This is a genomic window from Haloferax denitrificans ATCC 35960 (genome assembly GCF_000337795.1).
Taxonomy (GTDB): Archaea; Halobacteriota; Halobacteria; order Halobacteriales; family Haloferacaceae; genus Haloferax; species Haloferax denitrificans.
In genome coordinates this window covers 274,608-367,032 of sequence record NZ_AOLP01000011.1, presented here as the reverse complement: position 1 = coordinate 367,032, position 92,425 = coordinate 274,608, and the positions used below count along the sequence as shown (strand labels likewise).

The 92,425-nt window shown below is 68.4% G+C and carries 109 protein-coding genes, 2 tRNA genes and 1 pseudogene (1 of these 112 running past the window's edge); 45 read left to right on the top strand and 67 right to left on the bottom strand.

Translation table 11 applies throughout. From position 1 onward, the window contains the following. Positions 1-493: 493 nt before the first annotated feature. Entirely contained in the window at positions 494-1,555 is a 1,062-nt protein-coding gene (locus tag C438_RS11790) for a CNNM domain-containing protein (RefSeq protein ID WP_004969629.1), read from the bottom strand. A gap of 164 nt (positions 1,556-1,719) precedes the next feature. On the opposite strand from C438_RS11790, the gene C438_RS11785 reads away from it, so the two are divergent. Then, positions 1,720-2,190 (top strand): Lrp/AsnC family transcriptional regulator, encoded by a 471-nt coding sequence (locus tag C438_RS11785; protein WP_004969626.1) that lies wholly within the window; start codon positions 1,720-1,722, stop codon positions 2,188-2,190. Between the two features lie 413 nt (positions 2,191-2,603). Here C438_RS11785 and C438_RS11780 read toward each other — a convergent pair whose 3' ends face one another. The 3 genes from C438_RS11780 to C438_RS11770 all read right to left on the bottom strand — a co-directional run bounded on the left by C438_RS11780 (position 2,604) and on the right by C438_RS11770 (position 4,203). After that, positions 2,604-3,464, bottom strand: a complete 861-nt coding sequence (locus tag C438_RS11780; protein ID WP_004969624.1) for a spondin domain-containing protein — start codon at positions 3,462-3,464, stop codon at positions 2,604-2,606. A 165-nt stretch (positions 3,465-3,629) separates the two neighbouring features. Next, positions 3,630-3,926, bottom strand: a complete 297-nt coding sequence (locus C438_RS11775; protein ID WP_049917988.1) for a hypothetical protein — start codon at positions 3,924-3,926, stop codon at positions 3,630-3,632. 1 nt (position 3,927) lies between these two features. Continuing rightward, a complete protein-coding gene (locus C438_RS11770; RefSeq protein WP_004969621.1) occupies positions 3,928-4,203 on the bottom strand; it encodes an ArsR/SmtB family transcription factor in 276 nt (91 codons plus the stop codon). 236 nt (positions 4,204-4,439) lie between these two features. Between C438_RS11770 and C438_RS19720 the strand changes: the two genes are divergently transcribed. The 4 genes from C438_RS19720 to C438_RS11755 all read left to right on the top strand — a co-directional run bounded on the left by C438_RS19720 (position 4,440) and on the right by C438_RS11755 (position 7,689). Then, entirely contained in the window at positions 4,440-4,592 is a 153-nt protein-coding gene (locus tag C438_RS19720; RefSeq protein ID WP_004042510.1) for an HVO_2523 family zinc finger protein, read from the top strand. A 168-nt stretch (positions 4,593-4,760) separates the two neighbouring features. Continuing rightward, entirely contained in the window at positions 4,761-5,780 is a 1,020-nt protein-coding gene (locus C438_RS11765) for a phytoene/squalene synthase family protein (protein WP_049918004.1), read from the top strand. 55 nt (positions 5,781-5,835) lie between these two features. Continuing rightward, positions 5,836-6,570: a helix-turn-helix domain-containing protein gene (locus tag C438_RS11760; RefSeq protein WP_049917987.1), complete on the top strand. Its 735-nt coding sequence runs from the start codon at positions 5,836-5,838 to the stop codon at positions 6,568-6,570. Positions 6,571-6,741: 171 nt separating this feature from the next. Continuing rightward, positions 6,742-7,689: a DMT family transporter gene (locus tag C438_RS11755; RefSeq protein WP_004969616.1), complete on the top strand. Its 948-nt coding sequence runs from the start codon at positions 6,742-6,744 to the stop codon at positions 7,687-7,689. Positions 7,690-7,715: 26 nt separating this feature from the next. Here C438_RS11755 and cruF read toward each other — a convergent pair whose 3' ends face one another. Genes cruF through C438_RS11740 form a run of 3 tightly spaced genes read right to left on the bottom strand, consistent with a single transcriptional unit; the run spans position 7,716 to position 11,059 of the window. Continuing rightward, on the bottom strand, positions 7,716-8,597 hold the full coding sequence (gene cruF / locus C438_RS11750) for a bisanhydrobacterioruberin hydratase (protein WP_004969615.1): 882 nt from the start codon (positions 8,595-8,597) through the stop codon (positions 7,716-7,718). 24 nt (positions 8,598-8,621) lie between these two features. After that, the gene (locus tag C438_RS11745; RefSeq protein WP_004969614.1) at positions 8,622-9,560 is read right to left on the bottom strand and encodes a prenyltransferase; all 939 of its coding nucleotides are present in this window, start codon (positions 9,558-9,560) and stop codon (positions 8,622-8,624) included. Then, positions 9,557-11,059 carry a phytoene desaturase family protein gene (locus C438_RS11740; RefSeq protein WP_004969613.1) on the bottom strand — a complete coding sequence of 501 codons (1,503 nt, stop codon included), beginning with the start codon at positions 11,057-11,059 and terminating at the stop codon, positions 9,557-9,559. Before C438_RS11740 ends, C438_RS11745 begins: the two co-directional genes overlap by 4 nt. 95 nt (positions 11,060-11,154) lie before the next feature. On the opposite strand from C438_RS11740, the gene C438_RS11735 reads away from it, so the two are divergent. Next, positions 11,155-11,847 (top strand): SDR family NAD(P)-dependent oxidoreductase, encoded by a 693-nt coding sequence (locus C438_RS11735; RefSeq protein ID WP_004969612.1) that lies wholly within the window; start codon positions 11,155-11,157, stop codon positions 11,845-11,847. 75 nt (positions 11,848-11,922) lie between these two features. Then, a complete protein-coding gene (locus tag C438_RS11730) occupies positions 11,923-12,744 on the top strand; it encodes a hypothetical protein (protein ID WP_004969611.1) in 822 nt (273 codons plus the stop codon). A gap of 4 nt (positions 12,745-12,748) precedes the next feature. Here C438_RS11730 and C438_RS11725 read toward each other — a convergent pair whose 3' ends face one another. The 3 genes from C438_RS11725 to C438_RS11715 form a co-directional block, all read right to left on the bottom strand. Continuing rightward, complete coding sequence (locus C438_RS11725; RefSeq protein ID WP_004969610.1) at positions 12,749-14,059, bottom strand: phosphoribosylamine--glycine ligase; 1,311 nt, start codon at positions 14,057-14,059, stop codon at positions 12,749-12,751. A gap of 61 nt (positions 14,060-14,120) precedes the next feature. Next, positions 14,121-14,432, bottom strand: coding sequence for a hypothetical protein (locus C438_RS11720; RefSeq protein ID WP_049917985.1), 312 nt, complete (start codon positions 14,430-14,432; stop codon positions 14,121-14,123). Beyond that, positions 14,429-15,439, bottom strand: coding sequence for a DUF7490 domain-containing protein (locus C438_RS11715; protein WP_004969608.1), 1,011 nt, complete (start codon positions 15,437-15,439; stop codon positions 14,429-14,431). Before C438_RS11715 ends, C438_RS11720 begins: the two co-directional genes overlap by 4 nt. A gap of 164 nt (positions 15,440-15,603) precedes the next feature. Here C438_RS11715 and C438_RS19110 point away from each other — a divergent pair, with 164 nt between their 5' ends. Then, positions 15,604-15,762 (top strand): DUF1059 domain-containing protein, encoded by a 159-nt coding sequence (locus C438_RS19110; protein WP_160166869.1) that lies wholly within the window; start codon positions 15,604-15,606, stop codon positions 15,760-15,762. A gap of 50 nt (positions 15,763-15,812) precedes the next feature. Then, complete coding sequence (locus C438_RS11710) at positions 15,813-16,214, top strand: universal stress protein (protein ID WP_004969607.1); 402 nt, start codon at positions 15,813-15,815, stop codon at positions 16,212-16,214. 27 nt (positions 16,215-16,241) lie between these two features. On the opposite strand, the gene C438_RS11705 is transcribed toward C438_RS11710, so the two are convergent. The 31 genes from C438_RS11705 to C438_RS11555 all read right to left on the bottom strand — a co-directional run bounded on the left by C438_RS11705 (position 16,242) and on the right by C438_RS11555 (position 35,514). Then, complete coding sequence (locus tag C438_RS11705) at positions 16,242-16,946, bottom strand: hypothetical protein (RefSeq protein ID WP_004969606.1); 705 nt, start codon at positions 16,944-16,946, stop codon at positions 16,242-16,244. 109 nt (positions 16,947-17,055) lie between these two features. Then, on the bottom strand, positions 17,056-18,327 hold the full coding sequence (locus tag C438_RS11700; RefSeq protein WP_004969604.1) for an ornithine cyclodeaminase: 1,272 nt from the start codon (positions 18,325-18,327) through the stop codon (positions 17,056-17,058). 94 nt (positions 18,328-18,421) lie between these two features. Continuing rightward, positions 18,422-18,913 carry a hypothetical protein gene (locus tag C438_RS11695; RefSeq protein ID WP_004969603.1) on the bottom strand — a complete coding sequence of 164 codons (492 nt, stop codon included), beginning with the start codon at positions 18,911-18,913 and terminating at the stop codon, positions 18,422-18,424. Between the two features lie 68 nt (positions 18,914-18,981). Continuing rightward, positions 18,982-19,923 (bottom strand): alpha/beta hydrolase, encoded by a 942-nt coding sequence (locus C438_RS11690; protein WP_004969602.1) that lies wholly within the window; start codon positions 19,921-19,923, stop codon positions 18,982-18,984. Next, positions 19,920-20,276, bottom strand: coding sequence for a hypothetical protein (locus C438_RS11685; protein WP_004969601.1), 357 nt, complete (start codon positions 20,274-20,276; stop codon positions 19,920-19,922). Before C438_RS11685 ends, C438_RS11690 begins: the two co-directional genes overlap by 4 nt. Positions 20,277-20,379: 103 nt before the next feature. Next, positions 20,380-21,111, bottom strand: coding sequence for a hypothetical protein (locus tag C438_RS11680; RefSeq protein ID WP_004969600.1), 732 nt, complete (start codon positions 21,109-21,111; stop codon positions 20,380-20,382). A 168-nt stretch (positions 21,112-21,279) separates the two neighbouring features. Next, on the bottom strand, positions 21,280-22,749 hold the full coding sequence (gene secY / locus C438_RS11675) for a preprotein translocase subunit SecY (RefSeq protein WP_004969599.1): 1,470 nt from the start codon (positions 22,747-22,749) through the stop codon (positions 21,280-21,282). A gap of 3 nt (positions 22,750-22,752) precedes the next feature. Next, a complete protein-coding gene (locus C438_RS11670) occupies positions 22,753-23,250 on the bottom strand; it encodes an uL15m family ribosomal protein (protein ID WP_004969598.1) in 498 nt (165 codons plus the stop codon). Continuing rightward, on the bottom strand, positions 23,247-23,711 hold the full coding sequence (locus tag C438_RS11665) for a 50S ribosomal protein L30 (RefSeq protein WP_004969597.1): 465 nt from the start codon (positions 23,709-23,711) through the stop codon (positions 23,247-23,249). Before C438_RS11665 ends, C438_RS11670 begins: the two co-directional genes overlap by 4 nt. Next, positions 23,711-24,355 (bottom strand): 30S ribosomal protein S5, encoded by a 645-nt coding sequence (locus C438_RS11660; protein ID WP_049917983.1) that lies wholly within the window; start codon positions 24,353-24,355, stop codon positions 23,711-23,713. The genes C438_RS11665 and C438_RS11660 overlap by 1 nt, the downstream gene beginning before the upstream one ends. Further along, entirely contained in the window at positions 24,352-24,906 is a 555-nt protein-coding gene (locus tag C438_RS11655; RefSeq protein ID WP_004969595.1) for a 50S ribosomal protein L18, read from the bottom strand. The genes C438_RS11660 and C438_RS11655 overlap by 4 nt, the downstream gene beginning before the upstream one ends. Next, positions 24,906-25,361, bottom strand: coding sequence for a 50S ribosomal protein L19e (locus C438_RS11650; RefSeq protein WP_004969594.1), 456 nt, complete (start codon positions 25,359-25,361; stop codon positions 24,906-24,908). The genes C438_RS11655 and C438_RS11650 overlap by 1 nt, the downstream gene beginning before the upstream one ends. Next, positions 25,361-26,068 carry a 50S ribosomal protein L32e gene (locus C438_RS11645; protein WP_004969593.1) on the bottom strand — a complete coding sequence of 236 codons (708 nt, stop codon included), beginning with the start codon at positions 26,066-26,068 and terminating at the stop codon, positions 25,361-25,363. Before C438_RS11645 ends, C438_RS11650 begins: the two co-directional genes overlap by 1 nt. Beyond that, a complete protein-coding gene (locus C438_RS11640) occupies positions 26,068-26,604 on the bottom strand; it encodes a 50S ribosomal protein L6 (RefSeq protein WP_004969592.1) in 537 nt (178 codons plus the stop codon). Before C438_RS11640 ends, C438_RS11645 begins: the two co-directional genes overlap by 1 nt. 4 nt (positions 26,605-26,608) lie before the next feature. Further along, positions 26,609-27,001, bottom strand: a complete 393-nt coding sequence (locus tag C438_RS11635; protein WP_004042581.1) for a 30S ribosomal protein S8 — start codon at positions 26,999-27,001, stop codon at positions 26,609-26,611. Between the two features lies 1 nt (position 27,002). Beyond that, positions 27,003-27,179: a 30S ribosomal protein S14 gene (locus tag C438_RS11630; RefSeq protein ID WP_004042587.1), complete on the bottom strand. Its 177-nt coding sequence runs from the start codon at positions 27,177-27,179 to the stop codon at positions 27,003-27,005. Continuing rightward, a complete protein-coding gene (locus tag C438_RS11625; protein WP_004969589.1) occupies positions 27,176-27,694 on the bottom strand; it encodes a 50S ribosomal protein L5 in 519 nt (172 codons plus the stop codon). The genes C438_RS11630 and C438_RS11625 overlap by 4 nt, the downstream gene beginning before the upstream one ends. Further along, positions 27,691-28,392 carry a 30S ribosomal protein S4e gene (locus C438_RS11620; protein ID WP_004969588.1) on the bottom strand — a complete coding sequence of 234 codons (702 nt, stop codon included), beginning with the start codon at positions 28,390-28,392 and terminating at the stop codon, positions 27,691-27,693. The genes C438_RS11625 and C438_RS11620 overlap by 4 nt, the downstream gene beginning before the upstream one ends. Then, positions 28,389-28,745 (bottom strand): 50S ribosomal protein L24, encoded by a 357-nt coding sequence (gene rplX, locus C438_RS11615; RefSeq protein WP_004969587.1) that lies wholly within the window; start codon positions 28,743-28,745, stop codon positions 28,389-28,391. The genes C438_RS11620 and rplX overlap by 4 nt, the downstream gene beginning before the upstream one ends. 1 nt (position 28,746) lies before the next feature. Beyond that, a complete protein-coding gene (locus C438_RS11610) occupies positions 28,747-29,145 on the bottom strand; it encodes a 50S ribosomal protein L14 (RefSeq protein ID WP_004042597.1) in 399 nt (132 codons plus the stop codon). Further along, entirely contained in the window at positions 29,145-29,489 is a 345-nt protein-coding gene (locus C438_RS11605; protein ID WP_042663561.1) for a 30S ribosomal protein S17, read from the bottom strand. Before C438_RS11605 ends, C438_RS11610 begins: the two co-directional genes overlap by 1 nt. After that, complete coding sequence (locus C438_RS11600; RefSeq protein WP_004969585.1) at positions 29,480-29,911, bottom strand: ribonuclease P protein component 1; 432 nt, start codon at positions 29,909-29,911, stop codon at positions 29,480-29,482. Before C438_RS11600 ends, C438_RS11605 begins: the two co-directional genes overlap by 10 nt. Beyond that, the gene (gene rpmC, locus C438_RS11595) at positions 29,911-30,123 is read right to left on the bottom strand and encodes a 50S ribosomal protein L29 (RefSeq protein WP_004062417.1); all 213 of its coding nucleotides are present in this window, start codon (positions 30,121-30,123) and stop codon (positions 29,911-29,913) included. The genes C438_RS11600 and rpmC overlap by 1 nt, the downstream gene beginning before the upstream one ends. Then, positions 30,124-31,035: a 30S ribosomal protein S3 gene (locus C438_RS11590; RefSeq protein ID WP_004969584.1), complete on the bottom strand. Its 912-nt coding sequence runs from the start codon at positions 31,033-31,035 to the stop codon at positions 30,124-30,126. It abuts the gene before it with no gap. Further along, positions 31,035-31,496, bottom strand: a complete 462-nt coding sequence (locus C438_RS11585; RefSeq protein ID WP_004042608.1) for a 50S ribosomal protein L22 — start codon at positions 31,494-31,496, stop codon at positions 31,035-31,037. The genes C438_RS11590 and C438_RS11585 overlap by 1 nt, the downstream gene beginning before the upstream one ends. A gap of 3 nt (positions 31,497-31,499) precedes the next feature. Further along, the gene (locus C438_RS11580; protein ID WP_004969583.1) at positions 31,500-31,922 is read right to left on the bottom strand and encodes a 30S ribosomal protein S19; all 423 of its coding nucleotides are present in this window, start codon (positions 31,920-31,922) and stop codon (positions 31,500-31,502) included. 2 nt (positions 31,923-31,924) lie between these two features. After that, on the bottom strand, positions 31,925-32,650 hold the full coding sequence (locus C438_RS11575) for a 50S ribosomal protein L2 (RefSeq protein ID WP_004042612.1): 726 nt from the start codon (positions 32,648-32,650) through the stop codon (positions 31,925-31,927). A gap of 2 nt (positions 32,651-32,652) precedes the next feature. Further along, positions 32,653-32,904, bottom strand: a complete 252-nt coding sequence (locus C438_RS11570; protein WP_004042614.1) for a 50S ribosomal protein L23 — start codon at positions 32,902-32,904, stop codon at positions 32,653-32,655. Then, positions 32,901-33,647 carry a 50S ribosomal protein L4 gene (rpl4p, locus tag C438_RS11565; RefSeq protein WP_004969582.1) on the bottom strand — a complete coding sequence of 249 codons (747 nt, stop codon included), beginning with the start codon at positions 33,645-33,647 and terminating at the stop codon, positions 32,901-32,903. Before rpl4p ends, C438_RS11570 begins: the two co-directional genes overlap by 4 nt. Positions 33,648-33,650: 3 nt before the next feature. Next, positions 33,651-34,667, bottom strand: a complete 1,017-nt coding sequence (locus C438_RS11560; RefSeq protein WP_004969581.1) for a 50S ribosomal protein L3 — start codon at positions 34,665-34,667, stop codon at positions 33,651-33,653. 4 nt (positions 34,668-34,671) lie between these two features. Further along, positions 34,672-35,514: a putative RNA uridine N3 methyltransferase gene (locus tag C438_RS11555; protein ID WP_004969580.1), complete on the bottom strand. Its 843-nt coding sequence runs from the start codon at positions 35,512-35,514 to the stop codon at positions 34,672-34,674. 289 nt (positions 35,515-35,803) lie between these two features. On the opposite strand from C438_RS11555, the gene C438_RS11550 reads away from it, so the two are divergent. Both C438_RS11550 and C438_RS11545 read left to right on the top strand, forming a co-directional pair. Beyond that, positions 35,804-35,874 (top strand) — tRNA-Gly (locus C438_RS11550). Positions 35,875-35,886: 12 nt separating this feature from the next. Beyond that, positions 35,887-35,957, top strand: a tRNA-Gly gene (locus C438_RS11545). A gap of 263 nt (positions 35,958-36,220) precedes the next feature. Here C438_RS11545 and C438_RS11540 read toward each other — a convergent pair. The 5 genes from C438_RS11540 to C438_RS19715 form a co-directional block, all read right to left on the bottom strand. Further along, positions 36,221-36,511 carry a hypothetical protein gene (locus tag C438_RS11540; protein ID WP_004969579.1) on the bottom strand — a complete coding sequence of 97 codons (291 nt, stop codon included), beginning with the start codon at positions 36,509-36,511 and terminating at the stop codon, positions 36,221-36,223. A gap of 171 nt (positions 36,512-36,682) precedes the next feature. Continuing rightward, entirely contained in the window at positions 36,683-36,937 is a 255-nt protein-coding gene (locus C438_RS11535) for a hypothetical protein (protein ID WP_004969578.1), read from the bottom strand. Between the two features lie 71 nt (positions 36,938-37,008). Next, complete coding sequence (locus C438_RS11530) at positions 37,009-37,293, bottom strand: DUF7130 family rubredoxin-like protein (protein WP_004969577.1); 285 nt, start codon at positions 37,291-37,293, stop codon at positions 37,009-37,011. Between the two features lie 38 nt (positions 37,294-37,331). Next, entirely contained in the window at positions 37,332-38,390 is a 1,059-nt protein-coding gene (locus tag C438_RS11525) for a YihY/virulence factor BrkB family protein (RefSeq protein ID WP_004969576.1), read from the bottom strand. Between the two features lie 75 nt (positions 38,391-38,465). Beyond that, complete coding sequence (locus C438_RS19715) at positions 38,466-38,633, bottom strand: hypothetical protein (protein ID WP_167321097.1); 168 nt, start codon at positions 38,631-38,633, stop codon at positions 38,466-38,468. Positions 38,634-38,759: 126 nt separating this feature from the next. On the opposite strand from C438_RS19715, the gene C438_RS11520 reads away from it, so the two are divergent. The 3 genes from C438_RS11520 to C438_RS11510 all read left to right on the top strand — a co-directional run bounded on the left by C438_RS11520 (position 38,760) and on the right by C438_RS11510 (position 40,615). Next, positions 38,760-39,074 carry an MTH1187 family thiamine-binding protein gene (locus C438_RS11520; RefSeq protein WP_004969575.1) on the top strand — a complete coding sequence of 105 codons (315 nt, stop codon included), beginning with the start codon at positions 38,760-38,762 and terminating at the stop codon, positions 39,072-39,074. Positions 39,075-39,194: 120 nt separating this feature from the next. After that, complete coding sequence (mch, locus tag C438_RS11515; RefSeq protein WP_004969574.1) at positions 39,195-40,127, top strand: methenyltetrahydromethanopterin cyclohydrolase; 933 nt, start codon at positions 39,195-39,197, stop codon at positions 40,125-40,127. Then, complete coding sequence (locus tag C438_RS11510; RefSeq protein ID WP_004969573.1) at positions 40,124-40,615, top strand: hypothetical protein; 492 nt, start codon at positions 40,124-40,126, stop codon at positions 40,613-40,615. The genes mch and C438_RS11510 overlap by 4 nt, the downstream gene beginning before the upstream one ends. Positions 40,616-40,668: 53 nt before the next feature. Here the strand turns inward: C438_RS11510 and C438_RS11505 are convergent, their stop codons facing one another. From C438_RS11505 to C438_RS11470, 8 genes and pseudogenes are all read right to left on the bottom strand, one after another. After that, positions 40,669-42,273, bottom strand: coding sequence for a GTPBP1 family GTP-binding protein (locus tag C438_RS11505; protein ID WP_004969572.1), 1,605 nt, complete (start codon positions 42,271-42,273; stop codon positions 40,669-40,671). Between the two features lie 141 nt (positions 42,274-42,414). Beyond that, the gene (locus tag C438_RS11500; RefSeq protein WP_004969571.1) at positions 42,415-42,993 is read right to left on the bottom strand and encodes a J domain-containing protein; all 579 of its coding nucleotides are present in this window, start codon (positions 42,991-42,993) and stop codon (positions 42,415-42,417) included. 91 nt (positions 42,994-43,084) lie between these two features. Then, entirely contained in the window at positions 43,085-43,882 is a 798-nt protein-coding gene (gene pyrF, locus C438_RS11495) for an orotidine-5'-phosphate decarboxylase (RefSeq protein WP_004969569.1), read from the bottom strand. Between the two features lie 102 nt (positions 43,883-43,984). After that, on the bottom strand, positions 43,985-45,181 hold the full coding sequence (locus C438_RS11490) for an MFS transporter (RefSeq protein ID WP_004969568.1): 1,197 nt from the start codon (positions 45,179-45,181) through the stop codon (positions 43,985-43,987). 84 nt (positions 45,182-45,265) lie between these two features. Next, entirely contained in the window at positions 45,266-46,072 is an 807-nt protein-coding gene (gene nadC / locus C438_RS11485) for a carboxylating nicotinate-nucleotide diphosphorylase (RefSeq protein WP_004969567.1), read from the bottom strand. Further along, a pseudogene (locus C438_RS11480) lies at positions 46,059-47,702 on the bottom strand (L-aspartate oxidase). Before C438_RS11480 ends, nadC begins: the two are co-directional and overlap by 14 nt. Continuing rightward, the gene (nadA, locus tag C438_RS11475) at positions 47,699-48,889 is read right to left on the bottom strand and encodes a quinolinate synthase (protein ID WP_004969566.1); all 1,191 of its coding nucleotides are present in this window, start codon (positions 48,887-48,889) and stop codon (positions 47,699-47,701) included. Before nadA ends, C438_RS11480 begins: the two are co-directional and overlap by 4 nt. A gap of 210 nt (positions 48,890-49,099) precedes the next feature. Beyond that, on the bottom strand, positions 49,100-50,710 hold the full coding sequence (locus C438_RS11470; protein ID WP_004969565.1) for an amidohydrolase: 1,611 nt from the start codon (positions 50,708-50,710) through the stop codon (positions 49,100-49,102). A gap of 152 nt (positions 50,711-50,862) precedes the next feature. Here C438_RS11470 and hmgA point away from each other — a divergent pair, with 152 nt between their 5' ends. Beyond that, positions 50,863-52,074, top strand: a complete 1,212-nt coding sequence (hmgA, locus tag C438_RS11465) for a hydroxymethylglutaryl-CoA reductase (NADPH) (RefSeq protein WP_004969564.1) — start codon at positions 50,863-50,865, stop codon at positions 52,072-52,074. Positions 52,075-52,283: 209 nt separating this feature from the next. Further along, positions 52,284-52,433 carry a hypothetical protein gene (locus tag C438_RS19520; RefSeq protein WP_160166868.1) on the top strand — a complete coding sequence of 50 codons (150 nt, stop codon included), beginning with the start codon at positions 52,284-52,286 and terminating at the stop codon, positions 52,431-52,433. Between the two features lie 28 nt (positions 52,434-52,461). Here C438_RS19520 and C438_RS11460 read toward each other — a convergent pair whose 3' ends face one another. Continuing rightward, the gene (locus C438_RS11460; protein ID WP_004969563.1) at positions 52,462-53,001 is read right to left on the bottom strand and encodes a DUF5817 domain-containing protein; all 540 of its coding nucleotides are present in this window, start codon (positions 52,999-53,001) and stop codon (positions 52,462-52,464) included. Between the two features lie 149 nt (positions 53,002-53,150). Between C438_RS11460 and C438_RS11455 the strand changes: the two genes are divergently transcribed. From C438_RS11455 to C438_RS11445, 3 genes are all read left to right on the top strand, one after another. Continuing rightward, on the top strand, positions 53,151-53,495 hold the full coding sequence (locus tag C438_RS11455) for a cupin domain-containing protein (protein WP_004969562.1): 345 nt from the start codon (positions 53,151-53,153) through the stop codon (positions 53,493-53,495). A gap of 244 nt (positions 53,496-53,739) precedes the next feature. Beyond that, complete coding sequence (locus tag C438_RS11450; RefSeq protein ID WP_083900000.1) at positions 53,740-54,243, top strand: hypothetical protein; 504 nt, start codon at positions 53,740-53,742, stop codon at positions 54,241-54,243. 172 nt (positions 54,244-54,415) lie between these two features. After that, positions 54,416-54,871: a hypothetical protein gene (locus C438_RS11445; RefSeq protein WP_004969560.1), complete on the top strand. Its 456-nt coding sequence runs from the start codon at positions 54,416-54,418 to the stop codon at positions 54,869-54,871. Positions 54,872-54,925: 54 nt separating this feature from the next. On the opposite strand, the gene icd is transcribed toward C438_RS11445, so the two are convergent. After that, a complete protein-coding gene (icd, locus tag C438_RS11440; protein WP_004969559.1) occupies positions 54,926-56,185 on the bottom strand; it encodes an isocitrate dehydrogenase (NADP(+)) in 1,260 nt (419 codons plus the stop codon). Between the two features lie 118 nt (positions 56,186-56,303). On the opposite strand from icd, the gene C438_RS11435 reads away from it, so the two are divergent. The 5 genes from C438_RS11435 (at position 56,304) to C438_RS19710 (ending at position 59,759) form a co-directional block, all read left to right on the top strand. After that, positions 56,304-57,257, top strand: a complete 954-nt coding sequence (locus tag C438_RS11435) for an isoaspartyl peptidase/L-asparaginase (protein WP_004969558.1) — start codon at positions 56,304-56,306, stop codon at positions 57,255-57,257. A gap of 85 nt (positions 57,258-57,342) precedes the next feature. After that, positions 57,343-58,278, top strand: coding sequence for an oxidoreductase (locus C438_RS11430; protein WP_004969557.1), 936 nt, complete (start codon positions 57,343-57,345; stop codon positions 58,276-58,278). 69 nt (positions 58,279-58,347) lie between these two features. Next, positions 58,348-58,776 carry a DUF7522 family protein gene (locus tag C438_RS11425; protein ID WP_004969556.1) on the top strand — a complete coding sequence of 143 codons (429 nt, stop codon included), beginning with the start codon at positions 58,348-58,350 and terminating at the stop codon, positions 58,774-58,776. 116 nt (positions 58,777-58,892) lie between these two features. Next, positions 58,893-59,537, top strand: a complete 645-nt coding sequence (locus C438_RS11420; RefSeq protein ID WP_004969555.1) for a DsbA family oxidoreductase — start codon at positions 58,893-58,895, stop codon at positions 59,535-59,537. Between the two features lie 66 nt (positions 59,538-59,603). Continuing rightward, a complete protein-coding gene (locus tag C438_RS19710; RefSeq protein WP_004969554.1) occupies positions 59,604-59,759 on the top strand; it encodes a hypothetical protein in 156 nt (51 codons plus the stop codon). Between the two features lie 96 nt (positions 59,760-59,855). On the opposite strand, the gene C438_RS11415 is transcribed toward C438_RS19710, so the two are convergent. Next, positions 59,856-60,497 (bottom strand): dienelactone hydrolase family protein, encoded by a 642-nt coding sequence (locus C438_RS11415; RefSeq protein WP_004969553.1) that lies wholly within the window; start codon positions 60,495-60,497, stop codon positions 59,856-59,858. Positions 60,498-60,663: 166 nt separating this feature from the next. Between C438_RS11415 and C438_RS11410 the strand changes: the two genes are divergently transcribed. From C438_RS11410 to C438_RS11400, 3 genes are read left to right on the top strand one after another with little or no spacing between them, the layout of a single operon-like run. After that, the gene (locus C438_RS11410; RefSeq protein ID WP_004969552.1) at positions 60,664-61,698 is read left to right on the top strand and encodes a thiamine pyrophosphate-dependent dehydrogenase E1 component subunit alpha; all 1,035 of its coding nucleotides are present in this window, start codon (positions 60,664-60,666) and stop codon (positions 61,696-61,698) included. After that, positions 61,698-62,738, top strand: a complete 1,041-nt coding sequence (locus C438_RS11405; protein WP_004969551.1) for an alpha-ketoacid dehydrogenase subunit beta — start codon at positions 61,698-61,700, stop codon at positions 62,736-62,738. Before C438_RS11410 ends, C438_RS11405 begins: the two co-directional genes overlap by 1 nt. Before the next feature lie 31 nt (positions 62,739-62,769). After that, entirely contained in the window at positions 62,770-63,030 is a 261-nt protein-coding gene (locus tag C438_RS11400) for a lipoyl domain-containing protein (protein ID WP_004969550.1), read from the top strand. 15 nt (positions 63,031-63,045) lie between these two features. Here the strand turns inward: C438_RS11400 and ppk1 are convergent, their stop codons facing one another. After that, the gene (gene ppk1 / locus C438_RS11395; protein WP_004969549.1) at positions 63,046-65,301 is read right to left on the bottom strand and encodes a polyphosphate kinase 1; all 2,256 of its coding nucleotides are present in this window, start codon (positions 65,299-65,301) and stop codon (positions 63,046-63,048) included. Between the two features lie 78 nt (positions 65,302-65,379). Continuing rightward, positions 65,380-66,081 (bottom strand): metallophosphoesterase family protein, encoded by a 702-nt coding sequence (locus C438_RS11390; RefSeq protein WP_004969548.1) that lies wholly within the window; start codon positions 66,079-66,081, stop codon positions 65,380-65,382. Positions 66,082-66,264: 183 nt separating this feature from the next. On the opposite strand from C438_RS11390, the gene map reads away from it, so the two are divergent. From map to C438_RS11375, 3 genes are all read left to right on the top strand, one after another. After that, positions 66,265-67,155, top strand: coding sequence for a type II methionyl aminopeptidase (gene map, locus C438_RS11385; protein ID WP_004969547.1), 891 nt, complete (start codon positions 66,265-66,267; stop codon positions 67,153-67,155). 78 nt (positions 67,156-67,233) lie between these two features. Next, complete coding sequence (locus C438_RS11380) at positions 67,234-67,803, top strand: HIT family protein (RefSeq protein WP_004969546.1); 570 nt, start codon at positions 67,234-67,236, stop codon at positions 67,801-67,803. Between the two features lie 81 nt (positions 67,804-67,884). Then, entirely contained in the window at positions 67,885-68,820 is a 936-nt protein-coding gene (locus C438_RS11375; RefSeq protein ID WP_004969545.1) for a cation diffusion facilitator family transporter, read from the top strand. Between the two features lie 15 nt (positions 68,821-68,835). Here the strand turns inward: C438_RS11375 and C438_RS11370 are convergent, their stop codons facing one another. After that, the gene (locus C438_RS11370) at positions 68,836-69,426 is read right to left on the bottom strand and encodes a S26 family signal peptidase (protein WP_004969544.1); all 591 of its coding nucleotides are present in this window, start codon (positions 69,424-69,426) and stop codon (positions 68,836-68,838) included. A gap of 90 nt (positions 69,427-69,516) precedes the next feature. Between C438_RS11370 and C438_RS11365 the strand changes: the two genes are divergently transcribed. After that, positions 69,517-69,981 (top strand): GNAT family N-acetyltransferase, encoded by a 465-nt coding sequence (locus C438_RS11365; RefSeq protein ID WP_004969543.1) that lies wholly within the window; start codon positions 69,517-69,519, stop codon positions 69,979-69,981. 63 nt (positions 69,982-70,044) lie between these two features. Here the strand turns inward: C438_RS11365 and C438_RS11360 are convergent, their stop codons facing one another. Then, complete coding sequence (locus tag C438_RS11360) at positions 70,045-71,334, bottom strand: tRNA (N(6)-L-threonylcarbamoyladenosine(37)-C(2))-methylthiotransferase (RefSeq protein ID WP_004969542.1); 1,290 nt, start codon at positions 71,332-71,334, stop codon at positions 70,045-70,047. Positions 71,335-71,610: 276 nt separating this feature from the next. Between C438_RS11360 and C438_RS11355 the strand changes: the two genes are divergently transcribed. The 3 genes from C438_RS11355 (at position 71,611) to C438_RS11345 (ending at position 74,746) form a co-directional block, all read left to right on the top strand. Further along, entirely contained in the window at positions 71,611-72,012 is a 402-nt protein-coding gene (locus C438_RS11355) for a DUF5518 domain-containing protein (RefSeq protein WP_004969541.1), read from the top strand. Between the two features lie 179 nt (positions 72,013-72,191). Beyond that, positions 72,192-73,526: a PQQ-binding-like beta-propeller repeat protein gene (locus C438_RS11350; protein WP_239640675.1), complete on the top strand. Its 1,335-nt coding sequence runs from the start codon at positions 72,192-72,194 to the stop codon at positions 73,524-73,526. Further along, complete coding sequence (locus C438_RS11345) at positions 73,523-74,746, top strand: outer membrane protein assembly factor BamB family protein (RefSeq protein WP_004969539.1); 1,224 nt, start codon at positions 73,523-73,525, stop codon at positions 74,744-74,746. Before C438_RS11350 ends, C438_RS11345 begins: the two co-directional genes overlap by 4 nt. Before the next feature lie 51 nt (positions 74,747-74,797). Here C438_RS11345 and C438_RS11340 read toward each other — a convergent pair whose 3' ends face one another. Together C438_RS11340 and deoC are read right to left on the bottom strand one after the other, a co-directional pair. Further along, positions 74,798-75,772, bottom strand: coding sequence for a sodium:calcium antiporter (locus C438_RS11340; RefSeq protein WP_004969538.1), 975 nt, complete (start codon positions 75,770-75,772; stop codon positions 74,798-74,800). Between the two features lie 128 nt (positions 75,773-75,900). Beyond that, positions 75,901-76,539 (bottom strand): deoxyribose-phosphate aldolase, encoded by a 639-nt coding sequence (gene deoC, locus C438_RS11335; RefSeq protein WP_004969537.1) that lies wholly within the window; start codon positions 76,537-76,539, stop codon positions 75,901-75,903. A gap of 66 nt (positions 76,540-76,605) precedes the next feature. Here deoC and C438_RS11330 point away from each other — a divergent pair, with 66 nt between their 5' ends. The 5 genes from C438_RS11330 (at position 76,606) to C438_RS11310 (ending at position 81,383) form a co-directional block, all read left to right on the top strand. Next, positions 76,606-77,415, top strand: coding sequence for a DUF63 family protein (locus tag C438_RS11330; RefSeq protein ID WP_004969536.1), 810 nt, complete (start codon positions 76,606-76,608; stop codon positions 77,413-77,415). 146 nt (positions 77,416-77,561) lie between these two features. Continuing rightward, entirely contained in the window at positions 77,562-78,521 is a 960-nt protein-coding gene (locus tag C438_RS11325) for a carbohydrate kinase family protein (RefSeq protein WP_004969535.1), read from the top strand. Between the two features lie 69 nt (positions 78,522-78,590). After that, positions 78,591-79,115, top strand: coding sequence for a hypothetical protein (locus C438_RS11320; protein WP_004969534.1), 525 nt, complete (start codon positions 78,591-78,593; stop codon positions 79,113-79,115). Positions 79,116-79,214: 99 nt separating this feature from the next. Then, the gene (locus tag C438_RS11315; protein ID WP_004969533.1) at positions 79,215-79,943 is read left to right on the top strand and encodes a nucleoside phosphorylase; all 729 of its coding nucleotides are present in this window, start codon (positions 79,215-79,217) and stop codon (positions 79,941-79,943) included. 9 nt (positions 79,944-79,952) lie between these two features. Then, entirely contained in the window at positions 79,953-81,383 is a 1,431-nt protein-coding gene (locus C438_RS11310; protein ID WP_004969532.1) for an HPP family protein, read from the top strand. A gap of 89 nt (positions 81,384-81,472) precedes the next feature. Here C438_RS11310 and C438_RS11305 read toward each other — a convergent pair whose 3' ends face one another. After that, positions 81,473-82,732: an NAD-binding protein gene (locus C438_RS11305; RefSeq protein ID WP_004969531.1), complete on the bottom strand. Its 1,260-nt coding sequence runs from the start codon at positions 82,730-82,732 to the stop codon at positions 81,473-81,475. A gap of 100 nt (positions 82,733-82,832) precedes the next feature. Between C438_RS11305 and C438_RS11300 the strand changes: the two genes are divergently transcribed. The 3 genes from C438_RS11300 to samp1 are packed head-to-tail and all read left to right on the top strand — an operon-like array spanning position 82,833 to position 85,788. Then, positions 82,833-84,050 carry a potassium channel family protein gene (locus C438_RS11300; protein WP_004969530.1) on the top strand — a complete coding sequence of 406 codons (1,218 nt, stop codon included), beginning with the start codon at positions 82,833-82,835 and terminating at the stop codon, positions 84,048-84,050. Continuing rightward, on the top strand, positions 84,050-85,501 hold the full coding sequence (locus tag C438_RS11295; protein WP_004969529.1) for a cation:proton antiporter regulatory subunit: 1,452 nt from the start codon (positions 84,050-84,052) through the stop codon (positions 85,499-85,501). The genes C438_RS11300 and C438_RS11295 overlap by 1 nt, the downstream gene beginning before the upstream one ends. A 23-nt stretch (positions 85,502-85,524) precedes the next feature. Continuing rightward, the gene (gene samp1, locus C438_RS11290; RefSeq protein ID WP_004969528.1) at positions 85,525-85,788 is read left to right on the top strand and encodes a ubiquitin-like modifier protein SAMP1; all 264 of its coding nucleotides are present in this window, start codon (positions 85,525-85,527) and stop codon (positions 85,786-85,788) included. A 244-nt stretch (positions 85,789-86,032) separates the two neighbouring features. On the opposite strand, the gene C438_RS11285 is transcribed toward samp1, so the two are convergent. Continuing rightward, positions 86,033-86,878: a hypothetical protein gene (locus C438_RS11285; RefSeq protein WP_004969527.1), complete on the bottom strand. Its 846-nt coding sequence runs from the start codon at positions 86,876-86,878 to the stop codon at positions 86,033-86,035. Between the two features lie 212 nt (positions 86,879-87,090). Here C438_RS11285 and ppc point away from each other — a divergent pair, with 212 nt between their 5' ends. Continuing rightward, positions 87,091-89,784, top strand: coding sequence for a phosphoenolpyruvate carboxylase (gene ppc / locus C438_RS11280; protein ID WP_004969526.1), 2,694 nt, complete (start codon positions 87,091-87,093; stop codon positions 89,782-89,784). A gap of 66 nt (positions 89,785-89,850) precedes the next feature. Here the strand turns inward: ppc and C438_RS19515 are convergent, their stop codons facing one another. Next, positions 89,851-90,018 carry a hypothetical protein gene (locus C438_RS19515; protein ID WP_160166867.1) on the bottom strand — a complete coding sequence of 56 codons (168 nt, stop codon included), beginning with the start codon at positions 90,016-90,018 and terminating at the stop codon, positions 89,851-89,853. 174 nt (positions 90,019-90,192) lie between these two features. After that, entirely contained in the window at positions 90,193-90,993 is an 801-nt protein-coding gene (locus tag C438_RS11275) for an aldo/keto reductase (RefSeq protein WP_004969524.1), read from the bottom strand. Between the two features lie 88 nt (positions 90,994-91,081). On the opposite strand from C438_RS11275, the gene C438_RS11270 reads away from it, so the two are divergent. After that, positions 91,082-91,639 (top strand): sugar O-acetyltransferase, encoded by a 558-nt coding sequence (locus tag C438_RS11270; protein WP_004969523.1) that lies wholly within the window; start codon positions 91,082-91,084, stop codon positions 91,637-91,639. 135 nt (positions 91,640-91,774) lie between these two features. Then, positions 91,775-92,425: the start of a glutamine hydrolyzing CTP synthase gene (pyrG, locus tag C438_RS11265; RefSeq protein WP_004969522.1), read on the top strand. It continues 999 nt past the right edge of the window; the window shows 651 of its 1,650 coding nt (coding positions 1-651); it begins with the start codon at positions 91,775-91,777; its stop codon lies off the right edge, out of view.

Sequence of the window (92,425 nt, the reverse complement as noted above, 5' to 3'; positions counted from 1 at the left end):
CAAGGGTTCGTCTGAAACCGTCGTCGGTCGCGGTCGCGCCGCCAGTCCTCGACGCTTCAATCCCACAAGGGTTCGTCTGAAACTCGACCATCGCGACCCCACGCTCGAACTCCTGAGCGCTTCAATCCCACAAGGGTTCGTCTGAAACCCTGCTGCGCCTGCCGCGCGAGTTCGCCCCGGTCGTCGCTTCAATCCCACAAGGGTTCGTCTGAAACCGTCCCGAGTTCACGGGTACAGAACGCTGTACAGCCCGAATTCAAAAGAGTGTTTCCGTCGACCCTCAATTCCCCCGTACCCCCCGGGGGGGTCGACGGAAACGAGTCAGTACTGGGTCTGTTAAGACCGACTCCCCGGTCAGCCGCCGATGTGTCACACGCCCCGACCCACTCGTGAGTCACGACGCTCACGCTCGATTCGGCGACCTCCGTCGGCGTGACCCGCGGCTCGCGCCTCGAAAACGCCGGAAAACGGGGCCGGAGCCGCGACCGCCGCGTTAGTCGAGCGGGTCGTCGAGTTCGCCCATGACCGCTTCGAGGGCGTCGGTCGCGGTGAGGAGGCCGACGACCTCGCCGTCCCGCAGGACGAGCGCGAGTTCCTGGTCCTCGGCTTGGAACTGGTCGAACGCGTCGCTGACGTTCGTGTCGGCGGCGAGCGTCATCGTCGGCGCGGCGATTTCTTCGAACGAGCGCTCGCCGGCGCGGAGCGCCTCGAAGTTGTCGATGATGGAGGGCGCGTAGACGACGCCGCGGAAGTCGGTGAGCGAGTCGCCGACGAGCGGGAAGCGGGTGTGCGGCGTGTTCCGAATCCGGTCGAAGTTCTCGCCGGGCGTCGACGCCGTCGAGAGCGCGACGATGTCGTCGCTGGGAATCATGATTTCGCTGATGGAGAGTTCGTCCACGTCGAGGGCGTTGAGCACCTCGTCGCGGCGCTCCTCGGGGAGTTCGCCCTCTTCGAGCAGGGAGTGCAGGCGCTCGCGGAGTTGGCCGCGGGACTCGATGACGTCGGTCTCGGTTTCGAGCCACGCGCCCGACATCTCGATGCCGAAGAGCTTGAGCGTCAGCTTGGCGACCCAGTCGCCGAACTTGATGATGGGCGAGATGGCGACGTAGAACCAGTGGAGCGGCGTCGCCCCGTAGCGACAGACCATGCGGGAGCGCTCGACGCCGAGGTACGTCGGCGTCTGCTCACCGTGGGTGAGGTGCAGGAGGTTGATAATCAGGTAGGCGATGAGCGCGCCGGCCCCGACGGTCGCGAGCGTCGTCCCGGCGAAAATCGGTTCGAGTAGCGGTTCGAACAGCGCCGCCAGCGCGGGTTCGGCGACGATACCGACGGCGATGCTCGACGCCGTAATTCCGACCTGACAGGTGGTGAGATACAGTTCGAGCTCTTGGGTCATCTCCCAGGCCCGTTCGAGTCGGGTGTCGCCGTCGACGAACTCGGACTCGGTGAACTGCCGCGCGCGGGTCAGCGCGAACTCGATGGCGACGAAGAAACCGTTCGTGAGGATGAGTAACGCCCCCGCGACGAGGCGTATGCCAATCTCTGTTGGGTTCATCTGTGTCGGTGGTACGCCCGTTCGCGCTCGACCCGTTAGAAAGCATCGGCCGTCCGCAGATATATGTAGTCAGTTATCGGGAGTCGATTAATATCCAGTTTGAACTGCGGTTCTGACAATAATGCCGGGAAAGTTAATGTCGCGGGCGACAGACGGGCGGACGAATGACGAGTCGAGAACTCGACGCGCTGGACAGGCAGATACTGTACACGTTGCAGGCGGAGGCGCGCCGCACGTCGTCGACCGACATCGCCGACGAACTCGACGCCTCGGCGAGCACCGTCCGGAACCGCATCCAGCGGCTCGAAGCCGACGGGGTGCTCCGCGGTTACCACGCCGACGTGGACTACGAGCGCGCGGGCTACCAGCTGTACACGCTCATCGTCTGTACGGCCCCGATTCCGGAGCGCGAGGAGTTGGCCGAGGCCGCCGCCGCGGTCCCCGGCGTCGTCGAAGTACAGGAGGTGATGACCGGCGAGCGGAACGTCATGGTCCGGGCCATCGGCGTCGACGGCGACGACCTCAGCCGAATCGGCGAGGAGTTAGACGAGTTGGGCCTCCGTGTCTCCGACGAGGACCTGATTCGGAACACTCACCGCAGTCCGTACGCGAAGTTCGGCGACGACGACGAGTGACCGACTGCACGAGCGGCGACACGCCGCCTCACGGGTGAATCCGACTCGGTTCGTCTCCGGCGGTGCAGTTCCCGAACCACCGGTACAGCTTTGACAGGTGATAACGAACTGGTATTCGCCGTTGTCAGAGACCCTCCCGTTCGCGTCGGTCTCTCACCGACCGAATGCCCCCCCACCCACCACCACACCACCAGAGCGGTTCAACGCGCTCCGACAACGGGTAGACGCAGTTGCGACAGCATCGCGCGGCCGAGGCCCCGCACTCGCCGCGTGGTACGCTACGTGGTTTCATCGGACGACCGCCCCCGGTCGTTCGCTTCCGACGGCGTCCACGCCTCGGGCTTTCGTTCACTAACGCCGTTTGTGACCCGTGAGCGACGGGACCGCGGGTCGAAAAGCGCGGTTCGGCCGGCTCAGTCGAGTCGCTCGACCTGAACCAGCGCGACGGGGTCGTCCCAGCCGTAGACCGCGGGGTCGAGGTCGCCGTCGCCGACGATGCCGGCGTGGGGAGTGACGACTCCTCCCTCGGCGAGGTCCGGGTCGCTCGCGCCGGTCCCCTCGGTGCCGGAGTCGATGCCGTAGAGGGCCTGTGCAGGGGGGACCATGTCGGCGTACGCCTCGGTGTTGACCTCGGTTCCGGCGTCGTAGCTGGCCGCGAAGTACGACCGCGACTCGTTGACCCGCTCGGGGAGCGGGACGGTGTCGAGGCCGGCGAAGCCGTCGTTCGTGCCGATGAGCATGCTGACGAACGAGAGGTACGCGCCGCTGGCGTCGGTCTCCAGTTCGAGCGTGACGGCCGCGGGGAACGTCTCGCTGGCCGGGAGTTCCTCGGGGACGAGCGGCGCGTCGCCGACCGCGACGCCGCGCACGTCGTCGCTCTCCTCGGCCAACTCACTGAGCGGGCCGAGGTTCCCGTTCTCGGCGAGTTCCCTGATGGCGTCGCTCGCCGGGTCGCCGACGGCGAACAGTTCCACGCCGGCGCGGTGGGCGACCACCGCCGGCGGGGTGAACGGCTGTCCGGTCGTCAGGTTCGCCACCGTCACGCGGTAGGTCCGCGCGGACTGGGCGCTTCCGTTGCTCCCGTTTCCGGCCGATTGCCCCGGCAGACTCGCGCTCCCCAGACAGCCGGCGAGGGCAGTCAGCACGCCCGCGCCGGTCAGTCCGAGGACGGTCCGTCTCGTCGTCGGTGTCGTCGGGTTCGTCGTCGCCTCGGTCGTCGTCGCCTCGGTCGTCGTCGTCTCAGTCGTCGTCGTCTCAGTCGTCGTCTCAGTCATTGGTCTCACGTGTGGTCGGAGCCACGAGAACGAGGACGCGAGGCGGGCTAAAGGCGATTTTTCGAGATTCGGGGCGACTCCGTGACGAATCGGGGTCGAGTCAGTACCAAATTCGGCCGGGGTGCGAGCGGGACGGGTCTGGCGCGTGCGACGCCGCCGGAACGCTCACCGAACCGTCACGTAGGTCAGGAACGCCAGCGCGACGAGTTGGAGGCCGCGGAGGACCAACACGGCCTGCTGGACGTGGGGGTCGCCGGAGTAGAGGCTCTGCATCGTGACAAAGAAGTAGAGCGCGACGGCGTTCTCGACGAGCATGACGACGGCGAACGCGAGCAGGCCGAGGACGAGCGAGGTGCGGAACGTCCGGTAGTTGCGAATCCACACGGCGGTCAGCGCCGCGAGGAAGACGATGTTCACGCCCGAGAGGGCGCTCGCCGCCATGATTTGGGTGTCCATTGCCATATCAATCGAGGTGTGTCGCGATTTCTTCGAAGGTGTCGCGGTACCGTTCGAACTGGTCTGTGAGGAAGTACAGTCGCCCGTACTTATCGCCGCCGGCCTCGACGACCCCGTGGGATTCGAGGGCGTCGAGGTGGTGTCTGATGGTCTTGTAGCCCACGTCGAGTTCGTCGGCGAGGCGGTTCGCGTTCTGCGGGCGCTCCGAGAGGACGCGGATGATGCGGACGCGGTTCTCGCCGCCGCGGGTCGCCGTGAGCAGATACCAGAGCGCCTTCTCCATCGACTGTTCGTTTGACTGATTGGTCGAGCGCGGTATTATTCTCGCGGGTGCCGTTCGACGCGACGGGTTCGACTCGGCGACGACCGAACATGAGCGTTGTTCCAGTTCCGTACCAAATCCGGGTTGAGTTCGGACGTGCCGAGTCCACCTCGCCACTGGGCCGAACGAGGCGAGCCGACTGAGAACCCCGCCGACGGCAGTAAGGGATATGTCGGTCGCGTCCTACGAAAACTCGTATGGACGACGACGCCGGACGGAACGCGTGCGCCATCGAATCCCCGAAGGGTAGACCCTGCCCCTTCTGCGGCACGTCGATGGACCACCGCCACTGCAAGTACGTCTGCCCGGAACACGGGGTCGTCTACGACTGTAGCGACACGTTCTGGTAACGAAACCTGACAGAAGACGCCCGAAACGGGACCGCCGCGAAGTCGGCGGGTTCGCGGGTTGATTTCACGGCGGCACGAAGCGTTATGTCGGCGGCGACCGAACTAACGGCCGTCCTCACCGGTCAGCTCAGTTGGTCCCGAGACGGACGCGGCCACGCACACGAAACGATGCTCAACGAATCACAGGTCGAGGCGGGAAAAGACATCCAACAGCGGACGGGAAAGACGTTTTACTTCGCGACGCGGCTCCTTCCCGAGCGCGTCAGACACGCCACGTACGTCCTGTACGCGTTCTTCCGCGTCGCCGACGAGGTCGTCGACGCCGAGCAGACCGCGCCGCCTGCCCAACAGCGCGAGCGCCTCGAACGCCTCCGCGCCGAGGCGCTCGGCGAGGCGGAGACCGACGACCCCGTCCTGTCGGCGTTCGCCGAACTCAGAGAGCGCTACGGCATCGACCCCGACGACGTGCACGTCTTCATCGACGCCATGGAGTCGGACATCGAGAAGGACCGCTACGAGAGCTACGAGGAGTTAGAGACGTACATGGACGGGTCGGCCTCGGCGGTCGGCCGAATGATGACCGCCGTCATGCGGCCCGACGACCCCGAGGCGGCGCTCCCGCACGCGACGGCGCTCGGGCAGGCGTTTCAGATGTCGAACTTCCTCCGCGACGTGGGCGAAGACGTGGTCGAGCGCGACCGGGTCTACCTCCCGCGGACGACGCTGGACCGCCACGGCGTCGACACCGAACAGGTTCTCGCCCTCGAGTTCGACGAGCGCGTCGCCGACGTGATGCGCGACGAACTCCGCCGAACGGAGTCGCTGTACCGCGACGGCGTCGCCGGCATCGAGTACCTCCCGGCGGACTGCCAGTTCCCGGTGTTGCTCTCGGCGGTGCTGTACGCCGACCACCACCGGTCGATTCGAAAGCTCGACTACGACACCCTCACGGCGACGCCCGAACTCGGCTTCGGGCGGAAGCTCGCGCTCCTCGCGAAGACCGCGGCGTACTGGGCCGTCTGGCGCGACCCAGTGGCCGTGTTCAAGGCCGTCAGCGTCGTTCCCTACCCCGACGACGAGGAACTCGACGCGGAGTTCGGCCCCGGTTCGACGCCGGTCGGCCGCTCGCGGCGCAGTGGACGCGTCTCCGGGTGGCTCCGGTCGCTGAGCCGCTGGGGTTCGGACTGAGCGACGCGGGGTTTTCCGCGAAACCGTTTACTGAGTGGCCGGCGGAGCCTACCGCATGCATCGCGTCACCCTCGACACCCGGTTAAACTGTCCGCTGGGACGGGTGACCGCCGCGCACGACGTGACGCTGACCACGCCGTACTGGAATCTCTCACCCGAGACGGGTCGGTGCGACCTCTGGGTCGAGGCCTCGTCGCCGGGGCGCTCGCAGTTGGAAGCCGGCATCCGCGCGCTCAGAGACGCCGACGGCGTCAGCTATTTCGAACTGAAGCGGAAGCGCGGCTCGCACGCGACCGCTCACGTGGTGCTCGAAGAGACCGTCGCCATCGAAACGGTCCTCGCCCACGGCGGCGCGGTCATCGCGCCCTTCCGCGACAGAGACGGCTGGGAGCGGTGGCACCTCGGGTTCGCCGACCCTCACGCCGCGGCCGCGACACTCGACTCGCTCGACCGCCGCTACGAACTCACCGTCGTCGAGCAGACGCCGCTCGACGACTCGGTCGCGCCCGACGTCTTCCGGCACTTCCACGAGGCGGCGACGCTCCTCGACGGCTGTGAGCGTCTCACCGAAACGGAGGCCCGGGTGCTCCGGACCGCGGTCGAACACGGCTACTACGAGACGCCGCGAAGCGAGTCGCTCGCCTCTCTCGGCGAGCGGTGCGGCGTCTCCGACGTGGCCATCTCGAAGACGCTCCGCCGCGCGGAGCGGAAGCTCCTCGGAGCCGCCGTCTCGGCGCTCGCCGGCCTCGACACCGACCGGCCGAACGCGGGCGGCGGCGACGGACGTTAGCATACTAACCCGCAGGTTCTCCGAGGTCGCAGGCGTCGGTTTCGGTGATGAGCGTACGCGCCGACGCATCGCGTTCGACCGGCGACCGGACGAGGTTCGCACCCGAGGTATCGCCCCGAACTATCGCAATCGACGACGACACGCCTCCCTCTGGCGGGCTGACGCTCCACCATGGTCGGTGAGTCGTTCCTCGCCGGTCGGTATCGGAACACCGCCCTGTTCGTCCTCTTGGCCGCGCTGTGGGGCGGGACCTACCCCGCGGTGACGCTCGGTCTGGGGTCGTTCCCGCCGATTCTGTACGCCGCGCTCCGGCTCGACATCGGGGCGGCGCTCCTGTTTCTGTACGCGGGGTGGCGAACCGACTACTGGCGACCCCGAACGAGCCGCGATTGGACGGTCGTCGCCCTCGCCGGCCTCCTGTCGCTCGCGGGCTACAGCGTCCTCCAGAACGTCGGCCAACAGACCGTCCCGAGCGCGGTCGCGTCGGTGCTCGCGGGGCTGATTCCGATACTGACCGTCGGCTTCGCGAAGCCGTTTCTCCCCGACGAGCGGTTCGGCCCGGTCGAGCTCCTCGGCGTCGCCGTCGGCTTCCTCGGGTTGGTCGTCATCACCGACCCGGAGCCGTCGAACCTCCTCGGTGCGAACGCCGCGGGGCAGGCGATACTGGTGCTCGCCGCGGCCTCCTTCGCGCTCGGCGGCGTGCTCACTCAGCGAATCGACGCCGAGATGCCGTTCGCCGCCCAGACCGCGTGGGCGATGGTCGTCGGGGCCGCCGCGACCCACCTCGCCAGCGCCGCGAGTCCGACAGAGTCGCTGGCGCAGGTCGACGTGTCGCTCGCGGGCGTCGCGGGCCTCGTCTACCTCGGCGTCTTTGCGAGCGCGGCCTGTTACCTGCTGTACTTCTCGCTTCTCCCGCGCCTCGGCTCGGTCGAACTCAATCTCGTCACCTACGCCACCGCCGGCTTCGGGGCGGTGTACAGTTGGCTCCTGTTCGCGGAGCCCGTGACCGCGGCCACGCTCCTCGGCTTCGGGCTCGTCCTCCTCGGCTTCGGCCTGCTCAAGTGGGAACGACTCGGCGCGGCCTACCGGGGCCGGCGTCGCGGCGTCGAGTCGGACTGAGAACTGACGCTGGAGCACACCGACGCTCAGGAGCGCCACGGCAACCGCCGCGGAAGCCGCAGGAGCCGCGAGTCGAACCGGTCCGTCTTGAGCAGTCCGACGCCGAACAGCGCCGCGACCGCGACGGGAATCCAGTTGCCGAACCACGCGTTGATGCCGCCCCAGAGGATGACGAAGCTCACGAGGTCGTCGAGCATGAACTCCGTGCGGTCGAGGCGGGCGAGAAGCGCCTCGCGGTCGAACGACCAGTCGAGCGCGACGACGGCGACGGTCGCGCTGACGACCCATCCGGCGTAGTTCGAAAGCGGGACGCCGTAGAACAGCACTGCGTCGTCGCCGAGGCGGTAGTACTCCCAGAAGCCGAGCGCGACCGCGCCGGGGTCGAGCACCACGTCCATGGCGAGGACGGCCGCGATGACGACGCCGAGGCGGACGGCCCCGTTGCGGGCGCGGTCGCCCAACAGGAGCAGACACAGCAGGTAGGCGTTCATCACGAGCGGGATGAAAAACACCGGGAGCCCGACGGGAACCCCGGCGACCGTCGGCCCGAGGTCGACGCCGTAGTGGAACCAGCCGTACGGCCAACCCGTGGTGACGCCGGTGTACTCGATGGCGTAGGCGTAGGCGGTGAGCGCGCCGACGCCGAGGGCGGCCCGCCGGGTCACGAGCGGGAGGACGCCCACGATGAGCGGCGAGCGCATCACGAGCGTCCCGAGGAGGATGAGAAACGCGTTGAACGCGAGCGGGTCGGGGAGCCACCCCATCGCGCTGGCGACGAGGAGCACCGCGCCGTTCAGCGGGAAGAACACCGAGATGGTAAATCGGTTGTCGCGCACGAGTCGGTCGAGCGCCTCCTCGGCGTCGTCCCGTGTGGACGGCAGGCGCGCTCGCAGGTCGCTCACGCTCACGGGCGCACCCCCGGGGACTCGCGTTCACCCATAGACGAGCCTCCAGAGCGCCCCGAGGGTGATGAGCATGCCGACGACGGTGTTGATGACGGGGTACCACCAGTACGCCCGGTCCACGTCGACGCCGGCGGCGACGATGCCGAGGACGACGACCGGATAGGCCGCCAAGAGCGCGCCGAGTCGGAGGTCGACCGCGGCGAAGGCGACAGCGGCGAGCGCCCACGTCGCGGCGCAGTACCAGTAGGTCCGGCGCTCGCCGAGGGCCGTCGCGGTCGTCCGAATCCCGGCCTCGCGGTCGGGTTCGATGTCGGGAATCGCGGAGAACGTGTGCATCCCCATCGTCCAGAGCCACGCGCCCGCGACGGCGAGCATCGGCGGGTTCGACCCCGAGACGGCCGCGTAGGCGGCGACGCCCGGCAGGACGTACAGGCCGTTCGACACCGAGTCGAAAAGCGGCGTCGTCTTGAACCGAAGCGGCGGCGCGCTGTACTCGACGGCGAGGAAGAAGTGCGCGGCGAGCCACGGCCACGCGACCCGCGGGACGACGGCGAACAGGCCGACGCCGAGCAGGCCGCTCGCGGCGACGACGGCGGTGTTTACCGGGTCGCCGCGCCAGCGGGCCTCGCGGTCGTCCTTCTTCGGGTTCGCCTCGTCCACGTCGGCGTCGAACACGTCGTTGACGCCGTACAGAAAGACGTTCGCGGGGACGAGGAAGTACGCGAACAGGGCGAGCGGTTCGAGGCCGAACAGGTCGGCCGGGGCGCTCGCGGCGGCCGCGACGCCGACGACGACGGGACCGGCGAGGTAGAGCCAGAATCGGGGCCGCGAGAGGACCGCGAGGTAGACGAGTCGGTCGCGGAGGCCGCTGTCCCCTCGCCCGCCGCCGGGGGCGACGTCCTCCTCGCCCTTGCCGCCCTCGCCGCCTTCTCCCGCGTCGGTCTGTGCGGCCATGTCGGCGCTCACCTCGCGTCGTCGGCCATCTCCTCGGCGGTGAGCTGGCCGCTGATGAGACACATCGGGACGCCGATGCCCGGCGTGGTGAACGAGCCGGTGAAGTAGAGGCCGTCGACCGCGTCGGAGCCGTGGGGCGGGCGGAGGAGCGCCGTCTGGAACAGCGTGTGCGCGAGGCCGAGCGCCGTGCCCTGCGTGCTGTTGTAGCGCGATTTGAAGTCGTTCACGCAGAACGACTCCTCGACGACGATTCTGTCGCGGAGGTCGACGCCGGTGTTCTCGGCGATGTCGTCGAGGACGAGGTCGCGGTAGCTCTCGCGGAGTTCCGGCGTGTCGTCCAGCCCGGCCGCGATGGGGACGAGCGCGAACAGGTTGCTGTGGCCCTCGGGCGCGACCGAGTCGTCGGTCTTCGACGGCACACAGAGGTAGTACGCGGGGTCGTCGGGCCACGCGGGGTCGTCGAATATCGTCTCGAAGTGGTCGTCCCAGTCGGTGGGCAAGACGAGCGTGTGGTGGGCGAGTTCGTCCACGTCGCCCTCGACGCCGAGGTAGAGCAGGAACGCCGAGGGGGCGTACGTCCGGGAGTCCCAGTAGTCGGCGTCGTACTGGCGCTTCCTCTCGGGGAGGAGTTCCTGTTCGGTGTGGGCGTAGTCGGCGTCGGAGACGACCTGGTCGCAGAGGAACTCGCGGCCGTCCTCGGTGCGGACGGCGAACCCGCCGCGGCGACCGGCGATTTCGGCCACGGGCGATTCGGTGTGGAACTCGACGCCCAGCTCCTCGGCGAGGTCGACGATGGCGTCGACGACGCCCGCGAGGCCGCCGTCGGGGTAGTAGACGCCCATGTTGAAGTCGACGTGGCTCATGAGGTTGTAGAGCGCCGGCGTGTTGTTCGGCGCGCCGCCGAGGAACACCAGCGTGTACTGCATTATCTGCTGGAGCTTCGGGTGGTCGAAGTAGTTCTCGACGTGGTCCTGCATCGAGCCGACGAGCGACAGCCCCCACGAGTACCGGAACACGTCGAGGTCGATGTAGTCGGTGAGGTCCGGGCGGTCGGTGTAGACGAAATGTTCCATCCCGATGCGGTAGTTCCGCTCGGCCTTCCGGAGGTAGTCGTCGAGCCTGTCGCCCGCGCCGGGCTCGTAGGACTCGAAGGTGGCCTTGTTGGCCGCGAGGTCGGGGAGCATATCGACGCGGTCGCCGTCCTTGAAGAAGATGCGGTAGTGCGGGTCGAGTCGGGTCAGCCCGTAGTAGTCCTCGGGCCGCTTTCCGAAGTAGGCGAAGAAGCGCTCGAACACGTCGGGCATGAGATACCACGACGGCCCCATGTCGAACCGGAAGCCGTCGCGTTCGAGCGTGCTGGCTCGGCCGCCGAGCTGTTCGTTCTTCTCCAACAGCGTCACGTCGGCACCGGCGTCGGCGAGATAGCACGCCGTCGAGAGGCCGCCGAACCCGCCGCCGATGACGACGACGGACTCCCCGGCGAGAGAGTCGAGAGCCGAGACAGAATTCATGTCCGTTCGTAAGGACGTAGAGGACATAAATCGACTGACCGAACCGACCGCCGTCGGGGGGTAGCTTTAGGCTCGGTCCAGCCGTACGGCCCCGCATGAACGACACCACCGCGGTGGTCACGGGCGCGAGTTCCGGCATCGGCGCGGCGGTCGCGCGCGCCCTCGGTCGCGCCGGCGCGACGGTCGTCGTCTGCGCCCGCGACGCCGACGCCCTCCAGTCGGTCGTCGACGACATCGAGAGCGACGGCGGGACCGCCAGCGCCGTCCGCGCCGACGTGCGCGACGAACTCGACATGGAGCGCCTGATGGAGACGGCGGCCCGCGCCGGCGGGCGCATCGACGCGGTCGTCGCCAACGCCGCCGTCGCCCACGGGACGCCCGGCGAGATGCCCGCGCCCGAGGAGTCCTACGCGGCGTTCGACGACACGCTCCGAACCAACGTCCGCGGCGTCTTCGCGGCGGTCAAAGAGGCGCTCCCGCACATGGCCGACGACGGGCGAATCCTCGTCCCCTCCGGCTCCGTCGCCCGCGAGGCGAAGCCGGGGATGGGCGCGTACGCCGTCTCGAAGGCGGCCGCCGAGGCGCTCGTTCGGCAGTTCGCCGCCGACTGCGACCGGACCGTGACGGTCGTCGACCCCGGCCTCGTCGCCACCGACCTCACCGGCGGGCAGGGCCGCGACCCCGACGACGTGGCCGGCCTGTTCGTCTGGGCGGCGACCGACGCCGACCCCGCCGAGTTCGACGGCGACATCGCGGACCTCAAAGCGTGGAAGCGCGCGACGCGCTGAGGCCCCGTCGCGTTTCGACCCCCGCGTTCCGCCGGAACCGCGCCCCTTATTAATCCGAACCAGTTCGTTCATAATATGAACCGTTCGACGGCCATCGGCGCGGGGAGCGTCGTGGCGCTCGTCGCGCTCTCCGGATACGCCGCGAGCGCCGGGGCGTGGAACCTCCTTATCGTCTCGTGGGCCGCCTTCGGCGCGATGGCGCTTGCCGCACCACTCGGTGCGCGCAGTCGGACCGAACACGCCGAGGGACTCGTCTGGGGCTACGGCCTCGCCAGCGGCGCGATGGTGACGAGCGCCGCGGTGTTTCTGGTCCCGCAGGCGCTCGGCCACCACACCCAGTTCGGCGGCTTCGGCATCGCCTTCGGCATCCTCGCGGGCTTCGCCGCCCACACCGTCGGCCACCGCTTCGCCCACATGGAGTTCCCCGTGGACCGCACCGTGACCGAACTCTCGGCGCACGCCGTCTCCGCGGGCGCGATTATCGGTATCGTCTACGGGAACATCGACGTGGGCGTCGGCCTCGGCCTCGCCATCGTCTCCCACAAGGGACCGGCCGGCTACGCCGCCGCTCGCCGGCTCTCGGGACAGGACAAGTCGGTCGCCCCCCTGCTTCTTCCCGCGGCGGGCCTCGGCATCGCCGCTATCGTCTCCAGCGCCGTGTCGCTCCCGGCGACCGACGCCTTCCGCGGCCTCGTCTTCGGCTTCGCCTCCGGCGTGTTCCTCCACGTCGCCATGGACTTCCTCCCGCGCTGTGAAATCGGAAGCGAGATTCACGAACTGCTGTCGGTCGAAGACGACCACGCCCACGCGATTCTCGACCGCCTCCGGGTCCACGCCGCGCTGAGCACCGCCGTCGGCGGCCTCGCCGTCTTCGCCGCGTGGCTGGCGCTCAACTAGTCTCTCATTCGCTCGCCGGGCCGAGGTAGCCCCACGCGAGCAGTCGGTCGCCGTCACCGTCTATCCAGCGCTCGCCGATGTCGTCGCGGTAGTACAGGTTCGGAATGACGATGTTGTCGACGCGGTCGTACGCCTGTCTTCTCGCCTCCTGCATCGTCTCGCCCTTCCCGGTGACGACGAGCGGGATGCCGCTCTCGCCGGCGGCGCGCCACTGCCCGTCGACGAGTTTCGCGTCCTCGATGTGGACGCCCTCGCGGCTGTCGGTCTCGAAGACGACCGCCGCGTTCCGCGAGTTCTCGTCGTAGGTCTTCTCGTCGGTAAAGGGGAACGGCGGCAGGACGATGCGGACCGCGATTTGGTAGCCGCCGTGGACCGAGAGGTCGGGGTCGTTGCCGTGGGCGAGGTCGTAGAAGAACTGCGCGGTCGACGACTCGAAGGACTCCTCTTGGAGCGTAATCGTCGGGTAGCCGAACCGCGGGGTGAACTCCAGCGGGTAGATGCCGTGTTCGTTGACGATGCAGTTGATGTCGATGCTCCCGACGTAACCCTCCTCGGCGAGCCACGGTTCGAGCCGGCCCAGCGTCTCCTCGAACAGCCGGTTCCGCCCGGCCCAGAACATCGACGTTCCCATCTCGCCGGTCGAGGGGCCGATGTTGCCCGGAAACAGCTTCTTGTGCTCGAAGTTGAAGTTCACCGAGTCGACGAACCTCTCGCCGTTGAAGAAGCCGCAGACCGCGATTTCGACGCCCTCGACCTTCCGCTGGAGCTGAAAGCCCTTCATCCGGTGGCCCCACGCCTGCTTGTACGCGCGGAGCACCTCGACCACGTCGCTCCCGTCGTCCTCGTTTCCGACGTAGAGGAGTCGCTTGACGTTCTGGACCTCGCCGAGCGGTTTGATGACGTAGGGGGCGCGGTTCCGCCGGACGTACTCGATGCCCTCGTCGAAGTCGCGGAAGACGCGCTGTTCGACCGTGTCCACGCCGTGGGACTCCAGCACGTCCATGGCGTAGCCGCGGTCCTCTTCGAGGCGGTCGGTGTTCGGCGTCCCGCCGACGACGGCGTGTCCCTCCTCGCGGAGTTCCTGTGCCAGCGCGCCGGTTCCGATGTCGGAGCCGACCCAGATGTCGTCGAAGACGATGACGTCGGCCCAGTCGACCTCCGCGCGCCAGTCGTCGGTCTTCGTGACGAAGCCGTCGCCGATTTCCCTGTCCCGCTCGGCCTCGATGTAGTACCGCACGTCGTGGCCCTCCCTGTGGACCTGCCACGCGAGGTCGGTGATGAGCGCGGCGTCCGCCGACACGAAGAGGAAGTTCATAGCCAACGACTCGGGCGGCGGCCTGAAAACTGTATGCGTGGTGAGAGGTAGCGCGGACCGCTCAGTCGCTCGTCAGCCGGCGAAGCTGAACGGAGACGCCGAGCGCCGCCCCGAGGAGCAACACGAGGTTGAACGCCGCCTGGAACGGCGCGCGGTACTCGGGGTTCACCCACGTCGTGATGGTCTGGCTGGCGTTGAGGTAGAACTGGAGCGCCGCGATGAGCGCGAGCAACAGCAGTCCCGCGAGCACCGCGTAGTCGAGGTAGCGGCGCATCCGCTCCGCGAACTCGCGGTTCTCGGTTCCCTCGTCGTCGGTCGCCCGCGTCTCGTCAGTCGGAGACCGGTCTCCGTCCGTCCGCATCTCGTCGCTCATTTCGACCACCTCCGGGCGACGAAGACGGCCGCGAGCAGTCCCACGACCGCCACGAGCGGGCCGAAGCCCGGTGCCGCCGAGGAGGTCTCGGTCGGCTCGTAGCCGGTTTCTCGCGGCGCGTCGCCGCCGTTGCCGTTCTCGAAGTCTTCGACGCGGAGTTCCACGTCCTCTCTGGTCTGGTTCACGCTAATCGTCCTCGTTGGGTTCAGGTTCGCCGCGCCGCGGGCGGTGTCGATGACGACCCCGTCGCGGAGCAACACGGCGTCGATGTAGTAGTTGTAGTCGTTCGGGACGCTCGCCGACGCGTCCACCGTCTCGGTCCGGCCGGCCTCGATGGTCCCCGCGTCGACCGTCGTCCGCGAGGCGACGATGTTGGACTCGGCCTGCCGGAGCACGAACAGCACCGAGAGCTCTTCGGCCGGGTCGTCGCCGGCGTTCGTCAGCGTCGCCGTCAGGTCGAGCGTCGTCCGGTCGTCGCCGGTCTCCGCGATGGCGAAGGAGACGGGCGGGAGCGCCTCGCTGTCGGTGAACGAGGTGGTCGACCGGAGGTACGGCGGCTTGATGGCCGAGACGCCGCGGACGCTCTTTCGCGCCTCGTCGACCCGCTCGTCGTCGCTGTAGAGGACGACCTCGACGTCGTAACCGCCCTCGCGGGGGACCGTGAGGTTGGTCGTCGTCGCCGTCTCACCGTCCTTTGAGAGCGTTCCCACGTCGATTTCCTGCGTCGTCGTCAGCAGTCCCGACTCGGCGTCGACGGCGCGGACGAGGACGCTCACGTTCTCCGTTGGGTTGCCTCGGTGGTCGATTCGCGTCTCGATTTCGAGGGTGACCGTCTCCCCCGTCGCCTGCCCGGCCGCGATGGAGACGCCGGCGACGTCCACCGGGCCGGGACGGACGGGGCCGTCGTCGGTCGGGTCCGCGACGACCCCCGGAACGACGGCGGCGGCGACGAGCGCCACGACGACGACGCCGACCGCCCCGGCGGTGAGGAGGGCGTTTCTTTCCATACCCGACTGACATTTACGATTGGGTAAATGTTTTGTCCCCGACGGGTCCGGAGAGCGGCCGACGCGACCGAGACGCCACGGCTGTGGGGGACCCGCTCGCCACCGGGAGTGTCATGGTAAGTGTGAACACACGCTTTGCCCTCGGAGCGCGTATCTCTCCTGTTATGTCGAAGGCGATGCAACAGGCGACGTGTTCGTGCGGGTTCAGCGTGACATCCGAGAACAGAAACGAGGTCGTGAAAGTGATTCAGGAACACGCCCACGACGAACACGGAAAAGCGATGACGAGAGACGACGTGCTGGCGATGATGAAGCAGGCCTGACGAGCGTGGTCGGGCGTGGATTTTTATAGGACGGCGTAGCGATATGTGGCATGGCAACATACGTTATCGGGACGAACTCGGTCCACACGAGCGCCGAAATCTGCGACTACCTCTCGCGGCGAATCGACGCCGGCGACGCGCTCCACGTCGTCAACTCCCACCGCGGCGGCGACGAGACCGACAGCGAGGACGTCCGCGACGGCGAGGACGCGCTGAACGTCGTGACCTCCCGGCTCGGCGACCTCGTGGACGTGGAAACGCACCAGTACATCCGCGGCAACGACCCCGCCGACGACATCCTCCGATGTGCCGACGAACAGGACGCCGACGAAATCGTCATCGGCGTCCGAAAGCGCAATCCGACCTCGAAAATCGTCTTCGGGAGCACGGCACAGGACGTGCTGTTGCACTCGAACATCCCGATGGCGGTCGTCCCGCTGGAAACGGTCTGACCGCCCGAAACGGCGCTCCCGACCGACTCAGTTCCCGCTTCGATACTCGACGAGTTCCATCTCGAACGCCGGCGTCTCGTCGCCTTCCTCCTCGTAGAACGCCACGTAGCCCGGCAACGGGCTCTCCGGGGTGACACAGCTCTCCCAGAAGACGCTCCCGTTCGTCCGGACGACGAACTCCGCACATTCGAGGCCGGCGTAGGTCGAGAGCGCCTCGACTTCGAAGCTCACGGTCCCGTTGGGGCCCGATGACTCCCAGCTGTCGCCGACGCTGAGGGTCTCGCCGTCGACGCCGCTGTAGTACGGCGAGTCGAACCCGAGGGTGGCGACCGACCCCGACGGGCTTCCGGCGAGTTCGCCGTACACCTCGTCCGGCGGCGCGGTCACGGTCTGTTCGCTCGTCGCGTTGGGCGTGACCAGTTTCGTTCGGACCGTCACCTCGTCGTCGGTCGCGGAGACGACCTCCCACTCGTAGGTCGCGGTGCCGTCGATGCTCGGACTCTCGATGTCGTAGCGGTAGTACTGCCCGGTACGGTACCGCTGGTCCCACGTTCCGTTGAACGTGACTGCGGAGCGTTCGGCGGCGGCGTCGCCGCTCTGGTCGGCCGACCCGCCGCCGGCGGTCGTCGTCACGTCTGTCGCGTCCGTCGCCGGTTCGGTTGCGGTCGTGGCGTCGCCGCCGACGCCGCCCCCGCACCCGGCGAGGAGAACCATGACCGCGGCGAGGAGCACTCGCACTGCGTTGGGTTGCATACAAAACACGAGAGACCACCCGGGGTCATAATAGACACGTCAGACGGCGCGACGCGGCGGCGCGGCGGAACGGGCAGGGGCGACCCGGTCAGTTGTCGTCGTTGTCGTCGTCGTTGTCGTCGTTGTCGTCGTCGGCTTCGAGCACCTTCTCGGCGAGCGTCGGCACGAACGTCCCGATGTCCGTGACCATGCCGATGGCCTGCGAGGAGCCGCGGTCCAGCAGTTGCGTGACGGTCGCGGGGTTGATGTCCACGCAGACGGTCTTGGCCGTCGACGGCAGGCAGTTGCCGACGGCGACAGAATGCAGGAGCGTCGAGAGCATCAGCACCATGTCGGCGCGGTGGGCCTGCTCGCGGATGGCGTTCTGCGCCTCGATGGTGTCGGTGATGGTGTCCGGCAACGGGCCGTCGTCCCGAATCGACCCCGCGAGGACGTACGGCACGTCGTGTTTCACGCACTCGTACATCACGCCCGATTCGATGAGTCCCTCCTCGACGGCCTCGGCGATGCCGCCGGCGCGGATGACCTCGCTGATGGTGTAGATGTGGTGTTTGTGGCCCTTTCGGGGATGTTCCATCGTCTCCATGTCCATCCCGAGGGAGGTGCCGTACAGCCCGCGCTCGATGTCGTGGGTGGCGAAGCCGTTGCCGGCCGAAATCATGTCCACGTAGCCCTCGCGGACGAGTTCGGCGAGGGCGTCGCCGCCGCCGGAGTGGATGAGCGCCGGCCCCGCGACGACGAGGACGTTCCCGCCGTCGGCTTTGGTCTCGCGGAGCGCGTCGGCGACCTCGCCGATGAGCGACTCCGAGGGGCGCTCCGAGGAGACGCCGCCCTGCATGAATCCGAAGGGACCGGAAGCGTCGCGGGGGCGCTCCGGCGGCTTGACGCGAATCCCCGCCTCGTCGGTGACGACGAGGTCGCCCTCCTCGATGCCGTTGAGGACCTTCGTGTGGGCCCGCGGGCCGTCGTCGGTCTCCTCGATGACTATCGCGCAGTCCATCTCGATGTTCTCGACCGGGAGCCACTCGCCGCGATACCGAACGTCGGTCGGGTGGTTCGTCGTCGAGTAAAAGCCCACGGGGACGACCCGGTCGGCCGGCGAGGCCTCGACGCGGGCGTCGACGGGGTCCGTGAGGTTCGCGCCGATTTGGTGGAGTTCGTGCAGTATCTCCTGGAGCGTCTCGCGGTCGTCCGCGGTCACCGACATCCGGCAGTAGGAAGGCTCGTCTTTCTGCCGGCCGACGTCGAACTGCTCGACGTCGAAGTCGCCGTCGAGGTCCATCACGATGCCCATGGCCTGTTGCATCATCCCCGAGTCGATGATGTGGCCGTCGAGTTCGACCGTGCGCGTGAACGTCATCGACGGAGAGACGGGGAAGGCGGCAAAGTGGGTTACGGACGCGACGACGCGAGGGGCGGAAAAAAGACGGATTCGGACGGCGTTCGGGTCGGGTTCAGAGGAAGAAGCTCTTGAACGTGTTGGCGACGGTCCAGACGATCTGGTCGACGGGGTGTCCTCGCTCGCCGTTGACGCGGATGCGGTCGTCGGAGAGGGCGCTTCGCACCTCAGCCATCGGCTCCGGCGACTCGGCGATGGTTTCGAGCGTCTCTCGGTCAGTCGTGATGCGGGTCGACGCCTCGCTGTCGGGGCCGGTCGACAGGTCTTCGATTCGCATGTCGTCTCGCACCGACGCCGAGAACACCCGGGTCTCGCTCCCGCCTTCGATGTAGACGTTCACCGTTCGCCCCGCGACGAGGCTTCGGGCGAACGAGACGTCTAACTCTTCGATGTTGTCGTTGTACAGCGCGACCCCCTCTTCGAGAAGCCGTTGTGTGTCGTCGTCGCTCGGCGTCTCCGCCTCCTGTGCGAACACGGGCGCGGATGCGGCCACCGCGACGAGCGCGACGGCGAGGAACAACGAGACGAGACGGGTGGATGTGGACATCTCTGCGTGTATAGGCCGGGTGAGGACATAATGGTTCGCGCGAGGATTCAACGCGTTGACGACTCCCGTCAGCGAACCGTTCGGAGGAACGACAGGAGGTGGCCGAACGTCTGTTCGAACGCCCGGTCGTAGTGGTCGAAGTGACCCGCGGGGAGTTCGACCAGCGTCGCGTTCGGAAGCTCGTCGGCGAGGTCAGCCACCGCGTCGGCGGGCGCGAGGTCGTCGCGCGTCCCCGAAACGAGGAGCGTCGGGCAGGTGACCGCCTCCGGGTCGGGAAGCGCCCGGTAGCGAAGCAACGAGAGGAACAGCCGCGCGGGCGTCTCGTCGCGCCACGCGCTCCCCGGCGGCACGAGCTCGCGGTAGGCGGCGCGCACGCCGGGGTCCTCGAAGACGGCCATCGACGAGCCGTCGCCGATGACCGGGACGCGATACGGGCCAAAGAACCGCGACTGGAGTCTGTCGCGGACGCCGGCGGCGACTGCGGCGAGCGTGCCTTTGACGCCGCGGCCCCGCGTGACGGCCGTCCCGTCGAGCATCGGATTTTGGGCGACGGCGGCGGCGACGCGACCGTCCTCGGCCGCCGCGCGGAGCGCGTAGCCGCCGGAGAGGCCCGCGCCCCAGAGCACGAGCGAGCGCGAGTCCACCTCGTCGCGCTCGCGGAGGCCGGAGAGCGCGGCGTGCCAGTCGGCCACCTGCGCGTCGGGCGCGACGAGGTTCCGAGGCTCGCCGTCGGAGTCACCGGTGTTTCGGTAGTCGAAGAGGAACGCCGCGTAGCCCGCCTCGGCCAGCCGCTCGGCGTAGGGGCGGAGGCCGAAGCGACGCTCCGCCGCGAGCTCGCCGGCCATGACGACCACCGGCGGCGACTCGACGCCGTCGGGGCGGTAGAGCCAGCCCGCGCAGTTCGTCCCCTCGCTGTCGAACGTCAGCGAGACGCGCGAGTACTCGAAGTGCGAGGGCCGGCGCGGGCCGCGCGCGGCGGGCGGCTCACCGCGGTGTCGCCACGCGCTCACGCGTCGCCCCCCTCGTAGAGGCTGTCGAGGACGCGTTGAGACAGTTCCTCGTCGTCCAGCGCGTAGTCGTTGTACGCGCGAATCCAATCGGCTTCGAGCGTCCACGTCGCCTGCACGTCGCCCTCGCTTCGGAGCACCGTCGCCTCGACGGTCCTCGGGTCGAACTCGTCGTCGCGGGAGAGGTCGAGGAAGGCGGTGACCGCGCGGCCGACCTCCCCGTGGTCGGGCTCGACGTCCGGGAACGCCGTGAGATAGGTCAGCGAGACGGGGTCGTCGAGCGAGACTGACTCGACGCTGATGCCGTTACCGCGGAGCGCCTCTTCGACGGCGGCCGCCGGTTCGAGGTCGTTCATACCACGGGCTACGACTGCCGGCGGCTAAACGTTTGCCGCGAGACAGGACACGCCCCCGCGGGTAGTCGACGGCCTCGACCCGGGTCGGCGAGGGTGAGACGACTCAGTCCGCGCTCGCGCCGGCCCGGCGGAGCGCGTCGTGGAGCGAAAACAGCGGCTCGATGTCGCCGGCGGCGTAGTCGACGAGGAGTCGAGTGAGCTCGGCGTGCGTCCGCGTGTGGTCGAGCCCCGCGACGACGCCCTCGACGTACGCCTCGCCCAGCGCCTCGCCGACGTGCGCCCCCTTGACGTGGGCGTCCTCGACGCCGAGGCGTTCGAGATAGCCCGCCGGGAGGTCGTAGTCGTCGTACCAGACGGTCGGCTGGTCGACGCCGGCTTCCTTGCACGCCTTCCACAGCGCCGGGATGTCGCGGTTCGGACGGACCGCCTCCGGGTACGCCTCGGCGGCGAGCCCCGCGAGGTCGACGTGGTCGGCGAACAGCGCGTCGACTCGGCGCGGCGCGTCCGCCCAGACGCCGGCGTCGGCGACGCGGTCGGCCCACGCGCGGAGGTGGTGTTCGTCGAAGTACTCGCCGTTGTACGTGACGACGCGCCCCCCGCGGGCCTCGCACCACTCGACGACCCGCCGAAGGAGGTCGGCCGTGTGTTCCAGCGACCAGTCGCCGTCGCGGAGGAGCACCTCGACTTCGACCTCGGTGTCGGCGTCGGTGGCACCGACGACGCGGTGGCCCAGACCGACCGCGACCAACTCGAAGTCGTCGGTGTTGCGGAAGTCGCTCGGCGGGCCGTTCGGGCTGGCCGTCTCGATATCGACCGCGAGTCGCCCCTCGTGCATACTCCGGTCTTCCCCTGCCGGGAGTCAAAAGTGACCGGATTGCCGACGGCGCGGGCGGCGTCCGTCGAGATAGCCGCGCCGCTATCCGGTCGAGCGCGGCAGAAATGAAGTGAAGTGGAAGTGACGGTCGCCGCGTCGCGCGGCGGCCGTCGAGCGCGTCGGTGCTCGCTATTCGGAGCCGAACATGTTGCGCATCATCGGGTGCATCTCCATGAGCTGTTCCTCCGCGATCTCCTCGTACAGCTTGTACGTGATGGAGACCGTGAGGAGCAGTCCCGTCCCGGAGACTGCACCGATGGTGCCGAGCATGTTCGCCATGACGGCGAGCAGGCCGACGAGCGCGCCACCGATGACGGTCACCTGCGGGATGTACCGCTCCATGACCTTCTCGATGACCTGCGGGTTGCGGCGGAAGCCGGGAATCTGCATCCCGGAGTTCTGAATCTGTCGCGCGGTCGATTCCGGACCCATGCCCGTCGTCTCGACCCAGAAGATCGCGAACACCGCGCCACCGACGATCATGAAGATCAGGTCGATGAGCACGCGGATGGCGATGTCGAGCGGGTCGGCCGACGTGAGACCGAGGAACCACATCCAGTCGGAGCGCGACTGGATTGGCGCGAGATAGTAGAACAGGCCGCCGGTGACCTGTCCGCCCGTGTACTGGCCGAGCCACGTTGGCATGCCAACCCACTGGCTGTTGAGGATGCGCCCGAGGAACTGGATGTTCGCCTGCAGGGCGCGAACGAGGATCATCGGCAGGACGCTCGCGTAGATGAGCTTCACGGGGAAGCGACCGCGAGCGCCCTTGACGCGAGCGTGCGAGAGGGGAATCTCGACGCGGACGCTCTCGGCGTAGACGACGATGCCGAAGATGAGCACCGTCGTGATGAGCGCGAGCAGTTGGCCCTGACCGAGGAAGATCGTCGACAGCAGGTCGGTCGGCGAGGCCGGCAGTTCGATGGCACCGGTGACGATGCCGATCCACGTCGGGAAGAACCCGGACGCGCCGCCGAGGCCCTGCCAGCTGAACAGCCCGCCGACGAGCTGTTGGCTGACGCCGGCGATGATGAACAGGCCGACGCCGGAGCCGACGCCCCACTTGCTGACGATTTCGTCCATGAACAGGATGAGGACGCCGCCGACGGCGATCTGCGCGAAGATGAGACTCCGAACGCCGAACGTCCCGATGCCGAGCGACGTCGCGACGGCCTGGTCGGCCGGCAGGAAGTTCCCTGCGAACACCATCGGCACCCCCGTCAGGACGATCATAGCCCCGACGAGCAGTTTCTGGAGGCCCTGATAGAGGACCTGATCGCGCGGGTTGTTGTCCGTGTCGAGTCCGAGCAGGTCAGCACCGCCGAGCAGTTGCAGGACGATGCTCGCCGTAACGATGGGACCGATGCCCAGTTGGAGCACCGAGCCCTGCTGGCCGGCCAAGATGGACCGGAACTGACCGAACAGGTCGTTCGCGGTCGCGGCGTCGAGGCCGAACAGCGTCACGTTCGTCAGGAAGAAGTACAAGACGAGGATGCCGCCGGTCCACCCGAGCTTCCGGCGGAACGGGACGTGTCCCTCCGGTCGGGCGACTGCGGGCATCCGCGAAAGCACTGGTTCGGCGGCGTCCTTCCATCCCATGATTTATTCCTCGTCGTCTTCGTCGGCGTCGGCCGATTCCTCGGCCTCGGCCGCTTCTTCAGCGCGTTCGGAGAGTTCGGCGTCGCCGCCTGCCTCTTCGATGAGTTCGACGGCACCGGCCGTGAAGGCGTCGGCGACGACGTGCAGTTCGTTGCGGACCTGCCCACCACCGAGCACCTTCACGACGTCGGCTTCCCAGCCGTCTTCGGCCACGTCGCGAGCGTCGACGACGTAGGTGTCGCCGTCTTTCTCGGCGACTCCGTCGGCCGCGAGGAGCGCCGCGTCCTCGTCGAGCTTCTGGATCTTGACTTCGGCGACGTCGTCCTGTAGGACGTCGGGTCGCTTGAAGCCGTGCTTGCCGAGCGGCTCGTAGTTGTGGAACTCGTGTTTGTCGCGTCCGGCGCGGCCGCGGCCGCCACGGTGACCGGCGCCACGCCGGTTCTTGTGGGTACCGCCGCTGTGCGTGCGGGAGCCGCGTTGGCGTCGCTTCTTGGACGTCATCGCATGTCCTCCAGGAGTTCGTCGATCTGTTCGGTGCTGTGCTTACCGAGCTGGCCACCTTCCTTGGTGACGTGCTTCTGTCCGCGGTGACCGCCGCGCGGCGGGTGCAGACGGAGCACGGGGGAGACGCCCTGCTTTCGCAGGGTCGTCTCCTCGTCGACGATGGCCTGCGCGAGCGCGGCCACGTCGTCGTAGTCGGTGTTCTCGGAGACCCACTCATCGGTGATGTCGCCGTCGCCCGACTCGGGCTCGGCGCGCGTGCTGATGAGGGTCTCGACGACGTCGACGCTCGGTTCCCCGTGCGCGACGAAGTCGTTGACCTTCGAGATCATTCCGCGGTAGGCGTCGTTCTCAGGCACGAACGTCGCGTGGTTCACGCGGTGGATGTTGAGCATCGTGAGCGTGTCGCGGACGTCCTGTGCGATGTTGACTTCACCGCGAAGCTGAACGATAGCCTGCATTATTCGCGCACCTCCTGACGGACTTCGCGAGCGCGCCGCGGCGTGCGGGACTGCGACGCGTTCTTGAGCGCGTTGTAGGTCGCCTTCGCGAGGTTGACCGTGGTCCGGGTGTTCCCGTCGCTCTTGGTCCAGGCGTCCTGGATGCCGGCGAGTTCGAGGATGTTGCGGACGGTCTCTGCGGCCGCGAGGCCGAGACCCTGCGGGGCGGGGATGATGCGGACCGTCACGGAGCCGGCCTTCCCCTCCGCCTTGCGCGAGAGGGAGTTGAGGCCGCCTGCGCGGTCTTCCCACGACCCCGAGCCGCGGTCTACCTTGATGATGTTCAGTTTCGCCACCTCGATGGCTTTCTGGATGGCACCGCCGACCTGATCGTCGCGGGCCTCTGCGTAGCCGAGGTAGCCGTCACGGTTCCCGACTGCGACGACACACCGGAACTTCACCCGGCGGCCGGAGTCGGTCATGCGCTGGACCATGTTGATGTCGAGTACCTCGTCGTCCAGTCCGGGAAGGAGCTGGTCGACGAGCTGGGGTTCCTTGAGCGGAAGTCCCGTCTCGAGCGCCTGGTCCATCGACGTGACGTCGCCGTTCTGCACCATGCGGCCGAGCCGCGTTCGCGGCTCCCAGCCGTTGTTATCTCTGCTCATTCGTCCTCCTGAAGGTTCCCGAGCACTTCGTCGAAGTGGTCGGGGAGGTTCGTGGCATCGAAGTCTCCACTGTAGAGCGGCTCGTCGAGCTGCTCTGCGTACTCGGCGATGTGGACACCGCGGTTGCGGTCCCAGTCAGCGAGCACTGCGTCGTTGTGGGGGATTTCGAGGCCAGCGTCGATAGCACCCTCCTGCACCGCGAAGACCTTGTTTCCGGGCGTGGCCGTGTTGAGGCCGATGTCGAGGACCGCTTCCTCGACGCCGGCGGCCAGCGCCCGCTTACCTGCCAGATACCCCGTGAGGTACGCGCTCGGGAGGTTGCCCGTGGGGGCTTCCCAGCCGTACTCGTCGAGGTCGGCAGAGGTCGCTGCAGCGTGGGTCTCGTCGCCCTGCGGGCCCGGAGTGACCAGCTGCGCCCTGACGTGCTTGTTGCTCACGCGAGCAACGAGGCGGGGCTTGCCCGATTTCAGCAGGCGCAACCTTTGATGGTAATCGGTCCGGACTTCGCGGCGACGCCGCATCGGAACCTTGTATCGTGGTCCGGTCGCCATTATTGAATCTCCACCTGGTAGTTGTTCTGAATGTACGCTTCGAGCCGGTCCACGCTATCGAATTCGCCACCGGACGCCTTGTTGTAGAGCGAGCGGTACTGGGAACGGTCAAGCGTTCCGTCCTCGCGAAGCTCCTTCAGGCGACGGCGCTGGGCGCGGATTCGGCTGACCCATGCGTCTTTCTTGTTCTGTCGAGCGCCGGAACGGCCCTTGCGGGAGCCGGCACCCTTGCGGTGACCGTAGGAACGCTTGGCGGCGCGCTCGCGTGCGCGACCCTTCGAGTTGCCCTTGGCGTCCTTGGCGCGAATCGTGCCCTCGTCGACGAGTTCACGGATGTCTTCGCGCGTGATGGCCTCCGCGATTTCGGACTGTTCCTCGGGGTCGAACCAAACTCGACCCTTGCCGACGTCGAGGACGTCGGCCGCCATTCGCTTCTGCGCTTTGAGGTCAGTCATCAGTTGTCCACCTCGACTTCGACGTAGGTGGGGTTGAGGACGCGAATCTCGCGGTCCTCACACGCTTCCTCGATGCGCTCGCGCTTGCGCGCGCCGACCGAGGAGGCGATGCGAACTGCCTGCGTATCGCCGTCGATGCCTTCGAGGTCGTCCGTGTTGAACACGCGGACCTCCTCGAAGCCCGACGGGTGAAGGCCGCGGGCGGCCTTCGGCGTGCGGTAGCCCGCCTCGACCTTGGGGCCCTTGCCCTTGATGCCGATACGCTGTTTGGAGAGACCGCCACGGGGGCGACGCCACGACTTGGGCGTGCGCTTCTTCTTGTGGTGGTCCTGCCGGTTGAACTGCGGCTTGCCCTCGCGGCGCTTCTGCGCCAGGGCTTCCGCGGTTTCGTCGTCGAGCTGGGGCTTCTTGTCCGCGTGACCGCGGGGCTGAAGCTCCGTCTCGACTTCTTCGGCTTCCTCTTCCTCAGGCTCGGCTTCGGACTCGTCTTCGACTTCGGCCTCGGCCTCGTCGGAGACCTCGAGGCCACCGACGTCGGCTTTGATACGCGCGGCGAGCGCGTTCCCGATGCCGTCGACCTCGGCCAGTTCGGACTGGCTCGCGGCCTGTACGTCGTCGACGCTCTCGAAGCCGGCTTCGCGGAGCGCGTCGGCCTTCGACGGGCCGACGCCGCTGATGTCTTCGAGTTCGGTGATTTCTTCCGACATTAGGCATCACCAGTCTGCGGTTTCTGGGTGATGTACACGCCGTCGGTGAACACGCGAGTGTCCTTGTCCTTGACGCGGGTGAGTTGTTCGATGTCGGCGGCGGTCTGCCCGACGTCCTCCTTGTTGGAGCCCGTCAGGGTGAGTTCTTCGCCGTCGACCTGTACGTCCGTGTCGCCGCGAATCTGCGCTCGTCGCGGGGACTTCTCGCCGAGGAAGTTCTTGATGACCACGTCGCTCCCTTCGACACTAACCTGCATCGGGAAGTGAGCGTAGTGGACTTCCATCTTGTACTCCCACCCTTCGGTCGCGCCGTGAAGCATGTTGTTCACGTGGCTCTCGAAGGTACCGATGGTCGCGTTGGTCTTCGCGTTCTCGACGTCGCTCTCGATGACGACAGCGTCGTCTTCGGCGGAGACCGTGACGTTCGGGTACCAGAGGCGCTTTGTGACGCTTCCGTTGGGGCCCTCGATGGTGAGCTCGAGGTTCTTGACCTCGGCGGATACCTCGTCCGGGATTTCGATTTCTATTCGGCTCATTGTTCTAGTAGACGTAGGCGATGATCTGGCCACCGATGCCCTTCTCGCGGGCCTCGTAGTGGCTCATGACGCCGTGGCTCGTCGTGACGATGAGCGCGCCGTAGTCACGGGCGGGGAGGAATCGCTTCTCCCATTTCTCGAAGTCGTCGGCTCCGGCGGAATACCGGGGCTTGACGACGCCACAATCGTTGATTGCGCCTTTCAGTTCAACCTCGAACAGACCGGCCTTGCCGTCGTCGACGAACTCGAAGCCGTCGATGTACCCGCGGTCGTAGAAGACCTCGAGGACGGAGCCGATGATGTTGGAGGCGGGCTGGATCTCGTGGGACAGGTGTCCGACGCTCTCGGCGTTGTCCACACCGGAAAGCGCGCTACTGAGTGGGTCGTTGTCAGCCATTTTATCGGTACTTCTTGAATCCCATCTCGCGGGCGATCTCTCGGAAGCACTGGCGGCACAGGTTGATGTCGTACTTACTGACAAGTCCCTGTTTTCGACCGCAGCGCCGGCACTCGTTCTCCTGGCCGGTGCGGCGGGACGCGTGCTCGCCCGTCTGTTCTGTTTCGCTATCGCTCATTCTTCAACCTCCACGTCGAACGTGGACTCGATGAACGCGACGGCGTCCTCGACGGTCATCCGGTGGGACGACGGAATCTGGCGGGAACGCTTGTCGCGCTTTTTCACTCGGTAGCCGGGGCGGACGAGGTTGACCGTCACGTCCAGCCCGTAGATACCGATCTGCGGGTCGTACTCCTGGCTCGGGAACTCCGTGTGCTCTTCGACGCCGAAGCCGAAGTTGCCAGTCTCGTCGAACGACGAGACCGAGAGGTCCGCGATGGGGAGTGCGGTTTCGAGGAACTCGACGGCGGTGTCACCGCGGAGGGTGACCTTCGCGCCGACGGGTTCGCCGCGGCGAACGCCGAAGTCCTGCGAGGCGCGGCCGGAGATCGTGCGAACGCTCTCCTGACCGGTAATCTCCTCGAGGATGTCCTCGGCCTTGGCGAGTTCGCGACCACCTTCGCCGACGCCCATGTGGACGACGACCTTCTCGATGCGCGGGTCGCGCATCGCGTGGAAGTCAGCCTCGCTCATTCGTCATCACCCGTGAAGTTCTCGTCGATGACGACGACGTACTGTTCGACCGTCTCGAACTCGCCGTCTTCGGTCTCGACGACAACGGAGTTGTTTCCGCTTCCGGGCGTGACGATGATCTCGGTGACCTCGCCGATCTCGCCGGCGTGCTGGCCGTTGACGGCCGTGACGAGTGCGCCTTCCTCGTAGGGGAAGTGCGCGACGACGTCCTTCGTCTCGTTGTCGACGACGATGGAGTCCTTGCCGCTGTACTCCGAGGCGTCCTCGACGATGAGGGTCGCTCCGTCGTGGAGCGTCAGCTGGAAGTCGCCACCGCTGACCTGCGTCTTGTTCACGATCTTGCCGAGACGGCTGGATGCCGAGTCGGCGTCGATGGGCGTCAGCGCCAGGCGGCCTCCCTCGTCGGGGAAGACGCGGTAGTACTCCTCTCGCTGGACGAACGCCAGGATGTCGAACATCCCGATGGGACGGCGGACGTCGGAGGCCACGTCGCCGTTGACCAGAATACTCTGGTGGTTGAGGGCGTACTGGGCCTCCTTCTTCGAGTCAACGTAGCCGAGCACGTCGCGCAGGACGATGATGAGGGGAACCCCCGCCTCGCCGTGCGGACCCGCTCCGGCCTTGACCGTGAACGTGCCTGTCTTGCGCTCGACCGGCCAGGACTTCGGTACGGACAGTCGCTTCTGGTGTCGAGTCATTCGTTATCCTCCTTGAGTCGGGCCTCGCGCACGTCGTCTTCGAGGTCCAGTTCCGTCACGCGGACGTTACTGGCCTGAAGGGGGCGTGGGGCCTCCTCGCCGTCGGCTTTCTCAACGGTGACGCCGTCGACGTAGATGACGGCGTCCGTGAGGTCGACCTCGGTGACTTCGCCTTCGTCGCCGGCGAAGTCGCCGCGGAGCACCTCGACCGTGTCGCCCGCGTTGACGCGGACGTTACGGTTGCCGTACTCCTCGCGGAGGTCGGCCGACAGCGGTGCGCGGACCTGCTTTTGCCGCTCGTGGAGCGGCGCGTCGCGAATCTGGGTTCGCTGTTTGCGCGGTTGTCGAGTCATACTATACGATCATCGTAGCCGTCGATGCGATACTCCCGAAGCGCTCGGCGACTTCGCGTGCGACGGGACCCTTGATTTCGGTCCCGCGAGGCTCTTCCATCTCGTCGATGATGACGGCGGCGTTGTCCTCGAACTTCACACGCGTGCCATCGGGCCGGCGGATGGATTTCCGCTGGCGGACGATGACCGCTTCGAGCACCTGGCGGCGCATCTCGGGGGTACCTTTGGTGACAGAAACGGTCACCTTGTCCCCGATGCCTGCCTTGGGGTGGCGGTTCTTCGTGCCGGAGTAACCCGCGACGCTGATAATCTTCAGTTCACGAGCGCCGGTGTTGTCGGCGCACGTGACCAGCGAGCCACGGGCGACACCCTTGGTGATGTCCGCTTTGAGCGCTTCCATCACTCGTCACCTCCGATAATCTCGACGACGACGTGGGATTTCGTCTTCGAGAGAGGTCGGGTCTCCGCAATCGTTACTTCGTCACCGACAGCGACGTCGTCGAGCACGCCCGGCACGTGTGCCGGGATGCGGGAACGTCGCTTCATGTAGCGGTCGTACTTCGGAACGAATACGTCGTACTCCCGCTCGACGATGACGGTCTTTGCCATGTCCGTCGAGACGACCGTCCCCTCCAGGGTCTGACCCCGGACGGAGAGCGAGCCGTAGAACGGACATTTTTCGTAGTCGTAAGCCTCGGAATCGTCAGGTTCCGGAGGCATTGGAACGTCAAGTCCTATCGCCATTTCGAGTCACCTGTAGTTTCGGTGCGCAGGGCGGGTCGTGAGAGCAGTTGTGCGCCATCCACCGTAACGTAGGCCACGCCCTCGCAATTCCCGGAACGGGAAGCCGCCGATGATGAGTCGGCGAGCCGGCCAGACTGACTGGCATCAAATCCGCCAGTAGTATCCGACCGAAGTTTGGACGCGGTCCCCGACGCCTTCGCGGCGCCGGCGGCTTCATCTGTACGCGGAATTGCAAATTCGAAGGTCGCCCCTCGTTTCGGCACCTGCCGCACCCGAGACCCGTCGTCGAGCATGAACGTGTGCATCGTCTCGACGACGATGCGACCGGCTATCCCGACGAGGTCGGGGTTCGCCGCGTCGACGACCTCCACGTGGAGGCCGTTGAGTTCGTGTCGCGTGAGGGTCTCGGGTGTGAGTGGCATTATTCTTCGTCGAGGTCGCCTTCTTCGCCCTGAATCGTCTTGATTCGGGCGATGGTCTTTTTCAGTTCAGAGACGCGGCCGGGGTTCTCCGGCGCGCCACCCGCGGCCTGAACGGCCTTCGCGTTGAGCAGTTCCGTCTCGAGCTCTTCGAGCTCGGCGGTGCGCTCTGCGGGCGTCATGTCGCGAATCTCTTCGGTGTAGAGGATCGCCATTTATTCTTCCTCCGTTTCGTCGTCTTCGTCTTCCATCTCCGAGACGAGGTCGGCCGCCTCTTCGGCGACGTCTTCGTCGAGTTCTTCGTCGTCGTCGACGACTTCCTCGACGGCTTCTTCGTCCTCGTCGTCGGCGTCGTCGTCGACGACTTCCTCTTCGACCGCTTCGACGGCCGCTTCCTCGACGACGTCTTCGTCGACTGCGTCCGTCTCGGCGTCGTCCTCCTCGGAGACGTCCGGAACTTCCTCCGGCTCCTCTTCGAGGAGGTCCTCGACGCTTTCGGTCTCTTCGATCTGTTCGACCGCCTCGGGGTTGGCGTCTTCCTCGACTTCGAAGTCGTCGGGGAGTCGCGCACCCGGCGGGATGATCTTGACCGTCACGCCGATGGTGCCGAGCTTCATGACTGCGACGCCCTGACCCTCGTCGACGATCTCCTGTGCGGGCTCGCCGTTGTGCTTGATGTAGCCGCGGTTGAACTTCTCCACGCGGGAGCGAGCGCCCGTGACCTTTCCGGAGAGGACGATTTCGGCACCGAGGGCGCCGGCGTCCATGATGCGGTCGATGGTCGTGTGGCCCGCCTTACGGAAGTACCAGCCGCGTTCGAGCGCGTTGGCGAGGCGGTCGGCGACGATCCGGGCGTTGAGGTCCGGCTCGTCGACTTCCTGCACGTCGATCTGGGGGTCGTCGAGGTTGAATCGCTCTTCGAGTTCGCGGGTGACCTTGCGGATGTTCTTCCCGCCTTTCCCGATGACCATCCCGGGCTTTTCGGCCTTGAGCACGATCTGGGTGCCCATCGGCGTCTTGGCGACGTCCATGCCGCCGTAGCCCGCTCGACCGAGCTCTTCTGCGAAGAACTCGTCGATCTGGGACCGCTGCAGTCCGTTCTCGATGAATTGGTGTTCGTCAGCCATTATTCCTCGACCTCTTCGATGATGAGTTCGACGTCACAGATTGGGGTGTTCCACGGGTCCGCCCGACCGAAGGCACGGGGCTTGCGACCCTGACGCTCGCCGACCTTGTGGGCGGCGACGTGCTTGATCTCCATGGCCGGTCCGTCGAACCCCTGTTCGGTCGCGTTGTTGCGAACGTTTTCGAGGAGTTCGAGGAACGCCTTGGACGCCTTCTCGGGGTACCGTCCCGCGTCCCAGCCGTCGATGTCGCTTCGGTGACCGACGCCGGAGTTGTGCTGCTTGAACGGAACCGACCGCTCGCCGTCGATGACGGCTTCGAGGTACTCCTCTGCGTCGGCGACGGGCATCCCCTTGATGGCGCGGGAGATGGCCTTGCTGTGCTTGATGCTGATGGGCCGGTCCCGGAGCATACCCTTGGCCGTGGTGTCCGGGTCGGCCTCGACGCTGTAGTTGATTCCCATGGTTTACTTGAGGGGCACGAACTTCGAAGACCGGGTCGCGCCGATACCGGCCTGACCGTGCTCGACCGAGCTACGGGTCAGCTGGAACTCGCCCAGGTAGTGACCGATCATCTCGGGCTGAATCTGGGTGCGCTCGAACTCCTGACCGGTGTAGACGGCGAAGGTGAGTCCGACGAGTTCGGGGAGAATCGGCATGTCGCGCAGGTGCGTTCGAATGGGCGCGTTGGCCGTCTCCTCTTCCGTCTTCTCCTGAGCCTTCGCGAGCAGTTTCTCGTGCTCGGCCGACAGGCCTCGGGTGATGGTTCGCCGCTGACGAGCGGGGAGCAGTTCCGCGACCTCGTCGAGCTCCATCTCCTGCAGCTCGTCGAGCGTGTGGCCGCGGTAGGTGAACTCACCTTCGCGGCCGGTGCGGTATTGCGTACTCATGGTTACTTACCTCCCTTGCCACCGCGACCGGTGCGTTTGGAGGCGATGTCACCGACCTTCCGGCCCGGCGGAGCGTTCCGCGAGACGGACTTCGGCTGACCGGGGTGCTGCCGGCCGCCGCCACCGAACGGGTGGTCGACGGCGTTCATAGCAACACCACGCACGCGCGGCCACTTGATACCGCGCGCTTTCATCTTGTGGTACTTCTTGCCTGCCTTGACGAACGGCTTCTCCGTGCGTCCGCCACCGGCGACGACGCCGATGGTGGCTCGGCAGTTGGGGTTGAGGCGCTTGACCTCGCCCGACGGGAGCTTCACGATAGCGACCTTGCGGTCGTGCGAGAGCAGCTGCGCGCTCACGCCGGAGGCGCGGGCGAACTTCCCGCCGTCGCCGGGCTGGTGCTCGACGTTACAGACGGGGACACCCTCGGGAATCTCGGCGAGCGGCAGGGTGTTGCCGGGCTTGATTTCGGCGGAGACGCCGATCTGAAGCTCTTCGCCGACGCTGATGCCCTCGGGCGCGAGAATCATGCGCTGTTCGTCCTCGAACTCGACGAGGGCGATGGGCGCACTGCGTGCGGGGTCGTGCTCGATGCCGACGACCGTACCCGAGATGGTGTCTTTGTCTTCGGACTTCTTGTGCGACAGTTCGGCCTTGTAGCGGTGCGACGGCGCCCGGAACGTGGACGTACCGCGACCGCGACGCTGGCCCTGAATTCGGCGTCCCATGGTTAGAACACCCCGATACGCGACGCGACTTCCTGCGCGTCGTCGTCTTCAGAGAGACGAACTGTTGCTTTCTTTTTGCCTTTCATCGTGACCTGCGTGTTGACCTTCTCGACGGTCACGTCGTAGCGCGACTCGACTTCCGACTTGACGTCGGACTTCGTCGAGTCGATGTGGACGATGAACTGGAGCTTGTTGTCGAAGTCCATCTGGTTCATCGCCTTCTCCGTGACCAGCGGGTGTTCGATGATGCTCATCGTTCTGCGACCTCCTCGAGCGCGCTCTCGGTGAACAGCGTGAGGCGACCGGCGTGGGTGCCGGGCGCGAGGTCCTCGGCGGAGACGTTCGCCGCGGTGGCGACGTCGACGCCCGCGAGGTTGCGAGCGGCCTTCGAGGGCTCGTCGGCCGTCACGAAGAGGATGGACTTCGGACGGGTGTACTTGCGACCGCGGAGCTTGCCCTGGCCGCCCTTGACCTTCTTGTTCTCCTCGGAGCGCTCGATGTCGTCGTAGACGCCGAGGGACTGCAGGAGGTCGACGACCTCCTTCGTCTTGACGAGGTCCTCGAAGTCGTCGGAGACGACGAGGGGGAGCTCGACGTCGTCGTCGAAGCGGTGACCGCGCTCGGCGACCAGCTCGGGGTCCGTCGTGGCGGCGAGCGCCGAGCGGACGGCGAGCTTACGCTCCTTCGTGTTGATCTCCTTCCCCTGGTCCTTCTCGGCCTTCGGCGGGTGAGCGCGGCGGCCGGAGACGGCGTGCGGGACGCGTCGGGCGACGCCGTTCTGGCGTGGGTCGTGGGACATCCCACGGCCACTGCCCATGGACTCTGCCGGGGTTCGAAGTCCGGCGTAGGGGTCGGCACCGTACGGCTGTTTTCGGTTTGCCTGCGCGGCGATGACGGCACGCTTGATGAGGTCCGGACGGTAAGCCGTCTCGAAGACCTCGGGCAGGTCGATACTGCCCGCGTCGTCGCCGTTCAGGTCTCGGATAGTTGCCTGCATGGTTTAACCCTGGTTCGATGCGGTAGAGACGTAGCGCACCTCGGGGTCGAGGCGCGGCTGGTCGTTCGGCCGGATGGCCGGGCGGAACCGCAGGAGGCGCTTGTTGGGGCCCGGGAGCGAGCCCTTGATGAGCGCGTAGGAGCCGTCGACCTCGCCGTAGTTGACGAAGCCGCCGTCGACGGAGGCGTCGTCGCCCTCACCGAGGTCGATGAGGCGCTTGTTGAGCTCGGTGCGCTGGTGGTAGCCAGTCTGACCGAGTTGCGGAACCGTAGAGCGGACACGGGACGGGTTCCAGGGGCCGAGGTTGCCAATACGGCGTCTCCAGCCCTGGCGGGCGTGCTTGCCCTTACGCTTCTGGACGCCCCATCGCTTGACGGGACCCTGCGTACCCTTACCCTTCGTGACACCCGCGGCGTCGAGGTACTCGCCGGCGCGGAACACGTCGGACATCTCGTGTTCGCCGCCCTCGGCAACGAGGTCGAGGGCGAAGTCGGCGCGCTCCACCATGGAGCCGCCGCCGACGCGAGTCTCCATCACGTCGGGCTTCTTCTTGGGCACGTTCGCGAGCTCGGAGGGCACCGTGTGCGTGATGACGCGGAGGTCATCGACTTCGCCGGCCTCGACGGCCTCGCGAAGCGCGTCGGCGTCCGAGTCGAACGTGTCTTCTGCCGGCAGGTCGAGGACGCGGTCGAGTTCGTCGTGGAACTCGCCCGCCCAGACCTCGGTCTGCGGCTTCATACCGTACGGCGTCTGCTCGTAGGCGCGAAGGGCGACGGCGCGCATCGGCGGCGTCTCGACGACGGTCACCGGGACGGACTCCTCCATTCCTTCGCGGGGGGAGTCTGCCTCGTCGTTGACCATCATCACGTGGGTCATACCGGCCTTGTAACCGGCGAAGCCCTGCAGCGCGGGAGAGCCGTCGTCGGACGGCCACGACTTGATGCGTGGAACCTCCTTGACTGCTCGCTTGCGCGGGCTGAAGCCCATCGAGCCTTTTCGTGGTCTGCTTGGTTGTGGCATGGATTCACTCCGTGAGTGTCAGGGAGGCGAGGGAGGCGAACATCGCTTCTTCTGTTCGCACGACCTCACTTCCCTGTCGCGGAATCGTATTGAGCCAGAGGTCGAACCCCGGACCAACGGAAGGTTCGACGTCTGCAACATCCTCGGGAGACATCCCGAGCATGTCCGGAAGCCCACGGCCCGGCGACCCGAAGACGACGGTCATACCGCCGGCGTCGGTGATGCGGGCCGTCAGGTCACCCAATGTGGGGACCGACAGCGGTTCGCCATAGCGAGACGTGGCGATTCGCACGCCCGCATCCGGCCTGCCGAGTGCTTCCGTGAGGTCCATGCGGGATACGTCGAAGCCCGGAAGGGGCTCGTCGACGATCCGCGCACGGACCGGTTCTCGCGAAGAGATCCTGACAGCGACGCGCTCTCCCTCTGTGAGGTCCATCCCGGGAGGGACGAACAGGGAGATCGGGTGTTGCATTCCGCAATTGACCCGAACGCGGTCGTCAGGTCCGACCTCGGTCACGATTCCTTCTCGCAACGCGGGCGACTCGTCGGAGTCGTCCGCGGTCGTAGACGCGACGAGAACGGGCGGCAGGATACCAGCGTAGCGGAGTTCGTCGCGCTTGCCCCAGACCTCCTTGCGGAGGTAGGGAGGCGTCGCGGCGTACCGAAGTACGGTTTCGACGAACTCGCCGCCCCACTTGTTCTCGCCGTCTTCGTCGGGGAAGACGACGAGTTCGTTCGCCCGGAAGACCGCCGCCGCGCGGGCGACGTAGCCGAGTTTGCGAGTTGCCTCGCGTTTGTCTTCGGCTTCCCGGACGAGTGAGGACGGCACGAGTACGCTGAGTTTCATGCCGGGTTCATCCTCGTCTCGTCTAGACTGTGGCGTTTGTACCGGGGGCCTACCTAAAAGAGTAGCGAATCCGTTCTGGGGTGATAGAGCGTCCCACGACCCAGTTTGCGGGAGATTGGCGAATGTCGCGTGGTACATAATTACACGGTCGGCGACAGGTCGCCGAGGGCGAATCTCACGTGGTAGCAGGTGGCGCGCCGTCGCCCGATTTCTCCCCCGTTTCGCAAGCCTTATTTATCAACCCGACACTATCGAGTAACGCAGTAGCACGCCACGATACACGCGGAATGCGCTGGTAGTGTAGTGGTATCACGTGACCTTGCCATGGTCACAACCTGGGTTCAAATCCCAGCCAGCGCACTTCCACCACATGCGTCGGTAGTGTAGTGGTATCACGTGACCTTGCCATGGTCACAACCTGGGTTCAAATCCCAGCCGACGCACTTCTGCCGAACACAAACCTCCGAGAGACCTCCGTGTCTCTCGGTCTTGTGAGGCTGTGTGCGGGACGCTGGGATTTCGAACCCTACCAGTCGCGCACAGCGAACGAAGTGAGCGAGCACGTCTGGTTCTGGTTCAAATCCCGTCTCACCGACTCGACCGTCGGTCTCGCCGGTGCTCCTGAGTTCACCTCACGGCGTTCGGTGAACACCCAGCCGACGCAGTTCCCCGAACGCAACCCCGTCAGCGACGCGTCTCCGAGAACTCACGTTTCGTCCCGCGCCCGCCACCACCAGCCCATCGCGACCACGCCGACGACGAGGGCGACGACGGCGAGCGCGTCGAGGGCGTAGTTAAGCGGCGTGCCCGTCGGTACGGCCCCGCCTTGCGTCACCTGCAAGAGGGCGTACGAGAGCCACGTGAGACACATCCCGACGAGGAGAACCGCCCGCGTGCCGGAGAGCTTCCCGCGCCGGTACTGCACGGCCGTGCCCGCGAGGAGCAACAGGTACGCGACGAGCAGGGGAAGGCCCCCGAGGTCGGCGAGGACGCTCACGATTCTGCAGGGAACGTCACGAGGGCGGTGACAGACGTGAAAACAACGAGGGTCACTCGCGCGGTGCGGGAGGGAAGGGGAGCCATACGCCATCTCCGGAGCGCGAACACTAAATGGTTGACAGTTTCCTGCACGGAGCGGCGTCCCGCTCTCGCACGCGTGGGCGAAGAATCAGTATCCGAGCGTGTCGGCCGTCTCGATTCGCTCGATGCCGTCGAGTTCGCACAGGTCGGAGACGGCCGACTCCGCGAGCGAGACGACGACGCCGCCGAATCGGAGTTCGCGTTCGAGACTTCCGTCGAGCGACTCGACGCGGGTTTCGAGCGCGGCGCGGGCGTCGTCGTCCGCGGGTTCGACGCGGAGCTCCGCGACCTCGTCGTCGAGCGGGTCGTCGCGCATGCGGCGGACGGGGTGAGAGAGATACATATCCGGCGGTCGTCGGCCGGCGGGAAAACGGTCGCGGTCGGCCGGCGGCGGACCGCGTTCGGCCGGGGCGGTCAGTCCTCGGTGGAGTAGAACAGCGCCTCGCGGCCCGCGCCGCAGTCGGGACACGCCGACGGGAACGCGGTCAGCGAGCCGAGTTCGCCGCAGTCGTCGCACCGCCAGACGAGTCGGGCCTCGCCGTGGTCCTTCTCGGGCAGTCGTCGGTGTTCGACGACGGTCGGCGGTCGAACCGCGCGAGACGCCGTTTCGGCGGTCGTCTCGACGGTCTCCCACCTCGTTCGGTCCTGTTCGAGCGGTCGCGCCGGCTCTGTCGGTCGTGCGGGTGTCTTTATTGCCATAGTGTCGCATACGCACGCCATCCCCATAACGCCCGTCGTCACTCCTCGTGACTGTCAGGCCACGAGGACCATCTGAGTTCCAGTCTGACGGGCCCCTCCGGTAGGAACCGACTCGTCTCGGTGTCGGTGACGACCCGCTCTGGGCGGGGGAGCGTGACGGACTCGTCGCCGACGCGGACGGTCACGTCCTCGTCGGGAGCGGCCGCGAGGAGGCGGTCGAGTCGCTCGATGGCCGCGGTCACCTCGCCGCGGGTCACGGTGTCGGTCTGGGAGCCGAGCGGGACGCCGCCGAACAGCGGGCGGACGTTCACGTCGCGCGAGCGGTTCGACAGCACCGCGTTGACGGCCGCGCCGAGGAGGATGACGAGCCCGCTGAAGTAGAGCCACGTCAGGAGGACGAGGATGCCGGCGACGACGCTCGACTCGGGAGCGCGACTGCTGAACTCGACGTAGAGCCGGAACAGCGACTCGAAGGTCGTCAGCCCGACGGCGGCGACGAGCGTGCCGGGGACGACCTCCAGATAGGTCACGTCCTCGTCGGGGAAGATGTAGTACATCGGGTAGAACGTCAGAAAGAGGACGGCGACGAGGAGGCCGCGGTAGACGACCCAGCCGAGCGCCCCGTCGAGCGCGGGGAGCACGGACTCGATGAGCGCGCCGGCGACGACGGCGACCGCGACGGTGACGAGCACGACGATGCCGTCCGAAAGCTGGTCGGCGAAGGTGTTCGCGGCCTCCGACTCGTAGATGTCCGAGAAGGCGGTGTCGAGGCCGCGGAAGATGCGGAGCGTCCCCCACACCAACACGAGCACCCCGACGAGGGAGAGGCTCGCGAGTTGGGTCGACGACTCCAGTTCGGCGACGATGACGTCGCTCGCGCCGGGGGTCAAGACGGACTGGATGACGGCGATGACGCTCTCGCGGAGGCCGCTGTCGCCGGTGGCGGAGACGGCCGCGAGGACGAGCAGGAACAGCGGTAACAGCGAGACGAACGCTCCGTAGGCGATACTGCCCGCCATGAAGGTGAGCCGCTCGGTTCGGACCTCGTAGACGATGGCCCGTCCCAGCGTGACCGCTCTCTCGACGCGCGGATTCATGGGCGCTGATACGTCGGCCGACGAGAAAAGCGCGATGCGCGCCCGGGCGGCGGTGGCGGCTCTCGGCGGGAGCGACTACCGGCGGGCGGCGAAGACGGCGACCGCCAGCCCCAAGACGGCACCCGTCACGGTCCACTCCGCCGCGTAGCCGACGGCCCCGCCGATGGCGGACCCGAGGGTGACTCCGCCGACGACGTTCGCCCCCAACACGAGCGCCAGCCGAGTGAGTTCGCTCTGAAACATATCGGAATCTGTGGCTGTTCGAGGGGATAGCCTCGTCGGTTCGGTCGTCGGCTCGGCCGGCTCGGTCGCTGACTCGACCGGCTCGGCCCACCCCGTTTTACTACCGCGTGGCGCGTTGGTTCGGCCATGACAGTCATCGCCATGTTGAGCGTCGCACCGGTCGTCGAAGGGAGCATGTCGGGCGAGGTCGCAAAGGCCGTCGCGGCCCTCGACGACTTCGACGTGGCCTACGAGACGAACCCGATGGGGACGGTCATCGAGGCCGACGACATCGACGAACTGCTCGCGGCGGTCGGCGCGGCTCACAAGGCGGTCGACGGCGACCGCGTGAGCACGTTCCTGAAGATAGACGACAAGCGCACGAAAGACCAGACGGCCGCCGACAAGGTCGACGCCGTCGAAGCCCACCTCGGGCGGGAAGCGAGACGCGACCGCGAGTAGCTTCGCGGGCCGCGGCGACCCGCCGCGCGGGTCCGCCGTGCGAGACACGAGACACGTCCACGCGACCCGGAGGGTGTGCGACTGACAAACCCTTTAGCCGAAGGCGCGCAATCGCCTCGCATGGACAGCATCAATCGGATGGCCATCGAACTGGTCGACGAGGCGCTCGACTTCGCCGGAGAGCTCGGCATCGAGGGCTACGAACTCGACTCGGGCGCGACGGTCATCGACTTCGGCGTCGACGCCGACGGCGGTGTCGAAGCGGGGATGCTCCTCGCGGAGATTCAGACCGCGGGTCTCGCCACGGTACAGACGCGGATGGGCGAGGTCGCCGGCACGCCCCGTCCGCACGTCGAACTCTCCACCGACCGCCCCGCGCTGGCCCTGCTCTGTTCGCAGAAGGCCGGCTGGGAGCTCACCTTCGACGGCTTCGACGGCCTCGGCTCCGGCCCGGCGCGCGCGCTGGTCGGCGAGGAAGAGGAGTTCCACCACCTCGGCTACTACGACGAGTTCGACCTGACGGTCCTCGCCGTCGAGAGCATCGACCTCCCGACCGACGAGGTCGCGGAACACGTCGCGGAGACGACCGGCCTCGAACCGAGCGCCGTCTTCCTGCCGACCTACGCGACCGGCTCGCTCGTCGGGAGCGTCACGGGCGCGGCCCGTGCGGCCGAACTCGCCGTGTTCAACCTCTTCGAGGCGGGCTACGACCCGACGAACGTCCTCTCTATCAACGGCTCCGCCCCGCTCGCCCCCGTCAGCTACGACGAGAGCGTCGCCATGGGCCGGACGAACGACGCCGTCGCCTACGGCGGGCGCGTCCACGTCACCGTCAGCGAGGACTTCGACGACTTCGACCGCGCGATATCCACGGCCGGGGCTGACTACGGCGTTCCGTTCGAACGGCTGTTCGAGGACGCCGACTGGGACTTCGGCGAGGTCGACCCCGACGTGTTCGGCCCCGCGCAGGTCACGGTCGACGTGGTCGACGGGCCGACCTACACCCTCGGCGAGACCGACGAGGACGTGCTCGCCGAGTCGTTCGGACTGTGAGGCGCAAGCCGGTCCCGCCCGCGCCGGACTCCCTCGACCGACTGTGGGACGCCCACCGCGCCGTCCCGCTGATTCCGGGGTCCGAAGACGACTGCTGTGGCCGAGTGGCGACCCGACTCGACGTGACGCCCGACGAGGGTCGCGACTGGCTCGTGTTCTGCCAGTCGCTCGGCCTCGCCCGCGAGGTGAGCCGCGGCTTCGAGCGCGTCCGCGACGACCCCGACGCGGACGACCTGCGGAGCGCGTTCGAGGGGAACGTCTTCGGCGCGCGCGAGGCGCTCGACGCCCTCGGCGACGAGCCGACGTCCGCGGACGCGGTGTTCGAGGCGTTCGAGCCGACCGTCCCGAACTGGGAGCGCCACCGCGACCCCGAGGGGTGGGAGTCGCGCTGGCGCGACAGAGTCGCGCGGCTCCTGGACTGGGCGGTGCTGTTCGACGCGGCGGAAAACCGACCGGACGGCTACGTCGCGGTCGAAGACGCGGTCTGACGGCCTGACCGTCGGCGGGGACGAACCGAACCTGAGTCGCCGCTCGTGCTATTCTAGTCGACTTTCGTCACGGTGCCGACGCCCTTGGACCTCCCCTCGCGGAAGACGAATCGCTGGCCCACCTCGACGAAGTACGGCCGGAATTTGAACTCCACGCGGGTCGTGCCGGTGTCGCCCGGCAGGAGCCGCCCGCCGTCGGGGTGGAAGATTGCCGCCTCGGAGATGGTTTCGAGGTGGACGACCGGTTCGTAGCCCTCCTGAATCCGCGTCGGGTGGTTGAGCACCATCACGTCGGCTTCGAACTCGCGGACGGCGGTTGGCTCCGCGTCGCCCGGAAGGAGCACCATCCCGCGTTCGATTTCGGACTCGCGGACGCCCTTGAGGGCGATGCCGACGATGCGGCCGGCGTTGGCCCGGTCGACCCGGTGGTAGTGCATCTCGATAGAGCGGACCTCGACCTCGCGGAACTCGCCGTCGGACATCGGTCCCAAGAGCAGTGTGTCGCCGGCCTCGACCGCCCCGGAGTTGACCGTGCCCGAGGCGACCGCGCCGACGCCCGTGACCGAGTAGGTCCGGTCGATGTACATCTTGAACTCGCCCTCGGCGGCGCTCCGCTTCGGGAGCGCCTCGAACAGCCGGTCGAGGTCGTCGAGGCCGTCCATCGTGACCGCGCTCGTCAGGAACAGCGGGACGACCGACTCGCTTATCTCCTCGACGGCGGCGTCGACGCCGTGGCGCTCGACGCTCAGGGGCGTCCGCCCCACGTCGCGGAGGAGGCGCTCGACCTCGCGTTCGACCTCGGCGACGCGCTCCTCGGAGACGGCGTCGACTTTCGTGATGGCGACGACCGTCGGAAGCTCCATGGCGAGGAGGATGCCGAGGTGTTCGCGGGTCGTTCTCGTCGGGCCGTCGTCGGCGGCGACGACGAGCAGGCCGTAGTCGAGGCGCTGGCCGACGAGGCCGCGAATCGTCGTTCGGAGCCACGGCTCGTGGCCGACGGTGTCGACGAACGAGACGAGTCGGTCGGCCTCCTGGACGACCTGCGCCCGGTCGGACTTCCGGTGGGGGTTGCGCATGTGGACCGGGCCGTCGTCGGAAAAGCCGTAGACGGCGTACGAGAGGTCCGCCGACAGGCCGCGTTCGACCTCGTGGGGCTGTACGTCGAGGAACGACCGCGTGCTTCCGTTGCCGTTGTCGGCCTGTCCGGTCACGAGCGAGCCGACGAGCGTCGATTTGCCGTGGTCGACGTGGCCCGCGGTGCCGACGACGATGTGGTCGTCGTCCACGTCGAGCATCGCGCCCTCGCGGATGGTCGCGACGCCGACGAGGCCGCGTTCGGCCGACTCGCCGACGCCCCACGTCTCCACGTCCTCGATGTGCGCCCCGGCCTCCTCGGCCAGAAGCGACAGCACGTCCATGGTCTCGGAGAAGTCGTCAGGCGGGATGCCGGCGATGCCGCCGTCGTCGGTGACGCCGACCACGTAGGTCGCCACGCCGTCGCCGGAGAGCACTCGGTGTCTGAGTTGCGCCGCGAGCGACTCCATCCGGCCGTCGGACAGGTGAACGGCGCGAGTGAGGCGTTCTTTGAACTCGACGTTTCCGCCTTCTTCCTCACCGCGCTCGAGGGCCTCGTCCAAGAGAGCCCGATCCGCGCTCATGGAAGCGGGTAGGAAACCGACCGTGAAAACGCTTTCCGCGGTAGCGATTGCCATGAGACTGTACCACAACCGAGACGGAAGCGACGCGGACGCGCCCGACGAGACGTGTGGCGGTCGAATGCGAGGGAAAACGAGGCGCAGTCACTCGGTCAGGCGCTCGTAGGCCCGGTTGACGCGCTTGAACGTCTCCTCGTCGCCGGTCTTCGAGTCCGGGTGCGTCTCCTTGACGCGCCTCCGGTAGGCGGCTTTCACCTCGTCCGCGGAGGCGTCGGCGTCGAGGTCGAGCGTGTCGAGGGCTTGTTGTCGGCTCATACCGCGTCGCGGCGGCCGGACGCTCGGCCCATCTCCGCGAGTTCGCTGTTGACGGCGGCGGTCACCGCCGAATCCGCCATCTGGACCGAACCGCCCGGATCGCGGTCCCTCTTGTGGGTCGCCGCGGGGCCCCGCACCGAAGCCGCCGGTCTCCCGGCGGTCGCTCCGCCGTCGCTCCGACCGGAAGCCGAACCCGCCGCGCCCGGCGTCGGCGCGGACGCGCGTCCGGCGGAACCGCTCGTGGAGGCGGCCGCTGACGTGGGCGTACATGAAGTACGTCGTCGCGCCGAAGGGGAGGGCGACGAACAGCAACAGGAGCTGTCGGTAGGCGAACGCCAACACGACGAGGAGCATGGTGATGCCCGCGAACACCGCCGCGAGCCCCATGACGAGTCGGTCTCGGTCCACGGGCGCAGTTAGGGGCGCACGGTGGTAAACGTCTCGCCGGGGCGCGACCGGGAGGTGACCGGCCGGCCGACGACCCGCCCGCCGCGTCGCCTCAGCGGTACTGATTCAGCCGCTTTTTGAGGCGCTTGGCCGCCTGTCCGGCGGCCTTGTCGAAGTCCTCGCCGCGGTCTTCGCCGGCGAAGATGATGCCGCGAGAGGAGTTCACGAGGCCGACGCCGTCCGCGAGGCCGAACTCGACGGCGGCCTCGGCGTCGCCGCCCTGCGCGCCCACGCCGGGGACGAGAAACGGCAGGTCGGGCACCTGCTCGCGGAGGTGTTCCAGTTCGTCGGGGCCGGTCGCGCCGACGACGAGGCCGACGTTCCCGTGTTCGTTCCAGAGGTCGCAGAGCGCCGCGACGCGCTCGTAGAGCGGTTCGCCCGAGTCGAGTTCGAGCGACTGGAGGTCGGAGCCGCCGGGGTTCGAGGTCCGACAGAGGACGAACACGCCCTTGTCCTCGCGGGCGAGGAACGGCTGGATGGAGTCGCGGCCCATGTAGGGATTGACGGTGATGGCGTCGGCGTCGTCGAGCAGGTCGGCGTACTTGCGGGTCGTGTTGCCGATGTCGGCGCGCTTGGCGTCCAAGAGGACCGGCACGCCCTTGCCGCGGGCGTAGGCGATGGTCTCCCGCAGGGCGCGCCAGCCGTCCTCGTCCTCGTAGAACGCCGCGTTCGGCTTGAACGCCGCGGCGTGCTCGTGGGTCGCGTCGATGATGCGGCGGTTGAACGCCCAGCGCGGGAGGTCCTTGTCGAGCAGGTGGTCGGGGATGCGGTCGATGTCGGCGTCGAGGCCGACCGAGACGACGCTGTCTGTCGCCTCGATGCGGTCGCGGAGGTCGTCGAAGAAGCCCATTGCCCGCGAGTGCGACGACCGAAAGTAAGGGGTTTTCCCTTCGGCGCGGGCGTCGGGCCGGGCGTGAACAGAGCGCGCTGGCCGACCACACCCCGCCGGCTCTCAGACGGGCCGTTCGACCGTCCACAGCAGGCCCGCGCCGACGACGAGCACCCCGCCGAAGAGCGCGAGCGCGCCGGCCGGCGAGAGGGCGTCGGCGACGACCCCGCCCGCGAGTTCGAACGGGACGACCGCGAGCGAGTAGAGCATCCCGGCGGCCGAGAGGACGGTCGCGCGGCCGACCGAGTCCACCCGGTCGTTGACGTACTGGTTCCCGAGGACGGACGAGACGTTCGTGACGCCGCGGGCGACCGCGAAGGCGGGGAAGGCCAGCGGCCCGAAAAGCGGGACCGACGCGTAGGCGACCGCGAGCACGAGCGGCGAGGCGAGGAACCACCGACGGACGCCGACGCGGGATTCGACCCAGCCGGCGCGGAACGTCGCCGCGGCCGCGACGAGCGAGAACAGCGCGTAGGAGGCGCTGACGGCGGTGTTCGTCGCCGTCGCGGGGACGCCGAGGTCGAGCGCCACGTCGCGGAGAATCGGCTGGTCGAAGATGTACACCATGTTGGCGACGCCGAACAGGAGCGCGAAGTAGGCGACGAAGCCGCGGAGCGGCGGGCGCGAGAGCTTCTCGCGGATGACTCGGAGCGCCGTCCGCGGCGTGAAATCGCCGCCGGTCGCGCCCGTCTCGGGGACCGACAGCAGAATCGGAACGCCCAGCGCCGTCACCGCGGCGGTGGCGAAGAAGGGGACCGCGTAGTTCGTCGCGTCGGCGAGGAGCCCCCCGGCGAGGGTCGTCACCGCGCCGATTGCGAGGCCGACGCCGGTTGCGCGACCGCGGACGGCGGCGAACTCGTGGGTCTCGTCGGTCTCGGCCAACAGGTCGTAGAGCCACGCGTCGTCGCTCCCGGACCGGAACGTCTGGCCGACGGCCCACGCGCCGTAGACGACCGCGAGTTGGACGAACGTCTCGGACAGGCCCATCGCCGCGGTCGAGACGGCGATGATGGCCGTGCCGAGGGCCATCGCGCTCCGGCGGCCGAGTCGGTCGCCGAGGTAGCCGGTCGGTATCTCGGCCGCGACGAGCGCGAGCCACCAGACGCTGTTGAGCGCGCCGACCTCGGCGAACGAGAGGTCCCGCGAGCGGACGAACAGAATCCAGATAGCCGCCGTGAAGGAGACGAACTCGGTCGTCTTGTAGGCGTAGTACTTCGCGACCGGGGAGCGCAGGCGGGCGGCGGCGGGCCACGAAGTCATCGTTCCACGGTCTCGACACGACCCAAAGAACGTGTGGATTCGGCCGCCGGCGACGGTGTCCGAGTCGGACTCGACGCCCGTCTCTCACCCGGTTCGGAAGGAGAAGTCCGCACTCGGCGCGCTGTGGGTGAGCCACCCCATCGAGACCACGTCGACGCCGGTGTCGGCGTAGGCGGGGAGCGTCTCCGGGGTGATACCGCCGCTGGCCTCCGAGATGACGCCCTCGGGGAGCCGGGAGACGCCCTCGCGGACCGCCTCGGGCGGGAGGTTGTCGAACAGGACGATGTCGGCTCCGGCGGCCGCGGCGCGCTCGCCCATCTCGGGCGTCTCGACTTCGACTTCGAGCTTGGTCGCGAACGACTTGCGCTCGGCGAAGCGGCGGACCGCCTCTTCCAACCCGAGTTCGGCGACGTGGTTGTCCTTGACCATCACCATCCCCGAGAGCGTGAGGCGGTGGGTGTCGCCGCCGCCGGCGACGACGGCGCGCTTTTCGACGCCGCGGAGGCCGGGGGTGGTCTTGCGGGTCGCGGCGACCCGAACCGAGTCCGACACCTCGCGGGCGGCGTCGACGGCCTCGCGGGTCGTGGTGGCGACGCCGGAGGCGTGGCCGACGACGTTGGCGGCGACGCGCTCGCCGCGGAGGACGTTCCGGGCGTCGCCGTCGACGTGGAGGACTTCGTCGCCCGCTTCGACCGCGTCGCCGACCTCGACCGCTCGCTCGGCCTCGACGCCGAGGTAGTCGAAGACGGCGACGGCGGCGTCGAGGCCGGCGGCGACCGCCGGCTCTTTGGCCACGAGTCGCCCGGTGGTGTCGCCGGGCACGTCGTTCGTCACGTCGCGGTGTCCGACGTCCTCGGCCAGCCAGCGCTCGACGGTCTCAGTCGTCAGCACTCGGGGTCACCCCCTGTCCGGCGTCGTCGCTCTCCTCGCCTCCCTCGTCTCTCTTGCCTCCCTCGCGTTCGTCCGGGTCGACGAGCGAGTGACAGCCGGCCGACGGCGCGTCGGCGGCCGCGCGGGCGACGAGGAGCGACGAGACGCAGGCGTTCCGGAGTTCGTAGACGGCCCGCGAGACGCGGGTGCGGGCGTAGGCGTCGACCTCGCCTTTCAGGCGGCGAAGCCGCGCCCGCGCGGTGCCGAGGCCGCCGGCGTGCGCTCGATGCCGACGACTCGTCCATCGTCCGCCCGACGGCGGTCGAACTTCGTGTCGGCGAAGGCGTCGGGGAGCGCCGGGTCGGAGTCGCGCGGCGGCGCGAACTCGACGGTCTCAGCCTCGTCGCGGCCCCTGTCGGCCGCGGCCTCGCCGGCACGGACGCCCCAGACGAGCCCTTCGAGCAGGCTGGTCGAAGCGAGTCGGTTCGCGCCGTGGACGCCGGTGTGAGCGCACTCGCCGGCGGCGAACAGGCGGGACAGCGAGGTCCTGCCGCGGTCGTCGACGGCGACGCCGCCGCAGAGGAAGTGCTCGCTCGGGGCGACCGGGACGCCGGCGTCGAGGTCGATGCCGCGGTCGTCGCAGAGCGCCGCGAGGTCGGGGAACTCCCCGCGGAAGTCGAGGTCGGACACGTCGAGGACGACGCGGCCGGTCCGGTCGCGGGCGCGGGAGACGGCGCGGGCGACCACGTCTCGGGGGGCGAGTTCGGCGTCTTCGTGCACGTCAGGCATGAAGCGGCGGCCGTCGGCGTCGCGCAGGACCGCGCCCTCGCCGCGAACGGCCTCGCTGACGAGGAACGGTCGCGCGTCGTCGTCGGCCCGTGGGTCAGTCCGGGGGTCGTACGCCGTCGGATGGAACTGGACGTACTGCATGTCCGAGACGGTCGCGCCGGCGAGCGCGGCCATCGCCACGCCGTCGCCGGTCGCGCCCGCGGGGTTGGTCGACCGGGCGTAACAGTCGCCGATGCCGCCGGTGGCGAGGACGGTCGCCCCGGCGAACACGGGTTCGACTTCGCCGTCGGCGAGGACGGTCGCGCCGCGGACGGTCCCCCTCCTCGGTCAGGAGGTCGAGGGCCATCGCGTCCTCGACGATGCGCACGCCGTCGCGGGCCGAGAGGTGCTTCAGGAACGGCCGGAGGACGTGCGCGCCGGTGCTGGCGTCGACGTGGAGGATGCGGCGGCTGGAGTGCCCCGCCTCGCGGGCGAGGTCGAAGTCGGCGGCGTCGGTGCCGGCGGTGTCGGTGCCGGCGGCGTCGCCAGAATCCGGGTCGCCGGCGTCGCCGTCGCCCGCCGCGTCGAACTCGACGCCGAGCGTGTCCAACAGCACGTCCTCGACGACGGCGCGGGACTCGGAGACGAGCGTCTCGACGGCCTCGGGGTCGGCGGTGCCGTCGCTCGCTCGGCGAATGTCGGCGGCGAACTCCGCGGGCGCGGACTGGGTGACGGCGATGCCGCCCTGCGCCCAGTCGGACGCGGCGTCCTCGGGTTCGGTCGCCTTCGTGACGACGAGCACGTCGGCCCCCTCGCGGGCGGCGGCGAGGGCCGCGGCACAGCCGGCGATGCCGGAGCCGACGACGAGCACGTCGGCCTTCATAGTTCGAGCATGCGGTCGAGCGCGACCGCGGCGAGTTCCTTCTCCTCGGGCGCGACCTCGACGACGTTGGGTTCGCGGCCCGCGGCGAGCTCTTCGAGCACCCACGTCAGGTAGTTGGGGTCGACCTGCCGCATGGCGTTGCAGTCCATGCAGGCGTCGCCGCAGAGGGGGCGCACGTCGACCTCGGGGTGCCAGCGCGCGAGGTGTCGCGCGAGGTGGACCTCGGTGCCGATGGCCCACGTCTCGCCGGGGTCGGCGTTCGCGACGACGTCGCAGATGTGGCTCGTGGAGCCGACCTCGTCCGCGGCCGCGACGACGCTCGGGCGGCACTCGGGATGGGCGACGACCTTCGCGCCGTCGGCCTGCGCCGCCTCGACGTGGTCGACGCGGAAGCGCTCGTGGACCTGACAGTAGCCGTCCCAGAGGATGACCTCGGCGTCGCCGAGGTCCGGGATATCGGGCGCGGCGTCTCCGCCGCCCCCGCCGCCCTCGCCGCCCTCGCCGCTCTCAGCGCCCGCCGATTCGGCCACGTCGCCGGCCCACGGGTCCCACTCGACCACCTCGTCGATGTCGAGGTCATCGGCCGTGTTGCGCCCGAGGTGCTTGTCGGGCAGGAACAGCACGGCGTCGCCGCGCTCGAACGCCCACTCGAAGGCGTCGGCGGCGTTCGAGGAGGTGCAGATGAGTCCGCCGTGAGAGGCACAAAAGGCCTTCAGGTCGGCGTAGGAGTTCATGTACGTCACGGGGACAATGTCCTTGCCGCCGCTCTCTTCGACGAGTGTCTCCCACGCGGCGTCGACCTGCACGGCCTCGGCCATCCCGGCCATCGGGCACGACGCCTCCATCGACGGGAGAATCACCGTCTGGTCGTCGTCGGTGATGATGTCCGCGCTCTCGGCCATGAACGTCACGCCGGCGAAGACGACGTAGTCGGCGTCGGACTCGGCGGCGCGCTTCGAGAGTTCGTAGGAGTCGCCGATGAAGTCCGCGTGCTCGACGATTTCGCGTCGCTGGTAGTTGTGTCCGAGGACGACGACGCGGTCCCCGAGTTCCTCGCGGGCGGCGGCGATTCGCCGGGAGCGGGCGGCCTCGTCGAGGTCGCGGTGGCTCTCCGGAAGCTGTTCGAGCGTGTCGTATTTGAACAGGCTGAGCTCCGACTCGAACCCGACCGACTGTAATTCAACCACGATTGGTCACCACGGTTGAAGTCCAATCATCGGGCCTTATTGAAAAATATTTTTCTTCAATAGTCGCTACTCACCCGTAAATATTCTCTACACAGACGATTGGACGGTGGTACATGCACTCGATTAGTCGTTAGAAGTCGAACACAGTCGCTACTCGGTCGAAGAATAATTTTCTTCAAAAGAGCGCCGACATCGATGGTGGTTCTCTGCTCAGTCGCGTTCGAAGACGACGCGGCCGTCCACGACGGTCATCGAGACCGGAATGTCGCGAATCGAGTCGGCCTCCCACGGCGACTCGTCGAGGACGACGAGGTCAGCGGCGCTCCCGGACGCGACGGTTCCCAATCGGTCCTCGTCGAAGCCGGCGTAGGCCGCGCCGGAGGTGTACGCCCGAAGCGCCTCGGTGACGGTGAGCGACTGGCCGGGGGTCGGGTGGTCGGTGGCGAGGTCGACGCCGAGAAGCGGTCCGAGCGGCATGCAGTCGCTCCCGAACGCGAGGTCCACGCCCGCGTCGAGCAGGTCGCGGTAGCGGTTGGTCCGCAGGCGTCGCTCGCCGAGGCGGGCGTCGTAGAGGCCGCCCTCGTCGGCCCACTTCAGGAAGTTCGGCTGGACCGAGGCGACGACGCCCGACTCGGCGAAGCGCTCGATAGCTTCGTCGGACGCGAGTTCGACGTGTTCGACCCGGTGGCGGGCCGCGCCGGGGTCGTCGGTCTCCTCGTACGCGTCGAGCACCGCGTCGATGGCCGCGTCGCCGATGGCGTGCGCGGTGAGCTGATAGCCCGACTCGTCGGCGTCGGCGACGAGTTCGCGGAGCTCTTCGGGGTCGACGACCCACTGGCCCGTCTCGTCGTCGGCCGCGTCGGGGTCCGCCGCGGCGTCGGCGTAGGGATCGGTGAGTTTCGCGGTCCGCCCGCCGAAGCTCCCGTCGGTGAACGTCTTTATCGCGCCGACGGTGACGAGGTCGCCGCGGCTCCCGCCGCCGTGGTTCGTCCGCAGGCCGACCTCGCGGAGCGCGTCGAGGTGGTCGGACCAGTAGTTGATTCGGACGCGGAGGGCCAGTTCGCCGGCGTCGGCGAGGTCGCGGTAGACCTCGGGCGCGCGGGAGCCGCGGACCATGTCGTGGACGCCGGTGACGCCGCGGGCGGTCGCGTACGACTGCGCCGCGCGGACGAGTTCCGCCATCTCCTCGCGGTCCGGCTCGGTCGCCTCGCGGAGCACGTCCACCGCGCCCTCGACCACGACGCCCGTTGGCTCGCCGGCGGCGTCGCCCTCTCCACCTCCGGCGGTCCGCACGCCCTCGTCGGGTAGATCGTCGGCGTAGCGGTCGAGGACGACCGAGTTGACGCCGGCGGTGTGGAGGTCCTCGCGGAAGGCGACCACGGGAAGCGACTCGGAGACGGCGTCGAGGTCGTCGCGGCTGAGGTATCTCGATTCGTCCCACGTGCTCTCGTCGTAGCCGTAGCCGAGCACCCAGTCGGTCTCGTCGCCGGTCTCGTTGTCGTCGGCTTCGACCTCGGCGGCCCGCTCGCGGAGCAGTTCGACCGCCTCGGCCGCGGAGCCGGCCTCCGAGAGGTCGGCGTGGACGAGCGACCGGCCGACCATCGGGAGGTGCGTGTGGGCGTCGATGAAGCCGGGGAGGACGACGCGGCCGCCGCAGTCGACGACCCGCGTCTCGACGCCGGCGAGCAGTTCCACGTCGAACGCGCGGCCGACGCGGACGACCTCGCCGTCGCGGACGGCGACTGCTTCGTGCGTCTCGTCGGGCGACCCGAGGGTGTGTACCTCCGCGTTCGTCAGTACGAGGTCCGCTGCCGCGGTCATACGTTCGACGCCGACGCGGGAGGGCAAAACGGTTCGGGAGGCGGCGGAGCGGTCGGGCGGTGGTCGGACGACGGGGCGGCCTCGAACGGGGACGGACCGCGGCCGTTGGAAGAACCGGAACGCGTTAGGGCCGGCGCGGGAAACGTCGGGGCATGACAGACGCCGCGTCCCTCGCAGACCGCGTTCGGGAGGGCGAACTCCGCCTCCACGAACTCGAAGCGCACGCCGACGCCGACACCGCCGCCGAGGCGCGCCGCTCGCTCGTCGAAGAGCAGTCCGGCGCGTCGCTCGACGCGGTCGGGAACTACGGCTTCCCCGCGGAGGCCGCCGAGTCGGCCATCGAGAACATGGTCGGCGCGATTCAGGTGCCGATGGGCGTCGCCGGCCCCGTCAGCGTCGACGGCGGCTCCGTCGCCGGCGAGAAGTACCTCCCGCTCGCGACCACCGAGGGCGCGCTCCTCGCGTCGGTCAACCGCGGCTGTTCGGTCATCAACAGCGCCGGCGGCGCGACCGCCCGCGTCCTCAAGTCCGGGATGACCCGCGCGCCGGTGTTCCGCGTCGCCGACGTGGCCGAGGCCGAGGCGCTCGTCTCGTGGACCCGCGACAACTTCGCGGCGCTGAAGGAGGCCGCGGAGGAGACGACGAACCACGGCGAACTCCTCGACGTGACGCCGTACGTCGTCGGCAACTCCGTGTACCTGCGGTTCCGCTACGACACCAAGGACGCGATGGGGATGAACATGGCCACCATCGCCACCGAGGCCGCCTGCGGCGTCGTCGAAGACGAGACGGCCGCCTCGCTCGTCGCCCTCTCGGGCAACCTCTGTTCCGACAAGAAGCCCGCCGCCATCAACGCCGTCGAGGGCCGCGGGCGGAGCGTCACCGCCGACGTTCGAATCCCGCGCGAAGTCGTCGAAGAGCGCCTGCACACCACGCCCGAAGCGGTCGCCGAACTCAACACCCGCAAGAACCTCGTCGGCTCCGCGAAGGCCGCGAGCCTCGGCTTCAACGCCCACGTCGCCAACGTCGTCGCCGCGATGTTCCTCGCCACCGGGCAGGACGAGGCGCAGGTCGTCGAGGGGTCGAACGCCATCACGACCGCCGAGGTGCAGGACGGCGACCTCTACGTCTCGGTCTCCATCGCCTCTCTCGAAGTCGGCACCGTCGGCGGCGGCACGAAGCTCCCGACACAGTCCGAGGGCCTCGACGTCCTCGGCGTCAGCGGCGGCGGCGACCCCGCCGGCTCCAACGCCGACGCCCTCGCCGAGTGCATCGCCGTCGGCTCGCTCGCGGGCGAACTCTCGCTTCTCTCCGCGCTCGCCTCGCGGCACCTCTCCAGCGCCCACGCCGAACTCGGCCGGTAACTCGAACGGGTTCAGTTTCGCCGACGGCGATATCCCCTCACTCGTCTTTTCTCGCTTTGCGCCGCTCTGTACTGCCGGGTTTGCATCCTGTCGTCTACTTTCACTTTCACTCCGCACCCGTGGCTCGCGTTTATTCCGTTCCTGTGAAAACGATGAAAACGCGTCCGTCGGGGAGCACCCGCGGGCGTGTCCACACCCCATCCCCTCCCATGCCCGTCTCCACACGCGGTACCGACCCCGAATCGCCCGACGAGTACGACGACGCGCGGCGGGTGGCGCTCGCGCTCAGGCTGGTGAAGTTGGCGCTCGGCGTCGTCGCCTCCGCGCTGACCGTGGCGAAGTTGCTCGGCGCGCTCTGAGATGAGTCCGCGAGGGCGACCCCGGCGCTCAGACCAGCCGGTGTCGGCCCCGCGACTCCGACACCTCGCCGCGCCGCCGGAGCTTATCGAGCAGGTCGCGGGCGCGGTCCTCGGGGACGCCCCGCTCGACCGCCGCCGCGACGACCTCTTCCTCGGTCGGCCGGTCGCCGTCCCGAACCGCCTCGCGGACGACCGTCAAACGGTCGGGCGACCCCGACGACGAGTTCCGACCGTTCGAGGCGGCCTCGCCCGCCTCGAACACCTCGTCGGCGTCGAGTCCCGAGCCTTCGAGGTACTCGCGGTCGTCGACGCCGGACTCCTCGACCCGCCGGTCGAGTTCCGAGACGTGTTCGACCTGCGCGAACGCCTCGCTGTCGCCGTGTTTCTTCGCCAACAGCGCCGACCGCGCCTGCCGCGCGGCGTCCCTGTCGTCGGACTCGAAGAAGCGCCGGAGCTTCTTCGTCTGGTGTCGCCTGCCGCATCGCGGACACGTCGCCGTCTTCGACCCGTCGGGGTCCGAAAGCAACCACATGTTCGCGCAGTCCGTACACCCCACGACCGCGTACATACGCCGATGTTCCGCGGCGTCGGATTTGAACGTTCGGGAGCGCGTCGAACGAGAGCGCGCGGACGGGCGCGGCGGCGTTCCCTCGACCACACCGGTACCGCTTGGGGACGCTCCAGCGGATTTATCTCCGCCCCGCGTGGCGTGTCACCATGGACCGAGTTTCTGTCGACGACGCGCCGTCCGCCGAGGCGGCCGACAACGTGTTCCTCTCGCTCCTCGCGGGCGGCGAGGAGATGAACGTCCAGCACTTCCGCATCGAACCCGGCGCGGTCGTCCCGGTTCACGACCACCACCACGAGCAGGTCGGCTACGTCGTCGCCGGAGAACTGACGTTCCTCGTCGGCGACGACCGCGAGGAAGTCGTCGTCGGCCCCGGCGACGCCTACTCGCTCGCGGGCGGCGAACCCCACGGCGCGGAGAACCGCGGTGACGAGACCGTCGTCGGCATCGACGTGTTCTCGCCGCCGCGGACCGACCCGCCGTGGCTGGACTGAGCCGAGCGCGAACCGAGCCTGCGCTAGAATAGCCAAGAGGTGCGTTTCGGAGAGGTCTCGGGCCTTCTCGAACGGATTTTCGATACGTTTCAGCCGGAACGTGTGAGGAGAAAGCATTTATCAATGTGGTGTCACCAACGGCATGACGGTAGTCCCTAACTATGCCCTCCCCACGCGTACTTCCTCTATGGACAACGCTCAGCGCGTCGAACACTCCGGCTATCACGACGAGCGACGGCCGACGATGAGTCATTCGAAGCTCGCGCGCGAGCCGTGGCTGTGGGCGTTCGTCGGCGTCTGGGCGGCAGTCGTCAGCGCGCTCCACTTCGGCGGGCTCGCGTACAACGTCTACACGCGCATCTGGTGGTGGGACGTGCTCACCCACTCGCTTTCGGGCTTCGGCGTCGCGGGCGTGTTGTTCCTCGTGTTCCCGCAGACGTTCCGCGGCGCTCGCGCCCCCGTGGTCGTCGCGGCCGCCCTCCTCGCCATCGGCGCGGGGTTCGAGGTGTACGAGTACCTGTTCAAGGACTTCTGGTGGGGCTGGTCGATGGCCTACTACGCCGAGGACACCGCGATAGACCTCGTGGTCGACGTGGTCGGCGGCCTCGGCTTTTTCGCCTTCGTCGAAGGCATCCTCTGGTCGCGGACGCCGGCCGACGCGAGTCGTGATGAGTCGTCGCGCCGAATCGGCCACCTCCGCTCCGACGGCGGCGAGCAGTCGGGCGACGACCGCCCGGCGAATCGCTGACTCCGGCGTTGGTACGGCCGTCGACGACGTTAATTTCACACCAGACCTGTCGTTTCGTCGGGAAAAGCTACATATCGATGATGGCCTATCACTCGTCTATGCTTCCGCTCGCAGGTCACCGCACACACCACCTCGCCACTCCAGCCGACGCGGTTCACCGTTCGACCCGCGCATGCTGAGACGAACCTGGAACGAGACGGTGTTGGCCGGGTGGGAAGAACGGCCCCGAGAGATGGCCGTCGTCGCCGTGTTCGGGAGCGTCGTCACCGTGACGCACTTCACGAGCATGGCGCTGTTTCTCTACACGCGCATCTGGTGGTGGGACATCTTCGTCCACGCCGCCTCCGGGTTCGGCGTCGCGGCGATTCTCTACGTCCTCAACCCCCGCCTGCTCCACTCGCGGCTCGCGCTCCTCGTCGTCCTCCCGATGGCCGTCGCCGCAATCGGCACGTGGTTCGAGGTGTACGAACGGCTCTTCACCGGCTTCTGGGTCGAGTGGCCCCGGTCGGTCTATCTGGAAGACACGGCCGTCGACATCGTCGCCGACACCGCCGGCGCGGTGGTCTTCGGCGTCGTCAGACCGCTGTGGAACCGGATTCGCCGCTGGCGGGACCCGAATCGACTGTAGCCGGCGCGAAAGAGATGCGGCGTCGGTGCCGCGAGAGAGAAGTGGTGTGGTCGCTTACGCCAGTTCGTTGATGTTCTCGACGACCTTGTCGGCGTACTCGCTCGTGGCGAGCTTGTTGCCGCCCTCGATCTGACGTTCGAGGTCGTAGGTGACGTCGCCGTCCGAGATGGTCTTCTCGACGGCGTCGCGGATGAGCTTGCCGGCGTCCTTCCAGCCCATGTACTCGAACATGAGACGGCCGGAGAGAATCATCGCGGTCGGGTTGACCTTGTCCTCGCCGGCGTACTTGGGCGCGGAGCCGTGGACGGGCTCTGCGAGACAGAGGCCCTCACCGAAGTTCGCGCCGGGGGCGATGCCGAGGCCACCGATCTGCGCGCCGGCGGCGTCGGACATGTAGTCGCCGTTGAGGTTCATCGTGGCGATGACGTCGTAGTCGGCGGTGCGGGTCAGGAGTTGCTGGAGCATGTTGTCCGCGATGCGGTCCTTGACGACGACCTTGTCCTCGGGCTTCTCGCCGTCGTACTCCTCCCAGAGCTCGTCTTCCGTGATGGTGACGTCGCCGAACTCCTCTTCTGCGAGCTCGTAGCCCCAGTCGCGGAACGCGCCCTCGGTGAACTTCATGATGTTACCCTTGTGGACGAGGGTGACGGAGTCGCGGTCGTTTTCGAGGGCGTACTCGATGGCCTCGCGGACGAGGCGCTTCGTCCCGAACTCGGTGATGGGCTTGATGCCGATGCCGACGGGGCCGTCGTGGATGACGCCCGTAGCGCCCATCTCCTCTTCGACGAACTCCTTGACCTGCTGGACTTCGTCGGTGCCGGCTTCCCACTCGATGCCGGCGTACACGTCCTCGGTGTTCTCGCGGAACGTGACCATGTCCATCGCCGAGGGGTTCTTGACGGGCGACGGGACGCCGTCGAGGTGGTAGGTCGGGCGGACGTTCGCGTAGAGGTCGAGCTTCTTGCGGAGCGCGACGTTGAGCGAGCGGAAGCCCGCGCCGACGGGCGTCGTGAGCGGGCCCTTGATGGCAACGCGGTGGTTGCGGATGGCGCTTACCGTGTCTTCCGGAAGGTTCTCGTCGTACTTGTCGCGGGCGGACTCGCCGGCGTAGACGCGCATCCAAGAGACAGAGCGGCCGGTCGCTTCGGCGGCGGCGTCGAGGACCTTCTGCGCGGCGGGGCCGACGTCCGTTCCGATTCCGTCGCCGTGGATGATCGGAATAATCGGGTTGTCGGGGACGGAGAGCTCGCCCGTCTCCTCGTCGACCGTGATTTTCTCGCCGTCGTCCGGAACCTCAATCTGGTCGTAGCTCATGAACAATCAGAGCTTTCTAGTGCGGTGTAAAAGTCCTGCCGTTATCGACGGCGAGATGCAAGTATCGCTCCATTCATCGGTCGATACGTTTAGGACCACGCTCCGAAGACACCCTCGTATGCGAATTATCCTCCACGGCGGTGCCGGCGGCATCCCCGGCGAACCGGCGCCCAGACAGGCCGTCATGGACGACGCGGCCGACGCGGGCGCGAGCGAGTCCGACCCGCTTTCGGCGGTCGAAACCGCGGTCCGCGTCCTCGAATCCGACCGCCGGTTCAACGCCGGCGTCGGCGGCGCGGTCCAGTCCGACGGCGTCGTCCGCACCGACGCGGGCGTCATGCTCAGCGACCGGCAAGTCGGCGCGGCCGCCGGCATGGAGGGCGTCGAACACGCCGTCTCCGTCGCGCGGGCGGTCCTCGAAGAAACGCCGCACGTCCTCCTGACGGGCGACCCGGCGGTCGAGTTCGCCGCCGACGCGGGCGTCGAGACCGGCGTCGACCTCTTCACCGACGAAACCCGCGAGCGCTGGGAGAACGCGGACGCTCCCGATGGCTCACCCAGCGAACACCTCGCGTGGCTCGCCGACCGGTTCGGTGGGAGTACGAGCGACCCGACGGCCGAGGCCGGTGACGGCTTCCTGCCGGCGAACGAGGAAACCTCAGCAAGCAGTGGCCGCTCGGCTCACGATGTTCGCCTTCCCGGCCACGACACGGTCGGGGCGGTCGCCACCGACGGCGAGACGTTCGCCTCCGCGACTTCGACCGGCGGCCGCTGGTTCGCCCTCGCCGGCCGCGTCGGCGACGTGCCGCAGGTCGGCTCGGGCTTCTACGCCTCCCCGGCCGGCGGCGCGTCGACCACGGGAGCGGGCGAAGACATCGCGCGCGTGACGCTCGCCCGCCGCGCCGTCGGCCACCTCGAACGCGGCTGTGACGCCCAGACCGCGGCCGACCTCGCCATCGAGGAGTTCGGCGAACTCACCGGGTCGTCGGCGGGCATCATCCTCCTCGACGACGAGGGCTTCGGCTCGGCGTACAACTCCGACGGGATGCAGACCAGCACCGCGTCGAACTGAGGTCGTCGCGGCCGGCGGTGACCGCGTTCCGGTCGCACTGGCCGTCGCCGCCACGGTTTACTCGATTCAGGCCGTTGCATTTCCCATGAGCGACTGGACCGCGGCCGACGCCCCCGACCTCTCCGGAAAGACCGTCGTCGTCACCGGCGCGAACAGCGGCCTCGGCTTCGAGGCGACGCGCATGTTCGCCGAGAAGGGCGCGCACGTCGTCATGGCCTGCCGGAGCCTCGACCGCGGCGCGGACGCGATGGCCGACATCCGCGACTCCGTGCCGGCGGCCTCGCTGACCCTCTCAGAACTCGACCTCGCCGACCTCGACTCAGTCCGGCGGTTCGCCGACGAGTTCGCCGCCGAACACGGGTCGCTACACGCCCTCTGCAACAACGCCGGCGTGATGGCGATTCCCCGGAAAGAGACCGCACAGGGCTTCGAGACGCAGTTCGGCGTGAACCACCTCGGCCACTTCGCCCTGAGCGCCCGCCTGTTCCCGACGCTCCGCGACACGCCCGGCGAGACGCGGCTCGTCACGATGTCGAGCGGCCTCCACGAGCGCGGCCGAATGGACTTCGACGACCTGCAGGGCGAACGCGACTACGACGAGTGGGACGCCTACGCCCAGAGCAAGCTCTCGAACCTGCTTTTCGCGTTCGAACTCGACCGCCGGCTGACCGCCGCGGGCATCGACGACGTGCTGAGCGTGGGCGCACACCCCGGTTACGCCGCCACCAACCTCCAGTTCCGCGGGCCCGAGGCGTCCGGGTCGACGCTCCGGTACTGGATGAGCAAGCTCGGCAACGCGATATTCGCCCAGTCGGCCGAGATGGGCGCGCTCCCGCTCCTGTACGCCGCGACCTCGCCGGCCGTCGAAAGCGGGGAGTACGTCGGCCCGCAGGGGGTGTTCGGCATGCGCGGCAATCCCGGCATCGCGGAGCCGAGCGCCCGCGCCAGAGACCCCGAGACCGCGGCTCGGCTCTGGGACGTGTCGGAGGACCTCACCGACACGCGGTTCCGACTGGCCTGATTCACCACCTGTCTCGGACGAGCGCCGGGAGGCGAGACGGCCAAATACTGCGGCGTGCTATCTACCCCCGTGACCGAATCAACGCCGACAATCACCCAGAGCGTCGCCGACGCCATCGTCTCCACCTGCCGAACGACGCTCGGGGACTCCCTGCGGAGCGTCGTCCACTTCACCCGCGACGACTTCGACGTGCTGTACGTCCGACGGGACCTCTACGACGGCGACGAGGCCGCGGCGCGCGCCGCCAAGTCAGAACTCGTCGAGAACGAGCGCACCGGGTTCGGCCCGCGAGAGACCTACAGCGCCGGCACGACCGGCGCGACTCCCGACTTCGGCGAGTACGAGTTCACCCTCCGCGTCTTCTCGGACGGCTTCGTCGGCCGCGTCGTGGGCGGCGACCGCGGCGTCATCGTCACCACCGACGAACTCGAACTCTCGGAGTTCGAGGAGATGGAAGTCGCGCTCCGCCGGATGCTCGAATCGACTCCCGGCGTGTGAGTCCCGCCCAGTCCGAACCGCCGCGGCGTCGTCGTGGCGGCGTGGCGGCGTGGCGTCGCGGCGACCGCACACGACAGAGCAAGCCGCTTTTGTAACCGGGACAGATACGAGTGTGTATGAGCCAACCCGACGCGGACGCGGAGCCGGACCACATCACCGTCTACTCGGACTACGTCTGTCCGTTCTGCTATCTCGGCCGCGAGTCCCTGCGGCAGTATCAGGCGACCCGCGACGAGGACCTCGACATCGACTGGCACCCCTTCGACCTCCGGAGCCACAAGCGCCGCTCCGACGGGAGCATCGACTTCTCCGTCGACGACGGCAAAGACGACGACTACTACGAGCAGGCCAAGGAGGGCGTCCGCCGCCTGCAGGACAAGTACGGCGTCGAGATGGACCTCGACATCGCGACCGACATCGACTCCCTGCCGGCGCAGGTCGCCTCGTTCCACGTGAAACAGCACTACGACAACGACACGTGGCTCGAATTCGACGTGGCAGTCTTCGACGCGCTCTGGCAGGAGGGCAAGGACATCGGCGACGAGGACCTGCTCGTCGAACTCGCCGAGGACGCGGGCGTCGACGGCGACGAAATCCGCTCGGCGCTGTCGGACGACGCGCTGTTCGCGGAGGTGCGCGAGCAGTTCGCCGAGGCCCAGCGCCACGGCGTGACCGGCGTGCCCACCTTCGCCTACGACGGCTACGCGGCCCGCGGCGCGGTCCCGCCGGAACAGCTCGAACGCCTCGTCGACGGAGTCTGAACCCGCGTTCGCCGGCCGAGGCCCGCGCGAGCTACATTCATTTTGTAAGCGGTCGTAGCTACGCACATGGCCAACAGACACCACCGTTGCAACCTCTGCGGCCGCGATTTCGACAGCGGCGAGCGACTCGACGAGCACGTCGAGCGCCGCCACCCCAAGGAGGACGTTCGCTGGTGGGTCGTCGTCGAAGACCCCGCGAAAGACCTCAAGTTCTCGCGCTGAGCGTCCCGACCCATCCCGGTCGCCCCGCACTCGGCTCCGCGGTCGCCTCGCGGTCGTCCTGCGGTCGCCCCGCGGTCGGCTCCGCGAGCGACGCCCTCAGCCGAGGTGCGTTTCGAACCAGTCGGCGGCGAGGCCGGCCACCGCGTCCAACTCGCCCGGCCCCTCGAACAGGTGACCCGCGCCGGCGACGACCTCCAGCGACTTCTCGCAGTCGAGGTCCGCGAACGCGTCGCGGTTCAGGCTCAACACCGGTTCGTCGGCACCGCCGACGACGAACAGCGTCGGTGCCGTCACGTCGCCGAGCCGCGACTCCGCGAGGTCGACGCGTCCGCCCCGAGAGACGACCGCGCCGGCGTCGTCACCGAGGTCGGCCGCCGCGAGGAGCGCCGCCGCCGCGCCGGTGCTCGACCCGAAGTAGCCGTAGTCGAGGTCGGCGGTATCGTCGCGGCCGCGGAGCCACTCGGTCGCGCCGAGCAGTCGCTCCCTCAGAAGCGGGATGTCGAACCGCGTCCCGTACTCCTCGTCTTCCGCCTCCGTGAGCAGGTCGAAAAGGAGCGTCCCGACCCCGCGGTCGCGGATGACCTCGGCGACGAAGTTGTTCCGCGGGCTCTTCCGACTGCTTCCGCTCCCGTGGGCGAACACCACGAGCCCCGCCGCGCCCGCCGGAATCCGAAGGTCGCCCTCCAGCACCGCGTCGCCGACGGGTATCGAAACGAGATTCGGCGTCGTGTCGCTCATACGAGACGATACGCCGGACTGCGGCTTAGGCCTGTCTCGACCCGTCGGCTCCCGTGAACGCGGAGTCCGCTCGTTCTGATGGTCATGACTTACACAATTAATGTTAATATACAATCGGGAGTACACCCGAACGCCAACTATGGTGAGTGTTACCGACCTACGGACGATGTACGAGCAGATGGTGACCGCTCGGCACTACGAGGAGCGACTGGTAGACGAGTACCTCGTGGGGAAACAGCCGGCGTTCGACATCTCGGCGGGACCGATTCCCGGCGAACTGCACCTCGCGGCGGGGCACGAGGCGTCCGGCGCGGGCGTCTGCATCCACCTCCGCGACGACGACACGGTGACCGCGCCGCACCGGCCGCACCACATCGCCATCGCGAAGGGGGTCGACCTCAAGCGCATGACGGCCGAGATTTTCGGGCGGAAGACGGGGCTGTGCCGCGGGAAGGGCGGCCACATGCACCTGTTCGACCCCGACGTGAACTTCGCGTGTTCGGGCATCATCGCGCAGGGCTGTCCGCCGGCGGTCGGCGCGGCGATGGCCGCGAAAAAGCGGAACACCGACGCCGTCGCCGTCGCCTTCCTCGGCGAGGGCGCGATCGACCAGGGCGGCTTCCTCGAATCGCTGAACCTCGCGGCGGTCCACGACCTCCCGGTCGTCTTCGTCGTCGAGGACAACGACTGGGCCATCAGCATGCCCAAAGACCGCGTGACGGACGTACAGAACGGCGCACAGCGCGCCGACGGCTTCGACATGCCGGGCGTCCGTATCGACTCCGACGACGCGATGGCGGTGTACGAGGCGGCGGGCGAGGCCGTGATGCGCGCCCGCGACGGCAACGGGCCGACGCTCATCGAGGTGCAGGTCCACCGCCGGATGGGCCACTTCATGGGCGACGCGGAGGGGTATCGCCCCGAGGCCGACATCGACCGCGCGAAACAGCGCGACTCCATCGAGCGACTCGCCGAGGACCTCCGCTCGCACGGCGTGACCGACGACGAACTCGACGAGATTCGAGAGCGCGCCCACGAGCGGGTCGAAGAGGTGATTTCGTGGGCGAAAGAACAGCCCGAGCCCGACCCGGAGGAGGCGTACGAGAACGTGTTCACGAACCCGCCGGCGCAGGCGGCGACGGACGGCGGGGCCGCGGCAGACGCGCCGGGCGACGCCGGCGAGACCGGAGGTGACAACTGATGGCGACCGAATCACGAGACTACACCGAAGCGACCGAGACGGACCGCGAACTGACCATGAGCCGGGCGATGGTCGAGGCCATCGCGTGGGAGATGCGCGAGAACGAGGAGGTGTTCTACATGGGCGAGGACGTCGCCGACTACGGCGGCATCTTCTCCAGTACGACCGGCCTGTTGGACGAGTTCGGCCGCGACCGCGTGATGGACGTGCCCATCAGCGAGACGGCCTACCTCGGCGCGGCGGTCGGGGCCGCACAGGCCGGGATGCGCCCGATTGCCGAGCTGATGTTCGTCGACTTCTTCGGCGTCGCCATGGACCAGATCTACAACAACATGGCGAAGAACACCTACATGAGCGGCGGGTCGTTTTCCGTTCCGATGGTGTTGACCACGGCCGTCGGCGGCACCTACAACGACGCCGGCCAGCACTCCCAGACGCTCTACGGGACCTTCGCCCACCTGCCGGGGATGAAAGTCGTCGTCCCCTCGACGGCCTACGACGCCAAGGGGCTGATGCACAGCGCCATCCGCGACGACGACCCGGTCGTCTACATGTTCCACAAGCGTCTCATGGGCCTCGGCTGGATGCCGTCGCCCCCGGGCCCGAAGACCGGCGTCCCCAAAGAGGACTACACGATTCCGTTCGGCGAGGCCGACGTGAAACGGCCCGGCGACGACGTGACCGTCGTCACCCTCGGCCTGCACGTCCACCGGGCGATGGAGGCCGCAGAACAGCTCGACGACGACGGCATCGACGCCGAGGTCATCGACCTCCGGACGCTCGTGCCCCTCGACACCGAGACGGTGCTCGACTCGGTCCGCAAGACCGGGAAACTCCTCGTCGTCGACGAGGACTACCAGTCGTTCGGCGTGACGGGCGAAATCGTCGCGAGGGCCGCCGAGGGCGCGCTGGACGACCTCTCGGCGGTCAAGCGCCTCGCCATCCCCGACGTGCCGATTCCCTACGCCCGCTCGCTCGAAGACGAGGTCAACCCCGGCACCGACGACATCGCGGCGGCCGTCCGCGAACTCCACGAATGACGGGGACGGTCGGCGCAAACGGAGGTCGCGCATGACGGACGCCGTCGACGTGAACTCGGCCGACTCGTGGCCCGACGACGCCGACGACGTGGCCGAGGGCTACCTCGCCAACTGGTTCGTCCGCGAGGGGTCCGCCGTGGACGAGGGCGAGACGCTCTGCGAGATACAGGTCGAGAAGGTGAGCATCGACGTGACCGCGCCGACGGCGGGGACGGTCACGGAGACACTCGTCGGCGAGGGCGACGACTTCGCTCGCGGCGACGTGCTCGCGCGGGTGCAACCGAGCGCCTGACCCGCTGTTTTTTCGTCAGTCGTCGCCCGCCCGGTACGCCGCGCCGAGCGCCCGGTCCATCAGCTCTCGGTGGGCCTCTCGGACCCGCTCGTCGTCGCCGGGGCGGCGCTGTTCGTACCGACCGTCGGCGTCCATCACCCAGCGCCGGCGGTTGTCCGACAGGAGCGCGTCGAGGACGGCGTCGAGTTCCGCGCGGTGTTCGGGGTCCTCGACGGGCGCGACGGCCTCGACCCGGCGGTCGAGGTTGCGGGTCATCCAGTCGGCGGAGCCGACGTAGTAGTCGGGGTCGCCGTCGTTTTCGAAGTAGAAGACCCGCGAGTGTTCGAGGAACCGACCGACGACGCTCGACACCGAGATGCGCTCCGAGAGCCCCTCGATACCGGGTCTGAGCCGACAGATGCCGCGGACCACGAGGTCGATGTCGACGCCGGCCATCGACGCCTCGTACAGTTCGCGGACCATCGCGGGGTCTTCGAGCGCGTTCATCTTGGCGACGATGCGGGCGTCGCGGCCGGCGCGGGCGTGGTCGGCCTCCCGACGCACGAGCCGGGTCATCTCCTCGCGGAGGTTCGTCGGCGCGACCAGCAGTTTCCGGTACGTCTCGGCCCGCGAGTGGCCGGTGAAGAAGTTGAACAGGCGCACGAGGTCGTGGCCGATATCCGGGTCGGCGGTGAACAGCCCGAGGTCGGTGTAGAGCTTCGCCGTCTGGGAGTGATAGTTGCCGGTGGCGACGTGGGAGTACAGCCGAACCTCGTCGTCCTCCTCGCGAACGACGAGCGCCGTTTTCGAGTGGGTCTTCAGCCCGATGGTGCCGTAGGCGACGTGGATGCCCTCCTCTTCGAGGCGGCGGACCCACCGGAGGTTGTTCTCCTCGTCGAACCGGGCTTTGAGCTCGACCATCACCGCGACCTGCTTGCCGTTGTTCGCGGCCTCGATGAGCGTCTCGATGACCTCGGAGTCCGGCGCGGTCCGGTAGATGGTTGCCTTGATTGCCAGCACGTCGGGGTCGGCCGCGGCGGCCGCGAGGAACGTGCCGACCGTGCCCGTAAACGAGTGGTACGGGTGGTGGACGAGCACGTCTTTCCGGTCGATTTCGGCGAACACCGACGCGGGGTCGTCGGCCGAGCGGCCGACGAACCGCGGGTGGGGCTGGGGCGTCCACGGCGCGACTTCGAGTTCCGGTCGGTCGAGGTCGAAAAGCGACGCGAGCGCCCCGTAGTCCAGCGGCAGGTCGCGCTCGAACACCTCGGGGTCGTCCACGTCGAGCTGTTCCGCGAGGAGGTCGCGGACCGCCTCGGGAGTCCCCGACTCGACCTCCAAGCGGACGACCGTGGCGAACCGGCGCTGGCGGAGCACGTCCTCTATCGTGGCGATGAGACCCTCTGCGACCTCCTCGTTGCGGCGGACCTCGGCGTTCCGCGTCACCCTGAACGCCGAGGTGTCGATTATCTCGACGTTCGGGAACAGCAGGTCGATGTTGCGCTCGATGACGGCCACGAGCGGGACGAACCTGACTGGAGTGGCGGAGGTTGCGGCCGATGAAGCGGTGTCGGAGTCGCTTGCGCCATCCGCGTCGCCGACGCGCTCGTCCACGTTGACGAGCCGCGGGCGGTTGCCGGGGACTTTGACCCGCGAGAACTTCGTCGGCTCGTCGTCGCCCTCGGTCGTGCGGACCGCGAGCGACAGCGAGAGGTTCGAGATGAACGGGAAGGGGTTCGACGGGTCGAACGTCAGCGGCGTGAGCGTCGGCAGGACCGACGCCTCGAAGTAGTCGCGGAGGGCGGCCCGCTCGTCGGGCGCGAGGTCGTCGTAGCCGACGATTTCGATGCCCGCGTCGGCGAGCGCGGGTCGAACGAGATCGTGGAAGCAGGCTGACTGCCGGTCGAGCAGGTCGCGGGCGCGGTCGAGGACGAGCGACCACTGCCCGTTCGGGGTCCGGCCGTCGGGCGAGAGTTCGCTCACGCCCGCGGCCATCTGCTGTTTCAGGCCGCCGACGCGCTTCATGAAGAACTCGTCGAGGTTCGAGGTGAGAATCGAGAGGAACTTGACGCGCTCGAAAAGCGGGTTGCGGTCGTCTCTCGCCTCGTGGAGGACGCGCTCGTGGAAGGCGAGTTCGCTGAGTTCGCGGTTGAGATACAGCGCGGGGTCTGCGAGGTCGGCGTCGGCCGGCTCCGTCGCGTCTCCGTCGCGCTCGCGGGCGCGGACCGGCGCGGTCGACTGACCGGCGCGTCGGCCCTGCGAGTCGCCGCCGCGAGGCTCGTCGTCGGACATATGCTGAGAGGAGATGGTTCGGCGGCGACCTTTAGTTCGCCGCCTCGGCCGTCGCTCCCACCGTCGCCGCGGCGGGGCTCAGACCAGCGCGGGCTGGCGGGGTTCGATAATCTTCGAGTCCTTGCGGGACTCGTGGGTGACCTCGGAGTCGACGGCGACGAGTTCGTCGGCGTGGAGGTCGTACGCCGTCAGCGCGCCGCCGTAGACCGCGCCCGTGTCGAGACCCATCGCGTGCTCGAAGACGGCGGGGTGGGCCATCACGGTGTGCCCGAAGAAGACGCGCTCGGGGCCCTCGTAGTGCTCGAACCAGAAGGGGCCGTCGTAGCTGTCGCCGGGGTTCATCGCCCGGGTGTTTTCGAGGTCGTCCACGTCGTGTTCGGAAAGCGGCTTTTCGGGGTGGACGCCGCCGTGGACGACGATGGCCCCGTCCCACGTGATGGCGACCGGGAGGTTCGACATCCATTCGAGGTCGTCGTCGGTCAGCGCGTCTATCTCCTTCGTGCCGCGGATGAGCTTTTCTTCGTTGTTGCCGCGGACGGTCAGGAAGTTGTCGCGCTCGCGGACGTAGTCCACGACGCCCTTGCTGTCGGGACCCTTCCGCACGAGGTCGCCGACGAAGACGACGAGGTCGTCTTCGGACGGGTCGAGCCGGTCGACGAGGCGTTCGAGCGCCGGCAGACACCCGTGTACGTCGCCGACGACGTACACGTCGTCCCAGTCGTCGATGTCGACTCGAAGGTGTTGCTCGGCGACGTCGGGGTGGAAGGATGGGACACTCATTGGAAACGTTCTCTCCTATTTCAGAACGTCCCGGCCTAAGAAAGGGTTGCTAGTTTCGGAATGTTGTGCTATATAGACGTGGCAGAGACTGTCAGTCATACACCGCCGGGCGGGGGCGATGGTCTGATTCCGGTCGCCGGCCATCCCGCAATCGCTTTCCGGCGCGGCCGCGAAGTCGCGGCCATGAGCATCGGACCCCTCGACGACGAGACGGTCGAGAAGTATCGAGAGGCAGGGGAGGTCCTCCGCACGGTGTTAGACGAGTCGGCCGAGATGGTCGAACCGGGCGTCACCCACCTCGAAGTCGCCGAACACGCCGAAGCGCGCATCCGCGAACTCGCCGACGGCTGTGCCTTTCCGGTCAACATCAGCGTCAACGAGGAGGCGTCGCACGCCAGCCCCGGCCGCGACGACGACACCGTGTTCGGCGAGGACATGGTGTGTCTCGACGTCGGCGTCCACGTCGACGGCTACATCGCCGACTCCGCCGTGACCGTCGACCTCTCGGGCAACGACGAACTCGTCGAGTCCGCCGAGGAGGCGCTCGACGCCGCCCTCGACATGGTCGAAGCGGGCGCGCACACCGGGAAAATCGGCGCGGAAATCGAGGACGTGATTCGCGGCTACGGCTACACGCCCGTCCTCAACCTCTCGGGCCACGGTGTCGAACAGTGGGACGCCCACACCGACCCGACCATCCCGAACCGCGGCGCAGACCGCGGCGTCGAACTCGAAGTCGGCGACGTGGTCGCCATCGAACCGTTCGCCACCGACGGCTCCGGCAAGGTCTCCGAGGGGTCGAAAAACGAGATTTACAGCCTCGTCAACGACCGCTCGGTCCGCGACCGCATGTCGCGCAAACTGCTCGACGAGGTGCGCGAGAAGTACAAACTGCTCCCCTTCGCGGCCCGCTGGTTCGAGGGCGGCCGCTCCGAGATGGCTATCCGCCGGCTCGAACAGCAGGGCATCCTCCGCGGCTACCCCGTCCTGAAAGAAGAAGAGGGCGCGATGGTCGGACAAGCCGAAGACACCATCATCGTCACCGAAGACGGCTACGAGAACCTGACGCGGTAGTCGGGTCGGACGCGGTCGGAGGCGAACCGGTCGCCCCGAGACCGAAACGGCTTGCCCGTCCGGTTCCATTGAGCCGCCATGGACCAACTGTTCGCCCCGTGGCGCATCGACTGGGTCGCCCGCGACGACGACCAAGACGCGGCCGACGCCGACGACCCGGACGACGACCGCTGTCCCTTCTGTGCGCTCCCCGAGCGCGACGACGATCGGGAGAGCAAAATCGTCGCCCGCTCGCCGCACTCGTTCGTCATCCTGAACAACTACCCCTACGCGCCGGGTCACGTCATGGTCATCCCGTACCGCCACACCGGCGAGTTCGGCGACCTCTCGGACGCGGAACTCCTCGACCACGCGCGACTCAAGTCGAAGACGCTCGCCGCGTTAGACGCCGCCTTCGACCCCGACGGCTGTAACGCGGGCGAGAACCTCGGCGGGTCGGCCGCCGGCGGCTCCATCGACGACCACCTCCACACGCACGTCGTCCCGCGGTGGAGCGGCGACACCAACTTCATGCCGGTCATCTCCGACACGAAAGTGCTCGTACAGGCGCTCGACGACTCCTACGACCAACTTCACGAGGCGTTCGCCGGGCTCGACGGCGCGGTCGTCGAGGGCGACGACGACGCGGTTCGCTTCGAATTAGACTGACTCTAAAACTCACGTCGAGTGCGTCTAATAGGCCGCTCCGGCCCGAAGCGCATTTCAACCCCACTCCCGAAAGCCACGGTAATGGAGCGCAGACGGGCCATCCGGCGGGTCGGATTCGTCGTCCTCGCGGCGAACGTGCTTCTCGTCGTCGGGAAGGGCGGCGTGTGGTGGACGACCGGGAGCCTGGCCCTCGGGTCCGAGGCGGTCAACAGCCTCGCGGACGCGGTCTACAGCACCATCATCCTCGGCGGCCTCTATCTGACGACGAAGCCGCCGGACTGGGAACACCCCCACGGCCACGAGCGCATCGAGCCGTTCATCTCGCTTTTCGTCGCGGTCGGCATCTTCGCCGCCGGCGGGGCGATTCTCTGGCAGAGCACGTCCAGCATCCTCGCGGGGACCTACGGCGGGGCCGCGGGGACGCTCGGCGTCGTCGTCCTCGTCGTCGCGGCGGCGGGCAAGTACGTCCTCTACCGCTACTGCTACTCGGTCGGCCGCGAGCAGAACTCGCCCGCGCTCGTCGCCGCCGGCGTCGACAACCGAAACGACATCCTCACCGCGGGCGCGGCGCTCGTCGGCGTGGTCGGCGGCCAGTTCGGCTACCCAATCTTGGACCCGCTGGCCGCGATGGTCGTCTCCATCGGCATCGTCTACACCGGCTACGAAATCGTCCGCGACAACGTGAACTACCTCGTCGGGGCCGCCCCGCCGGAGTACCTCCGGGCGCTCATCGTCCAGACGGCGCTGTCGCACCCGGACGTTCACGGCGCGCACGACGTGGTCGCCCACTACGTCGGCCCCGAAATCGACGTGAGCCTCCACATCGAAGTCGAAGGCGACATGACGATTACCGAGGCCCACGACATCGAGACGTGGGTGGTGCAGGCGATTCGGAACATCGACGAGGTGGACGACGTGTTCGTCCACATCGACCCGCGGGAACTCGGCGAGTGGAAGGAAGACGACGAGACGGAGCGTTACACCATGTTCTCGCCCGACGGCGGCGACGACCGCTGACGCGTCGGCGACAGTTCACAGCAGTTTCTGCAGTTCTAACCGCAGTTCCCCGAGATACGGCACGTGAAACTGGCCTTTCGCCCGCACCCAGTCGGGCCGGACGGGCGAGGCGATGCCCCGCGCTTGGTCGTAGTAGTCGTTGTCGTCGCCGCGGGTGACGTAGCCGGCGTGCGGCGCGGGGCAGTTCAGGAGTTCCGCACAGGAGTCCGCGCCGTCCACGTACGAGTCGTCGGCCCGGTCGTACCAGTTCTCACCGTCCTCGACCCGGAAGACCGCGCGGTGGATGATGGGTGAGCCGTCGCGCGAGGGCGCGTCGTAGACGACGACGTCGCCCGGCCCGCCGAGTCGCCCGTAGCCCTCGCTCGCGTCGGCCGTGACCACGCCGTACTCGTCGGCCGCGGGGCCGCCGTAGCGACCTTCCGCGGTCACGACGACGAGGTCGCCGCGTTCGAGGGTCGGTTGCATGCTCCCGCTCTCGACGGCGACCATCGGGGGCCACACGCCGCTCACCGCGAAGAGCACCGCGCCGACCGCGACGACGATAGCGACCGTCTCCAGCGCGTCTCTCGCGAACGTTCGGGCCTCCGATGGGCTGTCGTCGGACACGGGTGCTGTCACCCGACGCGTCGCTATCAATCTTGTTGCCGACGCCGCGTGAGAGAAACCGTTAGGACCGGGTGGCGCGACCGTCGAGTCGTGACCGACCACTACCGCCTCGTCCCCGAGTTTCCCGACCCCGAAACGTACGTCTCCCTCCGCGACGCCGCCGGGATGCCCCCGCGCTCCCTCGCGGCCGCCGAGCGCGGCGTTCCGAACACGATTTTCGGCGTGCGCGTCGTCTTCGAGGGCGCGACCGGCGACGACGATTCGGGCGGACGCGTCGTCGGCATGGGTCGGCTCGTCGGCGACGGCGGCACCGTCTTTCAGGTCGTCGACGTGGCGGTCCACCCCGACCATCAGGGCCGCGGACTCGGGACCCGCGTGATGGACGCGCTCGTGGACTACCTCGACCGCGAGGCCCCGCCGTCGGCGTTCGTGAACCTCCTCGCCGACGTGGACGGCTACTACGAGCGCTGGGGGTTCGAACCGACCGCGCCGGCGTCGAAAGGGATGTTTCTCCGGGTCGGCGAAGACGGTGTTCCGGGGCGCGACGAGAACTGAGAAACGAGTGCGAGCCGGCGGAGCGGCCCTGAAACAGCGCTGAAACGGCGCGGAATCGACCGCTCAGGCGACCGTCGGCTCTCGCGGTTCGGGCTGTGCCTCGACCGGTTCTGCGAAGGCGTAGACGGTCTGGTGGGCGGTCACCGTCACGCGGGCGAAGTCGCCGGGTTCGAGGCCGTGTTCGGTCGCGTTCTGGACGATTATCTGGCGGTAGGCCTCGTCGCGGCACTTCACGGAGTCGCCGGTGCCCTCCTCGACGACGAGCACGTCGCGCTCCGTGCCGACCATCTCCTCGTAGGCGGCGGCGACGATGTCCATCTTCGCCTCGGACATCTCCTTGGAGCGCTCTTTCTTGAGCGTCCCGCCGAGGCCCTTCAGGTCGGCGGCGTCGGTGCCGGGGCGCTTCGAGAAGCGCGTGACGTTGACCTTCTCGGGGCGAATCTCGCGGAGGAGTTCCATCGACCGCTCGTGGTCCGCGTCGGTCTCGGTCGGGTAGCCGACGATGAAGTCCGTCGAGAGCGTCCAGTAGTCGAGTTCCCGGTCGAACGTCTCGACGATTTCTCTGAACTTGTCGACGCGGTGCTGGCGGCGCATGTGTTCGAGCACCTCGTCGGAGCCGGACTGCACGGGCGCGTGGATGAAGTTGTAGAGCTTGTCGTGGCGGGCGAACACGTCGGCGAGTTCCTCGCGGATGCCGTGGACGCCGCCGGGGTTGGCCATGCCGACGCGGACGCGGAACTCGCCGTCGATTTCGGTGCAGATGCGGTCCAGTAGCTCGGGGAGCTTCCGGTCGCCGTTGTCCCAGCCGTAGACGCCGGTGTCCTGCCCCGTGATGCGGAGTTCCTTCGCGCCGGCGTGGACGAGCGCCCGCGCCTTCTCGACGTTCTCGTCGACGGAGGGCGAATCGACCCGCCCCGTGGCGAACTTCGTGATGCAGTACGAGCAGTTCGACATACAGCCGCGGGCGATGGGCAGGATGCCGACGACGCCGTCCAAGACGGGCTCGACGCCGGGACCGGGAGTCGGACACTCGCCGTTGGTGACGGCGGTCGGCACGTCGTCCCAGTGGAGAATCTGGGCGTCGATGCCCTCCTCGCGGAAGTCGTTGCCCTGCGCGAGCGCCATACAGCCCGTGATGATGAGGTCCGCCGTCTCCGCCTCCAGCTCTTTGGCCCGACGGAGCATGTTCCGCTCCGTCTTCTCCACGACCGTACAGGTGTTCATGATGGCGACATCGGCCTCCTCGGGCCCGTCGACGCGGTAGTGTCCGGCGTCGCGGAGCGCGCTCTCGATGGCGCGGCTCTCGCCGCGGTTCGAGGTACAGCCGTATGTCTCGATGTGGTATCGGGCCATTCGGTTACCCCACGTACCGGGTCAGCGGGCAAAAACGCCGCGGTCTCCCCCGAGACTGCCGGCGTCCGCGGGCCGTGATAGCGCCTCACGGGACGAACCCGCCCGCTCCGCGGATGTCTCGCTCCGCACCTCGGCGTTTGTCTCCGCCCCACGAGCACGGTCGACGGAGCGTCGCACCGACCGGACGCTCCGCCCCCGAGGAGTCTCGCATCGGCCGTATTATCCGTCGAACGACGAAAATAATTCATTATCTCATCCTGCGTATTTAGAGCCGCTATGAAGTTCAACATGCGCGCCATCGCCTACGGGTTCATCGCGACCGTGGTCGTCGGCATCCTCAGCGGCTTCGCCGTCCCCTTCACGAACGCCACGCTCCCGACGGTCGGCTACGTCCTCACGGGTATCATCGGCGGCCTCGTCGCCGGCTACCTCGTCACGACCGGCATGGCCGACGGTGCACTCAACGGCCTCGTCGGCACGACGCTCGGCGGGATTATCGTCGCCATCGGCCTCGTCATCATGAACGTCCTGTTCGCGGGCGTGTTCTTCGGCCTGACCGTGTTCGCCGCGGCCGTCGTCATCATCGCCCTCGCGGGCATCCCCGGCGCTATCGGCGGCGCGCTCGGAAGCATGCTCCACGACCGCTCGGCCGCCCGCCGCACCAGACCCGCGGCCTGAGCCGACGAGTTCGACCTCGATTCTGTTCGACCTCGATTCCTGTTTTATCGTCCGCGTTCCCGCGTCCTCAGTGTTCCTTCCGCTCCCGTTCGCTTCCTTCCGCTTTTCCCTCGCTTTCGCGCCCTCGTCGCCGCCTCCGGCGAAAAGTTACTTGTCACGGTGTTGTGCAGTTGTGGTCGATGCGTTCTCGCAGGAACCCTCCCGATTCGCCCTCCGCCCGCGGCTCGACCGCGACCGACAGCGTCGCTTCGCCCGCCGCTGGCACCAACAGCACCAGCACCAGCACCCGCCGCGGCGCGCTTCGCCTGCTCGGGGCGGGCGCGGTCGCCGGCCTCGCCGGATGCCTCGGCGGCGGCGAGGGACAGACAGACGACGACTTCCCCGAGGGAGTCCGCTTCGACCGCGGCTGGCCGACTTACGCCCACGACGACGCCAACACCGCGTTTCTCCGCGAAGGCACCGCCATCGCCGAGCCGACTATCGAGTACGAACCCGACTTCGGGATGGACTCCACCGAGCCCGTCGCCGCCGGCGGGGTGGGCTACACGCCCGGCGACCCGATGCGGGCGCTCGACCCGGTCGCCGGCGAGGAGCTGTGGACCGCACAGGGCGAGAGGTGGACCGCGCCGGTCGTCCTCGACGGCGTCGTCTACTCGCTCGGTGTGACGGTCCACGGCCCGAACCGGCTCGCGCTCTACCGCGCCCGCACCGGTCGGGAGTTCCGGACCATCGAGCTCCCCGGTCGCCCGCGGACGCCGCCGGCGTTCTCCAACGACCGCGAGACGCTGTTTCTCGGCCTCGACGACGAGCGCGTCTGCGCGGTCGACATCGACGCCGCCGAGGTCAAATGGACGCGGTCGCTGTTCGGCGCGGTCCGGCGTCCCCTCGCGGTCAACCTCCACTCGGTGTTCGTCGTCACCGAGGGACAGCGCCTCTACTGCCTCGGAACTGATGGCAGTGCCTTCTGGCAGGTCCCGACCGAGACGGTCGAGACCGTCGCGCCGGTCGTCGGCGACGAGCGAGTGTACATCGCGGGCTGGGACCGCATCGCGGCGCTCGACCGGCGGAACGGCGACGTGGTCTGGGAGGACGACCGCGGCGTCCACGAGCGACTCGCGTTCGACGGCGAGCGCCTCTACGCCGCCCGCGGGTCGCTCCGGGCGCTCGACAGCGCGACCGGCGAGGTGCGCTGGACGTACGACCCGCGAGAGACTGTCTCCGCCGCGAGCGTCGTCGGCGACGCGGTCTACGTCGGCACGGGACACGGCGAACTCGTCGCCCTGAACCGAACCGACGGCGGCGGCCCCTTCGGCGACCGCGAGCGCTGGTCGATGTCGCTCGGCCGCAACGTCGGCCACTCGCTCGCCGCGACCGACCGCCGGGTGTTCTGCCCGGTCGTCCGCGACGACGGCCTGTTCAGCCTGACTGTCGTCGGCGACGCCGCCGATTCATCTAGTGCGGGCACGACCGCGACCGCGGGGACAGCCGCGGACGCTGGAGGGTCGGAATCGTGACGCGACCCGACGCGGACCTATCGAGACGAACGTTCCTCGGAGCCCTCGGAGCCGGCGCAGTCGCCGGTCTCGCGAGCTGTGTCGGCGGCGACGAAGGTTCCACGGGCGACGGCCGCGCCGACTGGCCACACCCCTACTTCTCGCCGGAGGGGGCGGGCTACAACCCCCGCGCGACCGGCCCGGCGTCGAAGCCGAGCGAGTCGTGGGGCATCGACGTGAACGGCCTCGAACTGGCGCGCCCGGTCGTGTTCGACGAGACGGTGTACCTCGCCACCAGCGAGCGCCTCCGGGCGTTCTCGGTCGCCGACGGCACCGAGCGATGGTCGGTCGAAAGCGACCCTCAGAGCGGGTTCCGCTCGTCGGTGACGGTCGATTCGGAGCGCGTCTACGTCGGCCACGTCGGGGCCAGAACCGGCGTGCTCGCGTACACCCACGACGGCGAAGAAGCGTGGCACGCGCCGACCGAGTCGAGCGTCTGGGCACCCGTCGTCCGACCCGAACCGGACCGCGACCGCCTCTACGCCTCCGACACCGCGGGGAACCTCTACCGCATTCGCGCCAGCGACGGTGCCGTCGAGTGGCGCGAGGAAGTGTTCGGCCCGGTTCGGTCCCTCGCGGCCAGGTACGACACCGTCGTCGCGGGCACGGAGGGTGGTGAGGTACTCACGTTCCAAGACGAGGGCGTCGAGCGCGGCGCGACCGGGCGGTGGCGAACCAAGCTCCCCGGCGGCGTGCAGGCGCTCGCAATCGCCGAGTCGAACGACGTGTTCGCGGGCTTCTTCGGCGCGGGCGTCGCCCGCCTCAGAGGCGGCCTCCGCGCCGGTGCCGTGGACTGGCACCGCGAGGAGCCCTCGCCGCACGGCTCGCTCGTCGTCGGCCCCCGGCGCGTCTTTTCGACCGACGGAACCGGTCTCGACGCCTTCGACAGGCGCGCCGGCTCCCCGGCGTGGGCGGCCGGCGACGACTTCTTCGCCCCGCCCGCCGGTGCCGGCGACACCGTCTTCGTCTCGGACACGAGCAAGAGCGGCGGCGCGGTCGTCGCCTACGACGCCGGAGGGGGTGTCGGCCTCGACGACACTCGCGTCGGGGCCGCGCGCTGGCGATACGACCTCTCGGGACGCGCGTTGACCGGGCCGACGCCCGCCCACGACGCGCTGTTCGTCGTCGAGTCGGGGGGCGACGACGGGGCGCGACGGCTCGTGGCGTTGCGGGCCGAGTAGGAGAGCGATTTAGGGGGCGCTCGACAGGACCGTCTCGGGAGACTGCGAGCCTCAGATGAGCCCCAGTATCCACCGCGTGACCTCGGAGGTCGCGAAGAAGGCACCTTCCAAACGGGAGAGGACTCTCCCGGTCCAGAGCGCGGCGACAATCAGGAGGGTGACCGCGACCAGCCACGCGAGCGTCCCGAGCGCCGAGGCGCTCACCGCGAGCGGGCGAGCGACCGCCGCGACGCCGACGATGCCGGTGATGTTGAGGATGTTGCTCCCGACGACGTTGCCCACGGAGACCCCGAGACTCCGCCGTCGGAGCGCGACGAGCGAGACGGCGAACTCCGGGGTCGAGGTGCCCGCCGCGACGATTGTCCCGCCGATGACCCACTCGGAGACGCCGGCACCGCGGGCCAACTCCGAGGCGGCGAGCACCATGTAGTCGCCGCTCACCAACACCAGCGCCAACCCGCCCGCGAGGAACACGGCGTCCCGTCCGGGGAAGTCGATTCGTTCGGTTATCGAGCGGGTCACGCCGCCGTCGCCGAGCGACTGGTCGTCAGTTCCGTTCGTCTCCGTCTGAGAACTCCGAAGCAAGTACGCCGTGTAGGCGACGAACGCCCCGACTAAGAGGACCCCTTCGAGCCTCGTGACCCGGAGGTCGAACAGGACCACTCCGCCGAGGAGCGTGCTCGCCAGCAGGGCGACGCCGTCGCGGGAGACGAGCGACTCCGCGACCGGAATCACCCGGACCAGCGAGATGACGCCCAGCACGAACGCCAGGTTGTAGATGTTCGAGCCGAGGACGTTGGCGACCGCGATATCGCCCAGCCCCTTGTACGCGGCGTCGACCGCGACCGAGAGCTCCGGCGTCGACGTCCCCGCCGCGACGATTGTCAGTCCGATGGTGAGCTCCGAGAGCCCGAATCTCCGAGCCGACCGGACGGCGGCGTCGACCAACAGCCGCGCGCCGACCCAGAGCCCAAGCACTGACACGAGAATCACGACGATTTGAACGGCCTGTCCGCCTCGGAGCATGGTGTGGGTTCTCGGGAGTCGGCTAATCAATGTTGGGCGCGCGACGCTCGGGAGATATCGGTGACCACGAAACCGCGAGACCGCGAGACCGCGAGACCGCGAGACCGCGAGACCGCTTGACTACGGACCTACTTCTCGGGCGCGCCGGAGACGATGTCGACGCCGGACGACGCGCCGATGCGCTCCGCGCCGGCCTCGAACATGGCGACCGCCTCGTCGTACGAGCCGACGCCGCCGGACGCCTTGACGGGCAGGTACTCGGCCATGAGCGCCACGTCCTCGACCGTCGCGCCGCCGTCGGCGAACCCGGTGGAGGTCTTGACGAAGGCGGCGTCGGCCTCAACGGCCGCCTCGCAGGCGCGGTGTTTCTCCTCCTCGGTGAGAAGCGCCGTCTCGATGATGACTTTCACCGGAATCGGGACGGCCGCGACGACCTCGGAGATGTCCTCGGTCACGAGCTCGTCTTCGCCGGCCTTGAGCCGACCGACGTTGATGACCATGTCCAGTTCGTCCGCGCCGGCCTGCCACGCGTCGACGGCCTCCTCGCGCTTGGCCGTCGTCGTGTGCTGGCCGTGGGGGAAGCCGACGACCGTCGCCAGCAACACGTCCGGGGCGTACTCGCTCGCCTCGGCGACGTAGCACGGCGGGATGCAGGCGTTCAGCCCCCACTCGTCGGCGTCGTCGAGGACGGCCTCCACGTCGGCCATCGTCGTCTCGGGTCCGAGGACCGTGTGGTCGATGCGGGCGGCGAGGTCGGCTCGGTTCATACCCGGTGGAGGCGACCCGAGGCTAAAGAACGTAAGGCTTTCACGCCGCCCCGCCGCGCCTCCTGCATGGCCATCCTCCCCGAGGGGTTCGCGCTCCCGCCGCTTCCCTACCTCGTCGCCCTCGTCGCGGGACTCGTCGGCGTCGGCGTCGGACTGACTCGCACGCGCCCGACGGTCACGCCCGCGCACGTCCTCGCGCTCGTCCCGTGGATGGTGGCGGGGTCGGCGCTCCACGTGCTCTACGTCGTCGACGCGCTCCCGCCCGCGGTCGAACCGCTCGCCGGCACGCCCGCGGTCTACCTCTCCGTGGCCGTCGTCGCCGGCGCGTCGTGGCTCGCGCTCGACGCCGCCGACCTCGACTCGCCGACGACGCTCGCGGCTCCCGGTCTGCTCGTCGCCTTCGGCCTCGCCGGCTTCGCGCTCTTTATCGGCCTCGCCGCCGGGACGCTCTCGGTCGTCTGGCCCGGCGTCGCGCTCGTCGCGGCGCTCGTCGTCAGCCCGCTGACGTGGCGGGTCGTGACGCGACTCGCGCCCGAGGCGGCCGCCGCGGGGTCGCTCGGCCTCCTCGCAATCTTCGGGCACGCCCTCGACGCGCTGTCGACCGCCGTCGGCGTCGACGTGCTCGGGTTCGGCGAGCGGACGCCGCTGTCGCGGGTCATCCTCGACGCCGCCGCGGCGCTCCCGACCGCCGAGGCCCTCGGCGTCGGCTGGCTGTTCGTCCTCGTGAAACTCGCCGTCGCCGGCTTCGTGGTCGCCCTCCTCGCCGACTACGTCCGCGAGGACCCGACCGAGGGGTCGCTCCTGTTGGGCCTCGTCGCCGCCGTCGGCCTCGGTCCCGGCGTCCACAACCTCCTGTTGTTCGCCATCGCCGGCTGAGGTCCGGTTCGCTTCCGGGTCGGTTCCGATTCGATTCGGTTCGATTCGGGGCGCGACCGCGCCCCGCGTCCTCGCTTTTTCTCCGCGCTCCGTAGTCGCCCGACCCGAGGGAGTTATCCCACAGGCGAACCGACCTACGCGGACGCATGTCCCGTGTCATCTGCGCCGGCCACGTGAACTGGGACGTTACCCTCCGCGTGGACGCCCTGCCGGAGCCGGACGGCGAGGCGACCGTCGAGTCGCGGGTCGGCGCTGGCGGCGGGAGCGCCGCCAACGTCGCCAGCGGCCTCGTCGGCCTCGACGTGCCCGCCGCGCTCCTCGGAAGCGTCGGCGACGACGAACACGGCCACGCCGCCGTCGCCGAACTCGCCTCGAAGGGCGTCGACTGCCGCCACGTCGTCAGCGTCGACCGCGGCCCGACCACGGTCAAGTACATCGTCGTCGACGCCGCGGGCGAGGTGTTCGTCCTCGGCTCGCCCGGCGTCAACGAGGCGTTCGAGGCGACCGACCTCCCGACCGACCCGCTCGCGTCGGCCGACCACCTCCACCTGACGAGCCAGTCGCCCGAGACGGCCGCGACGCTCGCCAAACGGGCGCACGAGGTCGAAACGACGGTCAGCTTCGACCCCGGGCGACGCGTCGGCGACCGCGGCTACGCCGACGCGCTCCGCGAGGTTGACTACGTCTTTCTCAACGACCGCGAGGCCGCCACCGCGCTCGGCGAGGCGGCGGTCGAACGCGGCCGGAGCGCCGACGCCGACACCAAACCCGGACCCGAACCCGAATCCGAACCCGAACCCGAACCCACCTCCGACGTGGCCGAGGCGCTCGCGCGGACGACGCTCGTCCTCAAACACGGCCCGCGCGGCGCGGAGGTCAGAGACGGCGACGAGCGACACGTCCACCCCGGCTACCCCATCGACGCGGTGGACACGACCGGCGCGGGCGACGCCTTCGCCTCGGGGTTCATCGCGGCCCGCCTCGACGGGGCCACCTACGAGCGGGCGCTGGCGGTCGCTAACGCCTGCGGCGCGCTCACCGCGGCCGAACCCGGCGCGCGGACGCGACTCAGTTGGCGGCGGCTGGACGACCTCGTCGAGGGCTGAGCCGCCGCCCGCCACGCCGCTCGGCGACGACCCGACCAGTTTTATCCTCACCAGCCATTCGTCGGGACGATGTTGGACCTCCTCCCGGCCGCCGTCGCCGCCCTCGACGCCGCGTCGAGCCTCGGCGCGGTCGCCGGGCGACTGCTCCTCGGCGCGGTCGTCGGCGTCGCGGCCGCGGTCGTGATGGCCATCCCGATGTGGCGACAGGACGACGGCTTCACCCCGGCGTACGTCGCCGCGGCGGTCGTCCGCCGGACGACGCCCGACGAGGTGAGCTTCGCCGACGCGAACGTCGCCCACCACGCCGCCGGCGGGCTCGCGGGCGTCCTCTACGCGGTCGTCTACCTCGCGACCGACGCCGTCGCGCCGGACCTCGGCGTCGCCGGCGTCGACCTCCCCTCGCACCTCGTCGCGACCGCGGTCGTCGTGGCGTTCATCTACGTCGCGTTCGCCCGGTTCGTCCTCCCGCGCGCCGGCCGGCGCATCTACGAGGAGCGCGCGACGGCGGTCCGCGGGCAGTGGCTCCGCTCCTCGCTCGTCTTCGGCGCGACGCTTCTTGTCCTCGCGCCGGTGGTCTTCACCGGAGTCGCGTGACGCCAGCGCAGGTCGGCTGGACAGTCGACCGGTCGACCGAGTTGCCCCCACCCCGGTCGAACCGCGTCGTTTTTGCCCGCGACCCGAGTGGGTCGGTACATGGCGAAACAGCCCCACCTCCTCGTCGAAGAAGGCGACGTGAACGACATCGCGCTCATCCCGGGCGACCCCGGGCGCGTCGACCGCATCGCAAAGCAGTGCGAGAACGTCGAGGAAGTCGCGCAGAACCGCGAGTACAAGGTCGTCAACGCCGAGTACGAGGGCGTCCCGCTCACCATCTCCTCGACCGGCATCGGCTGTCCCTCGGCCGCCATCGCCATCGAGGAGCTCGCCCGCGTCGGCGTGGAGACGTTCATCCGCGTCGGCACCATCGGCGCGCTCCAGGCGGACATCGAAATCGGCGACATGATAGTCGCCACGGGCGCGGCCAAGGAGGAGGGAACCTCGAAGCGCTACGAGTCCGAGGTGTACCCGGCCGTCCCCGACTACGAGGTTCTCACCTCGCTCGTCGAGTCGGCCGAGGCCAACGACGAAGACGTCCACGTCGGCCCCATCGTCTCCGACGACGCGTTCTACAACGAGTCCGACGAGTACGTCGAAGACTGGAACGCCGCCGGCCTGCTCGCCATCGAGATGGAGGCCGCGACGGTGTTCTCGCTCGCCCGCCGCCGAGGGCTCCGCGCCGGCGCTATCTGCACGGTCGACGGCAACCTCGTCGCCGGCACCCAGAAGGGAGCCGACTCCGACGAGGAACTCCCCGAGAAGGCGAAGAACAACGTCGAGCGCGCCATCTCCATCACGCTCGACGCGGTCGCCGACCTCGCGTAGACGAGCACCGTGGACGTCCGCCACCTCGCGGCCAGAGCGGTCGCACGCATCGGGGCGCTTCGCACCCGAATCCGCCGGATAGAGCGGCGCGAGAAGGTGGCGTTCGGCCGCTGGATAGAGAACACGAACAACCTGCTTCACCTCTCGATTCTGCTCATCATCCCCGTGCTCATCGCGGGGGTGACGCTCATCTCCAACTCGGTCAGCACGCTGTCGTTCCTGCTGTTCCCGCCGCTCGCGTCGGGGTCGTACACGCTGTTTTCGGACCCCGAAGGGCGGTACGCCTCGCCCGTGAAGTTCGTCGTCGCCCTCACGGTCGGCGCGCTCTGCGGCCTCGTCGCGGTCGGCTTCGCCGGGTGGGCCTACGGCCCGACCGGGACCGCCGTCGTCCACCCGTCGGCGGCGGCGCTCGCCATCTTCCTCGCGGGGGTCACGACGTGGGCGCTGGACGTGGAGGCCCCCTCCGCGTTTTCGACGGCGCTGTTGACGCTCGTGACGGGCGACGTGAACCCCGAGGAGTACGTGGTGAGCATCTTCTTCGCCAGCTTCGTCATCGCTATCGCCTTCACCGTCTGGCGCGAGCAGTTCTACGAGCGCCGCGCGGAGTACCTCTACGGAACCGTCCGCGGCGACGACCACGTCCTCGTGCCGATGCGCGGCGAGACGGCGACCCAGACGGCCTTTTTCGCCGCCCGACTCGCCGCCGCCCACAGCGCCGGGAAAGTCGTCCTCCTCGACGTGCTCCCGCCGACGCCGGCCGACGAGAGCGACGCGAACTCGGACGCCGAGGGCGAGGCCGACGCCGACCTCGACGCCGAGACCGACGCGTCGGTCGAGCGCCTCGAATCCTGCGCCCACAAACTGCGGACCCAGTTGGGCGTCCCGGTCGAAATCGCCGTCGCGCGCGGCGACCCGCTGACGGCGACCACCGAGGCCGCGGCGAACACCAACTCCGACCTCGTGGTGACGCCCTACGAGGAGGACCGCGGCCTGCTTTCGGACTACATCCGCGGGCTGTTCGGCGGGTCGTACGACACCGTGGCGTTCCGCTCGACCGGCGAGACCTACCGCTGGCGGCGCATCCTCGTGCTCGTCTCGCGGCCGGGCGACGCCGCCCACGCGATGATAGACTTCGCCACCCGCCTCGCCGGGAAAACGGGAAGCGTGAGCGTCACGACCTGCATCACCTCGGAGGTCGAGCGCCGCCCCGCGGAGTCGAAGCTCGCCAACTTGGTCGAGACGGCCGACGGGAACATCGAGACGCGGGTCGCCCGCGCCGACGTGACCGGCTTCATCGCCTCCAACGCCGCCACCTACGACCTCGTGGTGCTCGGCTCCAGCGGCGACCGCTCTCCCGCCTCGCGGTTCATCGCGCCGCCGACGTTCGAGCGCATCCGCGAGATAGACTGCGACGTGGCGGTGTTCGACCGCGGGCACTAAGCGGACACTAAGCGGAGGGGAAGGGGGAGCGACGCGGAGCAGTCGGCGTCGGCGTCAGTTCGCGCTTGCGACCGGGGTCGCCGGCCTCGTCAGTTCCGACCGTCCGGTTCGGATTCGTCTGACTCGCCCGTCCCGTCAGCCTCGGTCGTTCCGTCAGCCTCGGTCGTTCCGTCGGCGGGCGGGTCGGTAGGCGGGTCGGTGGGCTGTTCGTCGAGCAGTCGCTCCTCGATGGTTTCGAGGCCGCTCCCGCCGACGGCGGACTCGGCGAGGAAGTGGCCGCCGAGCGCCGCCGGGCTGATGACGGTGTTGGCTCCGGCGCGGCGCAGTTTCCGCTCGTTCTCCCGCTGGGTCGCCGACGCGACGATGTGGATGTCGGGGTTGAGCTGTCGCGCCGTCAGGATGGCCAGCGCGTCTTCGGCGTCGTTGTTGGTGGCGACGACGACGGAGCGGGCGGCGTCGACGCGGGTCCGCTGGAGCGCCTCCTCGTCGCTCGGGTCGTCCGTGACCACGGCGTAGCCGCGGTCGGTGAGGCGCTTGGCGCGGGCCTCGTCGGGCGTGACGATGACGACGCGGGCGCGGTCGCCGAGCTCTTCGAGAATCGGTTCGGTCAGTTCCCCGTAGCCGAGGACGAGGATGTGGTTCTCCAGGATGTCGAGTTGTGATTCGGTCATGCGTCCGAGTGCCTTGGTGAGTCGCGCTTCGATTGCGGGCGTGAGCAGGACACCGAGCGCCACGGCGAACGTCGCCACCGTGATGAGGAGCGCCGATATCCCGAACAGCCTGGCGATGGCGGTCTGCGGGTAGATGTCGCCGTAGCCGACCGTGCTCCCGGTGACGACGCCGAAGTAGAACGCGTCGAACAGCGTCTCGATGCCGTTGAACTGCTCTCTGAGCGCCCACGCGCCGGCGGTCGTGTACGTCTGTGCCCCCGCGATGGCGAGGAGCGCCGACAGCTGTGTCGCCGTCAGGTCGAGGTCGCGGTCGAACGCCCTGTAGTTGAACACCAAGAGCGCGAGGCTGATAAGCGAGAGGCCGACGAGCGGGGCCGCCCGCTCGGGCGACTGGACGAGCCCCTGCCCGGCCGTCACCGGGAGCAGTATCGCGGCCGAGTACCACGCGGCGCGGTAGCGGCGGCGGAGCCCGAAGACGCTCGCGAGGAGCAGAAAGCCCGTCAGCGTCCCGGTGAACCCGGCGGTGATGCGGACCGCCTCCGGGATGTACGCGGCCAGCACGCCGCCGCTCACCGGGACGCTGATGTTGAGGATGCCGATGGCGACCGAGAGGACGGCGGCGACGAACACCGTCCCGATGGTCGCGCGGGCACCGACCCACTCGCGTACGGAAGCCATGTCTTTCCCAGTTCTGGCGTCAGAGGGCAAAAGCGGTCGGGTATCGGCCCGTCACGGGCGCGTCGTCACGCCTTTATCCCGTCGGCGAGTGTACCGGCCCATGGCTTCACTCCCCGTCGAAGTCGTCTACGGGCTGTACTTCGGCATCCTCACGGGGCTCGTGCCGGCCGCCGTCGCGTGGCTCCTCGGCTTCGGGTTCCGCTACGTCACCGGCGTCACCGTCCCGGGCCTCGCCGTCGTCGTCCTCAGCGTCGCCATCGCTGGCGCGAGCGGCGGTCTCATGGCGCTGGCCGACCCCTCGATTACGCAGTCGGACAACCAGGTCAGGCTGACGGTCGCGCTGTTGGTCGTCCTGATGGGGGCGTTGTACGCCCACAACCGCGGCGACGCCTTCGCCAACGACATCCCGCGGAAGATGTCGCTTCGAAAGCTCACAGAGCGGTCGCTGTCGACGGACGTGGTCGAACTCGTCGGCGGCCGCGGGCAGGTCAGCGTCACCGTCACCGGCGAGGTCGGCGACATCGAGGGCTACCCGCCGGTCCCGCTGGACATCCGCACCGGCATCCGAAACGGCGAGTGGACGTTCCCCGCCGACATCCCGCTCGTGGAGCTCGAATCGCGGTTCGCCGACCGCCTGCAGAACGAGTTCGACCTCGCCGCCGTCGAGGTCAGAATCGACGAGCGAGCCCGCGCCACCGTCACCGCGGCGGCCCCGGTCGGCGGCCTCTCGAAGCGCCTCCCGGCGGGCAAGCGCGCGGTGTCGGTGACGGCGCTCGTGCCGACGGGACTCGCGCAGGGCGACGAGGTGGTCGTCGTCACCGACGGCGGCACCGAAACCGTCACGGCGACCGTCGCCAGCGTCGAATCGGTCGTCGAGGCCCTGAGCGAACCCGAGGACGACGAGGACGACGCGGACGCGCCGAAGGCCGCGCCGCGCGCCCCCACGGCCGTCGGCGGCGAGGGCCGCGTCACGCTCGCGGTCGACCGAGGCGAGGTCGAACCGCTCCTCGGGAGCGACGTGGACCGGTTCGTCGTCGCCTCCCGCGGCGTCCGCCGGGAGTTCGAACTCGTCTCCCTGCTCCGCCGGGCCGGCAAACGCTTCTCGCGGCTCTCGGTCGGGGCCGACGGGCCGCTCGACGGCGTGACGCTCGGAAAGGTGGGCGTCCGCGACGCCTACGGCGTGGCCGTCCTCGCGGTCCGCCACGGCGGTAACTGGACGATTGCGCCGCGAGGCGACCAAGAGGTCTCCGCCGGCGACACCGTCTACGCGGTCGGGTCGAGAAGCGACCTGACCCGCTTCGAGGAGGTGGTGGCGTGATGTCGGTCGCGCTCGCCTCCGCCGCCCCCGCCGCCGACCTGTTCGCGGCGGTCGGGCAGTCGGCGACCGCCGGGCAGGTGTCGATTCCGGCCGCGGACGACGCGCTCGTCCCGCAGGTGCTCCGGCTCATCGGCCTCGTCGTCGGCGCGTTCATCGTCTCGGCGATTGCCTCGCTTCTCTACCGCTGGTACACCCGAGAGATAATCCCGCGGGCGCTGGCGGTGCTGTTCGGCGCCGCGGTCGTCGCGCTCTACCTGAACACCATCGGCCTGTTCGGCGCGTTCACCACCGGTAGCGAGACCGAGGTGTTCCAACTGGACACCGTGCTTTTCAACATCGGGTCGCTCGCCGGCGGGGCGCTCATCGCGCCGGTCGGCCGGGTCGCCGGCGACCGACTCGCCACCGACGTGTTCGCCGTCGCGGGCGCGAAGGAACTCGACGCCGACGTGAGCCGACTCGTCCGGACCGTCGGCCGCGTCACGTCGGTGACGCTCCCCGAGGACATCGGCGACATCGAGGGCTACGACCCGGTCGCGGAGACCGTCAAGACCCAGCTGAGCGGGAAGACGCTGTTGTTCCCCCGGCGGCTCAGCGAGGCCGAACTCCGCGACCGACTCGCCACGCGCATCAAGGACGACCACGGCGTCGGCCACGTCGACGTGGAGTTCGAAGCCGGCGGGAGCGAGGTGTCCTATCTCGCGCTCGGCAGTCGCGCGGCCGGCCTCGGGCCGACGCTCGCGCCCGGCACCGTCGCGGTCGCGATTCGGGGCGACCCCGGCTCCGGCGCGGCCGCCGGCGACCCCGTGCAGGTCTGGTCGGTTCCGAAACCGGACGCGGGCGACGAGGGGGACGAACCGGCCGCCGGCGGCTCCGCGGACGCATCTGAACCGCCCGAGGCGACCGACGCCGTCGAATCGACCGAGACGCCCGCCGGCGGGCCAGACACCGGCTCGCTGTCCGACGGCGGCACCGACGCGCCGACCGCACCGACCCGCGTCGCCTTCGGCGAACTCCGCGGCGTCGCCGACGACGTGGCGACCGTCGCCCTCGACGCTGAAGACGCCGACCGGCTGACGAGCGGCGAGCAGTACCGGCTCGTGACGCTCCCCGCGGACCCCCACGTCGACCGCGAGTTCGCGTCGCTCCTGCGGAACGCCGACGAGACGATGGCGGTCACGACCGTCGCGGCCGGTGCCGACCTCGACGGCGTGACGGTCTCGGAGGTCGACACCACGGTCGTCGCCATCCGGTCGTCGAACCGCCCGGTTGACGCGATTCCCGGCCGGGGACGCGAACTGGCCGCCGGTGACACGCTCTACGTCGTCGGTCGGCCGGAGGTGCTCCGGAAGGTCGAACGCCGGGCGACGACCGACACGAGCCGCACCGACGGGGGCGACGCCGGCGGTTCCGACGGCGACGGCTCGCGGTCGCCCGGGGCGCAATCCTCATGAGCGCCGGGCGACGAGACGGGAGTATGGAGTGGAAGCTGTTCGCCGACCTCGCGGAAGTCACGGGCGCGCGCACCGTTCGAGTCGACGTCGACGGCGACGCGACCGTCGGCGACGCGCTCGACGCCCTCGTCGGGGCGCACCCGGCGCTCGAATCGCGGGTGTTCGGCGACGACGGCGAACTGTACGACCACATCAACGTCCTCCGGAACGGCGAGGCGGCCGCGCTCGGCGAGGCGACGGCCGCCGGCGACGAACTCGCGCTGTTCCCGCCGGTCAGCGGCGGCTAGCGCGCGGTCGTCGCCCCGGAGCGACGTCGCCCGGTCGGTAATTGGTTCTCGAACGCTGACGGACGACCCGAGAGCGGCCGGTCTGTCAGCACGCGAAACGGGGTACGACAGGACGGGATGGAACGGGAGGAGTAGAACAGCGGGACGGAACGAGAGAGCAACGGAACAGAAAGGCGAGAGAGAACAGAACGGAGAGACGCGTCGCGGTCGGTCGCGAAGCGGGAAGGCGAGCGCCGAGGCGAGGTTACTCGCTCGGGCGCGGCAGTGCCGTAAAGAGCGTCTCGACGATGGTGAAGGGGTCGTAGGTGGACTGGTGACACTGACAGTAGACGCCGTCTTCGCCGCCGAACGTGGCGGAGCTGGCCGACTGCTTGTAGCCGGGGACACAGCAGAAGTGCGTACACTTGTTGAGCCACGCGATGACGCCCTGGTCCGTCGAGGCGGCGAGCCACTCGTTGTCCTGTGCGGCCTCCTCGATGCGCGTCGAGCGGACCACCTGAATCGGCATCGTGTCCTCGGTGTCCTGCGAGCGCCACGTCCCGGTCGCGGGCATTCCGAGACCGGCCTGCCCGATGCCGTTGCCCCACGTCTCGTACTCGTCGAAGTCGTTGACGTTCAGGCGGTCGCCGGCGCTGTAGGTCTCGGACTGCCAGTCGTAGGCCCCGTTGTCGGAGCGGAAGTAGTTGTCCGACTCGAACGTCGGGTTCAGCCCGTCGTAGGTCTGGACACCGCAGTACTGGAACCAGTCCTGCGAGTAGGTGACGCCCGTGCCCTGGTAGTCCTCGCTGATGGCGAGTTCGACTTCCACACCGTTCTGGGTGACGGTCTGGACCTCGGGCCAGACGCCTCTGATGTAGCCCTCGTCGTCGATTTCGATCGGAATCTGCGGCATGCCGCGCGGTGCGGGACCGCCGGTGTTCTCGATGGCGTACGCCTGCGTCGGCCCACCGCCGGACCCGGTGGACGACGTTGCGGTGTTGATGGCGGCCGCGCCTGTCGTTCCCACGCCCGCGAGCGCCGCTCCCCCGACGACGCCCTTGACGAACCGACGGCGACCCGAATCGGCGGGGTACTTGTCGCTATCGCTCATACATCCACCTTCGACCCGGTCAGTAAAAGCGTGACGAATCAACCGTGTTAGTACGCCCCACGAAACGGCCGCCCGCGAGGGGTTCGGCCCGCCGACCCCGCGGCCGAAGAAACTGGACGAACCATTAGAAACGTTCGTTTAGGACCCATCTCCGGGCAAATTTTCGGCGTTACTCGTGGCCTTTTAGAATGTGGTACTCGTATTCGAGTAGGATGCGATTGCACACCAGAGACGTGCGGCAAGATGTCCGCGAGCTGGGGGCACTGCTCGGGGACGTGCTCGAAGCGCAGACGTCGACGGCGTCGTTCGAGACGGTCGAAGAGCTTCGACAGGCGGCCATCGCCTACCGGAAAGGCGAGTCCGGGTCGCGCGAGCGACTCTACGACGTGGTCGGCGACCTCGAACCGGAGCGCGAGAGCGTCGTCGCCCGCGCGTTCACTACCTACTTCGAACTCATCAACCTCGCCGAGGAGCGCGAGCGGGTTCGCGTCATCCGCGAGGCGTCCCAAGAGGGGACGCTCGAAGACGGCATCCTCGACACGCTCGACGCGCTGGACGACGAGGAGGTCGACGAGGAGCTTCTGGGACGCGTCCTCGAAGACGTGCTCATCGAGCCGACCTTTACGGCCCACCCGACCGAGGCCCGCCGGAAGACGGTGAAATCGAAGCTCCGCTCCATCGCCAACCGGCTGGAGACGCTCGACGAGCGCCGCCTCACCGACCTCGAACACGACCAGGAGTGGCGGCACGTCGTCGCCGAGGTGACGAGCCTCTGGCAGACCTCGCAGGTCCGCGACCGCCGCCCGGAGCCGACCGACGAGGCCCGAAACGTCCAGTGGTACCTCGAAAACACGCTTTTCGACGTGGTCGGCGAGGTGTACGAGGAACTCGAAGAGGAGCTCCGCGCCGAGTACCCCGGCCTCGACGTGCCGAAGCTGTTCGAGTTCCGCTCGTGGGCCGGCTCCGACCGCGACGGCAACCCCTTCGTCACGCCCGAGGTGACCGAAGACACGCTCGAACGCCAGCGGAGCGTCGCCCTCGAAAAGTACAGCGACTCGCTCAAGCGTCTCTCCGGTGTGCTGAGTCAGGACGCGACGCGAATCGACCCGGGCCACGAGCTCGAACGCTCGCTGAAGGCCGACCGCGAGCTCCTCCCCGTCGTCGCCGAGGAGTCCGACGAGCGCTACCCCAACGAGCCGTACCGCCAGAAGCTCAAGCTGATGCGCGAGCGGCTCCGTCGCGTCGAGGACGTCCGCCCGAACGGCTACGCCGACGCGAGCGAACTCATGGACGACCTCGAAGTCATCGACGCCAGCCTCCGCCGGACCGGCGCGGCGCAGGTCGCCGACGTGTACGTCGAGCCCCTGATGCGACAGGTCGACACGTTCGGCTTCACCCTCGCCAGCCTCGACCTCCGGGACCACCAGGAGAACCACACCGAGGCCGTCCACGAGGCGCTGGCCCACGAGGGCCTCGACTACTACGGGAGCTCCGAGGACGAGCGCGTCGAACTCCTCACGGACGCGATTCTGCAGGACGAGCCGGTCGTCGACCTCGAAGAGCCGGGCGACGTGTCGGAGACGGCCGAGCGCGTCCTCCGCCGCTTCCGCAAGCTCGGCGAGTGGCAGCGCGAGTACGGCGTCGGCGCTATCGACACCTACTGCATCTCGATGACCGAAGAGCCGTCGCACGTCCTCGAAGTGCTGTTCCTCGCCGACCAGGCGGGCGTCGTCTCCATGCCCGACCACTGCGGCATCGACGTGGTCCCGCTCCTCGAAACCGAGTCGGCGCTCAACGGCGCGCGCCGTATCATGGGCACGCTGTTCGAAAACGAGGCCTACGAGCAGGCGCTCGCCGCGCGGAACGACGTCCAGGAGATCATGCTGGGCTACTCCGACTCCAACAAGGAAAACGGCTTCCTCGCGGCCAACTGGGACCTCTACAAGAACCAGCGCCGCCTCGCCGACATCTGCGACGACTTCGACGTGACGATGCGGCTGTTCCACGGCCGCGGCGGCTCCATCTCCCGCGGCGGCGGCCCGATGAACGAGGCCATGCTCGCGCTCCCCAACGAGACCGTCACGGGGCAGATTAAGTTCACCGAGCAGGGCGAGGCCATCGCCGAGAAGTACGCCAACCCGCGCATCGCGGAGCGGAACCTCGAGCAGATGCTCAACGCCCAGATTCGCGCCCGCCTGCAGGCGATTCGGACGCCCGAAGAGGAGGTGCCCGACCGCTGGGTCGACGCCATGGACACCATGGCGGCCGCCGCGCGCGAGGAGTACCGGAACCTCCTCGAATCCGACGGCTTCGTCTCCTACTTCGAGCAGGCGACGCCCATCACCGTCATCGAGGAGCTCAACCTCGGCTCCCGGCCGGCCTCCCGGTCCGACGAGCGGAGCGTCGAGGACCTGCGAGCCATCCCGTGGGTGTTCTCGTGGACCCAGTCGCGGTGTATCCTCCCCGGCTGGTACTCGCTGGCCGCCGGCGTCAACGCCTTCCTCGAAGACGGCGGCGACATGGACGACCTCCGCGAGATGTACGACGAGTGGGCGTTCTTCCGGAGCACGTTCGACAACGCCGCGATGGCGCTGGCGCGCACCGACCTCGAAATCGCCACGGAGTACGCGAACCTCGCCGACGAGGAGCTCCGCGAGGAGTTCTTCACCCGCCTCACCGACGAGTACGAGGACGCCGCGGGGCTGATGCTCGACATCAGCGAGCGCAGTAGTCTCCTGAAGCGCGAGTGGCTCGAAGAGAGCCTCCGCCGCCGCAACCCCTACGTCGACCCGCTGAACCTACTGCAGACGCACCTGCTGTCGCAGACCCACCGGACCGACGAGGAAGAACAGACCCTGCGGCTCACCGTCAAAGGCATCGCCGCCGGGATGAAGAACACGGGATAACGCGAACACGACGCCGACGACCTCGGCCACCCGCCGAGGATTCCGTCGCCGCGCCGTCGGGACCGGTTAGGCCCGACGGAGGTCGTACGGGTTCGAACAGACCGGACAGGTCTGCCGCGCGACGCGGTACTCGCTTTTCAGCCGCTGTCTGACGCCGTCGAAGTCGGCGTCGCCCTCGTATCTCGATTCGACTTCTTGTCCGCAGTGCGGGCACACCACCACCACCATTGCCATATTCGACGGTACGGGCGAGTCCATCATATATGTTCACCCCGTTTGTGGCGGGGTCCCACGTCCCGTTTTGACAGGGGTGTACGTGACGACGAATATGGGATACGGCGCGGCCGAGCGGTCGAAAATGAGGGTTTTCAGCGTCGCCACCGTCGGGGCAGGTCGGGTCGGCTCAGCTCAGGCGTGGTTCCACGGCGCTTCGTCGAAGTCGACGATGCGGTGGGTCGCATCGAGGTCGTCGATGGCGGCCACGTCCTCCTCGTCGAGGTCGAGGTCGAGCGCGGCGAAGTTGTCGCGGATGTGGTCGGGCGAGGCGGCCTTCGGGATGGGCGTCGCGCCCTTCTCGATGAGCCACGCGAGGGCGACCTGCGCGGGCGACGCGTCGTGTTTCTCGGCGATATCGACGATGACCGCCTCGTCGGCGACCTGATTGCGCGCGATGGGCGAGTAGGCGACCAGACGGTGGTCGTGGTCCGCGGCGAACTCGCGGAGTTCGGTCTGCTGGAGCATCGGATGCATCTCGACCTGATGGGCGAACACCGGCGCGTCGAGCGTCTCGATTGCGGATTCGAGCTGGTCGGGCCGGAAGTTGCTCAGGCCGACGTGGTCGATGACCCCCTCCTCGACGAGTTCGTCGAGGGCCGCGAGCGTCTCGTCTTCGTCGTAGCTGTCGAGCGGCCAGTGGACGTACAGGAGGTCGATGGCGTCGACGCCGAGTTTCTCGGCGGACTCGCGGGCCGTCTCCAGCACGTCGTCGTAGCCGAGGTTGTCGGTGTCGAGCTTCGTCGCCACGAACACGTCGTCGGTGTCGACGTCGGATTCGGCGAGCCCCTCGCCGACGAACTCCTCGTTGTGGTACATCTGGGCCGTGTCGACGTGGCGGTAGCCCACGTCGAGGGCGGTCTTGACGGCCTCGACGCACTCGTCGCGGTCTTCGAGTTTGTACGTCCCGAAGCCGAGTCGCGGGAACTCCTTCATGGGCGGACGATTGCGACCGGGCGGGTCAAATCCTGCGGTTGCGGAAGCCGTGGATACACTTACCACCGACCCGCCAGTTATCGCGGGTATGCCCTCCGAGAAGGAGAAGATGCTCGCCGGCGACCCGTACGACGCGAGCGACCCGGAACTCGTCGCCGAGCGCGAGCGCGCGCGCCGACTCACGCGCCAGTTCAACGAGACCGACGAGACGCAGACCGAGCGCCGCGAGGAGTTGATTCGAGAGCTGTTCGGGGAGGTCGGCGAGTCGTTCGAAATCGAGCCGCCGTTCCGCTGTGACTACGGCTACAACGTCCGCGTCGGCGAGCGCTTCTTCGCCAACTTCGACTGCGTCTTCCTCGACGTCTGTCCCATCACCATCGGCGACAACTGCCAGCTCGGGCCGGGGGTGCACGTCTACACGGCGACCCACCCGCTCGACGCCGCGGAGCGAATCAAGGGCTCCGAGTCGGGCGAGCCGGTGACAATCGGTGACAACGCGTGGCTCGGCGGCCGCGCGGTCGTCAACCCCGGCGTCACCGTCGGCGACGACGCGGTGGTCGCCTCGGGCGCGGTCGTCACGAAGGACGTGCCCGACTCGGTGGTCGTCGGCGGCAACCCGGCGCGAGTCATTAAAAGGCTGGACTGACGGGAGACGCGCCGTCGAGCCGGCGTCGCCGCCGCGTCGCCGTCGCGCGATTCTCTCGGATTCTGGTGCGTGCGGTGCGCTGGCACACGATGTTCCCTCCGAAATGGTTTTGAAGTACGCTCGCACACGGTCAGTATGCCGACGGACGAATACGACCCAGAGATGGGGCGCAAGTTCATTTTCGTAACCGGGGGTGTCATGTCCGGCCTCGGGAAGGGTATCACGGCCGCGAGCACCGGGCGACTCCTGAAGAACGCCGGGTTCGACGTCACCGCGGTCAAGATTGACCCGTACCTGAACGTCGACGCCGGGACCATGAACCCCTACGAGCACGGGGAGGTGTACGTACTGAAAGACGGCGCGGAAGTCGACCTTGACCTCGGGAACTACGAGCGGTTCCTGGGCGTCGACATGACCGCCGACCACAACATCACGACGGGCAAGACCTACCAGCACGTCATCCAGAAGGAGCGCGACGGCGACTACCTCGGGAAGACGGTCCAGATTATCCCGCACGTCACGGAGGACATCAAGCGCCGCATCCGCGAGGCGGCCGAGGGGACCGACGTGTGTCTCGTCGAGGTCGGCGGCACCGTCGGCGACATCGAGTCGATGCCGTTCCTCGAATCGCTCCGCCAGTTCGCCTCCGAGGAGGAAGACGGCGACGTGCTTTTCACCCACGTCACGCTCGTCCCCTACTCGAAGAACGGCGAGCAGAAGACGAAGCCCACTCAGCACTCCGTCAAGGAGCTTCGGAGCATCGGCCTCCAGCCGGACATCCTCGTC

What these genes read in the sequence shown, in the direction of transcription:
- samp1 (WP_004969528.1), top strand. Translation starts at nt 85,525, where the DNA reads ATGGAGTGGAAGCTGTTCGCCGACCTCGCGGAAGTCACGGGCGCGCGC.
- C438_RS11610 (WP_004042597.1), bottom strand. Translation starts at nt 29,145, where the DNA reads ATGGAAGCGCTCAAAGCGGACATCACCAAGGGTGTCGCCCGTGGCTCG.
- C438_RS11640 (WP_004969592.1), bottom strand. Translation starts at nt 26,604, where the DNA reads ATGAGCCGAATAGAAATCGAAATCCCGGACGAGGTATCCGCCGAGGTC.
- C438_RS19520 (WP_160166868.1), top strand. Translation starts at nt 52,284, where the DNA reads ATGCCCGTCTCCACACGCGGTACCGACCCCGAATCGCCCGACGAGTAC.
- C438_RS19110 (WP_160166869.1), top strand. Translation starts at nt 15,604, where the DNA reads ATGTCGAAGGCGATGCAACAGGCGACGTGTTCGTGCGGGTTCAGCGTG.
- C438_RS11625 (WP_004969589.1), bottom strand. Translation starts at nt 27,694, where the DNA reads ATGAGCGAGGCTGACTTCCACGCGATGCGCGACCCGCGCATCGAGAAG.
- C438_RS11720 (WP_049917985.1), bottom strand. Translation starts at nt 14,432, where the DNA reads ATGAGCGACGAGATGCGGACGGACGGAGACCGGTCTCCGACTGACGAG.
- C438_RS11340 (WP_004969538.1), bottom strand. Translation starts at nt 75,772, where the DNA reads ATGCTCCGAGGCGGACAGGCCGTTCAAATCGTCGTGATTCTCGTGTCA.
- C438_RS11420 (WP_004969555.1), top strand. Translation starts at nt 58,893, where the DNA reads ATGAGCCAACCCGACGCGGACGCGGAGCCGGACCACATCACCGTCTAC.
- C438_RS11735 (WP_004969612.1), top strand. Translation starts at nt 11,155, where the DNA reads ATGAACGACACCACCGCGGTGGTCACGGGCGCGAGTTCCGGCATCGGC.
- C438_RS11670 (WP_004969598.1), bottom strand. Translation starts at nt 23,250, where the DNA reads ATGACGTCCAAGAAGCGACGCCAACGCGGCTCCCGCACGCACAGCGGC.
- C438_RS11755 (WP_004969616.1), top strand. Translation starts at nt 6,742, where the DNA reads ATGGTCGGTGAGTCGTTCCTCGCCGGTCGGTATCGGAACACCGCCCTG.
- C438_RS11575 (WP_004042612.1), bottom strand. Translation starts at nt 32,650, where the DNA reads ATGGGACGCCGAATTCAGGGCCAGCGTCGCGGTCGCGGTACGTCCACG.
- C438_RS19720 (WP_004042510.1), top strand. Translation starts at nt 4,440, where the DNA reads ATGGACGACGACGCCGGACGGAACGCGTGCGCCATCGAATCCCCGAAG.
- C438_RS11375 (WP_004969545.1), top strand. Translation starts at nt 67,885, where the DNA reads ATGGAGCGCAGACGGGCCATCCGGCGGGTCGGATTCGTCGTCCTCGCG.
- C438_RS11360 (WP_004969542.1), bottom strand. Translation starts at nt 71,334, where the DNA reads ATGGCCCGATACCACATCGAGACATACGGCTGTACCTCGAACCGCGGC.
- C438_RS11490 (WP_004969568.1), bottom strand. Translation starts at nt 45,181, where the DNA reads ATGACTTCGTGGCCCGCCGCCGCCCGCCTGCGCTCCCCGGTCGCGAAG.
- C438_RS19710 (WP_004969554.1), top strand. Translation starts at nt 59,604, where the DNA reads ATGGCCAACAGACACCACCGTTGCAACCTCTGCGGCCGCGATTTCGAC.
- C438_RS11790 (WP_004969629.1), bottom strand. Translation starts at nt 1,555, where the DNA reads ATGAACCCAACAGAGATTGGCATACGCCTCGTCGCGGGGGCGTTACTC.
- C438_RS11300 (WP_004969530.1), top strand. Translation starts at nt 82,833, where the DNA reads ATGGCTTCACTCCCCGTCGAAGTCGTCTACGGGCTGTACTTCGGCATC.
- rpl4p (WP_004969582.1), bottom strand. Translation starts at nt 33,647, where the DNA reads ATGCAGGCAACTATCCGAGACCTGAACGGCGACGACGCGGGCAGTATC.
- map (WP_004969547.1), top strand. Translation starts at nt 66,265, where the DNA reads ATGAGCATCGGACCCCTCGACGACGAGACGGTCGAGAAGTATCGAGAG.
- C438_RS11665 (WP_004969597.1), bottom strand. Translation starts at nt 23,711, where the DNA reads ATGCAGGCTATCGTTCAGCTTCGCGGTGAAGTCAACATCGCACAGGAC.
- C438_RS11455 (WP_004969562.1), top strand. Translation starts at nt 53,151, where the DNA reads ATGGACCGAGTTTCTGTCGACGACGCGCCGTCCGCCGAGGCGGCCGAC.
- C438_RS11330 (WP_004969536.1), top strand. Translation starts at nt 76,606, where the DNA reads ATGGCCATCCTCCCCGAGGGGTTCGCGCTCCCGCCGCTTCCCTACCTC.
- C438_RS11770 (WP_004969621.1), bottom strand. Translation starts at nt 4,203, where the DNA reads ATGGAGAAGGCGCTCTGGTATCTGCTCACGGCGACCCGCGGCGGCGAG.
- C438_RS11785 (WP_004969626.1), top strand. Translation starts at nt 1,720, where the DNA reads ATGACGAGTCGAGAACTCGACGCGCTGGACAGGCAGATACTGTACACG.
- C438_RS11710 (WP_004969607.1), top strand. Translation starts at nt 15,813, where the DNA reads ATGGCAACATACGTTATCGGGACGAACTCGGTCCACACGAGCGCCGAA.
- C438_RS11450 (WP_083900000.1), top strand. Translation starts at nt 53,740, where the DNA reads ATGAGTCATTCGAAGCTCGCGCGCGAGCCGTGGCTGTGGGCGTTCGTC.
- pyrF (WP_004969569.1), bottom strand. Translation starts at nt 43,882, where the DNA reads ATGGGCTTCTTCGACGACCTCCGCGACCGCATCGAGGCGACAGACAGC.
- C438_RS11725 (WP_004969610.1), bottom strand. Translation starts at nt 14,059, where the DNA reads ATGAACTTCCTCTTCGTGTCGGCGGACGCCGCGCTCATCACCGACCTC.
- C438_RS11685 (WP_004969601.1), bottom strand. Translation starts at nt 20,276, where the DNA reads ATGAACGACCTCGAACCGGCGGCCGCCGTCGAAGAGGCGCTCCGCGGT.
- secY (WP_004969599.1), bottom strand. Translation starts at nt 22,749, where the DNA reads ATGGGATGGAAGGACGCCGCCGAACCAGTGCTTTCGCGGATGCCCGCA.
- C438_RS11740 (WP_004969613.1), bottom strand. Translation starts at nt 11,059, where the DNA reads ATGAATTCTGTCTCGGCTCTCGACTCTCTCGCCGGGGAGTCCGTCGTC.
- C438_RS11410 (WP_004969552.1), top strand. Translation starts at nt 60,664, where the DNA reads ATGTACGAGCAGATGGTGACCGCTCGGCACTACGAGGAGCGACTGGTA.
- C438_RS11560 (WP_004969581.1), bottom strand. Translation starts at nt 34,667, where the DNA reads ATGCCACAACCAAGCAGACCACGAAAAGGCTCGATGGGCTTCAGCCCG.
- C438_RS19515 (WP_160166867.1), bottom strand. Translation starts at nt 90,018, where the DNA reads ATGGCAATGGTGGTGGTGGTGTGCCCGCACTGCGGACAAGAAGTCGAA.
- C438_RS11415 (WP_004969553.1), bottom strand. Translation starts at nt 60,497, where the DNA reads ATGAGCGACACGACGCCGAATCTCGTTTCGATACCCGTCGGCGACGCG.
- C438_RS11400 (WP_004969550.1), top strand. Translation starts at nt 62,770, where the DNA reads ATGACGGACGCCGTCGACGTGAACTCGGCCGACTCGTGGCCCGACGAC.
- C438_RS11295 (WP_004969529.1), top strand. Translation starts at nt 84,050, where the DNA reads ATGTCGGTCGCGCTCGCCTCCGCCGCCCCCGCCGCCGACCTGTTCGCG.
- C438_RS11645 (WP_004969593.1), bottom strand. Translation starts at nt 26,068, where the DNA reads ATGTCGGAAGAAATCACCGAACTCGAAGACATCAGCGGCGTCGGCCCG.
- C438_RS11355 (WP_004969541.1), top strand. Translation starts at nt 71,611, where the DNA reads ATGAAGTTCAACATGCGCGCCATCGCCTACGGGTTCATCGCGACCGTG.
- C438_RS11270 (WP_004969523.1), top strand. Translation starts at nt 91,082, where the DNA reads ATGCCCTCCGAGAAGGAGAAGATGCTCGCCGGCGACCCGTACGACGCG.
- C438_RS11630 (WP_004042587.1), bottom strand. Translation starts at nt 27,179, where the DNA reads ATGAGCGATAGCGAAACAGAACAGACGGGCGAGCACGCGTCCCGCCGC.
- C438_RS11580 (WP_004969583.1), bottom strand. Translation starts at nt 31,922, where the DNA reads ATGAGTACGCAATACCGCACCGGCCGCGAAGGTGAGTTCACCTACCGC.
- C438_RS11680 (WP_004969600.1), bottom strand. Translation starts at nt 21,111, where the DNA reads ATGCACGAGGGGCGACTCGCGGTCGATATCGAGACGGCCAGCCCGAAC.
- C438_RS11765 (WP_049918004.1), top strand. Translation starts at nt 4,761, where the DNA reads ATGCTCAACGAATCACAGGTCGAGGCGGGAAAAGACATCCAACAGCGG.
- C438_RS11555 (WP_004969580.1), bottom strand. Translation starts at nt 35,514, where the DNA reads ATGAAACTCAGCGTACTCGTGCCGTCCTCACTCGTCCGGGAAGCCGAA.
- C438_RS11460 (WP_004969563.1), bottom strand. Translation starts at nt 53,001, where the DNA reads ATGTACGCGGTCGTGGGGTGTACGGACTGCGCGAACATGTGGTTGCTT.
- C438_RS11650 (WP_004969594.1), bottom strand. Translation starts at nt 25,361, where the DNA reads ATGACTGACCTCAAAGCGCAGAAGCGAATGGCGGCCGACGTCCTCGAC.
- C438_RS11635 (WP_004042581.1), bottom strand. Translation starts at nt 27,001, where the DNA reads ATGGCTGACAACGACCCACTCAGTAGCGCGCTTTCCGGTGTGGACAAC.
- C438_RS11590 (WP_004969584.1), bottom strand. Translation starts at nt 31,035, where the DNA reads ATGGCTGACGAACACCAATTCATCGAGAACGGACTGCAGCGGTCCCAG.
- mch (WP_004969574.1), top strand. Translation starts at nt 39,195, where the DNA reads ATGGACAGCATCAATCGGATGGCCATCGAACTGGTCGACGAGGCGCTC.
- C438_RS11320 (WP_004969534.1), top strand. Translation starts at nt 78,591, where the DNA reads ATGTTGGACCTCCTCCCGGCCGCCGTCGCCGCCCTCGACGCCGCGTCG.
- C438_RS11600 (WP_004969585.1), bottom strand. Translation starts at nt 29,911, where the DNA reads ATGCCACTCACACCCGAGACCCTCACGCGACACGAACTCAACGGCCTC.
- C438_RS11445 (WP_004969560.1), top strand. Translation starts at nt 54,416, where the DNA reads ATGCTGAGACGAACCTGGAACGAGACGGTGTTGGCCGGGTGGGAAGAA.
- rpmC (WP_004062417.1), bottom strand. Translation starts at nt 30,123, where the DNA reads ATGGCGATCCTCTACACCGAAGAGATTCGCGACATGACGCCCGCAGAG.
- C438_RS11775 (WP_049917988.1), bottom strand. Translation starts at nt 3,926, where the DNA reads ATGGCAATGGACACCCAAATCATGGCGGCGAGCGCCCTCTCGGGCGTG.
- C438_RS11275 (WP_004969524.1), bottom strand. Translation starts at nt 90,993, where the DNA reads ATGAAGGAGTTCCCGCGACTCGGCTTCGGGACGTACAAACTCGAAGAC.
- hmgA (WP_004969564.1), top strand. Translation starts at nt 50,863, where the DNA reads ATGACAGACGCCGCGTCCCTCGCAGACCGCGTTCGGGAGGGCGAACTC.
- C438_RS11760 (WP_049917987.1), top strand. Translation starts at nt 5,836, where the DNA reads ATGCATCGCGTCACCCTCGACACCCGGTTAAACTGTCCGCTGGGACGG.
- C438_RS11315 (WP_004969533.1), top strand. Translation starts at nt 79,215, where the DNA reads ATGGCGAAACAGCCCCACCTCCTCGTCGAAGAAGGCGACGTGAACGAC.
- C438_RS11695 (WP_004969603.1), bottom strand. Translation starts at nt 18,913, where the DNA reads ATGTCCACATCCACCCGTCTCGTCTCGTTGTTCCTCGCCGTCGCGCTC.
- ppk1 (WP_004969549.1), bottom strand. Translation starts at nt 65,301, where the DNA reads ATGTCCGACGACGAGCCTCGCGGCGGCGACTCGCAGGGCCGACGCGCC.
- C438_RS11520 (WP_004969575.1), top strand. Translation starts at nt 38,760, where the DNA reads ATGACAGTCATCGCCATGTTGAGCGTCGCACCGGTCGTCGAAGGGAGC.
- C438_RS11430 (WP_004969557.1), top strand. Translation starts at nt 57,343, where the DNA reads ATGAGCGACTGGACCGCGGCCGACGCCCCCGACCTCTCCGGAAAGACC.
- C438_RS11535 (WP_004969578.1), bottom strand. Translation starts at nt 36,937, where the DNA reads ATGTATCTCTCTCACCCCGTCCGCCGCATGCGCGACGACCCGCTCGAC.
- C438_RS11730 (WP_004969611.1), top strand. Translation starts at nt 11,923, where the DNA reads ATGAACCGTTCGACGGCCATCGGCGCGGGGAGCGTCGTGGCGCTCGTC.
- C438_RS11525 (WP_004969576.1), bottom strand. Translation starts at nt 38,390, where the DNA reads ATGAATCCGCGCGTCGAGAGAGCGGTCACGCTGGGACGGGCCATCGTC.
- C438_RS11700 (WP_004969604.1), bottom strand. Translation starts at nt 18,327, where the DNA reads ATGACGTTCACGCGCACGGTCGAACTCGACGGCCACATCATCGACTCG.
- C438_RS11380 (WP_004969546.1), top strand. Translation starts at nt 67,234, where the DNA reads ATGGACCAACTGTTCGCCCCGTGGCGCATCGACTGGGTCGCCCGCGAC.
- C438_RS11660 (WP_049917983.1), bottom strand. Translation starts at nt 24,355, where the DNA reads ATGAGCAGAGATAACAACGGCTGGGAGCCGCGAACGCGGCTCGGCCGC.
- C438_RS11435 (WP_004969558.1), top strand. Translation starts at nt 56,304, where the DNA reads ATGCGAATTATCCTCCACGGCGGTGCCGGCGGCATCCCCGGCGAACCG.
- C438_RS19715 (WP_167321097.1), bottom strand. Translation starts at nt 38,633, where the DNA reads ATGTTTCAGAGCGAACTCACTCGGCTGGCGCTCGTGTTGGGGGCGAAC.
- C438_RS11505 (WP_004969572.1), bottom strand. Translation starts at nt 42,273, where the DNA reads ATGAGCGCGGATCGGGCTCTCTTGGACGAGGCCCTCGAGCGCGGTGAG.
- deoC (WP_004969537.1), bottom strand. Translation starts at nt 76,539, where the DNA reads ATGAACCGAGCCGACCTCGCCGCCCGCATCGACCACACGGTCCTCGGA.
- C438_RS11530 (WP_004969577.1), bottom strand. Translation starts at nt 37,293, where the DNA reads ATGGCAATAAAGACACCCGCACGACCGACAGAGCCGGCGCGACCGCTC.
- C438_RS11390 (WP_004969548.1), bottom strand. Translation starts at nt 66,081, where the DNA reads ATGAGTGTCCCATCCTTCCACCCCGACGTCGCCGAGCAACACCTTCGA.
- C438_RS11605 (WP_042663561.1), bottom strand. Translation starts at nt 29,489, where the DNA reads ATGGCGATAGGACTTGACGTTCCAATGCCTCCGGAACCTGACGATTCC.
- C438_RS11325 (WP_004969535.1), top strand. Translation starts at nt 77,562, where the DNA reads ATGTCCCGTGTCATCTGCGCCGGCCACGTGAACTGGGACGTTACCCTC.
- ppc (WP_004969526.1), top strand. Translation starts at nt 87,091, where the DNA reads ATGCGATTGCACACCAGAGACGTGCGGCAAGATGTCCGCGAGCTGGGG.
- C438_RS11285 (WP_004969527.1), bottom strand. Translation starts at nt 86,878, where the DNA reads ATGAGCGATAGCGACAAGTACCCCGCCGATTCGGGTCGCCGTCGGTTC.
- C438_RS11470 (WP_004969565.1), bottom strand. Translation starts at nt 50,710, where the DNA reads ATGACCGCGGCAGCGGACCTCGTACTGACGAACGCGGAGGTACACACC.
- rplX (WP_004969587.1), bottom strand. Translation starts at nt 28,745, where the DNA reads ATGACTCGACAACCGCGCAAACAGCGAACCCAGATTCGCGACGCGCCG.
- C438_RS11585 (WP_004042608.1), bottom strand. Translation starts at nt 31,496, where the DNA reads ATGGGAATCAACTACAGCGTCGAGGCCGACCCGGACACCACGGCCAAG.
- C438_RS11620 (WP_004969588.1), bottom strand. Translation starts at nt 28,392, where the DNA reads ATGACTCGACACCAGAAGCGACTGTCCGTACCGAAGTCCTGGCCGGTC.
- C438_RS11780 (WP_004969624.1), bottom strand. Translation starts at nt 3,464, where the DNA reads ATGACTGAGACGACGACTGAGACGACGACGACTGAGACGACGACGACC.
- C438_RS11305 (WP_004969531.1), bottom strand. Translation starts at nt 82,732, where the DNA reads ATGGCTTCCGTACGCGAGTGGGTCGGTGCCCGCGCGACCATCGGGACG.
- C438_RS11655 (WP_004969595.1), bottom strand. Translation starts at nt 24,906, where the DNA reads ATGGCGACCGGACCACGATACAAGGTTCCGATGCGGCGTCGCCGCGAA.
- C438_RS11570 (WP_004042614.1), bottom strand. Translation starts at nt 32,904, where the DNA reads ATGAGCATCATCGAACACCCGCTGGTCACGGAGAAGGCGATGAACCAG.
- C438_RS11350 (WP_239640675.1), top strand. Translation starts at nt 72,192, where the DNA reads ATGCGTTCTCGCAGGAACCCTCCCGATTCGCCCTCCGCCCGCGGCTCG.
- C438_RS11715 (WP_004969608.1), bottom strand. Translation starts at nt 15,439, where the DNA reads ATGGAAAGAAACGCCCTCCTCACCGCCGGGGCGGTCGGCGTCGTCGTC.
- C438_RS11405 (WP_004969551.1), top strand. Translation starts at nt 61,698, where the DNA reads ATGGCGACCGAATCACGAGACTACACCGAAGCGACCGAGACGGACCGC.
- icd (WP_004969559.1), bottom strand. Translation starts at nt 56,185, where the DNA reads ATGAGCTACGACCAGATTGAGGTTCCGGACGACGGCGAGAAAATCACG.